The sequence below is a fragment of the Luteibacter flocculans genome, from assembly GCF_023612255.1.
Classification (GTDB): Bacteria; Pseudomonadota; Gammaproteobacteria; order Xanthomonadales; family Rhodanobacteraceae; genus Luteibacter; species Luteibacter flocculans.
Genome location: NZ_CP063231.1, coordinates 969453 through 1084795 on the forward strand (window position 1 = coordinate 969453; position 115343 = coordinate 1084795).

Consider the following 115343-nt stretch of genomic DNA (forward strand, 5'->3'; position numbering starts at 1 on the left):
TGAGCGAGTCGCCCATTGCCTTTACCGAACGGATGCTCTCGACACCGATAACGGTGAATCTTTGGAATCCGGAGCACGATCCCCTATCCGAGCGACGCTACGTCGACTATGCGCGTCGCCGTTACGCGGGCGGTCTTCCTGTGCGTCATGCGGGGCTGGACTGGCTGGTGACGCGGGAGGCCCGGCGGGATTATCTGAGCTACTTCCAGCCCGACACCATGGCCATCCCATTCGCCGATGACGCCCCGGCCCATGATCCGGTCGCATCGAACGTCCGCGGTCTGGCCGAGACGGCCGTCGCTGCCGGGCTGACTTCGGGCGTGGCCCCAGGTATCTGAGGACGCGCTCAGCTCGGGCCAGGATCAGCGAGTGCGTCGCCACGCTCATGCCGATGCCGATGCATCTCGCTGATCCGGGCATGGTCACCCGCACCGTGTGTATTTCCGTGACCACAGGGAGCCCCGAAACCAACCGCACCGTCGGCATGCGTTCGCCGACGTGGGCGGCGTAGGACACCCGAGCACGTCGAAGCCGCCATCGCCATCCGTTCTCGGGCGACAGACGCTCCGTCGTCTCCCAACTATTGTCACGCCCCTCGATTTCCATCAACAGGGATGAAAGATGACTTACCTGCCTTCCAAGAGACGTGCTCACCTGCTCGTGCTCGTTGCTGCTCTGGTGCCTGCGACGAGCGTCGCCAGCGCATCGGATCCTGCCTTGCGCAGGGACGCGGCGCAAACGGCGAACGCGAGCGATATGTCCGCGACACGCCAGCTTCCCGCATGGCCGCGCAGCCTGCCGTTCGCGACCGCCGACGACGAGCGGACGTTTCATGAGATCGCGCGCCAGGCGTCCCGGTTTCCTATTCCCAATCCGCGCCGAGTGGCGAAGGACATCATCAAGGAACGCTGGAACATCGATGGCGATGCATACGTGGTCGCTCATTTCGCCACGGCAGATCAACGCGCCCGCGAAACCCCCGACAACGTGATGTCCCTGATCGACGCGCTGATCAACGCCTTTCCCGATCATGATCGGCATGGCTGGTTCGCCGAACTGTCTGACACGGTGGGTGGCCTGAACGGTGGCGGCGCGGCGAGTCCCGGCATCGTCGCTACGGTCGTGCACCTCGTGCACGGCAAGAACGCCGCGGACGTCTTCTCGACGCTTGGCAAGTTGCTGTGGAGCAGGACCGGCCCTGGATATATCTACAACACGTTTTTCGCGAAGGGCAACGTCATTGAAACCGTCCGCGAGGATCGCCGCCCGTTGGATGAGGCGTTTGGCATCTACAAGGTCGGCGGTTTCGATGCGGGCCACGCCAGTCCGATCCTGCTCTCGCAGTTGGTGGAATCTTTCGCCGCGCCCGGCACGTTCTCGGAACTGCCGTACGTCAGCCGGTTGAAGGCCAAGCTGGATGCGTACTGGGCCCGAACCCGCGCCGATTGGCCCTTGCTGGCGCGTTACGAGTTCGTCATGCAGGCGCGGCATGCGCGCGACACGGGCCTGCTTACCGAGGCGCAATACGGAGCCGTCATGCAGGCCGCAGCGTCGCAGGTCCCCTTGAACGGTCCGGTGACTCTCGAACAATTGCGGAAGTCTTCGCCCAGCGCAGGTCGCGCTCGTCGCTTCGATATCAACGGTTATGCGGCAAGCGACCTTATCCGGTTCTTCGCCCCGGACAAGAGCGAAATCATGTACATGCCGGGCGAGACGCCGCGCTTCGTGGTCGTCCGTGACGAGGCCGCGCTTCGCCAATGGACGCTGACGCAAGCGAAGGACCCGGCGAAGGCGACCCGCCTGCTTGCGCATTTCGGCGAGTGGGAGAGTCAGGACAGCTTGTTCTGGACGGGCGTCAAGCACGGCCTGGAAGATCTCGCCACCGGCCGTTGGCAGGCCGATGGCGGCACGGTGGATCATGCAGAAACGGCGATCAGCGGCGACGTGTTCGAGGCCATGCGTATGCAGGCCGAAGAGCGTCTGAGCGAGGATGCGAAGTTGCAGGCCAGCACGGCATGGGATGCGTGGCGAACCCGGATCAATCGTACGGCGACGCTGGTCGCGCCGCTGGGCTATGTGCCCATCCTGGCCATTCCCGTGCAGATCGCCACGGGACTCGCCGGTGTCGGAACGGGCATCGAACAGGCCATCGACGGCCGGACCGAAGCGGAGAGGGCTGGCGGCGTGGAGCAGGTCGTTTCCACGGTCGTGACCAACGTACCGCTGGGCGCGGTGTTTGGGCATGAGATGCGGACCGGGAAAGACGACACGGCAAGCAATGAGGCGCGGCCATCGTTCGTTCGTCCGCAACGCGTCCACGGAAAGATCGGCTATCCCCTGGGGCCCACGCGTCCGCCCTCCTGGCGGGCGGAGAGGGTGAATCGCGTCTTTGCGCGAGACGACGGCAGCACGGGCTTCTGGGCGGCAGACGAGGTGCGGCGGCACACCCGTCGGGCGGTTCCGCGCTATTCGATGCACCTTGGCGACGGCACCTTCGCCCACAATCACCAGATCTACGTGCCTTTGCGCGTTTCGTCCACCGCACGTTATGCGCAGCTCGTTCATGCTGGCAGGGGCTATCGGATGGCCTTGGCCGACGGCAGCCCCGGTCCGCTGATCGAGCGCGGATACGACGGATTCTGGAGGCTTGCCGACGTTGCCGACAACTACCTGCCTGGTAGTGTGCTCGCGCACCGGGTGGCGAACATGTTCACAACCGACCCGCGCGTGCTCACTCGCGCTGCGGAAGTGCTGGAACAATTCGGCGTGTCCGAATCCGGGCCCCTGGTGACGGGCATCGGGGCGAATGCGGACATCGCGGATCCCTTGATACGGCTGAGTGTGGGACACGGATTCATCGAGACATTGTCCGCCCGCCTGCGCGATCCGACGGCAAGGACGTGGACCCTTTCCGAGTTGCGGATCGTCGCTCCCATCCTTGCCGAGCAGACGCGCCGTGCCCTCGCCGTGTTCCGTGGCGATCACAGCCTTGCCTTTGCCGTGCTGCCCGACGGCAACGAGGTGGCGCAAGAAGACGTTCCGGACACGGCACTCTTGGTGGAACGCCGTGGCGACGCCTATGTCGTGCTCGGTCCTCGGCTTCCGGACAGCGGGTTTCGCTATGCCTCGTTGTTTGAGGCCGTGGAGCGACAGCGTCCGCAGTTCGGAGTGCCGGTGCAAATGGGGGATGGGGCGCAGCGCGAGCACGCCTTCCGTACCATGCTGGCCGATCGGATCGATGCCACGTCCAACCGCGTTCAACTCGAGCGTATGCATCGGTCCTGGATCGGTTCCCTTCCCATGCCTCACCAGCAGATCGTCTTGTTGATGCGTATCTCGCGGCTGAGGTATGCCCTGGCGCACGAACCCGCGTCGCTCACGCCAGAAGAGATACGACAGATCGATGAGGTGCGCGACCTCTTGCCCGATACGCTGCCACCCGGCGTGATGGACTCGCGCTTGCTGGCAGCGGGGGTACTGAGTCGGATTGCCGAACGACAGAGCGCGCTGCTGCCTCCCGCGCTGGAATACCTGACGGTCCAGGATCCGGCCGTCCTGGCAAGGATGGGGTCACAAGCCGACGACGATCTTGGGATGCAAGGCCGTTACTACGCCCGGCTACGGCATCTGGACGGCCGCACGCAGCTCGTCGAGATATCCCCGGATGCGCGCGCCGTCGGCTACGAGGTGCTTGCACAAGGAGACGGTACGCATCGCTCGACCGGTCGGTACGTCGTCGAGCGAGACGGCGTATGGCGTCCTGAGACATCGCTCGCGGAAGGGCTTGCGGTCATGGATCCGGGCGAGTTCATCGCCACTTCCCTCGCGCTGACGGATGTCCTTCCGGCTGACATCTCGCGCGATCTGCCGAACGTGATGACTATCGCGGATGCCATCCCGCAGCCGCTTCTGCGTTTCTTCAGCCGGTCGCTCAGCGGCGCCGAGATCGCTCCCGACGGCGGGGTAGTGCTTACTGTTCGGCATCCCACCTCAGGGACTGCGCTGCGCTATGCGACGCATGTCGATCGAAACGGGCGACCGATCCCCGCCGCGCCGGCATTGATTCCCGTGACGAATCACTTACCTCCTCTTTCGGATGTTCATCTCAATCCCCGCGTGCCGATGGCGATGGACCTTCAGCTATCGTCGCGGCGTCCCCTCGATGTGGACACTTACGCCGAATTGTTCAGGACGGGGCAGCCCATCAGTGCTTTCATCGACATGGGGTTTGCCGACCTGCACGTCAGTGCCCTGATGACGACCCGAAGGCTGCGAGGCATGCTCCGAGAAGATGCGCACGTCGCCTTCGTGGGCAGCGCGGAGGATCATGTGTTCACGCTGATCATGCCTGCCGATGAAGGTGCCCTGCGGATGGCGGGGCCTGAGCAGGCCCTCGGCCGGCGGTTGGATGATTTGCCTGCGGGCACGATCATCGTGGACCCCATGTATGGCATGGTGGCGAGCGCGGACCGCTACGCGACGTTGGTTCGCGAGGTGGCGCAGCGGTGGGATGCGTCCGGCCGGCAAATGATGCGAGTGGAACCGGATGGGCACGAGTCGTCCGAGTCGCCCGTCGCCTTCACGGAGCGCATGCTGGCGGCGCCGGTGCGGGTCAATCTCTGGAATCCCGAGCATGACCCGATATCCGAGCGTCGCTATGTGGACTATGCGCTGCGACGACATGCGCGCGGGCTGACCGTGCGCCATCCGGGAAGGGATTGGCTGGCGACCCGGGAAGCCCGGCGGGACTACATGGACTATTTCCGGCCCACGACCACGACGATACCGTTTGCCGACGACGCTCCGGCGGGTGATCCGAGCACGATAGGCCTGCGCGATCTGGCCGAGGCCGCCATTGCCGCCGGCCTGTCGCCGGTACACGGACCAGGTACCTAAGGACGCGCTAAGCTCGGGCCCAGGATAATGGTTCATATCCGATGCCGAGTCTCTGCCCGTGCACATCATCCTTGTCGAAGACGACGTTCAGTTGGGCGAGGCGATTCGCCGGGCACTGGAGCGGCTGGCCTATACGATCAGCTGGTTCCGCGACGGCAACGAGGCACTGCTCGCCTTGCGCGACCACGACGCGGATCTGGTCCTGCTCGACCTGGGTCTGCCGGGCAGGGACGGGATGGACGTGCTCACCGAAGCGCGGCGCCTGCGCGTGACCACGCCGGTGATCGTGATGTCGGCCCGCGATGCGCTGGACTCGCGCATCCGCGTGCTTGACGCAGGCGCGGACGATTACCTCATCAAGCCGTTCCACCTGGACGAACTGGCGGCGCGTATTCGCTCCCTGGCCCGCCGCGCGAGGGGCGCCGCCGTCAACCGCCTCGAGGCGGGGGCGCTGAGCCTCGACCTCGGCACCTTCGACGTGACCTGGCACGGCGAGCGCGTGGAGCTGACCCGCCGCGAGTTCGCGCTGCTGCAGGCGCTCATGGAGCGTGCTGGCCGCATCGTTCGCCGTGAGTCGCTGGAGAATTCGCTGTACGGTCCTGACAACGTCATGAGCACGAGCGCGCTCGAGGTGCTGGTGCACTCGTTGCGACGCAAGTTGAGCCACGGGGCGATTCAGACAGTACGCGGATTCGGCTACATGGTGCCCCGGGAACCGCAGTGACGGCGGCCAGCCTGCGCGCCCGCCTGCTTGTCCTCATCGTATGCGTGCTGGCGGCGGTGCTGGTGCCTCTGGGTTTCCTGAGTGCCCAGCACACGCTGGAGGAAGTGGACGAGCTTTCGGACGGCCGGCTGGCCCAGGCGGCGCGTACGTTGGAGGTACTCGTCGATCGCATCGGCGTGGAGCAGTTGCGTCAGCAGCGGGCCGCGCGCCTGCTCGTGCCCAGCGTGTCCAACCACCCGCAGGAACTGACCGTTCAGGGCCGTACGTTCGAGTCGGAAGTGGGATTCCAGGTATTCGATCGCGATGGCACGCTGTTGCTGGCCACGGAAAATCTGGCCGCGTTGCCGCGGACCCAGGCCACCGATGGAAGCTACGAGGACGTCCGCAAGGGCAAGTACGAGTGGCGCGTGTTCACCTTGATCAAGGAGGACGACGACATCGTCATCCGCGCGGGTGAGCGCTATGACAGCCGCAACGAGATCACGCGTGCCCTGTGGATCGAGCACGGTCTGCCGATGCTGTTGGGTCTGCCGTTGATGGCCTACCTCGTCGGCTGGGCCATCCGACGCGGCATGCGCCCGCTTGATGCCCTGGCCAAGGCGCTTTCGCGACGTGAGCCTGGCAGTCGCGAGCCTGTGCATCTGCGCGACGCGCCTACCGAACTGCAACCCGTGCTCGCGGCCCTGAACGAGCAGATCGGGCAGCTCGAAGAGGCGCTCGAACGTGAGCGACGCTTCAGCGCCGACGTGGCCCACGAACTGCGCACGCCCCTGGCCTCGACCATGATCAACCTGGAAGACGCCATGGCCTCCGCCCGCCCCGACGAAGCCGAGGCAGCACTGCAGGCGGCGCGGGAGTGTCTCGTCTCGCTGGCCCGCCGTACGGAACAGTTGCTGGCCCTGGCGCGTCTTGAGGCAGGTGCCGCGGCGGGCCCGCGCAGCCGCGTCGATCTCAGCGAACTGGCCCTGGACGTCATCGAGGAAATGTCGGCGCTGATCGGTTCCGGTGGCGTTGAACTTAGCGTCGAACTACCCGATCACCAGTTTGTTGAAGGCTATGGCGTGGCGTTGAGCGCGCTGCTACGCAATCTGCTGGAGAACGCCTTCCGCCACGTGCCGCGAGGCGGCCATGTGGAACTGTCGATCCGCCAGGCCGGCGGCGAGGCCGTGATCGAGGTGGTGGACGACGGTCCGGGCATCCCGGCGGAAAAGCGCGAGGCCATGTTCACCCGGTTTCAGCGCGGCATCGATACCCAGGGTTCCGGCTACGGTCTCGGCCTGTCGATCGTGCAGCGCGCGGTGGAACTCAACGGCGCCCAGATCCGCATGCTTGACCGCGACGACGGCGCCAGCGGCCTGCGCGTAGTGGTATCCCTGCCGACGGCGTGATCTGCGAGCGCGTTTCATTCAAGCACGCGAAAGGTGATCGGCGCATCCTCAGGAGCCCAACCCATGGAGCGCGTCACGATGAAGAACCCCGAAACGACCAAAAAGCTGCGCAAGTCGGATCTCGCCACGCCGACCGGCCTCGGTGCGGACGCCACGCGCGACATCTCGGGCGGACTGAGCGCATTGCTCGCCGACACCTTTGCGCTGTATCTCAAGACGAAGAACTTCCATTGGCATATGTCGGGGCCGCGTTTCCGCGATCTGCACCTGCTGCTCGACGAGCAGGCATCACAGATCTTCGCCATCACCGACGACATCGCCGAGCGCGCGCGCAAGGTCGGCGGTACGACGGTGCGTTCGATCGGTCACATCTCGCGCCTGCAGCGCCTGGCCGACAACGACGCCGACTTCGTCACCCCGCAGGACATGCTTGCAGAGCTGCGTGACGACAACGAGCGCTACGTCGGCTTCCTGCGCGAAATGCACGGTGTGTGCGACGAATACGGTGACGTCGCCACCGCGAGCCTCATCGAGAACTGGATCGATGAGGGTGAGCGCCGCGTGTGGTTCCTCTTCGAGACCGCACGCGAACACGCGTAAGATTTAAAGGGCCGGCGCCCGGGCGCCGGCCCTCTCGTGTCACTTCCGCGGCGTCGCAATGTCGCCGATGAGATCCTTGCCGTCGGCGCGCACGAGGTGCGGGTATTTCAGCCCGCCGTGGTAATCCACCTTCACGGTCGAGTAATCGTCGATGTCCTTGATGAGGAACTCGATCGGCGCGCTGTTCGACTTCGCCGCCGTGACCGCATCCTTGAGGACCTGCGCCGAATAGTCCTTGCCATTGATCGCAACCAGGGTCACGCCCGGGACGAGTCCGGCCTTCGCGGCGACGCCTTCCCACTGTGCATCCGTGATGACGCCCTTGTCGGATACCTGGATGCCCAACGAATAGGCCAGGTTTACCGTCTTGCGGAGGGATTCCGCCGTCTTCACGAACGGCGTGGGCTTGTCGTCGTAGACGAGCTTCCAGCCGCCGCCCTCGATGCCGTGCTCGGGTAGCGTGTCGCCGGTGGCGTCGAGGCGCTCGCGGAGGAAGCTTGCCCAGTCGTACGGCTGGATGCCGTTGAGCGTGGCGATCACGTCGTCGAAGGTATAGGTCTTCGGCGTGTAGCTGCCGTTGTCCATGCCGTAGAACGCGCGCGCAAACTCGTCGAGCGTGTGCTTGCCGTTGGACAGGGTGCGGATCTTCGTGTCCACGTCCAGCCAGAGCAGCTGCCCTTCGGGGTAGTAGTCCGAGCTGCGCCTATAGTTCGTCCACCCCGGCGTGCCGCGCGACGTGAGCGGGATGCCGTCAGCCGTGTCCTGCAATGAGCGCCACGAACGTCCCGTGCGGGCCGACATATCGGCGGCTATGCCCGCCAGCGAGTCGCGCCACTGCGCGGTGGTCCAGATGCCCGAACGCGCCGTGAGCACGCCGGCCCAGTAATCGGTCAGGCCTTCGTATACCCAGAGCAGGTCGTCCTGCATCGGTTCGGCAAAGCTCGGCGTCCACAGGTCCGCGGGGCGACGGAACTTGCCGTTCCACGAATGGATGTATTCATGCGGCAGCAGCGTGCCGGCGGCCACGTTGACGTCCGCGTCCGTGAAGAAGTTCGCGAACAGGCGGTCGTCGCTGGACTGGTGGTGTTCGAGTCCGAAATGGCCGGTGTGGTCCGAGGTCACCAGCAGGAAATCGTAGTGCGCGTAGTGATGGGCGCCGAACAGCCGGTTGGCCTGCACCACGAGGGACCGCTGCTTCGCGATCTGCTCGTCCGTCGCCTTCACCCCCGCGGCCGTGTCGCCCGTGATGTTGAGGTGGACGTGGGTGTCCTGCCCAGGTGCGAGGTCGATGCGCGTGAAATGCTTGCCGGTCATCAGCGGCGAATCGACGAGGTTCTCGAAGCTCACCGGCTTGAAGCGGACCTCGTCACCGGATTGCGCGGCCGTTTCCAGGGCCGAGGCGTACTTCCAGCCGGCGGGCAGTTTCACGCTGGGTTCGACCGTGATGCGACTGCTGTAGTACCCGGCCGGATAGAAGGCCACTTCGTTGAACGAGAGCGGGATGTAGCTGGGCGTGGCCGGCGCCAGGTAGTCGAAGCTCAGTTCGAGCGCATTCACGCCTGCGGGTAGGTCGACGTGGAAGGCGTACATCTCCTGCAGGTCACGACGCCAGGGGAGGCGTTTGCCGTTGCCCGTCACCACGAACCCCGCGACATTGGCGAGGGGGCCGGAAGGCCCGTGTACGCCGGGAATCCACTTCGGGTAGTAAAGAATCGCGTGATTCCCGCTGACCGGTATGGTCTCGCGCACGTGATAGAGGTGCCTGGCGGCATCGGAAAGATCGACGTGCAGCACGAGGTTGCCCGGATACGGCTGGTCGACGGCAGCGGGCAGATCGGCGGCCGTGGCGGGGGCGGCGAGGGCGATCGCGGAAGCGACGGCGGCGGCGAGGGTGGCGCGACGAAGCGGCAGACGCATGGTTCGGATCCCCTGGCGGTTGGCGATCCCCGATGGTCATGGGCGGCTGTCGCTCCGGGCCCGTGCCATAGGTCATGCCCACCCGGGCCTTGTTTGAAACGGGGGACTTCGCAGGGCAGGAAGCCGTCGATAGCATGGGCCCATGAAAGCACCCACCCTGCGACGCATCCTCAACGCGTGGCCGCCCTTCCTGTTCACCGGGATACGCGTCGTTACCTTCGACGACTACCGTTACGCGAAAGTGCGTCTGAAACTCGCCTGGTACAACCGCAACTACGTGCGGACGCACTTCGGCGGCAACCTGTTCTCCATGACCGACCCGTTCTGGATGATCATGACGCTCAAGAGCCTTGGCGACGATTACATCGTCTGGGACCAGGCGGCCGAGATCCGCTTCGTAGCGCCCGGTCGCGAGGATGTCTACGCCGAGTTCCGCCTCGACGACGCGGTGCTGGACGAATTGCGCGCGGCGACCGCCAACGGCGAGAAGTGCCTGCGCTGGTTCGATACCGAGGTGCGCACGGCGGCCGGTGAGCATGTCGCCACCGTGCGCAAGCAGCTCTACGTTCGCCGCAAGAAGGCGAAGCGCTGATCCAGCGAGTGCCTCAGAACAGCAGGGAGGCCATTTTCTTGCGATAGGTGCTGACCAGCGCCGCGTCGTCGATGGTGGCGAAGGCGGCGAGGAGGCGCTTCTTGGCCTGACCGTCGTGCCAGTCGCGTTGGCGCTTGAGGATGTCGAGGAACTGCTGCAGACCCGCTTCGGTGTCGCCTTCGATCAGCAGGCGCACGCCGAGCAGGTCGCGGGCTTCCCAGTCGCTGTCGTCGTTCTGCACGCGTGTACGCAGGACGTCGAGCGGCGGGGCATCCGTGAGCGCCCGGGCGAGTTCGAGCTGGCTGCGCAAGCGCACGGCGCGTGCATCGGTGGCGAGGTTGGCGGGCAGGGCGTCGAGTTCGGCCTGCGCGGGTTCCACACGGCCCGCGCGCATCAGAGCCAACGCGAGGTCGAGCTTCAGTTCGGCACGGTCCGGCTCGGCGGCGATGGCCTGCTGGATGCGGTTGATGGCGTCTTCGGGGCTCTCTGCGGGAGCCTGCGTCGCCTCGGTCTCGACGGCCTCGGCCGGCTGCACGCCGTGACGGGTGAGGAATTCGCGGATCTGGCCTTCGGGCAGCGCGCCGGCAAAGCCGTCCACCACCTGCCCACCGCTGATCAGGATGACCGTGGGGATGCTGCGCACGCCGAACATGGCGGCGAGCTGCTGCTCGGCATCGACGTCGATCTTGGCGAGGCGGAACGCGCCCGCGTACTCGGCGGCCAGCTTTTCGAGAATCGGGCCCAGCGATTTGCACGGACCGCACCATTCCGCCCACAGATCCACCAGGATGGGTGTGGTGAGCGAGGCTTCGATGACGTCCTTCTCGAAGGCCGCCCTGGTCGCGTCGAAGACATGTTCACTACGGGCCTGGGCGCTGTTCACGGGGATGCTCCTTGAAAGTCGATGCCCCGTAGGTCGGGGAAGAGGGGCAGCATATCAAGGCCCGGCATGGCGGGGAGGGGCGAGCGCCGACGGCTCCCGTCATGCGCCGTTTACGCGGATTTGCGATCATATGGCGCGGGCCCTCGCGGCCTTGGACCGCTGGAAGGCATGCATACCGCCCAGGAACTGATCGTCTGCGAACACTGCGATTCCGTTTATCGGAGGCAGGCGCTTGGCCGTGGCGAGGTGGCGGACTGCGTGGTCTGCGGCGCCGTGCTCGAACGTCACCAGTGGCTGGGTGTCGAGGCGCAGTTCGCGCTCATCGTGGCGGCGCTGATCGTCTTCGCCATCGCCAACCTGTCGCCGATCGTGACCCTGGGGCTGTCTGGCATGACGGCCGCCACCACGTTATGGGGCGCCGTGATCGCCATGTGGCAGGACGGCGCCCAGGTGGTGGCGTTCCTGAGCGCCATGACCTTGTTCTTCTTCCCGCTCAGCCAGCTCCTGCTCTTCGGCTGGGTGCTCTGGTTTGCCCGTAGCGGTCGCCGCGCTCCGGGGTTCGCGCAGGCGATGTCGGCGCTGGTCAAGATCAAGCCGTGGAGCATGATCGAGGTCTTCATGCTCGGTACGCTGGTGGCGGTGGTGAAGGCACACACGTATTTCGACGTGGTTCCGGGGCCGGGCATCTGGGCCTTCGGGTTTTTGACGCTGTTGATCACAGTGTTCTCCAGCCATGATCCGCGCGACCTGTGGAACACCACCCGCGAGGACGCCGCATGAGTGTGCCACCGCGGGCCCGTGACCTCGGGATGATGTCCTGCCACGTCTGCCGGCTCATCACGGCCTACAGCGACGACCCTCATGCGCGCTGTCCGCGTTGCGACAACGTGCTGCACGTGCGCAAGCACGGCAGCATCGCCCGCGCCTGGGCGCTGCTGGTGGCCGCGGCGATCTTCTACATCCCGGCCAACGTGTTCCCGATCATGCGCACGCAGAGCCTCTCGTCGAAAGACGACAACACGATCCTGAGCGGCATTTTGGAACTGTGGCGAGCCGGGTCGCCGGGGCTGGCGGTCATCGTCTTCACGGCGAGCATCGTGGTACCGATGCTCAAATTCATCATCATGGGCTACCTGCTGGTGTCCGTGCAGCGGTCCAGTGGCTTCGTAGCCCGCCAGCGGGCGAGGCTCTACCGCTTCGTGGAACTGGTGGGCTACTGGTCGATGCTCGACGTGTTCGTCGTGGCGATCCTCTCGGCCCTGGTCCACTTCAAGATATTGAGTCGCGTCGAGCCGCTGCCCGGCGTGGTGTATTTCGGCGTGGTCGTCGTGCTCACGATGCTTTCGGCCATGAGCTTCGACCCGCGCCTGATCTGGGACAACAGGAAATCGCAATGAGCGACAGCAACGAAGGAAATACCTCGCCGCCGGAAGATCTGCCGCAACCGGTCGTGCGGAAGTCGAAGCTCGGCTTCTCGCTGATCTGGCTGGTGCCGATCGTGGCCGCGCTGGTCGGCCTCTCGCTGCTGGTAAGCCATTACCTGTCGGCCGGTCCCCGGATCACCGTCACTTTCCAGACGGCGGAGGGCATCGAGGCCGGCAAGACCCAGGTCAAGTACAAGAACGTCGTGATCGGCAAGGTCACGACCATGAAGCTGTCGAAGGACCGCACGCACATCTCGGTGATGATCGACCTGGAGAAGGACGCCCGTGCCTTTGCCACCAAAGGCACACGCTATTGGGTGGTGCGTCCGCGCGTCGGTGCCAGCGGTGTATCCGGCATCGATACGTTGCTTTCCGGCGCTTTCATCGGCGCGGATGCCGGCGCTTCGGAAGAGGAACAGAGTGATTTCAAGGGTCTCGAAACGCCACCGGCCGTTACCCATGGCGCGCCGGGTCGGCGCTTCGTGCTGCACGCGGGCGACCTCGGGTCGCTCGACATCGGCTCGCCGGTCTACTACCGGCGTATCCAGGTTGGACGCATCGTGTCCTATCAATTGGACAAGGACGGCAAGGGCGTATCGCTGCAACTGTTCATCGACGGTCCGAACGATCGCTTCGTGCTGAAGGACTCGCGATTCTGGAATGCCAGCGGCGTCGACGTCTCGCTCGGTGCAGACGGCCTGAAGATGAACACGCAGTCGTTGGCCACCGTCATTGCCGGTGGCGTGGCGTTCCAGGATCCCCCGGGGCCGCACGACGAAAGCCCGGCACCGGAAATGGCCGAATACACGCTGTTCAACGATCAGGCTACGGCCGTTGCGCCGCCGGATGGCAAGCCGCGCTACATCCGCATGCGCTTCGAGCATTCGTTGCGTGGTCTCGCGGTCGATGCACCGGTGGAGTTCCTCGGGGTGAAGATCGGGCGCGTGGTGTCGGTCAACCTGGACTACGATCCGGCATCGCAGACCTTCCCGGTCATCGTCGGCGCGCTGGTCTATCCGCAGCGTCTCGGCCAGGCAAATGAAAAACTCGCCAAGGCCGTTGGTGGCGACGAGGACACGTTGTTCCCGCGCATCATGAGCGGGCTGGTGGCACATGGTCTGCGTGCTCAGGCGCGCACCGGCAACCTGCTGACCGGCCAGCTCTACATCGCGTTCGACTTCGATCCGAAGGCCAAGAAGGTGGCGTTCGACCCGAATGCCAAACCGGTGGAACTGCCGACCACGCCGGGCGACTTCGACCATCTGCAGGAACAGATTTCCAGCATCGTCGACAAGATCGAGAAGATTCCCTTCGATTCGATCGGCCGCAACCTCGATGGCAGCCTGAAGGAACTCAACGGCACGCTGAAGCAGGTCAACACCGAGCTGATGCCCGAGGCGAAGAAGACCTTGCAGGGCGTGAACCGCACCGTCGGCACAGCCAACGACGCGTTGTCAGAGAACTCGCCGCTGCAGCAGAACATCAGCCAGACGCTCGAGGAACTGCAGCGCACCGTCCGCTCGGTCCGTGCCTTCACCGACTATCTGGGCCGCCATCCGGAGGCGCTCCTGCGCGGCCGTGGCGCTGACGCACCGCCGAAGATCAGCACCCCGTCCGCGAAGACGGGCAAGGAAGAACAGCCATGATCCATTCCCTTCGTCTTGCCGGTCTCGTGGCCCTCATCGGGAGCCTCGGCGCCTGCGCCTCGTCGCCCACCCATTTCCACACGCTGGTGCCGCCGGCCGCTCCCCCGGCCAGCGGCACGGCGGCGTTTGTCATCGACGTGCAGCCGGTGGGCGTGCCGCCGCAGGTCGATCAACCCGCACTCGTGCTTCGTCAGGGCGCCAGCTCGATCGCGGTGCTGGACGGCGAGCGCTGGGCCTCGCCGCTGGGCGACGAGATCCGGGCCGCGCTGTCGACCGACCTGACGGCACGCCTTGGCACGCACGACGTGCACGGCCTGCCGCGCGCACGGGACGCAAAGGTGGTCCGCGTGCAGTTCGACGTCCGTCGCTTCGACTCGGTGCTGGGTGGCGATGCGACGGTGGAGGGTGCCTGGTCCGTGCGCGGTCCCGCCGAGGGCGCCGCGGTCACGTGTGCGTCGCGCGTGTCCGAGCCCGCCGGGTCGAGCTACGACAGCCTCGTGGACGCGCATCAGCGTGCGCTGGGCAAGGTCGCCGACCAGTTGGCAGTGGCGATCCGCTCGCTCGCCGCCGGGCAGGCCGCCACCTGCGCTCTGTAGGCCCCATAGAAACAGGTGGGAGCCACCCTGGTGGCGATAAGCCAACGAAGCGGTGTAGCAGCGAGGCAAGCTACCATCGCCATCAGGATGGCTCCCACCGGCAGGTTCCCATCACCACGAAGATGGGCTCCACCAGCAAATTCCGATCGTCGCCATAGCAGCCCCCACAAGGCCCCAGGCTTGGCCTCACCGTCCCCGTGGGATAGTCTCCCGCGATTGACCGCCGCGTTCTTCGCTGGCGGCCACCCCACGATTTCCACCGGTACCGAACACCATGCAGGACACCCACGATCAGGGCACGCGCGAGCAGGGCGGCTACGCCCCGGACGTCGTCGAGACGGCCGCACAGCGCTTTTGGAACGAGACCCGCGCCTTCGAGGTGACCGAGGACCCGGGCAAGCCGAAGTACTACTGCCTGTCGATGCTCCCGTACCCGTCGGGAGCCCTGCACATGGGACACGTGCGCAACTACACCATCGGCGACGTGATCAGCCGCTTCCAGCGCCAGCAGGGGAAGAACGTGTTGCAGCCGATGGGCTGGGATGCCTTCGGCCTGCCGGCCGAGAATGCCGCGATCAAGAACCGCACGGCGCCGGCCAAGTGGACGTACAAGAACATCGATCACATGCGCGAGCAGTTGAAGCGCATGGGTTTCGCGTACGACTGGACCCGTGAGGTCACCACCTGCGATCCCGAGTACTACCGCTGGGAGCAGCAGATGTTCACCCGGCTGATGAAGAAGGGCCTGGTGTACCGCAAGAACAGCGTCGTGAACTGGGACCCGGTCGATCAGACCGTGCTCGCCAACGAGCAGGTGATCGACGGCCGCGGCTGGCGCTCCGGCGCCATCGTCGAGAAGCGTGAGATCCCGCAGTGGTTCCTGAAGATCACCGCTTATGCGCAGGAACTGCTCGATGGTCTCGACGCGCTGCCGGGCTGGCCGGAAGCGGTCAAGACCATGCAGCGCAACTGGCTGGGCCGTTCCGAGGGTCTGGAGATCTCCTTCGACGTGGATGGGCAGAGCGAGCCGCTGACCGTGTTCACCACGCGGCCCGATACGCTCATGGGCGTGTCGTATGTCGCCGTGGCGGCGGAGCATCCGATCGCGACGCGTGCTGCGCTGTCCAACCCGGGCTTGGCCGAATTCATCGAGAGCTGCAAGTCCGGCGGCGTGTCCGAGGCCGAACTGGAAACCCAGGAGAAGCGTGGCTACTACACCGGCGTGGATGCGACGCATCCGCTCACGGGTGAAAAAGTGCCGGTGTGGGTCGCCAACTTCGTGCTGATGGGTTACGGCACCGGCGCGGTCATGGCGGTGCCAGGCCACGACCAGCGCGATTGGGAGTTCGCGCAGAAGTATTCCCTGCCGATCAAGATGGTGGTGGTCGACCGCGCCTTCGTGGACGCCGTGGCGGAACTGAAGCGCGATCTCGCGGCCGAAGGCACCGACACCGTGCAGAACGCACTGGATGGCGGTTCCTCGGATGCGTATCAGTCGTCCGCTGCCGTCGACACGATCAAGGACTTCGAAAACCGCATCCAGACCGTGGGTGCGTACACCGATTACGGCACGCTGATTCATTCCGGCCCGTTCGATGGCATGGACTTCAAGGAAGCCTTCGACGCCATCGCCGCCCGGCTCGAAGCCCAGGGCCGAGGCGAGCGCCGGGTGAACTGGCGCATCCGCGACTGGGGCGTCAGCCGCCAGCGCTACTGGGGTTGCCCGATCCCGGTCATCTACTGCCCGACCTGCGACGCGGTGCCGGTGCCGGAAGACCAGTTGCCGGTGATCCTGCCGGAAGACGTGGAATTCTCCGGCGTGCAGTCGCCGATCAAGGCCGATCCCGAGTGGCGCAAGACCACCTGCCCGAGCTGCGGGGGCCCTGCCGAACGCGAGACCGATACGTTCGACACCTTCATGGAGTCGAGCTGGTACTACGCGCGCTATACGAGCCCGGGCGCGAAGGGGCAGGTCGACGAACGCGCGAACTACTGGACGCCCGTCGACCAGTACATCGGCGGCATCGAGCACGCGATCCTGCATCTGCTGTACTTCCGCTTCTATCACAAGCTCATGCGTGACGAAGGGCTGGTGCAGAGCGACGAGCCGGCCGTCAATCTGCTCTGCCAGGGCATGGTCATCGCCGAGACCTACTACCGGAAGGAAGCCGACGGCTCGTCCACATGGTTCAATCCGGCCGACGTGGACGTGCAGCGCGACGAGCGCGCGCGCATCGTCGGCGCCGTGCTGCGCGCCGATGGGCAGCCGGTGGAAATCGGCGGCGTCGAGAAGATGTCCAAGTCGAAGAACAACGGCGTGGACCCGCAGTCGATGGTGGAGAAGTACGGTGCCGATACGGTGCGCCTGTTCTCCATGTTCGCCGCACCGCCGGATCAGTCGCTGGAATGGAACGAGGCGGGTGTGGAAGGCATGGCGCGTTTCCTGCGTCGCCTGTGGCGCGACGTCAACGCGCACGCCGAGGCCGTGCCCACGGCGACGCACCCGGCCGGTGAGGGCGCCCGCAAGGCGCTGCGCCGCCAGTTGCACGAGACCATCCAGAAGGTCGGCGACGACATCGGCCGCCGCCAGTCGTTCAACACCGCCATCGCCGCACTGATGGAGCTGCTGAACGCGCTCGGCAAGTTCGAGGACACGAGCAGCGAGGGCGTGGCGTTGCGGCAGGAAGCCTTCACGGCGATGGTCCAGCTCATCAACCCGTTCACCCCGCACATGGCGCATGCGCTGTGGCAGGTGCTCGGCCATGGCGAGACGCTGGTCGAGGACGCCGGCTGGCCGCAGGTGGACCCGGCAGCCCTGGTCCGCGATTCGCTGACCTACGCGGTTCAGGTGAACGGCAAGCTTCGCGCTACCATCGAGGTGCCGGCCGCGGCCTCGAAGGACGAGGCGGAAGCCATGGCACGGGCGGAACCGAACGTGGCCCGCCTTCTGGAGGGACAGACCGTGCGCAAGGTGATCGTCGTGCCCGGCAAGATCGTCAACATCGTCGCAGGATAACCATGAGCCCGAACCTCCTTCGTTCGCTTCGCGTCGCCGCGCTTGTCTCCGTCGTGGCGCTGGTCAGCGCCTGTGGTTTTCACCTTCGTCACAGTGCCGCTCTGCCGCCGGGGATGAAAAAGATCCACCTCACCGTGTCGGGCGGAGGACGCCTCGAGCGCGAGCTGACCCGTGCGCTGGAGAATTCGGACGTCACGGTGGTGGACAAGCCGGCGACCGATGCCGCCGAACTCGCGATCACGTCCAACACCTTCCGTACCGACTCGCTCACGGTGAGCGGCACCGCGCGCGTGACGGAATACGCGGTGCGCTACCACGTGGACTTCAACGCCAAGGCGAGCGATGGCACGGTGATCATTGCGCCGCAGTCGGTCGACATGTCGCGCGAGTTCAGCTACGACGCCACCAACACCATCGGTACCGCGAGCCAGACCGAGGAACTGCAGCGCAGCCTGATTGGCGACATGGTCCAGGCGATCCTGTTCCGTCTGCAGGCCGCCGGCGCGCATCCCGCCCTGGCAGCGCCTGCGCAGGCGCCCGCCTCGTCGAACTGACCGCTGGTGCCGCTCAATCCGTCCCAGTGGCAGAAACATCTGGCCGGCGACCGCATGGCGCCGGTGTATCTGCTGGTGGGCGAGGAATTGCTCGTACTCGAAGCGGCCGATGCCGTGCGCGCCATGGCGCGCCGGCTCGGCTACGCGGAGCGCGAGGTACTCGAAGCCGATAGCCGGTTCGACTGGGACGATCTTGCTCGTGCGTCTGCGGGGCTGTCGCTGTTCGCGACGCAGCGCCTGCTCGACCTGCGGCTCGCTGGCGGTCGTGCCGGCAAGGATGGCGGTGCGGCCATCACGGCCTTCGTCGGCGATCCGCCGCCCGACACCACCTTGCTGATCACCGCCACCGAGTGGAGCAGCAAGCACGAATCCGCCTGGACGAAGAACGTGGATCAGGGCGGTATCCAGGTCGTGTTCAACGCGCCCCGGCCGCACGAGTGGACGGCATGGGTCGGCTCGCGGCTCGCCTCGCGCGGCCTCAAGGCCACGCCGGACGCGGTGGCGATGCTGGCCGAGCGCGTGGAAGGCAACCTGCTCGCCGCTGCCCAGGAAATCGACAAGCTCGTGGTGCTTGCCGGCGACCGCCCGCTCGACGCCGCGACGCTGGAAGGCCTGGTGGCGGACAGCGCCCGCTTCGACGCGTTCAAGCTCACCGATGCCGCTTTCGCTGGCGAAGGCGGCCGCGCGTTGCGCATTCTTGCCGGGTTGCGGGCCGAGGGCGACGAACTGATCGCGCTGATGGGCTGGCTGGTGAACCAATTGCAATTGGCGATGCGCCTCGCCAACGCCCGCGATGTCTCGGCGCAGGCGAAGATCGAGCGCCTGTGGCCCGCGCGTGAGCAGCTTTTCCGCAAGGCGCTGCGTCGTGCGCCACGTGAACACTGGATGGCCTGCCTCGCTCGCGCCGCGCGGATCGATCGCATGGCCAAGGGGCGCGAGCAGGGCGATGCATGGCTCGAAGCGGAGCGGCTGATCGCCGCCATTGCCGAACCGCGCGCGGCCACGGCATTCGCATGAGCGGCATGCGTCCGCTCGCCATCCTCGGCGGCACCTTCGATCCCATCCACCACGGCCATCTGCGTGCCGCGTGGGAAGCCGCGGAAGCGCTGGACGCCGAAGTCCGCATGGTTCCCGCGCGTACGCCCCCGCACCGGCCGCCGCCGGTCGCCGACGCAGCGGGGCGCGTGGCCTTGCTGCGCGCTGCGCTTTCCGGACAGCACCGTCTCTCCATCGACACCCGCGAGCTCGAGCGCGAGGGCCCGTCTTACACCGTGGACACCCTGGCGTCCCTGCGCGACGAGATGGGGCCGGAACGCCCCCTCGTGCTGCTCGTGGGCATGGACGCGTTCGCTGGCCTGGCGTCCTGGCACCGCTGGCGCGACTTGTTCACTCTGGCCCACGTGGGTGTACTCACCCGTCCGGGCGCGGCCCACGCCTTATCCGATCCCCTGGCCGAATACGTGGCTGACCGCCGTGCGCCGCACGTCGAAGGGCCGGCCGGCAGCGTGATCGGGATCGCCATCACGCCCCTGGACATCGCCGCCACCGCCATTCGCGAGACGTTCGCGGCGGGACGCGAGCCGCGTTTCCTGTTGCCGTCGGCGTGTTTCGAGGATGAGACGCTGCTCGCGCCGTACCGGGCGCTGGCCTCGGTATAGGGCCCTCGCCGCTTGCGTGGGGCCGAAAACCTGCCTCGGCATTTGACGCGACCCGACCGGGCGGGGGGTATACTCCCGCCAACCCCGGCATTCCGCCGTGAGAGGGTTCCGCATCTTGAGTTCGACCGCATCCCGCAAGGCCAAGTCCGCCGCCAGTAACGAGCACCTGCGCCAGCGCGTGGTTGCAGCCCTCGAAGATCTCAAGGCCAAGGATGTCCGCGAAATCGACGTCCGCGGCAAGACCTCCATCGCCGATATCCTGTTCATCGCGTCGGGCACCTCGGCCCGCCACGTCAAGTCGATCGCCGACGAAGTGATCAAGTTCGCCAAGGAAGCGGGCGTGATGCCGCTTGGCGTCGAAGGCCAGACCGAAGCCGAATGGGTGCTCGTCGACCTTGGCGACATCATCGTTCACGTGATGATGCCGCGTATTCGCGAGTTCTACGGCCTGGAACGTCTCTGGACCGTCGGCGACGACGGCGCCGAAGCCGCGAACGCCTGAGCCCGCCGTGCGGGCTCGCCTCATCGCCGTCGGCGAACGCATGCCGGCCTGGGTGGCCGAAGGCTTCGCCGAGTACCGCAAGCGGCTGTCGCACGAGCTTCCGCTCGAACTGGTCGAGATCAAGCCCGGCGCGCGCGGCAAGGGTCGCGACGATGCGAAGGCAATCCTCGACGAAGGTGTAGCGATCCTCGCGGCCTTGCCGCGCGACATCCACGTCGTGGCCCTCGATGGCCGCGGCAAGCTGTGGTCCAGCGAAGACCTCGGCCAGCAACTCCAGCAGTGGCGGATGGGCGGGCGTGACCTCGCCTTCCTGATCGGTGGCCCTGACGGCCATGCGCCCGACGTGCTCGCACGTGCCGACCAGACCTGGTCCCTCGGACCGCTGACCTTGCCGCACATGCTCGTTCGGCTCGTTCTGGCGGAGCAGTTGTATCGCGCCACGACGTTGGTCGCCGGCCATCCCTACCACCGCGCCTGAAGGAAACGACGTGCTTTACCTGGCTTCGCAATCCCCACGTCGACGCGAGCTGCTGGATCAGCTCGGCGTGAGCCATCGGACGCTGGAGGTAGACGTCGAAGAGATCCGCCAGACGAGCGAATCGCCCGATGCCTACGTCTCGCGCGTGGCGCTCGACAAGGCACGCGCCGGCTTTGCGCGCGTTGCCGGTGAGCCGGATGCGCGCGTATTGGGCGCGGACACCGAGGTGGTGCTCGGCGACGAAGTGTTCGGCAAACCGCGCGACGCCGACGACGCAGCCGCCATGCTGGCGCGCCTCGCCGGCCACGAACATCGCGTGGTATCGGCGGTATGGCTGGTGGATGCGACGGGCGCACGGGAGGCGGTGTCCGTGTCCACGGTGCGCTTCGCGCCGCTCTCGGCGGCCGAGATCGCCGCCTACGTCGCTACGGGCGAGTGTTTCGGCAAGGCCGGCGCCTATGCCATCCAAGGTGGCGCCGCTGCTTTCGTGGCACATCTTTCCGGCAGTTATTCAGGTGTGATGGGCCTGCCGCTGTTTGAAACTTCCCGGCTCCTCCGCGGTCCGTGACAGGTCGTCGATTCGCGGGCTATAAAGCACGATGACTCAAGGAAAAGGGGCCGTGGTGAGCGAGGAAATCCTGATCAATGTCACACCGCGTGAGACGCGGGTGGCGATCGTCGAAAACGGCATGCTCCAAGAGGTCCACGTCGAGCGCGCGCAAAAGCGCGGCTACGTGGGCAATGTCTACAAGGGGCGGGTGCAACGGGTGATGCCCGGCATGCAGGCCGTGTTCGTGGAGATCGGCCTCGAACGTGCCGCCTTCCTGCATGCGTCCGACATCGTCCGCCCGCCGCTGCCGCCGACCGATGCGCCGGTGGAAGGCAAGAGCAGCGGCCACGGTCCGGTGCCGCCGATTTCGGAACTGGTCCACGAGGGCCAGGAAATCGTGGTGCAGGTGGTCAAGGATCCCATCGGCAGCAAGGGCGCACGCCTGTCCACGCACCTGTCGATTCCGTCTCGCTACCTCGTGCTGCTGCCGCATTCGCGCACGCTGGGCGTGTCGGTGCGCATCGAGGAAGAGTCCGAGCGGCAACGGCTGAAGGACATCATTCTTCCGCTCATCGGCGAGAACCACCTCGGTTACATCGTTCGCACCAATGCGGAAGGCCAGTCGGAGGAATCCCTGGCATTCGACGTGACCTACCTCGGCAAGGTATGGCGCGTGGTACAGGAGAACATCCAGAAGGCCAAGGTCGGCGAGCGCGTCTACGAGGAACTGTCGCTGCCGCTGCGCTCCCTGCGTGATTCGCTGAACGACGGCATCGAGAAGGTACGCGTCGATTCACGCGAAACCTACGAGAAAACCGTCAAATTCGTGCACAAGTTCATGCCGGTGCTTTCCGACCGCATCGAGCACTATGCGGGCGAGCGGCCGATCTTCGACCTGTACGGCGTGGAGGACGAAATCCAGCGCGCCCTGCGCAAGGAGGTGCCGCTCAAGTCCGGTGGCTACCTCATCGTCGACCAGACCGAAGCGATGACCACGATCGACGTCAACACGGGTGGCTACCTCGGTAGCCGCAACCTCGAGGAAACCGTTTACCGCACGAACCTCGAAGCAGCGCAGGCGGCAGCGCGCCAACTGCGCCTGCGCAACCTCGGCGGCATCATCATCATCGACTTCATCGACATGACCGACGACGAGCACAAGCGCCAGGTGTTGCGCATGCTCGAGAAAGGTCTGGCGAAGGACCACGCCAAGACCACGGTCTATCCCATGTCGGCGCTGGGTCTCGTCGAGATGACCCGCAAGCGCACCACCGAGAGCCTGGAACGCCAGTTGTGCGAACCGTGTCCGGCATGCAGTGGACGTGGCACGCTGAAGACCGCCGAGACCGTGATTTACGAGATCTTCCGCGAGATCACTCGTGCCGTACGTCAGTTCAATGCACAGAAACTCCTGGTGATGGCCAGCCCCAAGGTGGTCGGGCGCATCCTGGAAGAAGAATCGGCCGCGGTTGCCGAGCTGGAAGAATTCATCGCCAAGAGCATTCGCTTTCAGGCGGAAGAGCATTACTCGCAGGAACAGTTCGATGTCGTTCTTCTCTGAACCCGGCGCGATCCGCCGGCGCCCGGGCCGGTGAATTCGTCCTGGCGCCATCGCGTACGACGCCTGCGGTTTCTGCTTCTGGGTCTTGTCGCGAGTCTGCTGGTCGCTCTCGCGATCGTCATGGCGCTCGGCCAGCTTCTGCTGCCGCTGGCGGCCCGTTATCCCGAGCGCGTTGCCGCGCTCATCAGCGAAAAGGTCCAGCGGCCCGTGCGCTTCGCGTCGCTGGAAGGCTTCTGGCGTCCGTCAGGCCCGCTCTTCGTCATGCGCGACGTCACCATCGCTTCTACCGGCGGCGGCGAGCCGCTGCATCTCCCGCAGGCGGCGGTGAAGCTGGACTTCGGCGGCCTGGTGCTGCCGTCGCGTCACTTGATCAATCTGCGTCTGCGCGATCTGCGCCTCGGCCTGCATCGTGCGGCGGATGGTCGGTGGAGTATCGACGGCTTCGATGCCGGTGGCGGTACGCAGAAGGTGTCGCTGGGCAATGTTTCTGCCGACCTGTGGCTCAGCAATCTGCATCTCGACATCGCCGACGAAACCACGCACCGGCAATACGGTCTCGTCGCCGATCAGCTGCGCATCAGCATGCAGGGCGCCATTACGCGTTTCGGCGGCACCTTGCGTCGCGAGAACGTCAGCAGCCTGCTCACGGCAGCGGGCACGTTCGCGACGGACGGCTCCAACGGGCGTGTCTACGTCAAGGGCGCAGACATCGACTTCGCCGCGCTGACCAGCGACTTCGAGTTCGATGGCTACGCGCTCGCCGCCGGCAAGGGCAGCTTCGAATCCTGGCTCGACTGGCGCGATGCGCGCGTAGTGCGCGCTACCTGGCGCGTGGACCTCGACAATCTCGCCGTGCGCGGTCCGGCGCGCACGGTCAGCACCGCCGGCTTGCACGGCATCGTGGATCTGCATCGTCGCGCCGATGGCGATCGTATCGACTGGGCGGGGCGCGACGGCGGCGATCTCGCCTTGCTGCTTCCTCACGCGGGCAACCGCAGCGACGGCGTGCTGGCGGGGCGCAACATCGATCTTGCACCGTTGCTCCCCTGGGCCGGCGTGCTTCCGCAGATGTCGCCCGCGTTGGCGCGCTGGCTGGGCGAGGGCCGTCCGCGCGGCCGCTTCGATCAACTGCGCGCGGACTGGAATTCCGATGAGGGTGTGCGTTTTGCGCACGCCACGTTCTCCGGCCTCGGCATCGACGCGAGCGGGCGCCTTCCCGGCGTGTCTGCGTTGAAGGGCGAGCTGTTCGGCGACGGCGAGGCGTTCGTGCTCAGTCTCCCGACGCAGGCGACGACGCTCGACGTCACCGGGGTGTTTCGCAAGCCCTTCGTCATGTCGTCGCTCGGCGGTGACATCGCGGTCTACAAGGACGACGGCGATTGGCACATCGGCGTCGATCCGCTGGATTTCCGTGGCGAAGGCTACGGCGGGCAGGTGCGCGGCGAGTTCGTCTTGCCGGCGGGCGACGGCGGACCGTTCGCCGATCTGTATGTGGCCTTGGGCGACGGCGATATCACCGCGGCGAAATTGTTCTGGCCGATCCACTCGATGTCCGAGGCCGCCCAGAACTGGTTGAATCGCGGCCTGGTGGCCGGTCACATCGAAAGTGGCGCTGCACTCGTGCGCGGCAATTTGCGCGACTTCCCGTTCAAGAACCAGGAAGGCCGTTTCGAAGGACGCGCCGTCATCGACGACCTGGTACTCGATTACGGCACCGGCTGGCCGCGTGCCGAAGGCGTCTCGGCAGTCGCCACCTTCATCGACAATGGCATGTACGTCGAAGCCAGCGACGGTCATTCGCTCGGCAATGCGGTCAGTTCCGCCACGGCAGCCATTCCCGACTTTGCCGACGGCATCCTCGACCTGCGTGTCAGCGGTGCGGGCACGGGTGCCAGCTACCTCGATTTCGTCAAGAACAGCCCTGTCGGCAGTGGCAGTCGTGATGCGCTCGACAAGATGAAACTGGGCGGCACCGGCGACTTCGGTTTCAATCTCCTGTTGCCGCTTAAGAATGCGAAGGATTTCACCTTGCAGGGCAAGGCGTCGATCAAGGACGCGGATCTCGTCGCCGATGCATGGAAACTTCGGCTGGATGGCATCACCGGGCCGATGAGCTTCGACGGCAAGGGCTTCAGCGCGAAGGGACTGAAGACGTCGTTCCATGGGCAGCCCGCGCAGTTGGACGTCGCCATTGCGGACGCGACCGGCGATCCCTCGTCCATGGTCGCGGCCTCCGTCACCGGCGCGTTTACCGTCGGCGAGATGGTGGGCGATTACGAGAACCTGAAATGGCTCGCGGACGTCGCGAAAGGGCGGGGCACGTTCAAGGTCGGTTTCGATCTGCGCAAGACGGGGCAGGGCGACGAAACGGCACAGACGCTGCGCGTGGATTCCGATCTGCGTGGCGTGGAACTGACCATGCCCACGCCGGTAAAGAAACCCGCCAACGTCGCCACGCCGCTCAGCGTGACCGTCGGTCTCCCCGTCGATGGCGCGCGTCTTGACTTGGCGCTCGGCGACATCGTGCGCGGACGCCTGCGTCTTCCCACCGACAAGGTGCCCATCGCGGCGGCGTTCAATCTCGGCAGTACGGCACCGACCACGCTACCGGCGCAAGGCTATGCCTTCGGTGGCCATGCCTCGGCGCTGGACGTTTCCGGCTGGGTGCAATACGTCGTCGGGCTCTCCAGTGGGGGTTCCGGCCCGGGCCTGTCGTCACTGGACCTCACGGCCGACGACGCCCAGGTGTTCGGCCAGCATTTCGCCGGCATGCACATCGTCGCGAAGCCCGGCCCGCAGGAGCTTGCGCTGCGCGTGGACAGCGACGGCATGGCAGGTCAGTTGACCGTCCCCAACGACGACTTGCGTCGGCGCGGCATCACCGCACGCATGGATCGCCTGTGGTGGCCCTCGGCGGACGATGCAGCGGATGCGGCAAAGAAGGGCAAGGCCGTGGCCGGCAGTGCCACTGCGACCGCTGCCGCGCTGGCAAAGACCGAAAGCGCCAAGGCGCCTGCCTCGCCCGCGGCGCCGAAGACCCCGTCGGAAACCAACGAAGCGGGCGTCGCCCCGGCCAGCCTGCCGCCCATGCATCTGCAAGTCACCGACATGCGTCTGGGCAAGGCGCGTCTCGGCGAAGCACGCCTCGAAACCTGGCCCACCGACGAAGGCATGCACATCGATCAGTTGCGTGCGCAATCGAAGAACGTGCAGATCACCGCGTCGGGCGACTGGAACGGCGACGAGAAACGCAGCCGCACGCACCTCGCCATGGATTTCGCCTCCGAGGACGTGGCACGCATGTTCGACGCGCTGGGCTTCGCCGGCATTCTCCAGGGCGGACGCACTGAGGCGCGCCTCGACGCCACCTGGCCAGGTGGACCTTCGGCGCTCGCCCTGGCGAACATGGACGGCACGTTGAAGGTCGACGTGGCGAACGGACGCATTCTCGAAGTGCAGCCGGGTGTGGGTCGGCTGTTCGGACTCGTGTCAGTCACTGAGCTGCCGAGGCGCCTCTCGCTCGATTTCGGCGACGTGCTGGGCAAGGGCTTCGGATTCGATTCGATCACCGGCGACTTCCGCTTCGCCGATGGCAACGCCACGACTCAGAACCTCAAGATCCGTGGCCCGGCCGCCGAGATCACCATCACCGGACGTGCGGGCCTCAAGGCGCGCGATTACGACCAGGAAGTGCTGGTGGTGCCGCACCTCGGCAACAGTCTTCCTGTGGTGGGCGCGTTGGCCGGTGGTCCGGTTGGTGCCGCCGCTGGCCTGGCTGTGCAGGGGCTGCTGGGTCATGGCCTCAATCAGGCGGCACGCAAGCGTTACAAGGTCACCGGTAGCTGGGACAAACCCGTGTTCACCCCGATCGACAAGGGGCAGCCCTCGACGGCACCGCCCCTGCAGTGATCGTCAGGGCTTCTGTCGGCGGAACGGGAACAGCTGCTGGCGGACGAATCCATCGGGCATGTAATCGCCGACCACCCCGTACTTTTCCGGAAAGCGCTTCGTCGACGTCACGGCGGTGCCAAACAGGTAGTCGATGAAGGCGTAATGGGCGGCGTAGTTCTTGTCGATTGCCTCGTCGTCCGACGCGTGATGCCAGTGGTGAAAGTCGGGCGTCACGATCACGTACTTCAGCGGGCCCCACGGAAGATGCACATTGGCGTGGTTGAACACCGCCTGGAAGCCCACGACGATGATGTACGCGTTCATTACCGCTTCGCTGAAACCGAGCACGTAGAGCGGTGCGAGCACGCATACGCGGGTGAAGATCAGTTCGAGCATGTGCTGGCGCGACCCCGCCAGCCAGTCCATGGTCTTCACGCTGTGATGTACGGCGTGGAAGCGCCAGAGGAAGGGCACCTCGTGGTAGGCGCGATGCGTCCAATACTGCGCGAGGTCAGCCACGAGGATGCACAGCAGCAACTGCGGCACGAAGTGGATACCCGCGACCATGCGCTGGAAATCGCTATCGACCATCCAGCCGAAGGCGTGGTGGATAAGGAAATTCACGATCAGCAGCGAGAGGCCGACGATGAAGTGATTCACCGCAAAGTGCTTCATGTCGGTCTGCCACTCGAAGCGAAAGACGCTCTGTCCGCGATACAGCGGAAACAGTTTTTCGATCACCACGAACAGAAGGGTGGACCCGAGCAGGTCGAGGATGAACCAGTCGAGGCCGATGTACGGCACGTGCTCGGGGAACTCGCCGACCGGCACGCGCGAGCCACCGAGGGCCACTGCGGCAATCACCATGACGAAGGCGGCGATGTTGAGGTTGCGCTGGCGGCCCAGGATCACGTTGGCCAGCGAAAGGCCTCCGGCGACGAGCAGGCCACCCAGGAGCACCTGGCGCATCACGTCGACAGAGTACTTGTGGCGCAGGTCGGGGGTGGTCAGGTACTGCGGAAAATGGAAGGCGAGGACGGCGAGCAGGCAAAGAAAACCCAGGGAAAGGGCGATCGCCGTGCTGACCATGGCCTTGCGCGGCGAAAGCTCCCCACTGCGATGAAGCAGATCGCGGGTCTCGTCCACCACCGCCTCGACGCGCCTTACCGGCGCCTGCGCGACCCGCTTGGCGAACGCCCGTTTGGTTCCCTTGCTCATGACCCCGTCCTTCCTCGTGAATGCTGGCCGCATCGTACGACAGCCCCGCCCGCTGGGGATGCTCTGAACAAGTTATCGCGAGAACTTGGTCAGAGCATCCCTGCGGGCCAACGAGGGTTTAAGCTGAGCCCTTTCGGCCCCACATCCGGGGTTCTCATCAATTTTTGCCGGCCAACCTGATGGATTCCCTGATCTCCCTCGCCGAACGTCGCTTGCTGACCCCGGGCGGCCTCGCTGCCAACGACCTGGATCGCGTGTTCTCGCAGTTGATGGGGCCCTCCATCGACGCCGCCGACCTGTATTTCCAGCATTCGCGCAGCGAGTCCTGGGTGCTGGAGGAAGGCATCGTGAAGGACGGCAGCCACTCCATCGAGCAGGGCGTGGGCGTGCGGGCCATCTCGGGCGAGAAGACCGGGTTCTCCTATTCCGACGAAATCGTGCTGCCGCAACTCCTGGAGGCGTCGCGTGCCGCCCGCGCCATCGCGCAGGGTGGTGCCGGGGCGGGCAAGCCGCTGTCGCTCGCGACCGGGCGCGGCCTCTATCCCGCCATCGATCCGGTCGAGAGCCTGCCGAACGAAGACAAGATCGCGTTGCTGCGCGAGGTAGACGCGTACGCGCGTTCGCGCGACCCCCGGGTCAAGCAGGTCGTGGTGAGCCTGGCGGCCACCATGGATACTATTCTCGTCGCGGCGTCCGACGGCACGCTGGCCGCTGACGTGCGTCCGCTGGTCCGCTTGAACGTGCAGGTCATCGCCGAACAGAACGGCCGCCGCGAACAAGGCCATGCCGGCGGCGGTGGACGCTACGGTTACCGCGAACTCATCGACAACGGACGCGCCCAGGCCTTCGCCGAGGAAGCCGTGCGGCAGGCGCTGGTGAACCTGGAGGCGATCGACGCGCCGGCCGGGAGCATGACCGTCGTGCTCGGTCCCGGCTGGCCCGGCATCCTGTTGCACGAAGCCATCGGGCATGGCCTGGAGGGCGACTTCAATCGCAAGGGCAGTTCCGCGTTCGCGGGGCGCATCGGCCAGCGCGTGGCGGCGGAAGGCGTCACTGTAGTCGACGACGGCACATTGCCCGGTCGCCGTGGCTCGCTGAGCATCGACGACGAGGGCACGCCGAGCGAATGCACCACGCTGATCGAGAACGGCATCCTCAAGGGTTACATGCAGGACAAGCTCAACGCGCGTCTGATGGGCGTCAAGTCTACGGGCAACGGTCGCCGTGAGTCGTTCGCCCAGCTGCCGATGCCGCGCATGACCAACACCTACATGCTCGCCGGCAACCGTGACCCGGAAGAAATCCTCCGTTCGGTCAAGCGCGGCCTTTATGCCGTGAACTTCGGCGGCGGCCAGGTGGACATCACCAACGGCAAGTTCGTCTTCTCTGCAGGCGAGGCGTACCTCATCGAAGACGGCAAGATCACCCGTCCGGTGAAGGGCGCTACGCTGGTTGGCTCCGGCCCCGACGTGCTCACGCGCGTGTCGATGATCGGCAACGACCTCGCACTCGACGAAGGCGTCGGCGTTTGCGGCAAGGATGGCCAGAGCGTGCCGGTGGGCGTGGGCCAGCCGACGCTGCGCGTGGACGGCATGACCGTGGGTGGCACCGCCGCGTGATGGACATCACGCGGCGTGCGCCGGGCTATTCCAGTACGAACCGGAATACATTGGCGACATGGTGGTCGCCGATGGTGGAGCCTCCTTCGCCGATGATCAGTCGTCGAATGGGGAAGCGAGACGTATGATCGAAGAGTTGCTCGACCTTCCAGCCTAATCTGGCGAAAGTCTCCGTCTGCGTGCCGTCGTCGCTATATGTCGTAATGAAGGCCGTGCGGACGTTGGACACGATGGCGACTTGGATGTGTGTCACCGGCTCGCCGACGATCTCGATTTGTACGCGCGCGGTATCCGCGACGTACAGCGAACCGCGGCTGATGTCTCCGGTCGGCGATCTATCTTGACCAATGCCTACAAATGGACCGAGCGCCGTGATTTTCACCGCGCCGCCGACGAACGAGATGGGCGTATTGATCGGCAATGCCCCGGTATAGATACCCGACTCCTTGAAATCCAACGCGACCCGGCTCCTGCCGGTGCGAGCCACATCCAAGAAGGCGGGGTCGGATGCATAGGATAGGCCGCCGCGCGTAAGTGTATAAATCACGGGCACGCGCTGACCAAGATAGCGCGCGAACTCGGTCACCGGAATCTCGAAGGTCATGCCGTCGGTCGCTGGCCGCGTGGTCGTGGTGTACTCGCCGATACTGACGCTTATGAGGTCGCCGGCCTGGAACGTGAGCCCTGCAGGAAGGCGGACGATGACGGTGTCGCCAATGGTTCCGATGTCCAGCTTGCCTGCGGCGCTGCCATCGATCGTGGGCGCAGTGAGATCGCGCAAACGAATGCCGACGTTGAACTCGGCGATCTCCGCATTGAACGTCTCGTCGTCTCGCTCGACGGTATACAGCACGGTGACCGTGCTGCCGACGTTCTTGTTGAGGAACGGTTCCTTCGGAACGAGGAAGGTCAAGGCGGAGCCAAGCGAGGTGAGAGTCTTCTTGTAAACGTTCCTGTCGATGCTGCCATACCAATAGAGCGTTATTCGATCGCCTGACTGCATGCCGGGATAGTTCACTATCACCCGCGTGCCCAGATTGTTGTCTATCTTCGCCGGATCGATGGTGTCGCCGTCCGCTTGCGAGATGATGGCTGCGGGCAGGACGGGTAGCGTGGGGTCGCGCAAGCGATAGGTTCGTTCGGGTGCCTGGATCGATTGCACCGGCTTTCCCTTTCCGGGCGCGCCACTGTAAACGAGCAACTTGTAGGTGAAGGTGACGGTACTCCCGTTGAGCGCGTTGATTTCGTTGCTGAGAATGTCGAAGCGTAGCGGGAAGGTGCTGGTCGCGGTGATGTCGATGTCCCCTTCGGACATGATCGTCGTGCCGTCCGTGGCGGTGCCGTGCATGAGGTAGCGAACTCGCGTGCCCGGTTTCATCAGCGGGCTGTAGGGAATGGCGAGCGTGGCCTTGCCCGCGACCAGCACCTTTTCCGGGTCGAGGCTGTCGCCTTCCGCTTCGAGGATGTCAGGCGCCACGAGGGACGCCGGCTTGCCGACGATCGAGAAGTTGAAACGATCGGACATCGTCACCGCATCGCCGCGCTTCCTCTCGTACCACACGGCGGCATCGCCTCCCATCAGTGACGCCAGTACGTCGTTCGGAAGTGTGGTGCGACTGAACGTCTGCGCGGCGGTGACCTCCGGCCCGGTGTATTCGATCGGAAGACCGTCCGCCGTCGTGCCTGCCAGATGCACGATGATCACGTCGCCCCGCTCCAGCGGCGCGATGGTCATCCTGGCCGGTGCCCCAAGCAGCGCGTCCACGTCCAGTACATAGTCACCCTCGATCAGCGTCACCTGGGAAATCGTCGGCGGGTTCAGGGGCGATGCGCCTGCTACGTTTACGTTAGTGGAGGGCGACATGGCCATGTCGCCCGAATCGTCCTTGACGGTGTAGCTCACGTTGATGCCCTGGCCCGTGCCTCCCGCGTCGATGAGCGCTCGTGCGATGGCAATGTCGACCGGGCCGCCAACGTCGCTTGCGGTAATGACGCGCGAGACTTCGTTGCCGGCGGCGCCCCAGCGAGTCGTAATGGTGTCGCCGGCTCGCATGTTGGCGTAGGTATCGATGCTGACCGTGGCCCCCGCCGTCGTTGGGGTGATCGCGGTGGGCGATACGCGTGGTGTCGCAAGGGAGTTTGTTCCATCCGGGGCGATGCCGGGTCGATCGAGCCAGATGGCGACCTGGGTGGTCGTCGAGGCAACGGAGGTGCCCTCCCTGAGGACGTCCACGACGAAGTCGTGAATGCCGCTACCCAGCGCGGCAAGCGCTTTGCCGGCGATATAGAACGACACGGTCTTCTCGACGCCGGCCGCGGTTTGTGGCGTCTCGGCGATGCCAACGGTGCGCCTGCCAGGTGCGAATAGCACCACGCTGTCGCCTGCTTCGAAATCCCAGGGGCCGACGGTGACGAGCGTCGGACGGTCCGGAGGGTTGAGAAGATCGTCGTACCCCAGGGCGCCGTCGGCGGCGTCGCGGAAGACGGCTGTCGGCTGCGAGGTGGTCTGGCTGTTCATGGGCGTGCATTCCTTGCGTGGTGCCGGTCCTGCCGGTCAGGGTCGTGGTCCTTGACCAACGTATGCGATGTATCGCCGCACTCCGATAGGCCCTTCGGCGTAGGAGCTACGCGGATTCGGTGTCTGCACTGCGGCGCGCTTGATCTCCGCAGCGAATCTCTTTCTCGCACGACGACGAGCGATGACACCGTTGTGGGAGCCGCCATGGCGGCGAGGGAAGGTTACTGGTGGGAGCTAGCCTGCTGGCGATGAGGGCTTGCCTCACGGCTACACCGCTTTGTTGGCTTCTCGCCGCCATGGCGGCTCCCACATGCGCTTCGTTGCTGCTCTTTGTTGTGAGGGGGGGGCTGGCGCATAAACCGGACGTGCGTCACGGAACGCGTGCGTATGGTCCGCGTTTTCGGCTGACTACCCCTATTTAGTATTGTGGCTGCCAATCGTCGGGCGGATGATCCGCCGCGACGGCGTATGGACGGCTAAACCCGGTTGAGCTGCAGGGGCTCGCACAGACCGGCATCAGGGTCGAACAGTCCACTCATCGCGATGACTCGAGGCAGGCTGGCGCCCGACGCCGGCTCCGTGTCGTTCGCGTCGCGAACTGCGCCGTTCCCACGTGGACCAGACAGGGGACCCCCGCCCAATGAAGCGATTACCCGCAGCACACCGGAGCGCACCTCCGCGAGCACGGCTTTCCGCCGTGCTCGCCATGGTGTTCCTTGGCGTGACCGCGACGGCCCAGGCCGTCACGCTTGCGCCATCGGACCGACAGGACATCAACCTCGGCGCTCAGCCCTGGAAGTACACCAAGCAGGCCATCGTCAATCCGAACGACCCGGTCGTCTACGCACCGGTGCCGAATGGCGACGACGGTGCCGCCGTCGGCTTCGACGACAGCAAGTGGCTCACGGTCGGCCTGCCGCACGCGGCCAACGATTTCACGACCTTCATCAACCAGGAGTCCGGCGGCGGCCAGGGCAGCCTCGATGGCGAGACGAGCTGGTATCGCACCAGGCTCGCCGATTCCGCGTCGTACCGTGGCAAGAAGGTCATGGTGGAGTTCGAAGGTGCGCACACGGGCGATCGCGTGTACGTCAACGGCCGGTTCATCCCCGGCACGGGCGTGTTGAACCAGCCCGGCAAGCCGGATGCGCAGGCCACACACGTGATCGGCTTCCTGCCACACATCGTGGACCTGACCCCTTACCTGAAATTCGATGGCACCGATGTGCTGGCGGTGAAGGTCAGCCGTAGTGGCGGTGGGTTCTTCGAGGATCCTGGCTTCTCCGGTTCGTTCCGCTTCGGTCAAGCCGAAGCCGGCATCTTCCGCCCGGTCAAGCTGCACGTGACCAACCTCGTGCACATTCCCGAGAACGTGTACGCGGGCCAGAACACCTGGGGCACGTACGTGGGCACGCAGGCGCTCAGTGCGGATCACAAGCAGGCCACCATCCGCGTGCAGACCAACGTCGTCAACGAAACGACGGCACCGCAGGCGGTCACGTTGACGACGCAGATCGTCGATGCCGACGGCAACCTCGTGGCGAGCGATCAGAAGCAGGCGACGCTGGCGCCCGGTGTGGTTCCCGGCGATCAGAACCCCGTCTTCGACGAGACGCTGACGGTGGCCAACCCGACGCTCTGGTATCCGAACAACAGCGTCGACGGCAAGCCGTATCTCTACCGCGTGCTGCATACGGTCAGCATCGACGGCACGGTGGTGGATGCGAAGCAGAGCACGCTCGGCATCCGCACCATCACCTGGGACAAGGACTTCCCGTACGTCAACGGCAAGAAGCAATACATGTGGGGCGGCTCGGGTCGCTATGACTATCCGGGCCTCGGTTCCTCGGTGCCCGAAGAGCAGCAGTGGCGCGATCTGAAACAGATGGCGGCGGCGGGCGGCAACCTCTGGCGTCCGGGTCATTCGCCGTCGAGCCCCGAGTTCGTCGAAGCGGCGGACGCGCTGGGCGTGTTCATCGTGCAGCCCAGCGGCGACGGCGAGAACGGCTTTGCGAATGCCTGCGCGGCAGGCGACCAGGCTTGCGCGGACATGTGGACGATCAAGCGCGAGGTCCACCGCGACATCGTGATCCGCGATCGCAGCCACCCGTCGATCCTTGCGTGGGAACACAACAACGGTGCGATGAATACCGCCTTTGCGCAGGAGCTTCGTGCGCTGGCCCGGAGTTGGGACAGCATCGCGCCGCGTGCCGCGGCCGACCGTACGCCCAACGCCGCCAACGGCGACATCCTGAGCTGCTCCAAGGCCGGCTGCGAGACCTATCTGCACTCTACCGAATACCCGAACAAGCCCGCATGGGGCGCTGAGTATTGGGGCCCCGGCACGTTGCGTCACTCGTACGATTACGAACTGGCCTTCGCGCTCAACTACCTCGTGCCGTATTCGCAAGCGCGCAAGGTGGGCACCTTTGGCATGGCGCAGTGGTATTTCGCGGATACGCCTGGAGAGACCATCGAGCTTGTCGAGGGTCTGGAAGACGCCACGCACTGGGTCTACCAGCGCAACCCCGACGGCAGTATTGCCACGCGTGCCGACGGCACACCGATCAAGGGCTTCCGCCACAATGCGCGTGGCAACAACGCGTCGATGACGGACGCGAATCGGTTCCCGCGCATGCTGTATTACATCTACGAGTCCGTGTGGGTGCCGTACGAGCTGCGCCCCGTCGTGAAGCTCGCGCACCATTGGAACCGCGGCGGCGACGTGCAGGTCAATGCGTTCAGCAATTGCCCCAAGGTTCGCCTGCTCATCAACGGTGTGCCGCAGGGTAACGATCAGGTGCCGAACACCTGGGACACCATCGACGAGGCCTCATACAACCTCGAAAACGGCGATACCGATCACCTCACCGGCAAGATCGTCGGTGCCGATCAGGCGCAGAAGACGACGAAGCTTCCGGGTCAGGTGCATTGGAACGTGACCTGGCAGGCCGGCACAGCGACTGCCCAGTGCCTCGACAATCTCGGCAACGTGCGCACGGATGCCAACGGCAATCCGGTCGCCGATACGCTCACCACCGCCGGCCCGGCGCATCACATCGAGCTGGAAGTGGTGAATACGGCCGACCCGATCGTCAAGCCCGACGGCACCGCGTTCCGCATCACCGCGAACGGCTCGGACGCTGCGTTCATCGTTGCGAAGGTGGTCGATGCGCAGGGCGTGGTCGTACCGGATGCGGCGCAGAAGGTGACCTTCGACGTCGACAGCGGTGCCTCGCTGGTGACCTACAACGGCGGCACGCAGCAGTACGTCGATTACAGCGACGGCGAGACGCCCGATCCGAACGGCGGCATCGCCGAGCCGCACCATTACTACCATTCACCCGGTTCGCACGAACTGCAATTCGAAGGCGGCCTGCAGAAGATCGCCCTGCGTACGAAGTTCGACACCGGCACCGTGACGGTGAGTGCGTCGGCGGCAGGCCTGCTGCCCGGGCACGTCTCGTTCACCATTTCGCCGGTGCCGAAGGCGCCGACGCCGTCGGGTCCGCCCTCGGTCATTGCCGATCCGGTCGACGACAGCGTGACCGTGGGCGATACCGGACATTTCTCGGTGACAGCCTCGGGCGCACCGCCGCTCAGCTTCACCTGGAAGAAGAACGGCGTGGAGATTGCCGGGGCTACGGGGGCGAGCTACACCACGCCGGCCACGACGCTTGCCGACGACGGCTCGCGCTACTCGGTGGTCGTGCACGGCCAGGGTTCGGATCAGGAATCGGCACCCGCCACGCTTCACGTCTTCCCCTTCAAGCCCGTGGTGATCGCCACGCAGCCGCAGCCGCAGAACGTGGACGAAGGGCAGGTGGCGCACTTCGCCGTCGTGGCGTCGGGCTCGCCGAAGGTGCAGTACAAGTGGATGAAGGACGGTGTGGCGATTCCCAATGCCACCGGGCCGACCTACGACACACCGGTGCTTACGCAGGCCGATAGCGGCAAGAGCTACAGCGTGTTCGTCAGCAATAGCGGCAGCCAGCAGTTGTCGGACGCCGTTCGCCTTACCGTGAATGGCGCGCGCCCGCCGGTGTTTACCGGCGCGATGCCGGATGTGCGTGCGAACCCCGGTCAGCCGGCGACGTTCGACGTCTCCACGCTGGTCGCGGGCACGGCACCGTTCCACTACACGTGGTCGCACGGCGGACAGCCGGTCGGCGACGACCAACCGACGCTCACGATCGCCTCGGTGCAGCAGGCCGACGTCGGTACGTACAGCGTCACGGTGAGCAACATTACCGGCGATGCCGCGGCCGTTACCGCATCGGCGAAGCTTACGCTGGCGCCGCCGGGGGCAAACCTGGCCCGCGAAAAGCAGACGCTGTCGTCGGAGGTGGAAAATGCGCAGGGCACGGCCGCGTGGCAGGCGGTGGACGGCAATGAAGGTACGCGCTGGGGCTCCAAGATCGGTGACGACAATGCGTTCATCACCGTCGATCTCGGCGCTTCGCGCACCTTCAATCGCGTGGTGCTGAAGTGGGAGAACGCCCACGCTTCCGAGTACAAGATCCAGTACTCGGACGATCCGAACACCGGCTTCAAGGATGCGTACCACGCCGAGACCAGCAATGGCGGTACGGAGGACTTCACCTTCGACCACCCGGTTACCGGTCGCTATGTCCGCATGCAGGGCATCAAGCGCGCCACGGACTACGGTTACTCGTTGTACGAATTTGAGGTATACGACTCCGCGGGCTGCTGCGCGACGACCGATCGCTACACGACGACCGTCGGTTCGAACCTGGTGACCGACACGCTGAGCGGCTTGCAATGGGATCGCGTGCAGCGTGGCTTCACTGATCAAGGCGCGCAGTTCACGCAGTCTGTCGCGATCCAGACCTGCGCGAAGGACAGCATGCGTCTGCCGACCGTCGACGAAGCGCTTGCGATCAGCGGCCAGAACTACTCCACCGCCGCATTCCCGGGCGCATGGACGACCTGGACCGAAGGCACCGATCCGAGCGACTCGCAGTTCGCCTTCCAGGTGAATTCGCTCGGTGTGAAGAGTCGTGAAGTGGCGGAGAACAATCCGGGTCACGTGCTCTGCGTGAAGGGTGCGAAGGTCTTCGCGCCGGTCATCAGCGCACAGCCCACCAGCCAGAAGGCCGGTGTGGGTCGCTCCGCGCACTTCGCCGTCGCTGCCACCGGTACCGGCCCTCTGAGCTACGACTGGTACGGCGTCAGCAAGAACGCCGATGGTGTGGACGTTGAGTCGTTCCTCTCCAGCACGTCCGACGGCACCTATGCCACGCCGGCATTGACCACGGCCAACGACGGCACGCGCCTCCGGGTGAAGGTGGTGAGCGCACAGGGGCTTTCGACGACCAGCAGCGACGTCACGCTGGCCGTGGACACCTCCACCGATGGCTTCGATCCCGTGTTCGGCGCGCCGGTCGCCACCCAGCCGGGTAACGGCAATGGCAACGGCGGCGATGGCACCGGCAATCCGCCGAGTCCGGGCACGCCGGGCGATGGCAAGGGTGGCGTGAACATCGCGATCGGCGCGATCGCCTCGTCCTCGGTGGCCAGCGAGCGGGGCGATCTGGGTCCGTCGGCAGCCATCGATGGTGACTTCACCACGCGTTGGAGTTCGGCGCCGAAAGTCGATCCGGCGGATCTCGTGGTGAACTTCGGTACGCCGAAGACCTTCGACCACGTGATCATGCGCTGGGAAACCGCCTCGTCAGCCCAATACACGATCGACGTGTCGGACGACGGCAAGCAGTGGCGTACCGTGAAAGGCCCGATCGCAGGTAAGGGCGGCGTCGACATGCAGTCGTTCGCACCGCAGACGGCCCAGTTCGTGCGCATGAACAGCACGGCCCGCAACACCGACTACGGCAATTCGCTGTTCGAGTTCGAGGTGTACCAGGCAGCGGCGGTGCAACCGACGCAGCCGATCGTCGACCAGCCACCGCAGACTACACCGCAGCAGCCCGACACGACGGTGCCCGCTACGGGCAACCTCGCCCTCCACCGCACTGTGCTGGCTTCCGACAGCGAAAACCCGATCGCTTTCAAGCCGGAGAACGTGAACGATGGCGATGGCGGAACCCGCTGGTCCTCGGGCTTCACGGATGATCAGTGGATCCAGATCGATCTCGGCTCGGTGAAGACGATCGGCAAGGTAGTGCTCTCGTGGGAGAACGCGCATGCGCTGGCCTACCGCATCGATGTATCGATCGACGGCAAGACCTGGAACGTGGCGTACGACAACGAGAACGGGCAGGGCGGTGTGGAAACCGTGACCTTCCCGGCCGTCTCTGCCCAGTACGTGCGAATGACGGGCCTGAAGCGTTCCACGGCCTACGGCTATTCGCTGTGGGAAATGGGCGTCTATGCCGCTACCGACGATGGCACGGGCACGCCGCCGCAGAATCCGCAGGCGAACGATCCGGCTCAGGGTTTCAGCTACGAAACCTATCCGGGCTTTGTCGGCACGCAACTGCGCAACGTGACCAACGGCAAATGGCGCGACGACCAGATCTTCGTCGCCGTGATCGGCCGCGATCCAACGTCGCACGCGTTCTCGTGGGTGAAGCCGGACGGCACGCTCACGGCCGCCGCGGTGGAGGACAACGATGGCGCGGGGCACCTGACCAAGAACGGCCAGAACTATCCGAACTACTTCTTCACGCTGGCGCAGGCCAAGCTGCTCAAGCTGCCGAAGATGGATTCGGGCCGCATCTTCGTCTCGGTCGGTGAACCGATGTACATCAAGATCCTGAAGGCGGCCGACGGTTCGATCGGTTTCGCGGGCCCCAACCCGCTCAACGACACCGATCCGAACATCGGCGTGTACTACGACTGGTACGAGTTCACCTGGAACGACAACGCCATCTTCATCAACACGACGCAGGTCGATCAGTTCTCGATCCCGCTGTCGCTCGATGTGTATGGCGGCGACAAGTCCAGGCACGAGGCATCGGGCATCACACAGACGCGCGCGCAGATCTTTGCGCAGTACAACCAGGAAGTGCCGGCGGAGTTCCAGTTGGCCGAGGCCGATCCGATCCGCATCCTGGCGCCGGGCAAGGCGGCGTTCGACATCGGCAAGCCGCAGGAGCACTACTTCGACGACTACATCGACCAGTCGTGGACGTACTACCAGAACCACGTGTTGCAGATGACCATCGGCAACAAGCAGTTCGAGGGTACCGTGGTCGATGGCGTGCTGACCTTCACCCATACCAACTGGGCGGACACGCACGAGCCGGACGAACCGCAGGGGATGCTGTTCAAGGTGAGCAAGCCAAGCACGCAGGACGTGCTCGAAGGCAAGGGCGCACTGGCCCGGTCGAGCGATCCCTGGGGTGTCGAAGGCCAGCTCGAGGCGCAGATCTGCGCGGCGTTCAACCGTCACGTGATGGAAGACGTGACCCAGTGGAAGGATCCGAGCACGTTCTACACGCAGTCGCCAGCGAACTACTACTCGCGCTTCTGGCACCTGCATGGCGTGAACGGCAAGGCGTATGGCTTCGCCTATGACGATGTATCCGACCAGAGCTCGACGCTGATCGAGACGCAGCCGGAACATCTGGAGCTAGGCATCGGCTGGTAAGCCGTATCAGTGCGGAAACAACGAAGGGCGGTGGAGAAATCCACCGCCCTTTTTGTTCTTCGTGTATGTGCAGCAAGCCAACGGTTCGCCGCTGTTGTGGGAGCCGCCATGGCGGCGAGGGGAGCTCGCCGTGGAGGTTGGGTGGCGGAGGGGCTGGGCGATGGGGGATTCTGCATCGCCGCTCCGTTGGCTTCTCGCCGCCATGGCGGCTCCCACATGGGTTCTGTGGGCTTCTCGCCGTGACGGCTCCTGCATGTGTCGGTGCGAAGATCAAGCGGTGGCGCAGGTTCCGCTCATGTCGTTCTCACTGCCCCTGATCGCCAGCAGGCTGGCTCCCACCGCCAACACCGGCGACACAAGGAACACCGTGAGCACCAGGATGAGGCAGCCTGCTGGCATCACGGGCAGGTGCGCACCGGATCGGAGGAATCCTGCTCGGTGGGAGCCAGCCTGCTGGCGATGGGGATGACCCGATAGCCTGCAGGCGCCGACGGCCGGTCAGTCGTTGGACGACGCTTCGAGCTCTTTCAGGATGCGGTAGATCTCGCGGAAGGCGTGCAGCGGCTTGTTCGTATCGCGCTCGGCCTTGGCCTGGCGGACCAGTGAGCGGAGATGCTGACGGTCGAGATCGGGATGGCGATCGAACAATTCGCCCAGCGCCACGTCGCCGCCTTCGAGCAGGCGCTCGCGCGCGGCTTCCAGCCGGTGCATGTGGGCGGCTTCCTGGCGCTGGCGGTCGCGATCTTCGCCGAGTGCAGCGCGAGCGTCCACGAATGCCTCGTCGCCGTGCCGGCGCATCTGTTTCGCCAGGAAGGCGAGCTGGCGCTTACGCGCGATATGCGAGGTGACCTTCCGGGTGCGGCCGATCTCGTCGACGATGTCTTCGGGCAGGTTGAGCTTGGGAATGCGGCTGGGCGGCAGCTCCATGAGCTGGCCGGCAAGCTTCAGGATGTCGAGCGCATTGCGGCGCTTTTCGCTGCGGCTGGGGCCGAAGTCTTCTTCGTGCTCGTCGTTCGGGCGCTCATCGGAGGGCTTCATGGCAGGGCCACCGTAATGGAAGGGAAGTCGGCCTCGCGCTCGAAGGCGAAGCGGGGGAAGGTCTTGCCGTCGCGTTCGACCGTCTCGGCGAACATCGCAGCGGGGCGCACCCAGAGGCGGCGCTGGTCGTACAGGTCCTGGTAGATGACCATCTCTTCCATCGTTTCGCTGTGCAGGGCCGTGCCCAGCACGCGATAGGGCATGCCCTTGAAGTGGCGGTAGTAGCCCACGCGGACGCTCATAGGAAAATCCATGGCACCATGGGATGGATGGTGCGTTGCTTTTGATCGGGCGACGCGACCCCACTTTGATGGGGATCGGCCGGATACGGCCTGACATTCTAACCGCCCAGCCCCCAGGACGCCCACGTGAGCCAAGTTGCCACCCGCGATACCAGCCTTCAGGACCTCGACCGCCTCGCCGAACTGGCCGAGGACACGATCCGCCGCGCCCGTGCGGCGGGCGCGACCCAGGCCGAGGTCTCGGCCAGCGTCGACGTCGGTCTGAATGTGAACGTGCGGCTGGGTGAGGTCGAGACGGTGGAACACACCCGCGACCGCGGCTTCGCGCTCACCGTGTATTTCGGCCAGCGCAAGGGTTCCGCGAGCACGGCGGACCTGAATCCGGACTCGATCCAGGCGACCATCGAGCAGGCCTGTGCCATCGCCCGGTTCACCGAAGAAGATCCCGCTGCCGGTCTTGCCGACGCGGACCGCATGGCGACCGCGTTCCCTGACCTCGACCTGTGGCATCCCTGGGATCTCGACGTCGATCGGGCGATCGCGCTGGGGCAGGAGATCGAGGACGCCGGTCGCGCCGTCGCCGGGATCACCAACTCCGACGGCGCGAGCGTGAACGCGGGGCAGAGCGTGTCCGTCTACGCCAACTCCCACGGTTTCGTCGGGCGCGAGCGCGGCACGCGGCATTCGCTTTCCGTGGCGGTGATCGCGGGTGACGACGAGGGCATGCAGCGCGACTACTGGTACGACAGCGCGCGCTCCGCGAGCGATTTCATGGATCCCGCAGCGATCGGCCGCAAGGCTGCCGAACGCACGCTTTCCCGTCTGGGTGCGCGGCGCCTCGGGACGCGGCAGGCGCCGGTACTGTTCGCGCCGGAGGTGGCCCGTTCGCTGCTGGGCCACTTGCTTGGTGCGGTCAGCGGCGGATCGCTGTACCGCCGCTCCAGCTTCCTCGTGGATCATGTGGGCAAGCAGATTCTGCCGTCCTGGTTCCGTATCGACGAGAAGCCGCTGGTGCCGCGCGGCATGGGTTCGTCCGTATTCGACGCCGAAGGCGTTGCGACGCTGGACGCACCGTTGATCGTGGACGGCGTGCTGCAGCGCTACATCCTCGGCAGCTATTCGGCACGCAAGCTTGGATTGGTCTCCACGGGCAATGCCGGTGGCGTGCACAACCTGTATGTGAAGACGGGTGACGACGATTTTGCCGGCATGCTGCGCCGTCTCGGCACGGGGCTGCTCGTCACCGACGTGATGGGGCAGGGCGTTTCGATCGTGACTGGCGACTACTCGCGCGGCGCGTCGGGTTTCTGGGTCGAAAACGGCCAGATCGCGTATCCGGTCGAGGAAATCACCATTGCCGCGAACCTGCGCGACATGTACGCAAATCTGGTGGCGGTCGGTGCCGACGTCGATCGCCGCTCGCACATCCTCACGGGCTCCTGGCTGGTGGAGAAGATGACCATCGCAGGCGAGTGACCGGTGTCACAGACGACCGGCACATAGGCCGGTCGTCAGCTTGACAGGCAGGCGGGCGGGCCCGAGAGTGAGTGCTGACATCACCTGGGGAGGTTCATCATGAGTACGCCGTCCGATCAGATTCCGCCGTCGCCACCGCCGTACGAGCCCACGGGGCACGCGGCCGTGAACACCGATGACAAGAACATCGCCATGCTGACCCATCTCTCGGGGATCATTTTCAGCATCATCGTGCCGCTCATCGTGTGGCTGATCCACAAGGACCGTGCCGACAAGACCTATCTCGTCACGGAAGCCAAGGAAGCGCTGAACTTCCAGATCACCGTGCTTATCGGCTACGTGATCTGCTGGGTGCTCGCCTTCGTCATCATCGGCGCGTTCCTCACGCCGCTGCTGTGGCTGTTCAACCTCATCTTCTGCATCGTGGCTGCCATTCGTGTCAGCCAGACGGGCAGCTACCGCTATCCGTTCACGCTGCGCCTGATTGCCTGATCGATCGAGCAGGCGGTACGCAGAAAAAGGAGGCCCGCCTTGGCGGGCGTCCTTTTTTTCCCGACGCGGAACGAGCAGTTCACAGCGAGCGCCACATGCCTCGCCGCGCCGTCGCCGAACAGCGTGGCCCCGCTAGTGCTGACGCCGCGCGGCGTAGTGCGCCAGTTCCGCGAGCCACTCGCCGCGTTCGCCCAGCGGCGCGATCGCATCGAGTGCGTCTTCGACCAGCGTCTTCAATCGCGCACGCGACGCATCGAGGCCGATGATCGACGGGAAGGTGGGTTTGTCGGCGGCAGCGTCCTTGCCGGCGGTCTTGCCGATGACGGCGGACTCGCCTTCCACGTCGAGAATGTCGTCGCGCACCTGGAAGGCGAGACCCACTGCGTGGCCGTAGCGATCCAGTCGTTCAAGGGTGGCGTCGTCGACGCACCCGGCGGCCAGCGCACCCAATCGGACGGATGCGCGGATGAGCGCACCGGTCTTGTATGCATGCATGCGTTCGAGTTCGTCGAGCGAGAGTCGGCGGCCGACCGCGGAAAGATCGAAGGCCTGACCGCCGGCCATGCCTTCCGCGCCACACGCAGCGCCGAGGGTGCGGAGCATGGCGATGCGTTGCCGCGGATCGTCGTCGTCGTCGTCGTTGGAGATGGCGAGAATCTCGAAGGCCAGCGCCTGCAGGGCATCGCCCGCGAGGATCGCCATGGCTTCGCCGAACACCACATGACAGGTGGGTCTGCCGCGGCGGAGATCGTCGTCGTCCATAGCCGGCAAGTCGTCGTGCACGAGCGAATAGGCGTGGATGACTTCAACGGCGCAGGCTGGTGCGTCGAGGATCGTTCCGTCGCAGCCGAGCGCGTGGCCGGCAGCGTAAACGAGCAGCGGACGCAGACGCTTGCCCCCGCCGAGCACGGCATAGCGCATGGCCTTGTGCAGGTCGGCGGGCGGGAGTTCTTCGCCGGGGAGGACGCGTGCGAGCGCGTCGTCGGCCCGGCCGACCAGCGCCTTGAGCGGCGCCGGAAGGTCAGTCGATGCGGGAGTCAAAGGGTTCGGCGGTATCGGGGGCTTCGGGATCGAGCAGCAGGCGCACGCGCAATTCCGCCTGCTCCAGCGCTGTCTGGCAGTGCCGGTAGAGGCCGATACCGCGTTCGAACGATTTCAACGATTCGTCGAGGCTCAGCTCCCCGCCTTCCATGCGCGTGACCAACTGCTCGAGTTCGTCGAGCGAATGCTCGAACTCGGCAATCGAGGCGGTGGGAGCGGTGGGGGCGGGAGACTTCGGCATGGCCGCAAAACTAGCTCACGCAGGGCTTTCGATCAATCGTCGCGATGCCACAGCAGGCTTCCGCCCACATCGGCGAACAGCCTTTTCCCTTCCTCGCTCAACCACTTGTCGGCCACGGCGACGAGCCTCCCAGCATGCTCGATCAGCGGGATGCGCTGACGCTCCCAGGGCGGTACGCCGGCTTGCTGGAAGAGGTCGCGCAGTTCGCGCGTATGCCGATCGCCGTGGGGGCGGAGGGCCTCGCCGCCCCGCCGGTAGCGCACGGTCACCGGTTCCGGGAGCCGCGCGCCGGACAGCATCAGCGTGCCGCCACACGGCAGCGCAAGAAGCTCACCGCGCCACGGCGCAGACCAGTCGGTGTCGAAGCCGGCGCGCCGGGGCATGGCCCAGAGCCGGCCTCGCCACACGCGCAGTTCCGTGTCCGCCCAGCCCACCAGCGGCAGCCGTTCGGCCGCTGCCTCGCGTACCTGCCGTTCCAGCGTCTCGCGTTGCGCGGTAGTGGGCGCGGTGAGCCCCTGGGCGTGCAGCCAGTGTTCGAGCAGCGGGGCGCGCCACGCCAAGGGGAGGTCCAGCCACGCGCTCGCGTCGAGACTGTTGCGGTCGTCGCGCAGCCCGGCAAGCGCCTGAAGCCAGGCCTCGCGCAGGCTCTCGGCGGCCTCGCCGCAGAGGCGCGCGCTGTGTGCGATGCTGACCGCCGCCTGCGGCCACTGTGCCGTCAGCGCTGGCATGACGGTGCCGCGCAGGTAACCGCGCGCGATACGCGGGTCGTCGTTGGACGGGTCGTGCACCGTCTCCAGATCGAACGCGGCGATGTGTTCGAGTAGGGCGGCGCGTGGCAGGCCGAGCAAGGGGCGCCACAGCATGCCGGCACCCAGGGGGCGCAGGGCACGCATGCCGGCGAGGCCTTCCGGCCCCGCGCCCCGCAGGAGCTTGAGCAGCACCGTCTCTACCTGATCCTCGCGATGGTGGGCGAGCACCAGCCGTTCACCCGGTCGAAGCGACGCCGCGAAGGCGGCGCGCCGTGCGCGTCGCGCCGCGGCTTCCACGCCTTCGCCGCGGGTCAGGTCGACCGTGACACGCAAGGTCTCGTACGGAATGTCGAGGGATTCGCAGAAGCGACGACAATGCACCGCCCAGATGCCGCTTTCCGCATGCAGGCCGTGGTCGACGTGAAGCGCGCGCAGTGCGGGGCGTGGGGTGCGTATCGCGAGCGCGTGGAGCAGGGCGGTGGAATCCGGGCCGCCGCTGTAGCCCACCACGAGCGGAGCCTCCCCGGCGGCCTCGAGCTCACTTGCAAGATGATCGGCGAGCGTGGCGCTCATTTCCCCTTGCCACGCATGCGCACGTAGAGATGCTTCGCGTTGCCGAACTGGCGTTCCTCGACGTCGAACAAGCCGATGCCGTTGATGAGCCCGCTCAGTTTCGAATACCCGTAGTTGCGCGAGTCGAAGTCGGGCGAGCGCTTGCTGAGGATGCTGCCGATACCCCCTAGCGCGGCCCATCCGTTCTCATCGGATGCCGCGTCGATCGCGTTGCGCAGCAGGTTCATCAGTTTCGTGTCGCCACGCAGTTCGTTCCCGCTCTTCGGCGCGGCGGCCACTTCGGCTTCGCTTTGCTCCGTGCCGACGAGCACCTCGGTGTAGATGAACTTGTCGCACGCCGAAACGAACGCCTTGGGCGTTTTCTGTTCGCCGAACCCGTAGACGATGAGGCCAGCCTCGCGGATGCGCGAGGCAAGACGGGTGAAATCGCTGTCGCTGGAGACGATGCAGAAGCCGTCGAAGCGCTCCGAGTAGAGCAGGTCCATGGCGTCGATGATCATCGCCGAGTCGGTGGCGTTCTTGCCCGAGGTATAGGCGAACTGCTGGATGGGCTGGATCGAGTGGTCGAGCAGAGCCGTTTTCCAGCCGTTGAGGTTGGGTCCTGTCCAGTCGCCGTAAATACGTTTGACGTGTGCCGTGCCGTATTTGGCGACTTCGGCGAGCAGGCCGTCCACGATGGCCGGCCGTGCGTTGTCGGCATCGATGAGCACGGCCAGCTTGTTGGCGTCGTTAGCCATGGCGGTATCCAGGGTTGACGGTGCACCGATGGTACACGGACCCGGGCGACCGCCCGGTGACATCAGCCCTCGTTGAAGGCGCCGTAGCCGCGCAGGCGCTGGTAGCGCTTCTCCAGCAGTTCGTCGATCGGCAGGCTTTCCAGTTCGTCGAGCTGGTTCAGCAGCACGGCCTTGAGACGGACGGCCATCGACTGCGGGTTGCGGTGTGCGCCACCGAGCGGCTCGCGCACGATCTTGTCGATGAGGCCGTTTTCGAGCAGGCGCGGCGCGGTGAGGCCCATGACCTCCGCGGCGTCCTTCGCCTTGTCGGCGCTCTTCCACAGGATCGACGCGCAACCCTCGGGTGTGATGACCGAGTACGTGGAGTACTGCAGCATCAGCGTACGGTCGCCCACGCCGATAGCCAGCGCGCCGCCCGAGCCGCCCTCGCCCGTGACAGTGCAGACGATCGGCACGCGCAACTCTGCCATCTCCAGCAGGTTGCGCGCGATGGCTTCGGACTGCCCGCGCTCTTCCGCATTGATGCCGGGCCATGCGCCCGCGGTGTCGATGAAGGTGAACACCGGAATCTGGAACCGCTCGGCGAGCTTGAACAGACGCAGCGCCTTGCGATACCCCTCGGGGCGCGGCATGCCGAAGTTGCGCTTGACCTTGGACTTGGTATCGCGGCCTTTCTGGTGGCCGACGATCATGATCGAGCGACCGTTGATGCGACCGAGGCCGCCGACGATGGCCTGGTCGTCCGCGAACATGCGGTCGCCCTTCAACTCGTGGAATTCCTCGCACATGCCCTGGATGTAGTCGAGCGTGTACGGCCGCGCCGGGTGGCGGGACACCTGGCTGATCTGCCACGGCGTGAGGTTGCGGAAGATCTCGGCGGTCTTGACCTTCAACTTCTCGCGAAGCCGGCCCACTTCCTCGTCGATGTTGAACGCTTGCCCGCTACTGGCATGGCGCAGTTCTTCGATCTTCGCTTCCAGTTCGGCGATGGGCTGTTCGAAATCGAGGAAGTTGGGATTCATGGATTCGGATATTCCGGACAAGACCCGTGATTATAACCGGGGGATGGGGCGGGTGGCGTGCGCACCGGTATGGACGGTTCCAGGGGCTTTCGGGCCTGGGCCGGCCCGTAGGCCGATGCCGTCGCCGGCAGTCAGGGTTGGGCTCGCCCGATGTAGCGGGTGCCCTGGATGAGGCCGGACTCGGGTGTAATCGGTCGGCCGGTGCACCGCCGGCTTTTCCCCCCAACGACTGACAGGGAGTCTAGTCAATGTCCATCCCCCGTTTCACAACCGCCTGCCTCGCCCTCGCGCTGTCGCTCTCTGCAACGGCGGCCGCTGCCAGCGTCCCGTTCTGCTCGCCGTCATCGGCGACCGCCGAATGCCGCGTGTCTATCGAGAACGCGCATTTCGAACAAGCCTCGTCACGATTTTCCTGGGGCTCGGGCTTTCCCTCGGTCACGTCGCCCGCATGGGAGAAGCTTGGGGATGCCGACGGTCAGCTTTCCTTCGCACCGGATCAGATGATTTTCCAGATGGTCCATGCTCCCGCCACGGCCGACAACCACGCCATGAACTTCGTTCCGCAGTTGCGCGTGCGAAGCGAGGGCGGCGAGGCCACGGTCCGTCTCAAGGTGCAGGTGCTCGACGGACCGGAAAGCCCCGTCGTTTTTTCCAGGGACTACGTCGTGGACGGTGAGTGGAGCACCCCGTCCGGCGGGTTCGTCCTCGACCAGGTGCCGTCGTCATCGACCACTCTTGCCATCACCGTCAGCCGTGTCGACACGAACGCCGCGGCGTCCTTGAAGCTGGATAAGGTGCGGCTGCTGCGCCAGCGTCTGGCCAGCGAAGAGTAAGCACCTGCGTTAGCGGTGTCCGCTTCACGATCGGTCACCCGATATCGGGCTCGGCCGGCGGAAGCGGACTCCGCCTCTGCCTCGCGCAGCTCGCATAGAAGGATTTTCACGAACACCGCTTTTCTCGCCGGCCACGGCTCGCGAGCGATCTGCTGCCCCTGCTGCCCCTGTTGCGCCATGCCTTGACACCGGTGTCAGTCCCATTACACCCTGATGACCAATCCGGTGCGGGGGCACTTGGATGGGGTGATTCACCCAGGGGACCAAAAGGGTGGGGGACATCGGGGGATGAACTTTCTTGCGGGCGATATCGGCGGCACGAACGGCCACGTCGCGCTTGTGCGTGCCGCCACCGACGGGCGACCGGACGGCATCGAGACGCTCGCCTATCGGGTGTTCACCTGCGCCGACTTTCCCTCGCTCACCGCCATGCTCCAGACATTCATCGTGGCCGAGGTTCGTGAACCGGTCTCGCACTGTGTGCTGGCGTGCGCCGGCCAGGCGATGGGCGACGAGGTGGTGAACGACAATCTCGCCTGGCCCGTTCGGTCCGACATCCTGCGCGCCACGCTCGGTTTGGCCGAGGTCGCGCTTCTCAACGATTTCGAAGCCTTGGCCTATGCCATCGAGGGACCGTTGGCGGCGAGCGGTAGGCACCTTTGCGGTCCTTCCGTACGCGGCCTGGGACCGTCGCTGGTGGTCGGTCCGGGCACCGGCCTGGGCGCGGCGGTCTATGTGCCCGGATCGCCCCATGCGGCGGTCTTCGCGACGGAAGCCGGTCAGATGGATTTTGCGCCTCACTCGCTGCGCGAGCGCGCGGTGCTGGCGTGGCTCGCGCCTGAGGGTGGCTACGTACCGGTCGAACGTATCGTATCGGGACCGGGACTGCTGACCCTCTACGAGGCGCTGTGCAGCATCGACGGCGAGCTGCCGACGTTGGCGACACCGAGAGCGGTCACCACCGCGGCCGCGGCGCAAGCCGACCCTTACGCGATGGAAGCGGTCGACGTGTTCTGCGCGGCGCTCGGTAGTTTCACGGGCAATCTCGCCATGACGACCATGCCTACCGGCGGGATTTTCCTGGCGGGCGGCTTCCTGTCCTCCATGTTCGACCTGCTCGCGCGCAGCGCCTTCGAAGAACGCTTTCTGCATGGGCGCAGCGTGCGGGCCCTCCTTGCCGAGGTGCCGGTATGGGTCACCGAACACGGTAGCCACGGCGTGCAGGGCGCCGCCCGCTGGTACATGCACCACCGTGCGTTGTCCGGTGTCGCACCCACTACGGGTGCATCGCCGTGAGGCTGCGCGGATCGGGAACAGCGATCCGACGTGTCGCCGCGGCGTGCGCGGCAATGACCGCGTGTGTGCTGGCGACGAGCGCGTTCGCCGGATCCGCCTCGGGCTGGTCGCTACTCCCCATGCCCGCCGTCGTGAGGCCGGCCGCTGCGGGCACGGTCGACATCCGCGACGGCGCAGGCGTCGCCGTGCGCGGAGTCTCCGACGCCGCCATGGCGACTGTCGTCGACAACTTCGTGCAGCGACTCGCGACCGTGCGTGGTCTGACGATGCGCAAGGTCGCTGGCGGCGAGCCGGCGATGGTGACATTCGACGTTCGCTCGGACGCACCCGTCGTGGGCGAGGAAGGCTATGCGATAGCCGTGGGCGAACAGGGCATCGTCGTCACGGCGCGCACGCCGCGCGGCGCGTTCTACGGAAGCGTGACGGTATGGCAGTTGATGACGCAGCCGGGTTGGACGCGTGGCGAACCCGCGCGCGTGCCTTACGGCAACATCGAGGACCATCCGCGCTTCGCATGGCGCGCCGTGTTGCTCGACTCGAGCCGGCATTACCAGGGCGCGGACGAGATCAAGCGACTGATCGACGTGATGTCGCTCGACAAGCTCAACGTGCTCGTCTGGCACCTCACCGATGACCAGGGCTGGCGCCTGCCGGTACCGAGCTACCCCGAGCTGTCCACGACAGGCGCCTGTCGTGACGCGGTGGGCAACGACAGTGAAGTAACCGGTGCTCCGACCAAACCGTATTGCAAGGTCTACACGACCGCCGAGATCGGCGACATCGTGCGTTATGCCGCCGCACGCTATGTCGAGATCGTGCCGGAGATCGATCTTCCGGGGCATTCGCAAGCCGCCATCGCCGCCTATCCGTGGCTCGGTGTGACGGGCAAGCGCCCACCCGTGTGGACCGATTGGGGTGTGAGCCCATGGCTGCTCAATCCGAATGCGAAGACGCTGCGCTTCGTGACGGACGTGATGGACGAAGCGATGCGGCTGTTTCCGTCGCGCTACATCTCCATCGGCGGCGATGAGGCGGACAAGCAACAGTGGAACGCGTCGCCCGAGGTCAACGCGCAGATGAAGGCGCTGAAGCTCGCCAACATGGACGAGCTGCAGGGCTGGTTCATGCAGCAGGTGGCCACGTATCTTGTCGAGCACGGTCGGACACCGGTGGGCTGGGACGACGAGGTAGCCGCGGGCGTCGCACTTCCGCAGGGTCAGGTAGTGATGTCCTGGCACGGCGATCACGACGAGCGCGTGGCGCTTGCGGCGCTTCGCCAGGGCCACGACGTGGTGATGACGCCGCAGGAATCGTTGTACTTCGACCACCGGCAATCCGGACATGCGGACGAATGGGCTGGCCCGCCGCCCGAGGTCACGCTGCGCGACGCCTACGACACGCAGCTTGTACCCCCGGGCACCCGTGCGGACGAAGCGAAACATATCGTCGGCGTGCAGGCCGGCCTCTGGTCCGAGCAGTTGCTGACGTTCGCGCATGTGCAGCATGCCGCCTTCCCGCGCATCGCCGCGCTGGCCGAGCTGGGCTGGTCGCCGCCGGCTGCCCATGACTGGGATGGATTCCTTGCGCGTCTCCCCGGTGAGTTGGCGCGTTACCGCGCACTAGGTATCGCCAGCGCGGATAGCGCGTTTGCGCCGACGTTCGAGATATCGCATCCGGCCGAAGGAGCATTTCGCGCCGTGCTCGCGAACCAGATTCACGCTGGCGACATCCGTTACACCATCGATGGCACCGAGCCTGCCGCGAACTCCCCGACCTACACGCAGCCCCTTTCGCTGCCGGTGGGAGCCACCTTGCGGGCAGCCACATTTGCGACCGACGGCAGCGTCCTTGCCACGGCCCGTTCGACCTCGCTGGACGAGGCCACGTTGTGGAGCCGCGACAGCTCTGCGCTGGAGACCTGCTCGGGCGAGCCACCGTCGCGTCTGCAGGGTTCGGCACCGGCACATGGCCCGAGTCCAGTCTACGCGGTCGAGATCGGAAACGCCTGCTGGATCTGGCCGGCAGTAAGCCTGCAGGGCGCGACCCGTGTGGCCGTGACGGCCGAAAAGCTGCCCTGGCGCTACGGCGACGAAGCCCGTGGTGCCGTGGTGCACAGTGGCAACGATACGGGCGACGCCATCGAAATCCATGCCAACCGTTGCGACGGCCCGCGACTGGCGATGCTGCCGCTTGGCAGCGTCTTGCCGGCGGGCGGGTTGGTGCGACGGGAGACGAACCTCCCGGCACGTATTGCTGCGGATGTGCACGCCTTGTGTGTCTTCGCAACGGGCGACCCACGCCAAGGGCAGTGGGCGATCGGAAAGCTTTCGTTCTTGAAGTAAAGACGGCACGCCTTCGGGCACGGCCGGGCAGTACGCGTTCCCGACAGGCAACAGTCACGAGGTCACGGCTCATGTCCACAGCACTTCGCAAGCATCCCTTGTCGTTCGCCATCGCGGTGACCCTGCTGGCCGTCGCTTCGACGGCAGTGGTCGCCCAGGACGGGCAGGCCGCGCCGCCGGCTACCCCGCAAGCCAAGCCGCCCACGGTCGCCGCCAAAAAAGGGGACGACAAGGACAAGCAAGGCGACGCGGCGAAGGGTGCCGTCGATCTATCCGGCGTCACGGTCACGGGCGTTCGCGCATCGCAGATGAAGGCGATAGACGTGAAGCGCGACGCCGACAAGATCCAGGACAGCATCACTGCCGAAAACATCGGCGCACTGCCCGACACGACGATCACCGACTCGCTCCAGCGCATCACCGGTGTGCAGATCAATCGCGATGCGGGTGTGGGTACCTCGGTGGACGTGCGCGGCCTCCCGCAGGTGGGCACCATGCTCAACGGTGAGGTATTCATCACCGCGGACCAGATCGATTCCCAGCAGCCCGACTTCAGCATGCTGCCATCGACGCTGTTCCACGGCGCGGACGTGGTCAAATCGTCCACCGCCAACGAAACCGATGCGGGTATCAGCGGCGCGATCGACCTGCACACCTATCGGCCCTGGGATCTGCCTTCGGGCTTCACGTACAGCTATTCGGCCAATGGCGAGCGCGGCTCGACCACGAAGCATACGGGGCCGGAGGCTAACGGCCTCTTTTCCTACAACGACCACGGTCGCTGGGGATTCCTCATCTCGGGCGATTACTCCGATACGCGGCGCATGAACTCCACCGAAGGCCTCGATCAGTATGGCGCGGTGCTCAACGGCGAGAACGCCACCAGCGCCGGTGGCTACAACGGCTTCCTCACGCCGTGGAACGGTGCGCCCATCCCCTCGCAGATCGTGCAGAACGCCGATGGCAGCGTGGACGTGAACGGGGACGGCAAGTCGAACGGCGTCTTCATGGGCAGCCAGAATTTCGGCATCAACCAGATCACTACCCAGCGCCAGCGGAAGTCGGGTAATGCGTCGTTCCAGTTCGACATCGGTAACGGCTTCAGCCTGACGAGCGATTACTTCTATTCGCAGCAGCACCAGTTCGATCGAAACGTAGGCGTCCAGTTCAACTCCACCAACTGGCAGGGCGCGACGTACGTGCCGCTGCAGTCGCGCGATACCGGCCGGCCGGCACTCGGTTCATACGGCACGCCGGAACCGGGTTGGGAGGGATCGAACATCTACACGACGCAGGTCTACAAGAAGTGGCCGGGCGACGTGGAGTCGTATTCACAGATGATCCGCAAGTTTTCCGTAGCGAAGAACCTGAATCTGCAGCTCGACTACGATGACGGCGGCCCCTTCACCGGATCGCTTCGCGGCATCCACGACACGGCGTCGCAATCCGTGCAGGAAACCGACGTCAATATTTCCGATTCGGACGGCGCCCTCTGGCCCAACGTGCTGAAGGACGGCGTGTCCGATGATGCGGTCCCGCCCGGGACGATGGTCTATCCCGCTGAACTGGGCGGCAATCGTGTCTTCAATCCCACGGGCATCCCGCAGAACACGCTTCCCATCGTCGCGGACTTCCGTGGCCGATACCTAAAGATCAGCACACCGGCCGAGCTGGCGGCAGCGTTCGCCAATCCCGCCGCCTGGACCATGAAGACGCTCGAATCGTCCGGCAACTACGATCGCAAGGTGGCCCTCAACGCCTTGCGATTCGACGGCAAGTTCGAGTTCAACGACGGCTTCAAGCTCGAGTTCGGCGTGCGCAACAGCATCCGCAACGCCGGTAACAAGGGCTGGACGTTCGAGACGCCGGTCTACGCCGGCATGGGTGCGAGCGATCCTGGCGGGTGTCTGGTGCGTTACGTCGGCGCCGATGTGGTGTTGAACAGCGGGTCGTGCACGGCGGGCAACGACCAGGGCTATTTCCGCGCCGGTCCACTGTCGGCCATTTCCATGCCGAACACCGCGGCACCGCTGGCGAACAACTTCAAGGCGTATCACAACCTGCTCGGCTCCGGCATCGACTTCTGGGCGATCGACCCGGATGCCATGAAGAATCCCGAGGCTTACTGGAAGTCGCTATACCCGGATACGGTGCGGGTGGCCGAACCCGGCACCACCTGGGGCGTGCGGCTCAAGGAACTGTCGAGCTACCTGCAGGGCGACTTCAACGGCATGATCGGCGACATGCCTTACAGCGGCAACGTCGGCGTACGTCTCATCCGCAGCAACCTCGACGTGACGCAGCATCTTAGCGGCGATCCGGGCGCGTACGGCGACGAGCCGGAGGATGTGGGCAGGGACATCACGAAGCGCTCGTACCAGGACGTATTGCCGTCGGCCAACTTCTCCCTGGACGTGACGGACAGCCTCAAGTTTCGCCTGGCGTACTCGAAGAACATGATGCCGCTGGACCTGAGCACCTGGGGCGGCGGTCTGCAGTTGAACTACTCGTTGTCCGAGACGCCGGACGGGCCCGTGTTCCGTGTGGCCAACGGCACGTCGTCGGGCAACCCTAAACTGGACCCTTGGCGTTCGACCAACTTCGGCGCCTCGGCGGAGTGGTACATCAACCCCACCAGCATGGTCAGCCTCGCGCTGTTCCGCATCAACGTGGACAGCTTCATCAAGAACGGTAGCGTCACCAACTGCACGCTGCCCGATGAGGACGGTGTGGTGCGCAACCACTGCATCGTGATCACCGAGCCTGTGCAAGGCACAGGCAACAGCATCAAGGGCGCGGAGTTCGATTACCGCCAGGGCTTCACCTTCCTGCCAGGCATCTTCTCGAAGACAGGCGTGGAGTTCAATGCCACCTACGCGCCAAGCAATTCCGGCGAGAAGGATCTTGCCGGCAAGAAAATCCCGTTCCAGGACAATTCGACGAAGTCGGGCAACGTCATCCTCTGGTACCAGGACGACCGCTTCCAGGCACGCGTGGCATACAACTATCGCTCGCGGCGCGCGGTGTCCGACAGCGTCGGCGGCATCACCGGGCTGGAGCTGTACGAAGCGCCGCAGGAATACATCGACGCATCCATCTCGTACAAGTTCGCCAAGCAGCTCGAAGTGTTCCTCAACGGCACGAACCTGACCAACGAATACCAGCGCTATTACCTGACGTGGAAGGATCAGCCCGGGCACTCGACATTCTCCGAGCGCATGTTCATGTTCGGCATCCGTGGCCAGTGGTAGGGGAACCCATGAGCGAGCGTCAGTTCCATCGGTCTATCGGTGTCTTCTCCGGCACCGCCATCAACATGACGCAGATGTGCGGGATCGGTCCGTTCATCACCATCCCGCTGATGGTGGCGGCCATGGGCGGGCCGCAGGCCATCGTCGGGTGGATCGTGGGCGCACTGCTCGCCATCGCCGATGGACTGGTGTGGGCGGAACTGGGCGCGGCCATGCCGGGTTCCGGCGGTACCTATGTGTACCTCCGGCGGGCGTTCCAGGCACGTAGCGGCAAGCTCATGCCGTTCCTCTTCATCTGGACGATGCTGCTCGCCATACCCCTGCTGATGTCCACGGGCATCATCGGCATGGTCGAATACCTGCAGTTCTTCTTCCCGAACATGGGCTGGTGGACCGCACGCATCGTCGGCGTGGCAGCGACGGCACTCGTGACGTGGCTGCTTTACCGCCGCATCGAATCCGTGCGAGTCATCACCATCGCTTTGTGGGTGATCATGCTCGTCTCGATCGTCGGAGTGGCGGCGGCCGGTTTCTCCCATTTCGATCCCCGACTGGCATTCGACTTTCCGGCGGGTGCATTCGGCCCGCGTTTCTTCGTCGGGCTCGGGGCGGGTCTCATTATCGGTGTATACGACTACCTCGGCTACAACACCACAGCCTATATTGGCGACGAACTGCGCGACCCGGGGCGCACCATGCCGCGCACCATCATTATCTCGATCGTCGCCATGATGGTGATTTATCTCCTCCTCAACATCAGCGTGCTGGGTGTGGCGCCGTGGCAGGAGATCGCCGCGTCCAAATCCGTGGCATCGCTGGTGGTGGAGCGGAGCTGGGGCCATACGGCGGCTGCAGTGATGACGGCTCTCATCATCATCACCGCATTGGCCTCGGTGTTCACAGGCTTGCTCGGCGGCTCGCGCGTGCCATTCGAGGCGGCGCGTGACAAGGTTTTCATTTCGACCTTTGGCAGGCTTCATGCGAAGCACGGCTTTCCGCACATCGCCTTGCTGACGATGGGCACGGTCACGGCCATCGGCACCTTCTTCGATCTGACCGACGTCATCAACATGCTGCTGACGGCGACGATCCTGGTGCAGTCGATCGCACAGATCGTGGCCCTCATCGTCCTGCGTCGCCGCGAACCTGGGCTTCACCGGCCCTATAGGCAATGGCTCTACCCGGTGCCTTGCATCATTGCCCTCGTGGGCTGGGTGTACGTGTACGTATCCGCGTCACCGCTTTCGCTGATGCTGTCGGGCGCATGGATCGTCGCAGGCCTCGTGGTGTTCACGCTGTGGGCTCGGGTGAACGCAGCATGGCCCTTCGCGCCGACCGAGATGCCCTCCACCGCCGCCCCGGAGCTTTGACGTCATGCCAGTTTCAGCGAGGATCGTCCTTGCAGCAGTCATCGCAACGAGCCTGGCATCCGCCTCCGTGGCGATGGCAGGTACTACCTACACCGACACGCGCGTTGCCGCGGACACCGGCACAGCCAGCCCGATCGGCCATTGGCAGATTCAGGACACCGCAAAAGCGCAGAGCGACGGCGCGACGATTTCCAAGCATGGCTTTGCCACGAAGGACTGGTATCCGGTCACCGGCCGCGCCACGGTCATGGCAGGGTTGTTGGAGAACGACGTCTTCAAGTTCGACGTCTTCCATAGCGACAACCTTCGCGCGGTGCAGGTGCCCGACGCCAGCGGCAACCTGTTCGTGACGCCGTGGTGGTACCGCGCGGGCTTCGAACTGTCGGAGGCGGAGGGAACACGACATACCTTGCTGCGCACCCACGGCATCATCGCCGCCGCGGACGCGTGGGTGAATGGGCAGAAGGTGGCCGACCATGCGGATCTCGCCGGGGCGTATCCCGAGCACGACATCGATGTGACGCGATGGGTGCATGCCGGTGCCAACGTCGTCGCCTTGAAGGTTTATCCCGGCGATCCACGAATGAGTCTGTCCATCGGCTGGGTCGATTGGAATCCCACGCCGCCGGACAACAACATGGGCCCATGGCGTGGCGTGGACATCGTTCAAACGGGCCCCGTGGCGCTGAGCGCGCCACACGTCGCTCCGACCTTGTCGACAGACCTGGCTCAGGCGACCCTGGCCGTGACCGTCACGGCGACGAACCTCGATGCGGTGGCGCACGACGTCACCGTCTCGGGCACCGCCGCCGACAAGCCGGTGCAACAGACGGTCCGTCTCAGCCCGGGGGAGGCGAAGGTCGTGTCGCTCGCTTCCGGTTCCGCGCCGGTCGTGACGTTGGATCATCCCAAGGTGTGGTGGCCCATCGGCATGGGCGAACATCCGTTGTATCGAATGGCGGTGACCGCGACGGTCGACGGCGCGCCCTCGGACCGCGCAGCGACGAACTTCGGCGTGCGCCGCGTCGAGTCCACGCTCACCCGCCAGGGCTATCGCCAGTTCATCATCAATGGTCAGCCGTTGTTGATACGCGGCGGCGGTTGGGCACCCGATATGTTTCTGCGCGACGATCCAGCGCGCATGGAGGCCGAGTTCAGCTACGTGGTGAATCTCGGCCTCAATACCATACGCAGCGAAGGCAAGCTGGAGAACGAACGCTTCTACGATCTTGCCGACCGCAACGGCATCCTCGTGCTGCCCGGCTGGGAATGCTGCGACAAGTGGGAAGCTGCCGCGCAGACGGGTGGCGAGCCCTGGACCGACGCCGACATGCGCGTCGCGCAGGCATCGATGGCGAGCGAGGCGCGCCTGTTGCGCAATCATCCGTCCGTAATCGGCTTCTACATCGGCAGCGACCACGCGCCGCCGCCTGCGCTTGCGAAGATGTACATGGATACGCTTCGTGCCGAACGATGGTCGTTGCCCGTCATTTCCGCAGCCATCGACGTGACGACGGCCGAAGCCGGCCCCTCGGGCATGAAAATGGCGGGCCCCTACGACTGGATCCCGCCCTCGTACTGGTACGCGGACAAACTCGGCGCGGCATTCGGGTTCGATTCGGAAGTCAGTGCGGGAGCCGTCATCCCGCGTCTGGAGGATGTGCAGCGCATGCTGTCACCGCAGGAGCAGGAAGCGTTGTGGAGGTACCCGGAGACCCGGCAGTACCATGCCTCGGCCGACTGGTCGACGTTCGCCGTGCTCACGCCATTCGACACTGCGCTCGCGAAACGCTACGGCGCACCGACCGACCTCGCCGACTATGTGGCGAAGGCTCAGTTGGACAACTACGACAATGTGCGCGCGCAGTTCGAAGCCTTCAATGCACGCATGGGTGCGGCGAATCCTGCCACGGGCGTCATCTACTGGATGCTCAACAACGCTTGGCCGTCGCTTCACTGGCACCTGTACGACTACTACCTTAATCCGGCTGGCGCGTACTACGGTGCGAAGAAAGCGAACGAACCGCTGCACATCCAGTACTCGTACGATTCGCGCTCCATCGTGGTCGTGAACCATACGCTGGAGCAACGACGTGGCTTGCAGGCCTCGGTCAAGGTGCGCAACCTCGACGGCAGCGTGCGCTACGACAAGCAGGTGCAGCGCATCGACCTGCTGGGCAATCATGCACAGACGGTGCTCGATCTGCCGTCGGTCGCCGGTTTGTCCACGGTGTATTTCGTCGAACTCGCACTGACCGAAGCCGACGGAAAGCCCGTGAGCCGTAATGTCTACTGGCTGTCCACGCGCAAGGACACGCTCGACTGGCCGAAGTCGAACTGGTACCTGACACCGGTCGTTCAGTACGGTGATTTCAGCGCCCTGGCTTCGTTGCCGAAGGCCACTCGCGAGGTCCGCGCTTCGACCGTGCGCGACGGCGACTACGCGGTGACCACGGTCACGCTCTCCATTCCTTCGTCGTCGCCTTCGGCTGCCGTGCAGGAACATCTGGCGATCCGCCGTGGGGCAAAGGGCGAGCTTGCGCTGCCCGTGACCTGGTCTGACAATGACGTGACGCTCTGGCCCGGCGAATCCGTCGTGCTCACGGCGCGCTATCCGGCGCAGGGCACGGCCGGTACGGTGGTCGAGGTGTCCGGTTGGAATACTCCCGCGGCGCAGGTGGTTGCGGGAGCCACCCAGGGAACGAAGCATTGAAGAGGCCTTCATGTCGCGCGTGACCATCAACGATGTGGCTCGTGCGTCCGATACATCCAAGAAGACCGTTTCCCGCGTGCTCAACCAGGAACCGGGCGTGCGCAAGGAAGTGCGCGAACGGGTGATGGCGGCCGTTGCGGCATTGAACTACCGCCCGCTCACGTCGGCGCGAAGCCTGGCTACCAATCGTTCCTTCATGATCGGGCTGTTGTACGACAACCTCTCGCCCAGCTACATCATGGAGGTGCAGGCCGGCGTGCAGGAGGCCTGCGAGGCGCAGCAGTACAGCATGATGGTGCAACCGCTGGACTCCACGGCGCCGGATTTCATGGAGCGCGTCGAAGGCATCCTGTGGCGGCACCGCCCTGATGGTTTGATCCTCACGCCGCCCATTACGGACCACCCGGCGCTGCTCGCGCACCTGCGCAGCGCGGGCCTGCCGTTCGCTTCCATCGCGCCGCGCAAGGCGAAGGGCGTCGCGGGGGTCATCCTTCATGAGCGCGAGGCTGCGGCTGCGATGGTCGATCATCTGGTCGCGCTGGGACATCGCCGTATCGCGCACATCATTGGCGATCCGAAGCATGGCGCAGGTGTGTGGCGCCTCGCGGGCTACCGCGACGGCATGAAGCGCGCCGGCCTGGAGGAACGTGCCGATTACATGGTGCAGGGCCAGTTCTCGTTCGAATCCGGGGTAAAGGCTGCTCGCCAGTTGCTGCGGCTGAAGCAGCGACCCACGGCGATCTTCGCAGCCGACGACGATATGGCCGTCGGTGCCATATGGGCCGCCGCCGAAGCGGGCGTGATGGTGCCCGCCGAGGTTTCCATCTGCGGTTTCGACGACACGACGATCGCGACGCAGGTCTGGCCGCTGCTCACCACCGTTCACCAGCCAGTACGCGACATGGGTAAGCGCGCCACGGAGGAACTGCTGCTTGGTCTCCTCGGCAAAGGCGAACCCCACATGGTCGAGGTCGACTACCAAATGCGTCTGCGTGCATCCACAGCGCCCGCGCCGCCCTAGAGGAAACACCGTATGTCCGAGCGCCGATACCATTTCATCTCGGGCCTGCCGCGCGCGGGCACCACGTTACTCGCGGCCATCCTGAACCAGAATCCGCGCTTCCGCGCCGGCATGACCAGCCCGGTGGCCGACATCATGGGTGTGGTAGTGGCCGAGGCCAGCAGCAAGAACGACTTCGCCTTCGACGTCACGGACGCGCAACGGACGGCCATGCTGCGGGGCCTGGTGGAGAACTTCTATTCCGTCGATACCCGCGCGGAAGCGGTGTTCGACATGAGCCGCCTCTGGTGCAGCCGCATGGGTCTGCTCGCCACGCTGTTTCCGGGGGTAAAGGTCGTCGCCTGCGTGCGTCAGCTTGCCTGGGTGCTCGACAGCATGGAGCGTCTGGTTCAGAAGCAGCCGGTGAGCGTCAGCAAGGTGTTTCGCTTCGATACCAACACGACGGTCTATTCGCGCGTCGAGGCGCTGACCGATCCACGCGGCATGGTCGGTTTCGCGTACCAGGCAACGAAGGAAGCCTTCTACGGCGCATGGGCGCGCGATCACCTGTTGCTGCTGACCTATGAGAGCCTGGTGCGCGATCCGGAAGCCGCCTTGCGCGCGGTGTACCGGTTCCTGGGCGAGCCTTGGTTCGCGCATGACTTCGACGACATCGCGTACAGCGCCGACGAATTCGACGCGCGGGTGGGCATGCCGGGGTTGCACGTCGTCCGTGCCAAGGTGGAGGCCGTCGAACGCCCGCCGGTGCTGCCGCGTGAGGTCTTCGCGCGCTTCGCCAACGAGGCGTTCTGGGCCGATCCGAAGAACAACGTCCATCAGGTGCCCATCGTCTGACCATGATCGAGCCGCATGGGGGTGTGCTCAAGCATCTGTACCTGCCGGAAGCGGAGGCGCTGGCCGCGCGGCGTGCTTCCGGCGCGCTGCCTAGCCTGCGGCTGGAACATCGGCAGCTCTGCGATCTGGAACTGCTGCTCGACGGCGCGTTCTCGCCGCTCGAAGGGTTCATGGGCCAGGCGGATTACGAGGCGGTCGTCGCTGGCCTCCGCCTGGCGGACGGCACCCTCTGGCCCATGCCGATCGTGCTCGATGTCTCTGCAGACACCGCGGCATCGTTATCGATAGGGCAAGACGTCGTGCTGCGCGACGTCCAGGGCACGGCGCTGGCGCTGCTCACGCTGTCCGACATCTTCCGCCCGGACAAGATGCGGGAAGCGTTGCAGGTTTACGGAACGCGAGATTCCGGGCATCCCGGTGTGGCCGATCTGTTGCGCAGGGGCGAGGTCTGCCTTGGCGGTCGGGTTTGCGGTTTACAGAGGCCCGCCCACCACGATTTCACCGACCTGCGTGCGTCCCCGCGCGAGATGCGTGCGTGGCTCGCCGATCGGGGTTGGGATCGCGTCGTGGCCTTCCAGACACGGAACCCATTGCATCGAGCCCACGTGGAACTCACGCGCCGAGCGATGGATGCGGTCGGTGGCAGACTGCTGTTGCACCCCGTCGTCGGGCGCACGCGGGACGGCGACGTCGATAGGTATACCCGCGTCCGCTGCTACCGCGCCCTGCTGGAGCGTTATCCGGAAGATGCGGTGAAGCTGTCGGTACTGCCGCTGGCCATGCGCATGGCCGGGCCGCGCGAAGCGCTCTGGCACGCCATCATCCGAAAGAACTACGGTGCGAACTTCTTCATCGTCGGGCGCGATCATGCCGGGCCAGGCAAGGATGCCTCGGGACAGGCGTACTACGAGCCATTGGCGGCGCAGGTTTTGGTCCAGGCCCATGCCGACGAGCTGGGTATCGCAGTGCTTCCGTTCGCGCCGATGGTTTACGCGCCAGGGCGGCAGGCGTATGTCTCCTGCGATGAACTTCATCCGGGCGAAGCCGTGAGCGACGTCTCGGGCACCGAGCTGCGCAAACACCTCCGCGAGGGCAGCGCCATCCCTGCATGGTTCACGTATCCGGAAGTGGAAGCCATCCTCAGGCAGCGCTTCCCACGCCCCGAGAACCGAGGGTGCGCCATCTTTTTCACCGGATTTTCCGGCGCAGGGAAGTCGACCATTGCCCAGGCGCTCAAGGCGGCCATCCTTGAAAACACCGGACGGCAGGTCAGCGTGCTCGATGGCGATGAGGTACGAAAGACCTTATCGGCCGGCCTGGGATTTTCGCGCGAGGATCGCTCCGCGAACATTCTCAGGATCGCCTACGTCGCATCGGAAATCGTCCGCCACGGTGGCATCGCTATCTGCGCGCCGATCGCTCCCTACGCCGAGGACCGGGCGGCCGCGCGCGCGCTGGTCGAAGCGCATGGGGATTTCCTCGAAGTGCATGTCAGTACCGCGCTCGACGTGTGCGAGGCGCGCGATACCAAAGGTCTCTACGCGCAGGCGCGGTCGGGTGCGCTCAAGCAATTCACGGGCATCAGCGATCCCTATGAAGTGCCCGCCGCGCCCGACCTTCGCCTGGACGGTGCGGAGCAGACACCGGCGCATCTCGCAGCGCAGATCGTCGCCGTACTTCGCGAGCGCCAATTGATCGCCTAGCTTCGTAGGAAAGATCCTTGCTCGACGTAAGCGCCTCTCCTGGTGTTGGTCTCGCCTGCGTGGGCTGATCGGCCGATACCTCGAAGATGTGTAGGAGGAGGGCTCGCCCCATGTCGGGCGTGCCCTGAAGGCAGCCCGACTACGGTGTAATCCGTCCGCTGGCGCCGCCCCTCCCCAATCCTCAAGGAGCATCATGAATACCTTCTATCCATCCCGCCTCGCGATGAGTGCGGCCGTGGTCTGCGCTTGCCTCTTCGCCGACCAGGCCACGGCCGGCACGATGCCTGCCCCCAGTCTGCCCGCGTGCCATTCGACCATCGAACCAGACGTTACCTGCCGCCTGCCTGTGAAGAACGGCAGTTTCACCGCTCTTACCGGCTGGGAGGCCCTCGGTGACGTCACGCTCGGTAGCGAAGGCGGGGCCTCCTATCTTTCCATGGGTCACGGAAGCTCGATCGAGCAGCCCGTGTACGCCATGTTCTACAAGTGGAGTAGAGCAGCTTATGCGCTTCGCTTCCGTGTCCGCGCCGAATCCGCCGACACCGAAGTCGACGCGGCGCTGTACATGAGCGACGACACTGGACGGTATACCCAGCACATCGGAAGCGTGATGGCCACTGCCTCGGTGGGTAAATGGCGCGTTGTCGAACTGGTCGCGAACGGGAAGCCATTCCCGGCGCCTGCGCACGTGCTCATCAAGATCTCGAATGGCGGGAACGGATCGTCGATCCAAGTAACCGACGTTATGCTCGTCGACATGTTGCAAGAAGGCGCCGTCGACCTGCGTTGACGGAGCGTCGCTGCCCGCGGTGCGGGCGGCGACACTCAATCGGACGGCCGCACGATCCGCAGTTCGGTACCGAGTACGCCGGGCAGCGTGCGTAGCGTACGCACGAGATCAGGCAGGGCGCGAACCCGCCACGCGTCGCCCAGTTCGAAGCTGGCCTGGCCGACGCCATTGCGGTATCCCGCGAGTAGCAATGGTGTGCGTCCACCGCGATAGCCCATTAGCGCCTGACGTAAGTGCTGCGGAAAATCCGCACCCACGCCGTTGAGCTTCACCGTCAGTAACCGGCCGAAGTGTTCCATCGCATCGGACAACGAGTACGCCTTGCGCGCACGCAGTTGATAACCACCGGCGAAATCGTCGATCCGCAGGCCGCCCTCCACGACGATGAGGTTGCCGCGCGTGAGCAACGGCGCCGCTTCCGTGAACACTTCGCGGAAGAAGCTGGTTTCCAGCAGGCCTGTGGCGTCCTCGATCTGCACGAAGGCGTCGCTGTCTCCGCGCTTGCGCATGCCCACGACCATGCCGGCCACGGTCCACGGCGTTTCGGGGCCACGCCGGAAACGGCTTGCGTTGTCGTCATCGTCGCTGCGCCGCGGCTTGGGCGGCTGATAGCGTTGCGGAATCTCACCGATCGGACAGCTCGACAACTGCGCAAGCTCCGCCTTCCAGGGATCGGTCGGATGGCCCGACAGATAGTGGCCGAGTGTGTCGTGCTCGCCCTGCAGCAGTTGTTCCAGCGGCCATTCGGGCACAGAACCCGACAGTTCGATAATGCTGGGGGCCTCGGCCGCACCGAACGCATTGCCGAAGATGTCGACCTGGCCCGACGCGCGATTCTTCGCTTCCTGGTCGGCCGCGCGCATGGCTTCGGGGATGTGCATGAGCAGCGTGGCGCGGTTGACGCCAAGCGCGTCCAGCGCGCCCGATTGCACCAGCGCTTCCATGGTCCGCTTGTTGAGCTTGTTCGAGCCGACACGCTGGCAGAAATCGACCAGGCCGCGGAACGGTCCGCGCGCCTTGCGCTCGGCGACGATCTCTTCGCAGATGCCCTGGCCCACGCCCTTGATGGCGCCGAGGCCGTAGCGCACGACCTTCGGCTCCACCGCCTCGAACATCCACTCGGAGGCGTTCACGTCCGGGGGCAGCACTTTGATGCCGATGGCCCGCGTTTCGTCGAGGAAGGTGACTACCTTCTCGGTGTTGTCCATGTCCGACGAGATCGTCGCGGCCATGAACTCGGCCGGGTAGTGCGCTTTCAGCCATGCGGTCTGGTATGAGACCAGCGCGTACGCGGCGGCGTGCGATTTGTTGAAGCCGTAGCCTGCGAACTTCTCCATGAGGTCGAAGATCGCGTCGGCCTTCTCGCCGTCGATGCCATCCTTCGCGGCACCTTCGCGGAAGGTGGCGCGATGCTTGATCATTTCCTCGGGCTTCTTCTTGCCCATCGCGCGGCGCAGCAGGTCGGCGCCGCCGAGCGTATAGCCGCCGACGATCTGCGCCATCTGCATCACCTGCTCCTGATAGACCATGATGCCGTAGGTCTCTTTCAGGATGGGCTCGACGCGGGGATCGGGATATTCCACCGCCTCCTTGCCGTGCTTGCGCGCGCAGAAACTGGGGATCAGATCCATCGGGCCGGGGCGGTACAGCGCCACGAGCGCGATGATGTCTTCGAAGCGGTCGGCCTGCGCTTCCTTGAGCATGCCTTGCATGCCGCGCGATTCGAGCTGGAAGACGGCGACGGTCTGCGCCTTTTTCAAAAGGTCGTAGACCTTCGGGTCGTCCAGCGGCAACGCTTCGATCACCAGCGGTTCGACGCCTTCCTGCGCGCGTCGCTTGTTGATCGCCTTCACCGCCCAATCGATGATCGTGAGCGTGCGCAGGCCGAGAAAGTCGAACTTCACGAGACCCACGGCCTCGACGTCGTCCTTGTCGTACTGCGTGACGACGCCTTCGCCGCCCGCTTCACAATACAGCGGCGCGAAGTCGGTCAGGGGCGTGGGCGCAATGACCACGCCGCCCGCGTGCTTGCCAGCGTTGCGCGTGAGGCCTTCGAGGCTGAGCGCAAGATCGATGAGCGTGCGCGGTTCTTCCTCGGTCTCGTAGACGTCGCAGAATTCCTTGACGACGCGGTCCGGCTCTTTCTTCGCTTTTTCCGAGCGACCGAGCGCATCGGACAGCGTGAGGTCGAGCGGCCGGTTCGGAATCAGCTTGGCGAGCCGATCCACCTGGCCGTAGCCCATGCCGAGCACGCGGCCTGAGTCGCGCAATACGGCCTTCGCCGCCATCGAACCGTAGGTGATGATCTGGCTGACGTGATCGCGGCCGTATTTGCGCGCGACGTAGTCGATGACCTCGTCGCGGCGATCCATGCAGAAGTCGATGTCGAAGTCGGGCATCGACACGCGTTCGGGATTCAGGAATCGCTCGAACAGCAGCTCGAACTGGAGTGGATCGAGGTCGGTGATCTTCAGCACCCAGGCCACCAGCGAGCCGGCGCCCGAACCGCGACCGGGGCCTACCGGAATGCCGTTCTGCTTACCCCAGTTGATGAAGTCCGCCACGATCAGGAAGTAGCCGGGAAAGCCCATCCGGATGATGACGTCCACCTCGCGATCGAGGCGTGCCTGATAGTCGGCCAGTGTCTTGCCCGGGGCGAGCGGATGCTCGCGCAGGCGTTCCTCGAGACCCTTCTGCGCCTGCTCCCGAATGAACGTGTCGAGCGTGTGGCCTTCGGGCACCGGAAAGTTCGGCAGGTAATAAGTGCCGAAGGTGAGTTCCAGGTTGCAACGCTTGGCGAGTTCGACCGTGTTTTCCAGTGCCTCCGGAATGTCGGCGAACAGCGCCTCCATGTCCTCGGGCGACTTGAAATACTGCTCTTCGCTGTAATCGCGCGGCCGCTTTGGGTCGGCCAGCACACGGCCCTGGTTGATGCACGTGCGCGCTTCGTGTGCCTCGAAACCCTCGCGTTCGAGGAAGCGAACGTCGTTGCTGGCAATGACCGGCAACGCGTGTTCGCCAGCGAGCGCCATGGCGGCGCGCACCCAATGTTCTTCGTTCTCCCGGCCCGTGCGGGTGAGTTCCAGGTACAGGCGATCAGGGAACAGTCGGCGCAGCGGTTCGAGGCGCAGACGGGCCGCGGGCAGGCCGGCGCCGAGCGCCGCTCGCGCCACTTCGCTTTCGCGGCCGGCGATGGCGATGAGCCCGCGCACGCTTTCGGCGTTCATCCAGGCGGCATCCACCAGCGCCCGGCCGGTGCCCTGGCCCTCGCGCCACGCGCGGGACACCAGACGCGACAGGTTGAGGTAGCCGTCGCGGTCCTGGCAGAGCAGGGTGAGCCGCCAGGGGCGTGGATCGTCGGGGCTGGATACCCAGATGTCGCAGCCGGCGATGGGCTTGATGCCCGCCGCCGTGCACTGCTTGTAGAACTTCACCAGCCCGAACAGGTTGCTCTCGTCGGTCAAGGCGACCGCGGGTATGCCCGCCCGCACGCAGGCGCCGACCAGCTGCTTGATGCGGATGGTCGAGTCGACCAGCGAATACTCGCTGTGCAGGTGGAGGTGGGCGAAACGGACGGACATGGGCGACGCCGGGTAAGGCAGGGGGAAGGCTACCCGCCGACGGCGCGCAGAACAAGAATTGACATGCGGATTGGCGTCGCACCGGGCGTGCGGCGCGGCGGGCGCTCAGCGCATGTGTGCGGTCGGGTGTTCGATGAACCAGAGCCCGGCGAACAGTTTCGCGTCGATCGAGAAACCCTCCTTCGCCCGCTCGAACAGCCACTGTCCGGCCTCGGCGCGGGGGACCTCGTGCACGATGATGTTCTCCGTGTCGTCGCCGCCGCCTTCGCCGATTTTTGTGAGATCCCAGGCGCGGGCGAAGGCGATCATCTCGGTGCTCATGCCGGCCGAGGACGGGCCCTCATGCACGAATTCCATGCGCCCGCAGGTATAGCCGGTTTCTTCTTCGAGTTCGCGTTTCGCCGCCAGCAGCACGTCTTCGTCCTCGGCACCGCTGATGTCGCCGACGAGGCCGGCAGGCATCTCGATGGTGTTGGCGAGAATCGACACGCGGTACTGCTCGACGAAGACGATCTTGTCTTCAGGCGTCACCGCCAGAATGATGACCGCGCCGCGCGGGTTGGTGCGCACGGCGTACTCCCAGCGCCCCCGTTTCTTGAGGGCCAGCCACTTGCCGGTGAACATCGTTTCTTCCGGCGCCGAGGCGTCATCGGGAATGGGCGAGGCGTGCGGCAGCGGGCTGTTCAGCATGGGCGGCTCCTGGACGGGACGGCAGAGTATCCGGCCAAGGGTATCGCGCCTGTGTGACGCGGGAGCCACTCTATTGGCGAAAAAGCCAAAAGCACTGGTGGGAGCCACCCTGGTGGCGAAAAGCCAACGAAGCGGTGTAGCGGCAAGGCATGCTCCCATCGCCAGCAGGCTGGCTCCCACCGGCGAGCCCCTACCGGCAGGTACCTGTCGCCGCTATAGCTGCTCCCACAGGGCTCCCACCGTTTGCGGTCAGAGCAGCGCGCGTAGCCGTGTGCGGGTGAGTGGCCCGAAGCGGATGCGCTCGCACAGGTCGTCCACGGCGCTTGCGTCGCCGGCTCGCCGTGTGAGGGCGTCGGCCGTCTCGGCCACGGCGATGTCGAGCGCGATGCGGGTCAGTCGGCGGCACAGCAGGGCTTGCTCGGCATGCTCGCGCAGGCGCACGGCACAGGCCGCTGCTCCGCGGAAGCGCAGGTACGGCACCTCGTCCACGCGATCCAGAATGGCGTCGAGGCTGCCAAAGTGGGCGAGCAACGCGGCGGCGGTTTTCGCACCGATGCCGGGTACGCCCGGAATGTTGTCCACGGCGTCGCCGCACAGCGCGAGATAGTCGGCGACCTGGTGCGGATGCACGCCCATCCGCTCGAACACGCCTGCCGCGCCCCAGCGCACGTTCTTGGCGAAATCCCATTGTTCGTCGCGCTCGCCGAGCAACTGGCCGAAGTCCTTGTCCGCCGAAACGATCACGCCGCGGAACCCATGCGAACGCAGACCCCACAAGGCGCTGCCGATGAGATCGTCGGCTTCGTACTGGTGGTCGTTGAGCACGGTCAGACCAAGGGCCGCGGCGATCTCACGGCACAGCGCGAACTGGCGCACGAGTTGCGGTGGCGGCAGCTCGCGGTTGGCCTTGTAAGCGGGATAGATCGCATTGCGAAACGACGTAGTGAGCGACGCGTCGAACGCCACGGCCATGTGCTCCGCGCGGCTGCGTTCCAGCAGTTCGCAGAGAAATCGTGTGAAACCGTGGACGGCGTTGACCGATTCGCCTTCGTGGTCGTGGAATTCGTCCGGCATCGAGTGCCAGGCGCGAAAGACGTAGAGGCTGCCGTCGACCAGGTGAACGAGCGAGTCGTCGCTCACGGCGTCCACACGCTCACGATCTCGTCGTAGGACGGGCGGTCGCGTTCGGGGGCCTCTATCGACGGCGTGCCGATGTGGATGAAGCCGATGACGTGCTCGCTCTTCTTCATGCCGAGCAGCTTGGCGACCTCGCGGTCGTACGCGGCCCAGCCGGTCAGCCACTGCGCGCCGAAACCGAGCGCCTGAGCGCCGAGCAGCAGGTTGTAGGCCACGCAGCCGGCAGTGAGATCCTGTTCCAGTGCCGGCACCTTGCTGTCGCCGTCGATCTTCGCCGAGACCACGAGAACGAGCGGCGCGTGTTCGTAGCGCTGGCGTTCCTTCTCGCGTTTGGCATCGGACAGTCCGGGGTCGTTTTCTTCGGCACGCTGCGCGAGCGCACGCCCAAAGGCGCGCTTGGCCTCACCACGCAGCACGCGGATGCGGAACGGTGTGAGCTTGCCGTGGTCTGGCACGCGCAGCGCCGCTTCGAGCAGACGACGCAAGGTGGCGTCATCGGGCGCCGGCTCGCCGAGTTGGCGTGAGGGCACGGAACGGCGAGCGTTGAGAAAGGCGAGATCGGTCATCGCGCCAGTTTACCGGACCGGCCTCCCGGCTCCCACCCGAAGACCTAGGGGTGGTCCGGCGGCGGCGGGCGATCATCCGGGGGCGGCGGCAGCGCGTCCTTGGGGCCGAGCTGGTCCACGGCAGCACGGCGCTGTTCGGGCGACTGGTTTTCCCAGCGTTCCTTCAGCGCCTGGCGCTGCGCGGGCGGCAGGTTGCGGAAGCGTTCGAACGCATCGTGCAGCTTCGCTCGCTCTTCGGGCGAGAGATCCTGGAATTTCTGCCGGTTCCGGCGCGCTTCCGCGCGTTCTTCGGGCGTCATGTGCTGCCAGCGTTCGATGCGCTCGCGGATTTCGGCGCGGCGTTCGGGCGGCAGGCCGCGCCAGCGCTGTGCCTTGTCGAGCATCTTCGACTGGCGCTGCGGCGGGAAGGTATCCCAGTCCTGCGCGAGAGGGGCGAGGATGTCCTTCTCGTCCGGCGACAAGGCGCTCCATGGCCGCGGCGGCGGCAGCGGGCCCTGCTCGCCCGGCGGCGGAGGCGGTGGCGGGCGGTCCTGCGCCATGGCGGCCAAAGGCGCCGCGGCGAGGACCAGCAGGGCGAGAACGAGCGGTACGCGACGCATGGCGATCACTTGCGGGACGAGTTGGGGGTGTCGGCGTACGCCAGCCAGCTATAGAACTGGAGGTCCTTGTAGAGCGCCGGATCGGCGCTGTCGGCGTCGGGCGGCAGGTCGTTCGGGTCGGCGTCGGCCATCTGGGTGACTGCCGGCGGCGCGCTGGGCGCCACGCCGGGCCGCCATGCCATCAACGCGGCCAGGGCCAGCACTGCGAAGGCGCCGGTCGGCAGCAGCAGCCGATGCGTGGCCGAGGTCTGCGGCTTCGCCAGGGCAGTACGCCGCGCCGCGCGCAGGCGCCCGGCGATGGCCGGGTCGACGTCCCGGCTGGCGCGCAGGTAGAGATCCCTGGCGCGACGTTCGAATTCCTGATCGTGCTGGCTCATCGCCATGCCTCCAGTTGACCGCGCAGCGCATGCATCGCGCGCGAAAGATGGGTTTTCACACTGCCGTCCGAACAGCCCATGGCTGCGGCCGTTTCCGCCACGTCCAGGCCTTCCATGATGCGCAGGATGAAGGCCTCGCGCTGGCGCGTGGGCAGGTTGCGCAGGGCCGCGACGATGTCTGCGTAGGCCTGCGAATCCTGCAACCGCGCCGAGGGGTCGGGGGCGTCGTCGGCAGGCTCCCAGCTCGGCAACTCGTCGCCGTCGTCGTCCTAGCCGCCGCCCAGCCAGCCCACCACGATCGAGCGCACCTTGCGGCGGCGCTGAAGATCGACGATGCGCCGACGCAGGATGCCCCAGAACAGCGGCGTCCATTCGCCATTGGGCTTGTCGCCGTAGTGGCGAACGAGTCGCAACATCGCGTCCTGCACCGCGTCCAGGGCGTCCTCCCGGTTACCCAGGTGAATTTCCGCCATGCGCCAGGCGCGCCGCTCGATGCCGGCGAGAAAGGCGTCCATGTTCGCCGGTACCTCGCGAACGTCCTCCAGCGACGTGCCGGCGAGCGCGAGCGCAGCGTTCACGGTGCTCTCCGCGGCGTCGGTGTTGGCATCCTCGTGCTCCATACGGCGTTGGTACGCTCCGATAAACGCGGTCGGCGACCGCCGGTTGACTGCCTGTTGGGCGCCATCTTCCGGGGGCAGGGATTTACGGCTTCTGAAGTCCGTCGGGACGCCGCACGGCGAGGGGCCAGGCCACCGCGGCGGCCAGTGCCGCGCCCACGGCCGCCAGGACGAAGTCTGCCGGGCCTTGGGACAGCCGCGCCAGCTCGAGCAGCATGGCCGGGCCCGCGTTGCCCAGCGCTCGCGCCAGGCCCATGCCCATCATGCCGGCGATCGTTGCCCCAGACGCCAGACAGGCGGCGTAGATGGCGGCGATCAGTGTCGATCCGGCGGCCAGCAGCGCGCCGATCCAGCCTTCGAAGCGAAGCCAGCGACGTACCACGGTGCCGAGTATCCATCCGGCGGGCAGCACCATGGCGGGCAGGGGGCGCGAGAACATCATCGTGGGCACCATCCAGACGGCGCCCACGGCGAAGCCGAACATCACGGCGCAGAACACGCCGAAGAGGAAGCCAGGAAGGCGGAAAGGCTCAGCCGGCACGGGTTGGGTCCAGGTCGCGCATGGGAGGGGCCAGAGGGCAAAGCGGCCATGATAGCGGGCGTACCGGCCGCCCGCTCTTGAGCGGGACGGGCGCTGCCCCGACGTAGGACTCCGTGGATGCTTACCGCGCGCGACGGGCGGGAGCATAATCGGCGACTTTGCGGCCGCGCTGCGGCCTTCACAGGACAGTAATGAGCGGTTTCAGCCTCAGCAGCGAACCCTTTACCCTCGAGCGCGACTGCCAGGCGGTCATGGTGCCGCAGGGCGAGACGGTGACGCTTCCGGCCGGCCAGGTCGGCTACATCACCCAGGCCCTCGGCGGCAGCTTCACCGTCTACGTGGAGGGCAACCTGTTCCGTATCGCCGGCAACGACGCCGACGCGCTGGGCAAGGAGCCACCGAAGCCGATCGAACTCTCCGACGACGCCTCCGACGAGGACGTCGAGAAGCTGGTGTGGCAGCAACTGCGCACCTGTTTCGACCCCGAGATTCCCATCAACGTCGTGGAACTGGGCCTCGTCTACGACGTGAGCCTGGAAACCGGCGACGAGGGCGGCCGCAAGGTCTACGTCAAGATGACCCTTACCGCCCCAGGTTGCGGCATGGGCGACATCCTCGTCGACGACGTGCGTACGAAGCTCGAAATCATTCCCACCGTGATGGAAGCCGACGTCGACCTCGTCTTCGATCCGCCGTGGAACCATTCGATGATGTCGGACGCGGCGAAGCTAGAGACGGGGATGCTCTGAACCGCCGCGCGTCCCGATGGCAGATCCAAACTAGATGGCAGATCCGAACTAGCGTACGGCGAGCGTGAGCTACCGACGTCAGCATGCATGGTATCTCCGACGCATCGGCGCGCTCGTCGCAGGTCACCGACGTAAAGAGCCCGCGATTCACGCGTCCTCTTCGCTCTGATCCACCGCCATCGGCACCACACCCGCATCGAGCGACGCACCATAGCTGGCGATCGTCTTGACGTTGGCTGGAGAGAGATATCCGGCGGGGACGCGGTTTTCGTACATGCGCGTTTCGAGAGCGAAGTGCGCATCGAGGTCGAGGGCCTTCGTTACGGCAAGGATCTCGTCGCGGTGCGGCGCGAGGGCTCGCAGCAGCAGGGTCAGGGCATCGTCCAGCATGTACGTGCGCTGCCACGGCAGCTCGAAGCACCATCCGTTGGTTCGCCGCTGCAGGTCGGAGCGAGCGATGTGCTCGCCCTTCTGCCACGTGGTTGCGCCGGCCAGCCCTATCTCGCCCACGAGATGGTCCAGCGTCTGCCGTTCCGAGGTCAGGCGGAAAGCCGCGCGTACCGAAGGGGTGAGGTGACGGAGGTCCGACTCGATATCGGCAGCTTCGCGCATCGGGAATCCCTTTCGCAGGTTCATGAGGTCTTGGCGTGCGTAGCATCGCGTTTTTTCAAGGCTCAGGGATAGCCTGATCAGGGCCCCTAGGGAAATCCCTAGGTAGTCGACCGCGAAAACTTGCGCTAGGTTGACCATGACCTTCGGCAGGGAGACCGGTGGTCGGTTCCGTGGACGCCGCCCACGCATACGACGGCGCCTTTCAAACGAAGTCCATGCCGCTTTCCGAGGGACCAGGAGGAGGGGGCGACAGGCGGACGGGCACGGGGCTGCTGGACAACACGGGCATCGCGCTACGGCGCGAATTCATATCGTTCGGAATGTGGTCCCCACGGCCGCAATGGCTTCGTGCGGCCCATTCCCGGAGGAGGAACGTAATGGCAAGTCATGTTCGCTTGAAACTCCTGGCCGCTTCGCTGGCCATCGCTGCGTCATCCGTCGCCATGGCCGGCACCGAACAGGCTCTGCGTGCGCAGAACCTTGGCGCGGTACCCGCCAGCCAATTGGCAACGAAGCTCGGGCTTTCTGCCGATAACGCCTTCGTCGCCAAGAACGCGTTGCCGACCGTGAAAGGCACGCAGACCGTGCGCATGCAACAGACCTTCAAGGGCGTGCCGGTTTACGGCCGCAGCATCGCGGTCGAACAGGATGCGCAGGGCAACGCACTGGTCGCCAATGGCGTCGTCACCTCCGACCTGCAGGTCGATCTCGCTTCGGTCACACCGCGCATCGACCAGGCCGCCGCCGTCGCCGCGCTGTCGCGCCAGTCTCGTACGTTGAGCGCCACGGGCGCCAAGCCGGAGAACGTCAAGGCCGACCTGTACGTCTATCCCGTGGATGGCGCACCGGCCCGCCTGGTGTATCTCACCTCGTTCTTCGTCGGCGGCGATCATCCGACCCGTCCCACCGCGATCGTCGATGCCAACACCGGACAGATCATCGAACAGTGGGAAGGCCTCACCAACGCCGACGCGACCGGTCCGGGTGGCAACCAGAAGACCGGCCAGTACACGTGGGGCGCGGGCGGCAAGCCGGCGCTGCTCGTGACGCAGTCGGGCAACACCTGTACCGCGCAGAACCAGTACGTGAAGTCGTACAACATGAACAAGGCGACCTCCGGCAGCGGCACGCTGTGGAGCTTCACCTGCTTCAACTCCAGCGGTGACGCCATCAACGGCGCCTACGGCCCGATCAACGACGCTCACCATTTCGGTGGTGTGGTGCATGACATGTACACCGCGTACACCGGCGCGGCGCCGCTGAATCAGGTGCTGATCATGAAGGTGCACTACGGCAACAGCTACGAGAACGCCTTCTGGGACGGTAGCTCGATGACCTTCGGCGATGGCGCCAGCACGTTCTATCCGCTGGTGGCGCTCGACGTGACGTCGCACGAAATCAGCCACGGCTACACGGAACAGCACTCGAACCTCGCCTATAGCGGGCAGTCCGGCGGCATGAACGAAGCCTATTCGGATATCGCGGGCGAAGCGGCGGAATACTTCGACCGTGGCACCAACGACTTCCTGGTCGGTGCCGACATCGTCAAGACCAGCGCGGGTATCGGCAACGCCCTGCGCTACATGTGCAATCCGACCCAGGACGGCGGCTCCATCGACAACGCCGCCAATTACTACAACGGTCTGGACGTGCATTACTCCTCGGGCGTGTACAACAAGGCGTTCTGCCTGCTCGCCAAGACCTCCGGTTGGGATACGGTCAAGGCGTTCAAGGTGTTCGCCCGCGCCAATGCGCTGTACTGGACGGCCAGCTCCACGTTCAACAGCGGTGCATGCGGAGTGGCAAGCGCAGCCACGGATCTCGGGTATTCCGCGACGGATGTCGCCGCGGCGTTCACCGGCGTGGGCGTGAGCTGCTCGGGTGGTGGCGGTGGCGGCACCACGCAGTTGCAGAATGGCGTGGCCAAGACCGGTCTCGCTGGCAGTTCGGGCACCGAGTTGAACTACACCGTGGTGATTGCGGCCGGTGCGACGAACCTGACCATCGCGACCAGCGGCGGCACCGGCGATGCCGACCTCTACGTGAAGTTCGGTTCGGCTCCGACGACGTCCAGCTACAACTGCCGTCCGTACAAGACCGGCAACAACGAGTCGTGCACGTTCGCGGCTCCGCAGGCCGGCACGTACTACGTGAAGGTGCGCGGCTACAGCAGCTTCTCGGGCGTGTCGCTGAAGGCGACCTGGACCCCGTAAGGCGCTATCTGCATAACGCGTGAGCAAGCGAGGCCCGGGCGGTAACGCCCGGGCCTTTTCGTGGGTGCGGCACGGACGATGCGCACCCGTCGAGGCGGGCGCTGCCGCGTAGGCGCGCTCGATGCGGCGTCCTACCGTCAACGTCCCGCGGCTTGCCGCATCGTCGAAGGAACGCCCCATGCGCCTTATCCCCGCTGCGTTGCTTGCATCGCTTGCCGCGCCCGTCGCGGTTGCCGAGTCCTCCCGGTACATCGTTCATTTCGCCGACAATGTGATGGCGACTGCCGTACAGCAGTCGCTGCGCGCTGCGGTCCAGCCGCAGGCTGACGCGCATGCGCCACGTCATGTGCGGACGCTCGCCACGGGCGGCGAACTCTTCCAGCTCACGCCCGAGGATGCGTCGGCGCTCGCGGCCACGCCGGGCGTGGTCGCCGTCGAGGAAGATCTGGTTCTGCAGCCGACGGCGGGACCCGATCCGCTGTGGCGGCGCCAGTGGTACATGCACGATCCCAAGGTGGGCGTCGATGCGGAAGTGGCATGGCGTTATACGCGTGGCGCCGGGGCGGTGGTCGCGGTGCTCGATACCGGCATCACGCCTCATCCGGAGTTCGATGGGCAGCTTCTGCCGGGATACGATTTCGTGAGCGATCCGGAGGCCGCGCGCGACGGCGATGGCCGCGATCCCGATCCCAACGACGAAGGCGACTGGGCCGACCCGGGCGAATGTCTGCGTCCGCGACTCAAATCGACCTGGCATGGTTCCCACGTGGCCGGCATCGTCGCCGCACGCGCCGGCAATCGGCCAGGCATCGTCGGCCTCGCACCGGAGGCGAAGGTGATTCCCGTGCGCGTGCTCGCCCGCTGCGGCGGGCAGCTGTCCGATGTGGCCGACGCCATCGTCTGGGCCAGTGGCGGTGACGTGCCGGGCGTGCCGACGCTGGCCCGGCGGGCGGATGTCATCAACCTCAGCCTGGGTACCATCGGCGCATGCGGCTGGAGCATGCAGGTGGCCATCGAGAAGGCCATGGCGCGCGGCACCGTGGTGGTGGTGGCGGCGGGCAACGACGAATCCAGCGCCTCCTTGCACGTGCCGGGAAATTGCCCGGGCGTGATCACGGTGGCCGCGCTGGCGCGGGACGGCTCCATGGCCTGGTACTCGAACTACGGCGCGCAGGTGACGTTGTCGGCACCGGGAGGCTCACTGCGCGAGCGCGGTTCCGACGACATTCTTTCGACGCTGTATCTGGGCAAGCGGAGCCGGGAAACCCCGGCCTTCGGCTACTACGCCGGTACGTCCATGGCGGCGCCACAGGTATCGGCACTCGTGGCGCTGATGCGTTCCGCCGATCCGGCGATCAGCGTGGATGCCGTGAGGCAGCAATTGGTGGACAACGCCCGGCCACTGCCTGGCCCTTGCCCGAAGGGATGCGGTGCGGGCCTCATGGACGCGGGTGCGACCGTCGACGCGGTGGTCGAGGATCGCGTCAGCCGCTGAGGCCGGGGTTCAGACGGCCTCGAACCGATTCGCGTCACGGTTCTTGCGAACCGCGTCGGGATGCCAGACGAGGCCGTTCATCGCGATGTACACGCCGTCGAGCAGGGTCTGCACCGCGCCGACGGCGCAACCGATGTTGAACACGGCATCCGAGCCCTGGAAGCGCGCCGGATTCAGCGCGCCAGTCAACACGATGACCTTGCCGGGAATGCCCGCGAGCACGCGGGCTGTTTCCACCATGGTGTCCGTGCCGTGGGTGACCAGCACGTGGCGATGGGGCTGGGCTTCGATGGTGCTGCGGATCAGTGCCCGATCCTCATCGGTCACGTGCAGGCTGTCCTTGCGCAGGATGGGAATCACGTCGAAGCGAAACGCGACGCCCAGTTGCTGAAGGATGTCGCCGATCTGCGGGGAGCCGATCTGGTAGTCCGACTTGTCGTCGAAATACACCTTGTCGATGGTGCCGCCGGTGGTGACGATGGTGAGTTGCTGCATGGACTGGCCTGGGAAGCGGGCGAAACGGGTCGACATTCTACATCGCTCGCGCGGCGCCGCCCGGACGGGGCGCCACGTCGGACGCCAGCAAGGCATCGTCCTCGTGTTCGGGCAGCGCCAGGCGGTCTAGCCCTCGCGCCATGAACCGGCGACACGCGGCGGCAGGGCGCGGATCGCCGTCCTCAGCTCCCCATCGTGCGGAGCGCGCCAGCAGCGCCGCGGCCATGCAGCGAGCCAGGGTGAAGGCCAGTCCGCGCGCCGAGGCTTCCAGCGCCGCCCGGTCGGCGGCGACGTCGGCGAGCAGGGATTCTGCCGCATTGAGCGCGGTGACAATGGCCGCCCGTTCCGGTGGGTCTCCCGGCAACAGCGCGTCCACCGCCTGACGCAAGGGTGCGAGCCCACCCGAAAGCGCGCGCAGCATGTCCAGCGAAAGGACATTCGTGGTGCCTTCCCAGATCGCGTACACCTGCGCGTCGCGCAGCAACTGCGGCAGTCCGGTGTCTTCGATGTACCCGGCGCCGCCGAAGCATTCGAGCGCTTCGGAGACGACGCGGATCGATACCTTCGCCGTCCACAGTTTTGCCAGGGGCGTCAGCAGGCGGAGCAGGGCCACTTCGTGCGCCTCGGCATGGCCGTGTTCCGTCCGACCCAAAAGCTCCGCGACGTAGAAGGTCAATGAGAATGCCGCCTCGTAGTCGGCTTGCATGTCGGCCAACGTGCGCGCATGCAAGGGATGCTCGATGAGGCGCCGACCGAAGGCATCGCGACGCAGCGCGTAATCACGCGCCAATGCGATGGCGCGAGCCATGCTCGCCACGGCGCAGACGGCGTTCCAGGTGCGCGTCACGTTGAGCATCGGCGCGATCTGGCGAACGCCATGATCGAGCGGGCCGACCGGCGTAGCCGGCAGGCCATCGAGATGAATCTCCGCAGTGGGCAGTTCGTGCGTGCCGAGCTTCTTTTTCAGGCGATCGATGGCGATGCCTCGCCAGGCGCCGTTCTCGTCCTTGGTCTCCACGTAAAACAAGGCCAGCGCTGCGGTACCGGTGCCCGCGCCCTCCGGTCGCGCCAGCGCCAACGCCGCTTCGCCCACCACCGCTGAGCTGAACCACTTGCGCCCATACAGACGCCATTGGCCGTGTTCGTCGCGACGCGCCACCGTTTCCGTGCGGCCCACATCGGAGCCGCCGGGCGTTTCGGTCATCCACTGACCCGAGAGCCAGAACGTCGCCGGATCGCGGCTCAAGAAGTGCGGCAGCGCACGCTCGATGAGCGCCGCATCGCCGGACGCGCGCAGCGCGGTGGCGGCGCCGTCCGTCATCGCCAGTGGGCAGCAATAGAACTCGCTGGCGACGTGGTACAGATAAACGCGCGCAAATGCTTCCACGCGCGCCCAGGGCGAGTCGGCGTGTCCGGCTGCGAGCACAGCGTGCCGCGTGGTGATGCCGGGTCCTTCTTCCCAGGCGGGCGTCAAGGCGATCCGATCGACGCGCGCGCCCCAGGCGTCCCATTGCGTAAGGATCGGTTCGCTGCGCGGCGTGCGACCACGGCGCTCCCATGCCATGAGGGCGTAGTCGCCCAGTGCTTCAAGATCCGGGCGCGTCGCCGCCAGTCGCTCGGACGGCAACGTGTGGCGCAGCCACGCGTTGAGGGTGCGGTCGGCATGAAAGGGATGCGCCAACTGCGGCGCGTCCTGCACAAAACCCATGGTGGCGTCCTCGGCATCGATCACAGGCATCTAGCGTGCCTGTCTGCCTGGCATCCGTCGATACGCTGCGCAACATGTCCACGGTGACGGAAACCTGGGCGGGCCCTAGCTCCGACGGCGGACGCCAACGCCAAGCGTGCCGATCAGCAGGAGCGTGAGCGCGATCTCGATCCATGCCAGCCAGCGATCGCTCGTGGAACTCCATGCCTCGGAGACGCCATGGCAGAAGTAGAACAGGGCGAGGATGCCGACCCAGAGCAGCGCGCGCGTGACGTTCGGCAGCGACAGCAACGGCAGCAGCAGCGGCGGTACGCTGAGGGCGAGGGCGACCCAGGTCGGAATCGACACCGGCGGATACAGCGCGTACCAGAGTGCTTGCAATACGAGCAGCGCCGCCCAGGCGGCCAGTCCAATGCGCTGCGTGCGCGTCGCGGCGAGGCTCACGCGCCGGGCCCCAGGCGTCGTGCGACGTCGGCGAGGCGGCGACCGAGCGCGCGCGCCAGATCCCGTTCGTGTTCGCTGACGGGATGGTCGCCACGCGCGCCCGCCAGATGGCTGGCGCCGTAGGGCGTGCCGCCGGTGGTCGTGCTGCTGAGGCCCGGTTCGGTATACGGAATGCCGACGATCAGCATGCCGTGGTGAAGCAGGGGCAGCGCCATCGACAGCAATGTGGCTTCCTGACCGCCATGCATCGAACTGGTGGACGTGAACACGGCAGCGGGCTTGCCGGCCAGCGCACCGGATGCCCACTCCGCTCCGGTCGTGTCGAGGAAGTGTTTCAGTGGCGCGGCCATGTTGCCGAAGCGCGTGGGGCTGCCCATGGCGAGGGCGACGCATTCGATGAGATCGTTGCGCGATGCATAGGGCGCGCCTTCTTCCGGTTCCGGCGGGATGACCGTTTCCGTCACCGGTGCCACGGGCGGCACCTGGCGCAGCCGTGCCCGCATGCCGGGCACTTCTTCCACGCCGCGAGCGATGAACCGGGCGAGTTGGGCGGTGTGACCGCTACGGCTGTAGTAGAGTACGAGGACGTCGTGGGACATGGATGGCCGCCTTTGCGAAGGCGCTAGTCTCGCAGAACCGCCACGCGTTCCCAATCGTTCGGGATCTTACGAGGATGGACATGCCGCTGCGCATCGATCGCGACCGCGCGCTCAGCTTCACGCGCTTCACCTGGCTTCGCTTTCTCGACGACAAGTGCTTCGAGACGGCCGGTGCACTCTCCTACACCACGCTGGTATCGCTGGTGCCGCTTACTGTGGCGATCTTCGCGATCCTCTCCGCCTTTCCCGTTTTCGCGGAGTGGCGAGGCGCACTGGCCAACTACGCCTTCCAGAACTTCGTCCCGGCCACGGGCATGAAGGTGCAGGAATACATGCTGGCCTTCGCCGACAAGGCCAGCCAGCTCACCGGCATATCGATCCTGGTCATGCTGTTCAGCGCCGTGTCGATGATGATCAGCATCGAGGATCGGCTCAACCGCATCTGGCGCGTGCGCAAGCCGCGCGGCTGGACCTCCCGCCTGCTGCTCTACTGGGCGGCACTCACCCTGGGCCCGATCCTGGTCGTGGGCGGGCTGGCCCTGTCGTCGTACATCGCCGCGTTTCCGCTGCTGCACGAGGCCGCCGATCAGCTGGTCACGCAGAGTCGCCTGCTGAACCTTCTGCCGTTCGTGATCACCTTCGTCACGCTGATCCTCATGTACACGATGGTGCCGAATCGCCGCGTGTCCTGGCGGCACGCGGCCATCGGTGCATTCCTTGGGGCGATCCTCTTCGAGTTCGCCCGCTGGGGTTTCGCCGAGTTCATCCGCAACTCGCCCAACTACGAGGAGATCTACGGCGCGCTGGCGGCCATTCCGATCTTCCTGCTGTGGATATACCTGTCGTGGATCATCGTGATCCTGGGGGCGTCCATTTCGGCGTCGATCTCGGCGTTCGAGTACACCGTGCCGCACGAGGCGCTACCCGAGGGTGCCGAATTCATCGGTCTGCTCGTCGTGCTCCAGCACTTCGTCACCGCGCAGCGCACGGGTGAAAGCGTCGATCCCGCCACGGTGCGCTTGCGCGAGCCGTACCTGCCGTCCAGTGCGATCGCATGTTATTTCGACGACCTGCAGCGCGCGGACATGATCCAGCGTGGCGAAGCCGGTGGCTGGCTGCTCAGTCGCAGCCTCGATGCCACCGAGCTGCTGCGTGTCTATCGCTGCACCCAGTACCGGCTTCCGCTGCATCCGCGTGAGCAGGTGGAGCGGCTCGGCATCGCGCTTCCCCAGGAACTGCTCGGCTTGTTGGATAATCTCGCCGCTGCGCTCGACGCTACGCTCGGCGCGCGTCTCGACCGGTTGTTCCCACCCCCGTCGGTCCCCGTCCCCACCGAGGATACCCTTGCATGATCCGCCCCTTGCTCGCCGCCGCCGCTCTCGCCGTTTCGTTGCCGGCGATCGCCGCGACGGTCGCGACTCCCGAACTCAAGGTCACCACGCTGGACAACAAGCCTTTCGACCTTGCCGCGCAGCGCGGCAAGTGGGTTGTGGTGAATTACTGGGCGACCTGGTGCGTGCCGTGCATCAAGGAAATGCCGGACATCTCCAACTATGTGAAGGGTCACAAGGATGTCGTTGCGATCGGCCTCGCTTTCGAGGACACCGACGCAAAGGACATCGTCGCGTTTCTCGACAAGCATCCTGTCGCATATCCGATTGCGCAGGTGGACGTCACGGCGCCGCCGAAGGATTTCGATCCGCCCAAGGGTCTGCCTACCACGTATCTGATTGCGCCCGATGGGCATGTGGCGCAGCGCTTCGTCGGTCCCATCACCGCGGCGAAGCTCGACGAGGCCATCGCGAAGGGGAAATGACATGCATGCCGTGCGATTCGTGGTGAGAGGCAAGGTGCAGGGCGTGTTCTTCCGCGCTTCCACTCGCGAACGCGCGCTCGCGCTGGGGCTGACCGGCCATGCCAGAAACCTGCTCGACGGCAGTGTCGAAGTGGTGGCGTATGGGAACGCCACCTCGATCGACCAACTCGAGGTATGGCTGCACGATGGGCCACCCTCGGCGGAGGTGAACGAGCTTTACCGCGAGGAACTCGGCGCTCACGACGCGCCGACCGATTTTCGTGTGAGCTAGATCGTCGGGCGCCGGATACGACCCCGGCGCGCTACTGCAATGGGCTGCATCAAGGGCCGGTCGCGTTCGCAGGGCGTGCCGTCAGCGTCACCGGCACCTTGCTGCCATCGGACAGCGTGAACGTCACCGACACCGCATCGCCCGGTTTTACCGGGTGTTTTGCCTGCATCAGCATCACGTGGTAACCGCCGGGCGCGAAGGTGACCTTGCCGCTCGGCGGAAGAGGGACGCTGTCTACCATCTCCATGCGACCCATGCCGCCTTCCGTGCTGCTGCGGTGGATCATCGCGTCGGCATAGTCGGGGCTGCTCGCGCTCACGATCGACACCGCGCGGTCGGTCTCATTCCGAAGCGTGACGTAGCCACCCGCTGGCAGGTTACCCGGCAGCACGCGGACCCAGCCGTCGCTGGCGACGACGGTCGCCGGCTCCGCGGCGTATACGGTGCCGCTGGCGAGCAGCGCACATGTGAGAAGCGATCGAAACATCACGGCTGAGCCTCCATGGACGTGAGCAGGTGCAGGTCGTGCACGATATCGTCTTGCGCTGCGGATGGCGTCGCCAGTAGCCGCGCCTTGCCTTGGCCGTCGAAGATATAAATCGCGGAGCTGTGGCTCACTTCGTAGTTGCCGTCGCCGCGATCCGGCTCGCGGGTGAAGGCGGAGCGATATCGTTTCGCGAGTGCCTCCACTTCGGCATTGGAACCCACCAAGCCGACCGCGCGCTTGTCGAAGGCATTGACGTAGTCGTGCATGATCGCGGGTGTGTCACGCGCCGGATCGACGCTGACGAAGAGGATGCGCACGCGATCCGCTGGCGCACCCAATCGATCGAGTATCACGTGCAACTGGGTCAGGGTCAGCGGGCACACGTCGGGGCAGTGCGTGTAACCGAAATACATGAGCACCACTTTGCCCTTGAAGTCCGCGCCGGTGACCGGCTTGCCGTTGTCGTCGGTCAGGCGGAAGTCGAGGTCCGGAAGATGGCCGGAGACGTCCGTGAGCCGCCATTCGGGCTGCGGCTCGCGCTGGCAGGCGCCGAGCACGGCGATGGCGACGAGGGCGAACAGGCCCAGCAGGGCCCGGCGGCAGGTGGATGGCTTCATGCGACACTCCGCGGGATATCCTGCGAAGGATACGCCACCCATGCCGGCGATCCGGCACACCTGTCCAGGAAATCCGCGCATGCGACACCGTGTCAGTAACGCCACCGCTGCGCTCGTCGGTGCCGCTGGCGCCACCGCCGTGGCCTTCGGCGCCTTCGGCGCGCACGCCCTGCGCAACACGCTGGACGCGTCTGCGCTGGCGACGTGGCACACGGGCGTGGAATACCATTTCTGGCACGCGCTGGCCCTGCTGGCGACCTGTCTTCTGCCCGCGAGCCGTGCTCGTCAGGTCGCCCAAAGCGCCTTTGCGTTGGGCATCCTGTTCTTTTCCGGAAGCCTGTATGCGCTGGCGCTCGGGGCGCCACGCTGGTTTGGACCCGTCACGCCGCTGGGCGGCGTGGCATTCATTGTGGGCTGGCTTGCGCTCGGCTTCGCGCTGCGGGCGAACCGCGATTGATAGGGATCCGCTGGTGGGAGCCAGGCTGCTGGCGATGGGAACTTGCCTTGCTGCTACACCGCTTCGTTGGCTCATCGCCACCAGGGTGGCTCCCACCGGTGCTCCTGGCCTTTCGCCGCCATGGTGTGGCGATGGGGCCTGCCGGTGGGAGCCAGGCTGCTGGCGATGGGAACTTGCCTTGCTGCTACACCGCTTCGTTGGCTTATCGCCACCAGGGTGGCTCCCACCGGTGCTCTTGGCCTTTCGCCGCCATGGTGTGGCAATGGAGCCTGCCGGTGGGAGCCAGCCCGCTGGCGATCGGGGCTTGCCCTGCTGCTACACCGCTTCGTTGGCTTATCGCCGCCAGGGTGGCTCCCACCGGTGCTGTTGGCCTTTCGCCGCCATGGTGTGGCAATGGAGCCTGCCGGTGGGAGCCAGCCTGCTGGCGATGGAAGCTTGCCTCGACGGCTGGCGATACGCGCATCATTCGTCGGGATCGTCCACCGGATCGACCTTCTTCGATTTCAGACGTCCGCTGCGGCGAAGCGCGTCGCGCAGTACGTATTCGATCTGCGCGTTGAGCGAGCGCAACTCGTCCTCGGACCATGCCTGCATGGCATCGAGGACGGCTGCGCTGATGCGCAAGGGGTAGGCTTTTTTCTCGGCCACGCGTTCAGCTGTACAGTGTGCCGGCGTTGACGACGGGTTGCGTAGCGCGATCGCCGCATAGCACCACCAGCAGATTCGACACCATCGCGGCCTTGCGCTCTTCGTCGAGTTCCACCACGCCTTGCGCGCGCAGTTGATCCAGGGCCATGGCCACCATGCCGACGGCGCCTTCCACGATGCGTTCGCGCGCCGCCACGATGGCATTCGCCTGCTGGCGTTGCAGCATCGCCTGGGCGATTTCCTGTGCGTAAGCAAGATGGCTGATACGCGATTCGATCACCTGCACACCGGCCTTCTGCAGACGCGCCTCGATTTCCTGACGCAGATGATTGTTCACTTCGTCGCCGTGGCTGCGTAGCGACACCTTGCTGTCGTCATGGGCGTCATAGGCATAGCTCTGCGCCATCTGCCGGAGCGCCGATTCGCTCTGGATCTGCACGAAGTTCTCGTAGTCATCGACGCAGAAGACGGCTTCCGCGGTGTCCACCACCTGCCAGACCACGATGGCCGCGATCTCGATCGGATTGCCGTCGTTGTCGTTGACCTTCAGCCGGCTGCTTTCGAAGTTGCGCACGCGCAGGCTGACCGGTCGCCGTGTGTAGAACGGGTTGGTCCAGCGCAGGCCTTCCCGGCGTTCGGTACCGGCGTATTTACCGAACAACTGCATCACCTGGCCCTGGTTCGGCTGGACCTGGAAAAAACCCTTGATGAGAAACGCAACGACCGGAATGAGCACGACGCCGCTGGCGGCGAAGGGGCTGCGTCCAAGCGTGCCGAGATAAAGCGCCGCGCTTGCGGCCAGCAGGATCAGGACAAGCAGCACGACGGCAGTAGGAATACCTGGCAATGATGCGGCGGGACGTTCGTTCATGGCGATGTGACCCCTGGGTTGGCGGGGTCATTTGATATCAAATCGATATCACTATCAAGTACCGTCAGGGCGCGCCCCTTCCGCCGCCTGCCGGGGCACCGGCATCGCTCGGTCCTGGCAGGTCGATGAGGTTCGAACCGGGGATGGCGCGTTCGATCCGGATATTCCCCAACGCGTTCATGGCGGCGAAGAAGCGCCATGGTTCACCGGCGCCCGTACCGAGCGCGATATGGGTCGAATCGAAGCGACGCTGTGCAGAATCGAAACTGATCCAGCGATGGTCGATCCATGCCTGGGTCCAGGCATGCGGCACGAACACCCGCGACGCGCCGCCCATCCGCTCGGCATACACGATGCCGGTGACGACGCGCGCAGGAATGCCGACGGCTCGGGCCAGGGCGGTCAGCAGTACCGCATGTTCCGTGCAGTCGCCACGCCGCGTCTGCAAGGTTTCCAGTGCCGAGGCGTAGCCGACGTCGAGGCCTTTGGCATCGATGTAGTCGGAGAGGAAGGAGCGCAGGCGTCGCATCTTTTGCAGGTCGGTTTGCGCATCGCCGACCACGTGCTTGGCGAAGGCGACGAGATCCGGATCGGCCGATTGCACCCAGGCGTTGGGCGCGGTGTCTTCCGGCAACGGACCGGGCTCGTCGCCGTGGCGCATGCCGAAACCGACGTCCACGACGTAGATACCGTCGCCGAGGGGGCGGACCAACTGCTCATCGGTATTGATGAACGGGTTCGGCTGCGAACCGCGTACGGAGATCGTGTAGCGGACCGGTACCGAGCGCAGCGCGAGGACCATGGGACGCGGCGACGTCACCATAGCCGCGCGGAGCATATCGATGTCCTGGTCGGGCGCCTGCGCGCAGGCGGCGTCGCAGGCTGCCATCTCCAGACGGAAGCCGAGCAGCGGTGCGAGGCTGCGCTGGATGAAGCCCTCGTCGTCGACCCATACGTCCACGGCGCGATCGTCCGGTGCGTTCGCGATTGCCTGCCGGATATGGTGCAGGCGCACGCGGGCTCCGTCGGGCATGTCGACCATGTCGTCGCCCACCACTGTGACGTCCACGTCCGCCACCTGTTGCCTGACCGAATCGAAGTTGCGCAGGCGGTAGGTCGTGCCCGGTTTGAAGCCGTGCTCCTTCATGACGAGGCGCTGGCCTTCCGCCAGCGTGGCGCCCGTGGGCCAGATCAACAGGTTGATCTTCGACTGACCGCCAACGGTATTGGCAACCTGGAAGGTGCCGTCGGGGCGGACCTCGCCCGTGGCCAGATTCTCCTGCGTCGACATGCGCGTGCTTGCGTAGAAACCGAGCGGCCTGCCGGCTGTCGACTCGGTCGAACGCAACTCCGTGCGCAGGGCGAGGGGCGTCTTGGCGCGGGTCATGCGGAAGTCGAGCACCTGCCGGGTGACGACCTGGTCCCCCTCCGCTTGCCGGTCGATACGCAGGCTGCCGACCTTGCGGCCGTCCAGAAGGACGGTCATCCAGCGCTCCTGGGCCAGGACGGCCGACGGAATCGCGCACAGTACGGCGAGGACGACAAGAAAGCGTCTCATGAGCGTACTTCCGGATTTTGGGGACGCGACCATCACACCACTTTGGCGCCCCCAGTCAAGTACTTCTTTGGTCAGGTGGGGCGTGCCTCTAGAATGACGTTCCCCCTTATTCCGGACCCCGCGCATGAAGACCTTCGGCACGCCGCATTCCCCTACCGCGCTCAAGGTGCTCCTGCTGGGCTCCGGCGAGCTGGGCAAGGAGGTGGCCATCGAGCTGCAGCGCTTTGCCGTGGAGGTCATCGCCGTCGATCGTTACGCGAACGCGCCCGCCATGCAGGTGGCGCATCGTAGCCACGTCATCGACATGCTCGACGGCGCTGCGCTGCGTGCGTTGATCGAACAGGAAAAGCCGGACCTCGTCGTGCCGGAGATCGAAGCGATCCACACCGCCACGCTGGTCGAGATGGAGAAGGACGGCCTGAAGGTCGTGCCGACCGCGAAGGCGGCGTGGCTGACCATGAATCGCGAAGGCATCCGTCGGCTCGCTGCCGAAGAGCTCGGGCTGCCCACGTCGCCGTACCGCTTCTGCGACACGCGCGAGGCGTTTCTCGATGCCGTGGCGGAGCTGGGTACGCCGTGCGTGGTGAAGCCGGTGATGAGCTCGTCCGGCAAGGGGCAGAGTGTCGTGCGTTCCGCCGCCGATGCGGATGCCGCCTGGGACTATGCGCAATCCGGCGGGCGCGCCGGCAAGGGCAGGGTGATCGTGGAGGGCTTCATCGACTTCGACTACGAGATCACTCTCCTCACCGTGCGCCACCGCAACGGTGTTTCGTTCTGCGCGCCGATCGGCCATCGCCAGGAAGACGGGGACTATCGCGAATCGTGGCAGCCGCAACCGATGAGCGACGCGGCGCGTGCCGCGGCCGAGAAGCAAGCCGACGTCATCACGTCGGCGCTCGGAGGCTGGGGCGTGTTCGGCGTCGAGTTCTTCGTGCGCGGCGACGAAGTGATCTTTTCCGAGGTCAGTCCGCGTCCGCACGATACCGGTCTGGTCACGCTCATCTCGCAGGATCTTTCGGAGTTCGCGCTGCATGCGCGAGCCATCCTCGGGCTGCCCGTGCCGGAGATCCATGCGTTTGCGCCTGCCGCCTCCTGTGCCGTGCTGGTGGAGGGCGAAGGACTCGCACCGACCTACCACGGCGTGGCCGATGCGCTCGCCGAAACCGGCACGATGCTTCGCATCTTCGGCAAGCCGGAAGTGCGCGGTCGCCGACGCATGGCGGTGACGCTGGCGCGCGCGGCGACGGTCGAAGAGGCGCTGGAGAAGGCCAAGCGGGCGGCGAGCCGCATCCGAGTGGAACTCTAACGGCCAGGGGCGCTCTACAACGAGCGTTCACGCCCGAATGTTAAGCTCCCTCGCTCCTATGGACGATCGAATCTCATGAGCGGACGCAGAGACAGCCACGACCGCGACGCGCGCGGTCGCACCGAACCCACGCTCGGACGGCTCGACGACCTCGACAAGCCGGCGACGCCACCCGACGACGGCCTGCCGCACATCGTGGTCGACGCGCCGCGCCGTCCCACGGGTGCCCGACCGCCTGCGTCCCCGCGGGGGCCGCGCAAACGCGGTTGGCTGATTCCTCTGCTGGTGCTGGCGTTGATCGGCGTGCTCACCGGTCTCTGGTTGCAGCAGGATCGTTTGCGCAATCTGGTGCCCGCCACCGAGCTCAACGACACACTCGCGCAGGCCAATCGCGCGCTCGCCGACGGTCGTCTCGACGGCACCGCGGGCGACAGCGCGCGCGAACTGTTCGAGAAGGCGCGCGACCAGCAACCGGACAGCGACCAGGCGCGCGACGGCCTGCGTCGCGTGGGCCAGGCCGAAGTGGCGCGCGCCGACGCAGCCCTGGAAGCAGGACGCCTCGACGAAGCCGAGGCAGCGCTCAACGTCGCCCGCGAATTGCTCGGCGGTGGCAGCGATGTGGAACGGTTGAGCCAACGACTCTCTCAGGCGCGCAATCCGCAAGGTCGCACCGAATCCCTGATCGATCAGGCGCAGCAGGCCTTTGCGGCGGGCCATCTGGACGGCGACGACGGCGCGGGTGCGCTGTACCGCCGCGTGCTCGATGCGGACAAATCCAATGCGGTCGCGGCGCGCGGTCTCGACAAGGTCGGCGATGCGCTCGCCGCGCAGGCGCGCCAGGCCATCGCCTCCAACGACAAGGCCAAGGCCAATGCGCTGGTGGATCGCATCGCCATCCTGGTGCCCGGCTACGGCGATCTGCCTTCGCTCCGCGCGGCCCTGGCGGAAACGAGGAAGCAGGACGACCAGGCCGTCAACACGCTCATCCAGCAAGGCAACGATGCGATGCGCGAGGGGCGCTTCACGGGCGACGGCGACGACAACGCGCTGGCACGTTTCCGCGCGGCGCTCGCCGCCGATCCCGACAACGCCGAAGCGAAGGCGGGACTCGGGCGCGTAGCGCAGGCATTGATCGTCCAGGCCAATGCCGCGATCGACAGCGAAGACGACGATCAAGCGAATCGCCTGCTCGATCAGGCCGCGAAGCTCGCACCGAAGTCCGCCGAATTGGCCGCCGCGCGAGCACGCATCGCTGGCGGTGAAACCAAGGCCCCTGCATCGAACGATGGTGTGCATGTGGCTGGCGACGACGCGGCGCCCGAAGCATCGCTGGCCGTCAGCCCCGAACAGAAGGCGCGGGTTGCCGACCTCGTGCGTCGTGCGCAGGCGGCAGCGTCGCGTGGCGACATCATGGATCCGCCGGGCGACAGCGCATACGACCTTTACCGCAATGCCTTGTCCATCGACGGCAACGATCCGGCCGCGCGTGCCGGTCTGCAGGGGCTCCCCACGCAGGTGGAAAAGCAGATGCAGCAGGCGGTCGCGAACGGCAACGTGCAGCGCGCGGAGAACCTCTTCGCGACGCTCGCCGATCTTGCGCCCGGCGACACCTCGCAAGCCGACATGCGCCATCGCCTCGGCAGTGCCTGGATCGACAACGCCCTGCAACGCGCGTCGCAAGGCGATCGGACGGGCGCGTTCCAGGCGCTCGATCATGCACGTCGCTACGTGCCCAACGACCCGCGCCTGCAAAGCGCCTACGAACGTATTGCGACGGGTCGTTGAGCGAGCGGACGCCGATACTGGTCATCGGGGCATCCGGCCAGATCGGCCGGTTCCTGCTGCCGCGACTGGATGATCTCGGGCTCGACTACCTCGCCGTGAGCCGCGACCCACCACCCGGCGATTCGCGCTGGATCTCAGGCGCCCTGCCGGACGCGATGCCGCCACTGCCGCCGTTGCGCGCCGTGATCTGCCTCGGTCCGCTGGATCACCTGGCGCCCTGGCTGTCGGCAACGCGGCTCGCGGGCACGCCGCACGTCATCGCAACCTCGTCGATGAGCGCCGAGACCAAGCGCGATTCCGAGGTTCCCGCCGAGCGCGATCTGTCCCGGCGATTGCGGGATGCCGAAACCAAGACCGTCGCCACCTGCGCGTCGCGCGGCATGCCGTGGACGGTGTTTCGTCCTACGCTGATCTACGGCGCGGGTGTGGACAAGAGCCTGACGCCGGTCGTGCACACTGCCCGCCGACGTCGGCTGTTCCCGCTCCCTGCAGGCCGTGGGCAACGCCAGCCGGTGCACGCGGAAGACATTGCGGCAGCGGTCGTGGCGGCGCTTTCGTCGCCCCTGGCGGCGCAGGGGCGGACCTTTCCCATCGGCGGCGGCGAGCGGATGAGCGCGGCGGAGATGTTCAGGCGTGTTCGGCGCAGCGCGGGCGTCTTCACGCTGCCCGTGCCCGTGCCTCGCTTGGCGCTGGACCTGGCCGGATGGCTGTCCCCGGCGTTGCGAGGGCCTATTCACCGCCTCGATAGCGACCTGATCGCCGACAATCGCGAACTGGAGCGGTGCCTGGGCGTCCATCCGCGCGCCTTCCAACCCACGCCAGAGACGTGGCTTACGCCACGTTGAGCCAAGCAGCCATCGCCTTGCCAGCATCCGTTCAGATCGGCGCCGGGCGACTGCCCCTATCATCCCCGCACGTATTCTTCCCCAGGACCTCCCCGCGTTGGCCTTCCTGAATCGCCTCGGCTCCCTTCTGCGCGCCAGCTGGCCCTGGCTGCGCATTCCCTTCTGGCTGCTGATGGGGCTGGTGTTCGGCTTCCTCCTGCCGTACACCCTGATCCTCAACGCACGCCTGCAGGATCGCTTCAACGATCTCGTCTTCGCGGTACCCACGCGCGTCTACGCGCGGCCGCTGCCGTTGGCGCAGGGTTTGCCGATGACCCCGGCCGCGTTGGAACTGGAACTGACCTTCGCCGGGTACACGACCGAAGGCGGCGGCAAGATCCAGGGCAGCTATTCGAAGAACGGATCGCGCTTCCTTATTGCGTCCCACGGCTACGCCGGTCCCGATGGCGGCGAGTTGCCGCATCGCATTCGAGTCGCGCTGTCCGACGGGCAGGTCGCCTCGGTCGTCGACGACACCAACGGCAATCCGATCAAGTCGATCCACCTCGATCCGGCGCGCATCGCCACCTTGTACGGCGCGCAGCAGGAAGAACGCCGCATCGTTCGCCTCGACAACGTACCGCCTCTGCTCGTGCAGGGTCTGCAAGGTGTCGAGGATCGCGATTTCAAGAATCACATCGGCCTTGATTTTTCGGCCATCGCGCGCGCCTCGTTCGCCAACCTCCGCGCGGGACACACGGTGCAGGGCGGCTCGACGCTCACCCAGCAGCTCGTGCGCAACCTGTTCCTCGATCGCAGCCAGAACATGCTGCGCAAGGTCAACGAGGCGATCCTTTCTCTGCTGATGGAGGCGCATTACTCGAAGGGGCGCATCCTCGAGGCGTATGTCAACGAGGTCTTCCTCGGTCAGCAAGGCAACCAGGCGGTCCATGGTTTCGCCGCAGGTGGCGAGTTCTTCTTCGGTCGTCGCCTGGAAGACCTTCGCCCGCAGGAGATCGCTCTGCTGATCGGGTTGGTGAAGGGGCCGAGCTACTACGACCCACGCCGCTATCCCGATCGCGCGCTTGCCCGGCGCAATCTCGTGCTGCAGCAGTTCCACGACACCGGCCTGCTGGACGATGCGCAGACCAAGGCCGCGCAGGCGACGCCGCTCGGCATCGCGGCCAACGCCCAGTTGCCGCACAATCGCTTCCCGGCGTTCATGCAGTTGGTGCGCTCGCAGATCACCGCCGATTTCGACGAGGCGGCGCTGCGCGACGGTAGCCTGTCGATCTTCACGACCCTTGATCCGGCCGCGCAGCTCTATACCGAGCAGGCGATCCTCAGCACCATGAAGTCGCTCGGCAAGCGCGGGGCTGCCGCGCAGGCGGCCGCTGTCGTCACCGACACCAGCAATGGCAGCGTGCTTGCCGTGGTGGGCTCACGCGATCCGGGCGACCAAGGCTTCAATCGCGCGCTCGACGCGCGCCGGCCCATCGGTTCGCTGGTGAAGCCCCTGGTCTACCTGGTGGCGCTCGCGCAGCCGTCGCGCTGGTCGCTGGCCTCGATCGTGGACGACACGCCGATCAACCTGCGTCAGCCGGACGGCAAGCCGTGGACGCCGCAGAACGACGATCGCCAGATCCACGGACAGGTGCCGATGCTCGACGCACTGGTCCATTCGTGGAATCTCGCCACGGTGAACCTGGGCCTCCAGGTGGGCGTGCCGCGCATCAAGGGCTTCCTTGAGTCGTTCGGGCTGGAAGACGTGAATCCGAGCCCGTCGCTACTGCTCGGTGCCATCGATCTCTCGCCGCTGCAGGTGGCCCAGTTGTACGAGTACATCGCCGCCGACGGTCATGCCTTGCCGCTGGTGGCGGTGCGCGGCGTGATGGACGCGAAGGGCCAGGCGATCAAACGCTATGAAGTGAAGGGTGGCGACGGCGAGTATCAGACCGCCGCGCGCCTCACGACCTGGGCCATGCAGCAGGTGGTCAACGGCGGTACCGCTGCGGCCATCGGCAATTCCGGGCTCTCGTGGCTGCATGCGGCCGGCAAGACGGGCACCAGCGATAGCCAGCGCGATAGCTGGTTCGCCGGATTCACCGGCGATCGCCTCGCCATCGTCTGGATGGGCCGCGACGACAACAAGCCCACGGGCCTCTACGGCGCCACCGGCAGCATGCGCGTCTGGCAGGAATTGTTCCGCAAGCTGCCGACGCGGCCGCTGTCCGCCGCGCCGGGCGAAGGGCTGGAAATGGCCTATGTGAATCCGCAGACCGGCAAGCGTACCGACCCCTCGTGTGAGGGCGCCCGAGCATTCCCGTTTGTCTCAGGCTACGTGCCGGACGCGGAAGAGGGCTGTTTCTGGCAGCGAATCAAAGGTATGTTCGGCGGCGACGCCGAGCCCGCCGCGCCGGCCGTACCCAGTAATCCTACGGATTGACCCATGCATTACCTTCGTTTTTGCGCCTTCGCTGCCGTTACCGCCACGCTTGTCGCCGCCTGCAGCCAGCCGTCGCCGCCGCAGGCCACCCGCCCCAGCAAGCCTAACTACGACATCGTCGCCCAGGTCCGCGCGGCGGGTGAAAGGGAAAAATCCGCCATCGAGGTCGCGCCGTTGCGCGACCCGGGCGTTCAGGGTCTGGAGCATGCCGCGCAGTCCGACGAACGCGCCGGCAAGTACGATGACGCGGACGCGAAGCTGGTCCAGGCGTTGAAGCTGGCGCCGGATGCGCCGGAGCTGATCCAGGATCGCGCCGAGATCGCCATCCGCCGCCAGGATTACCCGCTGGCGGAGAAGCTGGCGAAGCAGTCGTTCGACATGGGGCCGAAGTCCGGCAGCCTGTGCGCCCGCAACTGGCAGACGATCGTCGAAATGCGCCTGCAGGCGAGCGATACCAACGGCGCCAACGCGGCCCGCGGTGAGTTGGCGAAGTGCCATATCGCCGGACCGAACCGGTTCTGATGCGCGCGAGGCCGCCAGCGGCGGCCTCGCAGTCGTTCCATCCATGAGGAAACACGGCAGCGGCCAGGCCGCCGTCGTTATCTCAGCCGCGGATGGCGCGTCCGTGCTCGTGGACCGTGTCCACGAGCACCTTGACGGTGTCCGGATCGACCTCGGGCGTGATGCCGTGGCCGAGGTTGAACACGTGCCCCGGGTGGTCGCCAAAGGCATCCAGCACGGCACGCGCCTCGCGGGCGACCACCTCCGGCGACGCACGCAGCACGGACGGATCGAGGTTGCCCTGCAGTGCCACGCGATCGCCGACGCGGCGACGCGCCTCGCCGATGTCGAGCGTCCAGTCCACGCCGAGCCCGGCGCATCCCGTGTCGGCGAGCGCTTCGAGCTGTCCACCGGCGCCCTTCGAAAAGAGGATCACCGGCAGGTCGCGGCTGGCGGCATCGGCTTTCAGCGCGTCAACCACCTGCGCCATGTAGCGCAAAGAAAGCTCGCGGAACGGACCCGGGCCGAGCAGACCGCCCCAGGTGTCGAACACCATCAGGGCCTGCGCGCCGGCCTGTGCCTGCGCGATGAGATAGGCCGCCACGGCGCGAGCCACGGTATCCAGCAGACGGTGCGCGAGGGCGGGCTCGTTCCAGGCGAGCGCCTTCACCCGCGCGAAGTCGCGTGAACCTTCGCCTTCGACCATGTAGCAGGCGAGCGTCCACGGGCTGCCGGAGAACCCGATCAGCGGTACGCGACCGTCGAGTTCACGGCGGATGAGGCGCACGGCGTCCATGACGTAGCGCAGTTCGCGATCCATGTCCGGCACGGCCAGTGCTTCGATGGCGGCGGCATCGCGCAGCGGACGCGCAAACCGCGGACCTTCGCCCTGCTCGAACGATAGGCCCAGACCCATGGCGTCGGGAATGGTCAGGATGTCCGAGAAGAGGATCGCGGCGTCCAGGTCGAAACGCGCGAGCGGTTGCAGCGTGACTTCGCAGGCGAATTCCGGATGCGTCGCCAGGCCCATGAAGCTGCCCGCTTTCGCACGCGTGGCGCGGTATTCCGGCAGGTAGCGGCCCGCCTGGCGCATGACCCAGATCGGCGTCGTGTCCGTGGGCTCGCGGCGCAGCGCGCGGAGGAAGCGGTCGTTGCGGAGTTCAGCGGCCATGCGCCGACTCCTGTCCCTGGCTGAACATGACTTTGAAACCTTTCTTGAGCTGTGCGTCGCGCGCCTTGGTGAAGGCGGCGATCGCGAGTTCGCGATCCACGAACACCTCGCGCTTGAGCATGGCCTTGCCGCCTTGCACGCCGGTTTCGCGGTACAGGGTCCACGCACCGAGCAGATCCTGTTCGAGCGTGATCTGGACGTAGCGGGGCGCTTCGGCGCCAGCGTCGGGCATGGTTTGCAGGTAGATCCGCATCTAAGGCGCCGTGGCGGGTGCAGGGCCGATCATTGTAGGGGCTTTGCCGGTGGCTTGCCTCGCACGCCTCGCCTAGGGTCTCACCAAGACGCCGAGCACGTCCTCGTCGCGCACGTGCGAGACGATCTCGGCCTTGCCGATACCACGCCAGAGAATGAGGCGCAGGGTGCCGGCCGTGTTTTTCTTATCCAGCCGCATCAGGTCGAGCAGGCGGCTTGCCGTATGCGTCTGCGACGGCTCGGTGGGAAGGCCAAGGCGTTGGAGCAGGGCGATCAGCCGCTGCGTGTCGGCAGCCGACGCCATGCCAAGACGTTCGGAAAGACGCGCGGCGAGGACCATGCCGATCGCCACGCCCTCACCATGCAGGATCTCGCTGTAGTTGCCCGCGGTTTCCAGGGCGTGTCCAAAGGTGTGGCCGAGGTTGAGCAGGGCGCGCTCGCCCTGTTCGGTTTCATCGCGCGATACAACGCCCGCCTTGTAGCGGCATTTGCGCGCAATGGCGGCTACCAGGGGCGTGGCGTCGCGGCGGACGATGGCGTCGGCGTGGTCTTCCAGCCAGGCGAAGAAGTCGGCATCGCCAATGGCGGCGCCCTTGACGATCTCGGCCAGCCCCGCCCTGAACTCGCGCTGCGGCAGCGTGTGCAACACATCGATATCGGCGATCACACCGCGTGGCTGGTGGAATGCACCGGCCAGGTTCTTGCCGGCGGGCAGGTTCACGCCCGTCTTGCCGCCGACGGAGGAATCCACCATGGCAAGAAGCGTCGTGGGCACCTGGATGAAGTCGATGCCACGCATCCAGCACGCGGCAGCGAATCCGGCGAGGTCGCCGACCACCCCGCCGCCGAGGGCGATGACGCAGGCATCGCGCGTGGCGCCGAGTTCGCCAAGCGCTTCGAGCACGCGCCCGACGTTGGCGAAGGTCTTGTGCGTCTCGCCGTCGTCGATCAGGAAGGACGACCAATGAAGCCCGTCGAGCCCCTTCGCCAGCGCATCGAGATACAGCGGCGCCACGGTGGTGTTGCTCACTACAAGCACGTGCTTCCCGCGGACGAGAGAGCGCCAGTGCGAGGCGTCGGCAAGGAGGCCCGGCCCGATACGTACCCGGTAGCTGCGGCCGGCGAGCGCAACCTCAACGGTTTCGATCAACTGCGTTTCCATCCGTCTCGTTTCCAGTGGCGTTCGAGCAGAGCGATGGCGCGGGGCACCGCGTCATCCACGCTTTCGTGGCGGCCGTGGAAGATCAGATCCGCCACGTCCTCGTAGAGTTGGGTGCGGTGTTCGGCGAGGGCCCGCAGACGGGCGAGACGATCGGGGCCCGCGAGCAGCGGTCGCGCGGTGTCGTCGCGCAGGCGCTCCAGTTGCTCGTCGACATCGACGGCGAGCATGAGCACGGTGCCGCGCGACGCCAGCACCTCGCGGTTGCCCGCGTCCAGCACCGCGCCCGCACCGGTCGCAAGCACAAGCCCTTCGCGGCGGCTAAACTCGTCCAGGTGCGCGCATTCGTGGGCGCGAAACACCGCTTCGCCCTCACGTGCGAACAGGTCTGCGATCGGCATGCCGCAGCGCGCTTCGATCTCGACGTCGAGGTCCACGAACGGCAGGCCGTAATGCGCCGCGAGGCGCTGTCCGATCGATGTCTTGCCGGCCCCGGTGGGGCCGACCAGGAACAGGTTGGGCGAAGGATTCATCACCGTCATGCTAGCAAGCCCCATGCACAGATACGAATCGATCCTGATCGCCGGTGCCGGCGATGTCGGCACACGTCTCGCGCGCCGGCTGGCCGCGGAGGGGCGGCGCGTTCACGCCCTGCGGCGTAGCGAAGCAAGCGGTGGCGACGGCATCGTTTGGCGGCGAGGGGATCTCCTTCGCCCGGACACGCTGGCCGGTCTCCCTCCGGTAGATGCCCTGGTCTTCGCAGCGACCCCCGACGCGCGCGACGAGGCGGCGTATCGCGCCGTGTTCGTGGACGGGCTGCGGCACGTGATCGATGCGCTGCCGACGCCGCCGCGGCGCACCGTGTTCGTGTCCTCGTCCGCCGTCTATGGCGAGCACGATGGCGCGTGGATAGACGAGGACACGCCGCCCGCGCCGCTGGGTTTCAACGGTCGCGTGCTGCTGGAAGCGGAGCGCTGGCTTGCCACGCGCGACGTGGGCGGGGTCAGTCTGCGTCTGGCTGGGCTGTACGGGCCCGGCCGTACGCAGCTCTTCGATCGTCTGCGCGAAGGCAAGGCAGGGGTGCCGCGCGACCGTCAGGTCTATGCCAACCGGATCCACGTCGATGACGCGGCGGCGGCGTTGGCGATGCTTTTGGACGTGGAGACGCCTGCATCGGTTTACCTCGGCGTCGACGACACGCCGTTGCCGATCGACGTTCTCTACGATCACCTGGCCGACTTGCTCGGCGCGCCCCGGCCACCGGAGGGACCGGCGCCCGCAGGCGTGGGCAACAAGCGACTGTCCAACGCGCGCTTGCGCGAGCTTGGCTTTCGTTGCGCATGGCCGGATGCCCGCGAGGGGTACGCCGCTCTCGTGCGGGCCTCCTCGGTGTAATGCGCCTAGGGAGTCGGAAACGTGATGGCTATCCCCGACCACCGAGAGACATTGCCCCTTCAGACGATTTACGACGAAGCCGGTTACCTTGATCAAATGCCGTTCGACCTTTTCCGAGAACTGATGACACACGTTTCGGAAGAGCTCGGCATCCCCGCAGGAAAGCTACGACTGTCGGACCGCTTCGACGCTGAGCTCGCTCCCGCGAGGGGAAACGAATTCGACTCGGCCGTCGCCATGCTGGCCTACGACCTGAAGCTGGCGGCAAAGCGTCATAAGCGAAAGCTAGACATGAGCGTCGAGACGTTGGACGGCTATCTAAGGCTCATGAGCGAACTCTATTGACCTAGGGATGCTCCGAACGCGTTATCGCAGATCGGCCCTCACGCATGAAAAAAGGTTCATCGCGGAATTGCTGGGCGCTGTCTGGATACGTCGGTTCATTCGCCGCTTGACTGCATGTCCGTCGGCTGGAGCTACCGCTAGCTCGTGCGGCGAGGCCAGAGCCTTCGGTGCCCCTCTCGCTGCTCAGACAGGTCCTCCGCGTTCGAAAAGGATGGCCGCTGGCGCGGCCTGTGTACCTAGTGGCCTTCGGCCGCTCTCTTGTGCGGAAACTCGCCTCGAGGGGGACACCGAAGACTCCCGCGATGACTGAGATCACGTGTTGGGAGAGCCGCAAACGCAGCCGAAGCGCGGCAAGCCGCTCGCCGTCGTGACTGCGAAGGCAGAAGCGTCCGGCGACTCCACGCGAACGACGTGCGAGAACTTGTTTAGGGCATCCCTACTTGGCCCCGGACCGCGGCGTGGTTGACGGGAGGGTCGCATGGCGATGGTCGTCCAGCGCGATCACCCAGTCCGCCTCGCTGTCCAACGTTGCCAACAACCGACGGCTGATCCGCTCGTAATGCTGGAGAAACCGTGCGAGCGTCGACGCATCCATCGCGCGCGGTTCGCGGCGCTCGCGCAGCGGCTGTTCGGCCTGCTCGCGCCAGCGCGCCACGACGTCCCACGATGGCGCGCGCAACACCACCAGCGCGTCGAGCCGTTTCCATAGCGGTAAATAATCCGCGAGGCGGGTGTTCACCCAGCGCCGCCAGGTGCCGTCCGGATCTTCATCGCGCTCCAGTGCGTTGATCGGTTCGATCAGTGTTTCCGCGTCGGCGGGCTTCGCACCGAGGCACCAGCCTTCGAGCACCACCAGCCTGGGAGGCACGCGGACCGAAGGCCACGTCTCGACGGGCGCGCGGTCGTCCTGGCCCTTGTCGAAGCGGGGCAGGGCGACAGGGTGCGTTGCCGACGCTTGGGCAAGCGCATCGAGCGTGGTGTCGAGCAAGTTCAGGTCATGTGTGCCGGGCACGCCGCGCGTGCGCAGCAGCGGATGCACATCCGTCGCCAGCGTCTCGCGCTGCATGCGGGTCAGATACACGTCGTCCAGCGACAAGGCCACGGCGGGCCAGCCCTGCGCGCGGGCCTGATCGACGATGGCAGCGGCGAGCGTACTCTTGCCGCTGCCCTGCACGCCGGAGAGCCCCAGCACGAAAGGGCGCGCCGCCCGCGCCGGACCCGCGGCGAAATGCCCGAGGACGGCGGCGGCCAGCGTGCTAGCATCGATGACTTCCATGGCCGGCAGCATAGTCCACCGTCATGCTCAACTCAGAGATTCTCGATACCTTTCGCGGCCTGCTCGACGAGGCCAAGGCTAGCGGCGACCGCGAGCCTACCGCGATGAACCTCGCCACCGTCGACAGCCGCGGTCGGGTGCACTCCCGCATCGTCCTGCTCAAGGCCATCGACGAGAAAGGCCTGCGTTTCTTCACCAATTACGAAAGCGCCAAGGCCGGCGAGATCGCCGAGCACGACCAGGTCGCGCTGTGCTTCCACTGGAAGCAGATTCGCGAAGGCATCCAGGTGCGCTTCGAGGGCCGAGTGAGCAAGGCGAGCGTTGAGGAGTCAGATGCCTATTTCGCCCGCCGTCCCCGCGGAAGCCAGATCGGTGCATGGGCCTCGAAGCAGAGCCAGGAACTGCCCGACCGAAAGACCTTCGACGAGCGCGTGGCGCACTACGAAAAGGAATTCGAAGGCCGCGACGTGCCGCGTCCCCCACACTGGGGCGGCTATCTCGTGGAGCCCGATCGGGTGGAGTTCTGGTACGGCGCCACCTTCCGATTGCACGAACGCATCGTGCACACCACGGAAGGTACAAGCTGGACGACGCGACTGCTCTATCCCTGACCGGAGGCTTCATGACTCGCGCCCAGCCCGTGCAGCACATCGCGCAGACCACGTTCACCGTGCACACCCGCGGCCGCTCGCTGGGCGAGGTGACCGAGCGGATTGCCGAAGCGATTGCGGCCAGCGGCGTCGGCACGGGCATCGCACACGTTTTCGTGCAGCACACCAGCGCGTCGTTGCTGATCGGCGAGAATGCCGATCCCACCGTCGTCGCTGACCTCGAGCGCTTCTTCGCACGGCTGGTTCCGGATGGCGACCCGCTGTTTCGCCATCGCGACGAAGGTCCGGACGACATGCCGGCGCACGTTCGTTCCGTGCTCACCGGCGCCTCGTTGTCGATTCCCGTGCACGGCGGCAAACCCTTGCTGGGCACGTGGCAGGGCGTGTTCCTCTACGAACATCGCCATGAGGCGCATCAGCGCAAGATCACCGTCACCGTGCTGGGGCATTGATGTCCGACGCGTATCCCCAGCGCATTGTCTGCCTTACCGAGGAACCAACCGAAGTGCTCTATGCCATTGGCGAGGAGCATCGGATCGTGGGCATTTCCGGCTTCACCGTGCGCCCGCCGCGGGCGCGGAAGGAAAAGCCGAAGGTATCCGCATTCACGAGCGCCAAGATCGATCAGATCCTGGCGCTGAAGCCGGATCTCGCGATCGGCTTTTCCGATCTGCAGGCGGACATTGCCAGCGAACTCATTCGCGCAGGCGTCGAAGTGTGGATCAGCAATCACCGCAGTGTGGAAGGCATCGTGGCGTACATCCGTCGTCTCGGTGCCATGGTCGGTGCTGCCACCAAGGCCGATGAACTGGCATCGCGTGCCGAGGCACATCTCGCAAAGATCGCCGCACAAGCGGCAGCGCTGCCGCGGCGACCGCGGGTGTACTTCGAGGAATGGGACGATCCGCAGATCACCGGCATTCGCTGGGTCGGCGAACTGGTGCGCATCGCCGGTGGCGACGACGTCTTTCCGGAATTGCTGGAAGAGCCCCTCGCGAAGCAACGCATCCTGGCCGATCCGATCGAGGTGGTAAGGCGCGAGCCCGACATCATTTTCGGCTCGTGGTGCGGCAAGCGCTTTCGGCCGGAACACGTGGCCGCTCGTCCGGGTTGGGCCGACGTGCCCGCGGTGCGCGACGGTGAGCTTCACGAGATCAAGTCGCCCATCATTCTGCAGCCAGGTCCGGCGGCGTTGTTCGACGGCATCGAGGCGATACACGCGGTCATTGCACGCTGGGCGATGCGGCCCTAGGACGACGCTTCGCGATGCCGCATCAGGGCATCGGGATCCAGCGATCGTGCTTGCGGATCTCCAACGGCCGGAAGCGGCGCTTGTAATCCATCTTGGGATGCCCCGCGATCCAGAAACCGAGATACAGGTACGGGATGCCGCGCCGTTTCGCCAGTTCGACTTGCTGGAGGATGCCGAAGGTGCCCAGGCTCCGGGCAGCTTCGTCAGGATCGAAGAACGTATAGACGGCCGACGCCCCAACCAGCGTGACGTCGGTGACCGCCACGCCGACCAATCGGCTGCCCTGGCGAAATTCGAGGAAGACGGTGGGACTCCATGGCGCGGTGAGGAAGCGTTGGAAATCTTCCGCGTCTGCGGCATCCATGCCGCCGCCACTGTGCCGTTCCTGAAGATAGCGCTGGTATAGCGCGTGACGCTCATGCGTGAAGCCCGGCAAGGCCTCTTCGATCGTGAGGTCGGCGTTGCGCTTGAGGCAGCGGCGTTGGGTGCGGTCGGCGACGAAGTGTTCCACGTCGATGCGGCAGGGCACGCATGCCTGGCACGCGCCGCACTGCGGCAAGTAGAGATGCCCGCCGGCACGGCGGAAGCCCTTGGTGAGTGCCGGACCGTACAGCCGATCGAGGTGCGGTGCGCCTGGATCGACCACGAGATTCTGCGCGGTCCGCTCCGCGTAATAGCCGCAGGTATGCGGCAGGGTCTGGAACAGGCGGACGCGATCGGTCATGCGTCGATGTTATAGCGCCCCGGCGAGCCCTGCGTCACCGCGGCTTTCACCGTCCCGTGGGGGGCTTGCGCGTCCGCTCGATCGTTTCGATCAGCACGCCCAGGCTGTGCGCCGATTCCAGGTGTTGGCGCGACCACGGGGTCGATCGCCCCCGCACGGTTTCCTGCCATGTCTCGAAACTCTGCCGGGGCGAGAGCCGGGCACCGGGGATGGTCTCGAGCTTCGCCAGTGCCGGATTTCCGCCCCAGCGTACGTGCCGTACCTGCTCCGTGCGTGTCCAGAGAATGGCGTCGTGCCGGTCCGGCCCCAACGGCATGAAGATCACGCCTGCGGCGAGATCCGTGATCGCAGATTCGGCCAACTCGGGGTGGCGCGCGCCCAGATCGTCGGTGTGTTGCACGCTCGCCCGTTCGTCCTGCGCGAATGCCTGGCGAATGCGCAGCAAGGCGGTCGCGTCGGGCAGATGTCCGTGGCGCATGACCTTGTCACCGGCGAAGATCGCCACGCCGTCCGCATCCACGACTTCCAACAATGCCGGCGCCAGCGAGGTCAGCAAGGCAGGATCGATCCGCTCGTGCTCGTCGAAGGCCGTCATGAGTTTTTCGCGCACGGTCGCCAGCGAGCTTTCCATCTCGATGTCGGCCAGTTCCTCGATTTCCGCCACGCGCGCCGCGAAAGCGCTCGCGATGCCGTCGGCGGCGTTGCGCATGCGGTGGTCGGCGAACAGGGGGCTGTAGTGGTGACAGGAAATGAGGCCCCAAAGCCTGCCGTCCACGATGATCGATGCCACGAGGCTCGCAGTGACACCCATGTTGCCCAGGTATTCCAGATGCACGGGCGACACGCTGCGCAGCGACACGTCGCTGAGATCGGTGGCCGCCCCCGTGAGCGGATCGTTGACCGGCCAAATCCGCGCAGGAACGTAGCGACAGTTGCTGATCTGGCGCACGCGGTTGCGCAGGTAGAGGGCGCGCGCCTGCACGGGAATATCGGTGGCCGGATAGTGCAGCCCCAGATAGGCCTCGAGATCGTCGCGGCGGGCTTCCGCAACCACCTCGCCGTGCCAGTCGCGGTCGAAGCGATAGACCATCACCCGGTCGTAACCCAGCACATTGCGTACGCGGCGAGCGGTGCGCGCCGCCGCGCGCTCCACCGTGGCATCGCCTTGCAGCTGCTTTGCGTGATCGGAGGTCACCCACGCGGGGTCTTCGTCGAAGAATGGGAGTCGCGGTTCGACCTCGATCAGCCAGCGGTCCGGGTAGGCATGCACAGCGGCATACCAGTCGGTGATGTCGGGCGCCTGCGGAAAGGTCACCGGCCACCAGGTGCTGTGTTCGGGGCGGTCGGTCTGAGCGAGGGCCGGCAGATCGAGCACCTCATGCAACGCGGCACCACGTGCCGCTTCCGGACTCAGGCCAAGCACGGCGCCGATGTTCTCGCTGACCTGGAGGATCGCCGCCGTTACTGCATCGACCACGAGCAGCACGCCGTGCGGTTGAATCGAGCCAGGAATGTGGATCGGCTCGCGATCGCAGGCGGTGAGGTCGGGGAGCTCAGACATGCGCGGGAGAGTCCTGTAACGTCTGTTGAAAGCGCGCGAACATGTGCCGCGCGGCATCGATGGCGGCCGCGAGCGAAGCCGGACTGGTCAGCACATCGTCCAGTAGGGACTGGAATCGACGCCATGGAGCGGCTGTGCCTTCCCCGATCGCATAAAAATGGTGCGGCAGGTGCGGGAGCCGCTCACGCAGCCCCTTCACGATGACGCGCCCGCCCAGGGCGGAACCCTCGATCACGTACAACTCGCCCAGAGCGGCAGGCAGTGCGTCGTCAGCGGGCATCCGAAGGGAAGGCACGGCGGTTTGCCGCAACTCGGGCAAGTGGTCGCGCTGTATCCCCGTGGCCATGAGGTCGCGGCGCAAAGCAGCGGCACGCGAGGCGTAGGGCCACCCATGCAGGACGCGCAGCGTATCCAGCCACGCCGACCGTTCCGCCTCCCAACGACTCAGGAGCGTCCACTGCGCGGCGAGCAGCCGTTCATAGCCGAGATCGTCCAGTTCGCCGGCAACGAGGCTGCGCATCATCGGCGAGGCTTCCGCCGCCTCGTGCGCGTCACGCGTCGCGGTCCGCAGGGCCAGGTGGGGCGGCGAAACGGCGGAGCGGGCGCCCGCCACTCAGAGGACCTGGGTGGCCTTGAGCACCACGACCAGCATGACCCCCGCCACGATCGCCAGCACCATCAGTCGGACCCGTGCAGCCGTGCGCTGCGCACGGGGGCGGTTTTCCGGCTGGCGGTGCAACTGGAGTTCTTCCTGGAAGCGCACGACGGGCTCGATGCCGATCTCCTTCAGCACGGCGCGCGCCGTGGGAAAGTCGTCGGCGCCTTTCACCCAGACCTGCGGCCACGCATCCCGGTTGTCCTGGCGCTGCGAATAGCTGAAACGCTGGTAGGTGGGGCGATTCCAGCTTGAGCGGTTGGTGACCGTCGTCTCGATGCCGTGCTCAGTGAGCAGGGCGACGACCCGGTCGATGTTGTCTTGGCGTGGCGAGGTATAGATCTGGCGCATCGGCCGATTCTACGGGAATTGCCGAGGCGCCGCCGGGCGCCCCGGCGCCCGTCACGGCGAGACCAGTGCGCCCTTCACATCGTCGAGGTGGCCGTCGTTCGGCAGCGGCTGCAGGCCAAGGAGATGGGCGAGCAGGGGGTACACGTCGACGTTGGGGAACGGAGCGATGCGGCTGCCCGGCCGAAACGCGGGGCCGCGGGCGACGAACAGCGCCCGCATGCTCGGATCGAGATTGTCGTAGCCGTGCTCGCCGCGCGACATCGGCGTGGTGCGCTCGGCGAGCACCTTGTGGCTGGTGATCGACCAGCCCGTATCGGCGAGGCAGACGAAGTCCGGCACTCGGGGATTCTTGCCGTAGTCCAGGCGGGCCGGCAGGTCGCCCTTGCGGTAGCAGTGCATGTGCGCGTGCGGGCCCAGCAGCCGCGCCACGGCATGGGTGCTGTCTACGCCGGGCTTCGCATCGAAGGTGGCCACGACGCCGTAGGAGACCTCCGCGAGCGCGTCGAGGTCGGTTTCCTCGTCGGCGAAGACGATGTTGCCGCGGGGAACGTCCGCCATGCCGTGATCCGACAGGACGATGAGGTTGGTGGTCTCGTAAAGCCCGCGACGGCGCAATTGCGCGACCAGATAACCGAGCGCGTCGTCCACCTCGCGCAGGGCGGCGTCGAGTTCCGCCGAATCGGGGCCGTACTCGTGCCCGGCATGGTCTACCGCGTCGAAATACAGCGTGTCGAAGACGGGCTTGGGGCCCGGCTCGTCGATCCAGGACAGCAGCTTGTCGACGCGCTGGCGCGAGGTCAGTGCATCGTCGAATGCAAACCAGTGGTCCGCCCACGCGCCGTGAATCTCAGCCTCGGAGCCAGGCCAGAACAGGGTCGCGGTGCGCAGCCCATGCCGTTGCGCCGTGATCCAGATCGGTTCGGCCTGTGCCCACCAGCGCCCGTCGCGGACCGCGTCACGGTTGGCCGTGGTGAACTTGCCCAGCGCCGTATCGCGCATGGTGTTGTTCACGATGCCGTTGCGATCGGGCACACGGCCGGTCACCAGCGTGTAGTGGTTGGGAAAGGTCAGGGAAGGGAACGATGGCAGCATGTACGGCGCGCTGGCGCCTTCGCGTTCGAGTGCGGCAAGGTTCGGAGTCAATCCGCGATCGATGTAGTCGGCGCGAAAGGCGTCGATGGACACGAGCAGGACGGGATTCGGGCGGGGCGCGGGCGCTACCGGTCGGGTGGCGCAGCCGGCGAGTACCGGCAACAGCAGCGTGAGGAAGATCACGCAGCGGGACAACGTGGCGTTCATGGGGAAGGACGTACGCTCTGGCACAGACAATCTCCCCATGATGGACGAGTCCCGTGACCAATTCATCACGCAAGTTCCTGCTTGCCTTTCTTGCTCTCGCCATGCCGGCGCTCGCGCTGGCGCAGAATCAGACTCAGCCGGTGAAGCCCGCCGCCCCGCCGCCGAAGCCTCGGCCCGTCGTGGTCGCCACGCCCAGCCCGAGCCAGCAGTGGCAGCGCCAGGTCGATCGCCAGCAGCTTCAGAGCCGCCAGGATCAGAACGCCCTGCGTGAGCGCCTCCGTCAGGACAACCTCGACATGCAGCGCACGAACACCAGCAACCCGGCACTGCGCAACCAGTTGGACGCCGCGGACCGCAGCCAGCAGGACCTCTACCGTGCGCGCCAGAACGCCGCGGTACGGCGTTATCAGACCGAACAGCAGACCGACGACACGCGGACGCTGCCGGCACGGAGCACGTCGACGGGGCACTGAGGCATTGCTGCGACGCGTCTGGCGAGGCGTCGCTGCCGGAGACCATAATCGGCGATCCCCAGGATCGGAGTCTCCCCGATGACCGCTGTCACGCGCATCGACACCACCCGCACCGTTCGCGCACCGCGCGGCGGCGAACTGACCTGCCGCAGCTGGCTGACCGAAGCGCCGTACCGCATGCTGCAGAACAACCTCGATCCCGAGGTGGCCGAGAATCCGGCCGAGCTGGTCGTCTACGGCGGCATCGGTCGCGCGGCGCGCAATTGGGAATGCTTCGACGCGATCCTGCGCAGCCTGCGTGAACTGCGCGACGACCAGACCCTGCTCGTGCAATCGGGCAAGCCGGTGGGCGTTTTTCCGTCGCACCCGGATGCGCCCCGCGTGCTCATTGCCAACTCCAATCTGGTGCCGGCGTGGGCCAACTGGGAACACTTCAACGAGCTCGATCGCAAGGGCCTGATGATGTACGGCCAGATGACCGCGGGCTCGTGGATCTACATCGGCTCGCAAGGCATCGTGCAGGGCACGTACGAGACCTTCGTGGAAATGGGGCGGCAGCATTACGGCGGGCAGCTCGCCGGGCGCTGGATTCTCACCGCAGGTCTCGGCGGCATGGGCGGCGCACAGCCGTTGGCCGCAAGCCTGGCCGGCGCGTCGTCGCTGACGATCGAATGCCAGCAGAGCCGCATCGACTTTCGCCTGAAGACCCGCTACGTGGACGAGCAGGCAACCGATCTGGACGACGCACTGGCGCGCATGGAGCGGTATGCGAAGGAGGGGCGCGCGGTCTCCGTGGCGCTGCTCGGCAATGCCGCCGACGTGCTGCCGGAACTGGTCCGACGGGGTGTGCGGCCTGACGCCGTGACCGATCAGACCAGCGCGCACGATCCCGTGAATGGCTACCTTCCCTCGGGCTGGACCGTCGATGAGTGGTTCGAGCGCCGCAAGAGCGATCCGGTGGCGACGTCGCGTGCCGCCAAGGCGTCCATGCGCCGGCACGTGGAAGCCATGCTCGCGTTCCACGCAATGGGTGTGCCGACCTTCGACTACGGCAACAACATTCGACAGATGGCGAAGGATGAAGGCCTGGCAGAGGCGTTCGCGTTCCCGGGCTTCGTGCCGGCGTTCGTCCGGCCGCTGTTCTGTCGCGGCGTCGGCCCGTTCCGCTGGGTGGCCTTGTCGGGCGATCCGGAGGACATCTACAAGACCGACGCCAAGGTCAAGGAACTGATTCCGGACGACCCACACTTGCACCGCTGGCTGGACATGGCGCGCGAGCGAATCAGTTTCCAGGGCCTGCCGGCGCGCATCTGCTGGGTGGGCCTCGGGCAGCGCCATCGCCTTGGGCTTGCCTTCAACGAGATGGTGCGCAATGGCGAGCTCAAGGCGCCGGTGGTGATCGGCCGCGATCACCTCGACTCCGGCTCCGTCGCCAGCCCGAACCGCGAAACGGAAGCCATGCGCGACGGCAGCGATGCCGTCAGCGACTGGCCGCTGCTCAACGCCATGCTCAACGTGGCCGGCGGCGCGACCTGGGTCAGCCTGCACCACGGCGGCGGCGTCGGTATGGGTTACAGCCAGCACAGCGGCGTGGTGATCGTCTGCGATGGCAGCGAGGCGGCCGACCGGCGCCTCGCCCGCGTGCTCTGGAACGACCCCGGCACCGGCGTCATGCGTCACGCGGACGCCGGCTATCCGGAAGCGATTGCCTGCGCGAAGGAGCAGGGCCTCGATCTGCCCATGCTCTGATAGGCTAAGACCCTGCGGCCATCCTGGTAGCGATGAGAACTCGCCGGAGGGAACTGGCTGGTGGGAGGCAGTTGGTGGGAGCCAGCCTGCTGGCGATGGGAGCTTGCCTCACCGCTTCATCGCTTCGTTGGCTTTTCGCCACCAGGGTGGTTCCCACCAGCAAGCTCCTACTGGAGCGGCGATTCGCCTGGGGAACCGCTATAGCGGTTCTCAGCGACCGTTGGCCCACTCGGGTGTGTAGCGCTCGGGATAGAGCCGCTGCAGGGCCAGCACCTTCGGCCGGTCATTGACCACGATGTACATCGTGTCCGGATTGAGGCGCATGTAGTCCTGGTGATAGTTCTCGGCCGGATAGAACGTCTTGAGCGGCGTGACCTCCGTGACGATCTTCGCCGGGAACGCGTGCGCCGCCGTCAACTGCGCGACATACGCCTCCGCGACCTTCTTCTGTTCGGGGTTGGCGTAGAAGACCGCCGATCGGTACTGGGTGCCGACATCCGGGCCCTGCCGGTTGAGCAGGGTGGGGTCCTGGGCTACAGAGAAGAACACCTGAAGCAGTTGCCCGTAAGTGACCTGCGTCGGGTCGTAGACGACGCGGACGGATTCCGCGTGGCCGGTGTCGCCGTCACTCACGTCGTCGTAGTTGGCATGGGCGGCGTCGCCGCCGGCATAACCGGCGCGCACGCTTTTCACCCCGCGAACGTGCTGGAACACGCCTTCCACGCCCCAGAAGCAGCCACCGGCGAAGACGGCGGTCGCATCGATGCGGGAGCCGGGGGCGACATCCACGATGGGAGCGGGCAGGCGGACTCCCGCGTCGCCCGCGGACGCGGCAGAGCACGCCGTGAGGGCGAGCAGGAGGGCAGGCAGGAAACGACGGCGCATGGCAATCTCCGACGGGGTTCGTATCCAATAAGACCGGACCACGAACCTTTATCTCACGCGCGGGTCTTCACAGTCCGACGAGTCCCTTCGTTCTTACCCTACAGAATTGGCGGGCGCCGCCGATACGCCGGGGGACGACCGTGGACGGGCGGCCCCGCGCGGATGGGACAACGTGGTTATGCGGTGGCACGTGCGCCGCTTCGATCTGCCGTTCATGCTCGCCTCCGCAGGCCGGCGGCAGCAATGGCAGGGGAGGGAAGCGTGGCGTACGACCTGGTAGAGAGACGCGTGTTCGTGACTGACCTCGAGGTCGGCATGTACGTGAGCCGTCTCGATTGCGATTGGTCCGCCACGCCCTTTCCGCTCCAGGGCGTGCCGATCACGTCTCGGGACGACATCGACAAGCTGTCCAAGTTCTGCAAGTACGTCTTCGTGGACCTGCACCGCCGGGTGGCTCCGGCGCAGACCCTGCCCAGGGTTGCCATGGCGGCCCGGACGGCAGCGCGACCAGCAATCAATCCGCGGCTCGTGGCGCGACACAGCTATACCGACACGGCCTCCTTCGAAGAGGAAGTGCCGCGCGCGCGCGAGGCGTTCAACACGATGGCGGCGTTTGCGGAGCGCCTGGTGGACGACATCCAGGCAGGCAAGCCGATCGAACCGGGCGCGGTCGAAGAGGCCGTGCGGCCGATGGTCGCCAGCGTGCTGCGCAGCGGCGATGCCTTCTTCTGGATCGAAAGCCTGCGTCGACGCGACAGCTACACCTATCAGCACGCAGTCGGCTGCAGCACTCTGGCGGCGGCGTTCGGGCGCCACATGGGCTTTGCGAGCGAAACGATCGAGAGCCTGGCGGCAGGCGGGCTGTTGCTGGACGTGGGCAAGGCGCAGATGCCGGAGGAAATGCTGAAGCGCCCCGGCCCGCTCAACGACGACGAGTGGGCGGTGGCGCGGCAGCATGTGAGCGAAGGCATCGCCATCCTCGATCATTCCGGCGTCGACGATCCGGAGATCCGCGACATGGTCACGACGCACCACGAGCGCTTCGACGGTAGCGGCTATCCCGCCGGGCTGGCGGGCACGGCCATTCCGCTGTCCGGCCGCATGGCGGCGATCATCGACAGCTACCACGCCATGTCGTCGATGCGACCCTATCGACCGGCGATGTCGCAGCACTTGGCACTGCGCCAGCTCTACGCCGGGCGCGATCGCGAATTCCAGGGCGAACTGGTCGAACAGTTCCAGGCCTGCCTTGGCGTCTACCCCACCGGAACGATGGTGGAGCTGAACACGGGTGAAGTCGCCGTCGTGATGGTGCAGAATCAGGCGCGCCGCCTGCAGCCGCGGGTGGCGATTCTCACCCGGGCGGACAAGGGGCCGCGCGAGGACTTCCTCATCGTCGACCTGATGAACCAGGCGGACGTGGTCCGCCGCGAAATCCTGCGAACCTTGCCTGCAGGTAGCCACGGTATCGACCCAAGGGAGTTTTTTCTTCAATGAGTGAGCGTGCCGATATCCTGCCCGCCGTCCAGATGATCCTCGACCGGGTAGTGCCGGATTCGGGCTGGCGCGCGGTGCTCGTGGTGAGATTGCAGGGCATGCGCGAGGCTCAGTTGCGCTTCGGCTACGACTTCGGCAACGAGATCATGCTGGCCGCCCGCGGGCGACTGGTTCAGGCCGTACGCCACGTCGATACGGTATTCGTAGCGGGCGACGATACGTTCGTGGTGGTGCTGCCTTCCGTGCGCAACCGCACCCACGCACTGCTGGCGGCGACCCGCATCGTCAGTGCCTTCGATGCGCCACTGCTCCGCGGCGAACGCCCGTGGCATGGCCGACCGGTAGTGGGCGTGGCCGTGCATCCGGAACACGGTACCGTGGCCGAGCTGCTTTACCGCCGCGCGGAACTCGCTCACGACGAAGCCGTGCGCGTCGGTGAGCCCTTCGCGCTTTACGAGCCCGATGCCACGCCGGTCGAGATTCTCTACGGTGAGCTGCGCGAGGACATCGAAGCCAACCGCCTGCACGTGGCCTTCCAGCCGTTGCATGACCTGCGCTCGGGCGAGATGGTGCGGGTGGAGTCGCTGTCGCGCTGGATCACCGCGGCCCAGGTCAATGTCGCACCGACCGATTTCGTCCAGTTCGCCGAGCGTAGCGATCTCATCGTGCCCCTGACGCGCTGGAGCCTCAACGCGTCGCTGCGCCATGCCGCTGCCTTGCATCGCGGCGGATGCCCGCTGGATGTGGCGATCAACCTGTCGCCGCGCGTTTTCGTTGAAGCCGGCTTTGCGGAACAGATGATCGGTGCGATGGAAATCTGGGGCGTGCCTCCGGAAGCCGTGATCGTGGAGATCACCGAGACGGCGCTGCTGACCGACCTCGACATGAGCGTGCGGGTGCTGCGTAGCCTGCGCGATCGTGGCGTGCGCGTGGCGATCGACGACTTCGGTACCGGTTACGCGTCGTTTGCCTATCTGCGCCATTTTCCGGCGACCGAACTCAAGATCGACCGCACCTTCGTCGATGCCATGACGACCGACGCCCGTACCGAACTGCTGGTGCAGGCCATGATCGACGTGGCGCATCGGTTGGGCATGGAAGCCGTGGCGGAGGGCGTGGAAAACGAAGCGACGCTGATTCGTCTCGTGGAGATGGACTGCGATCTGGTCCAGGGCTATCACGTTGGCGAGCCCGTGCCGGCCGAGCAATTCGTGGCGGAGCGTCTGGCGGCCGCGTCGCTCATCTGAGCCGAACGCGGCTCAGCGGGCTGCCAGCTCCCGGTACGTGCGGTCCAGGGTAGCCACCGCTTCATCGAGGCTGGATTCGTCACCGTCATTGACGATCACGTCGTCGGCGATGGCCAGGCGCTCGGGATGGGACGCCTGTGCCGCGATCATCTTCGCGGCCAGGGCCGGTTCGATGCTGTCGCGCCGCGTGAGCCGGTCCAGTCGTACGTGTTCGGGTGCGTCGACGACGAGGATGCGATCGACCCAGGCGTAGTGCTCGCGATTCTCGACAAGCAGCGGAATCGAAAGAATGCAGTACGGGCCTTCATCGGCCGCCACGGCATCGCGCAGCCACGTGCGGATGCGCGGATGCAGGATGCCTTCGAGCGTGGTACGTGCCGTGGGATCGGTAAAGATGCGCTGGCGCATGGCTGTGCGGTCCAGCCGCCCGTCGGCGGCAAGAACCTCGGGCCCAAACGCCTGCGCGATTTCGCTCAGCGCCTCCGAGCCCGGCTCGACGACGGCTCGCGCCGCGAGGTCGGCATCGTAGGCATGAATGCCGAGCGCCTCGAAGCGACGCTCCACGGCGCTCTTGCCCGAGGCGATACCACCCGTCAGCGCGACGACGTAGCCCGTCATTGCAGACCGCTGATTCGCAGGTATGCCGCGAGCAACCGATCGCCGGCCAGAAACCAGACCCAGCCGGCAGCGGCGATGTATGGCCCGAACGGGATCGGCGTGTCGCGCTCATGCTTGCGGAAGATCATCAGGCCACCGCCCACCAGTGCTCCGATCAGCGAGGAAAGCATGATGATGGGCAGCAGCGACACCGGCCCCATCCAGGCGCCCAGCGCCGCGAGCAGCTTGAAGTCGCCATGACCCATGCCTTCCTTGCCCGTGAGCAGCTTGAACGCCCAGTACACGCTCCACAGGCTGAGGTAGCCGATCAATGCAGCGAGAATCGCCGACGTGGGGGCGACGGGCAGTGGCTGCCACGCGGGAAGCAGGGAAAGCCCGAGGCCGATCCAGAGCAGGGGATAGTTGAGTTCGTCCGGCAGCAACTGGGTACGCGTGTCGATGCCGGACAGCGCGATGAGGAAATACGTAAAGACCAGGCCGGCCAGCGCGGCTGGCGTGGGACCGAAATGCCAGACGACCAATGCGCTGGCGACACCCGTGAACAGCTCCACCAGCGGGTACTGCGCCGAGATGGCCGTGCCGCAGTAGCGGCAGCGCCCGCGCAGTAACAACCACCCGAACACGGGGATATTGTCCCGCGCAGCGAGCCGATGCTTGCACTTCGGGCAATGCGACGGCTCCAGCGCCACGCCAGGGGGCTTCGGCTCATCGACCGGCTCCAGTTCGAGCACCTCGCGAGCCTGCCGCCGCCATTCCCACTGCATCCGCTCGGGCGTACGCAGGATGACCACGTTGAGAAAACTGCCTACGAGCAGGCCGAAGACGGCGGCGAGGGCGATCCAGAGGGCGAGGGGGATGTCGGGCATGGGCTCGTTTCGGCTGTCAAAGAAAAGCCCTCCTTCCGTGTTCGGAAGAAGGGCTCTTATTGTGCATCGGTTGTTCGCTCAGGTCGTGCCGGCGATCTTGAAGATGGGCAGGTAAAGCGAGATGACCATGCCGCCCACCAATCCACCGAGGATGACCATGATGAAGGGTTCGAGCAGGCTGCTCAGCGTATCGACTGCGTTGTTGACCTCTTCCTCGTAGAACTCGGCGACCTTGAACAGCATCGAGTCCAGGGAGCCGGATTCTTCGCCGATGGCGGTCATCTGCACCACCATGTTCGGAAACAGGTTGGTCTGGCGCATCGCCAGCTGTAACTGGTGACCGACCGATACGTCGTCGCGCATCTTCATGACCGCTTCACCGTAGACGATGCTGCCCGTGGCGCCCGATACCGCCTCCAGCGCTTCGACCAGTGGCACACCCGCCTGGAAGGTGACGCCGAGCGTGCGGGCAAAGCGAGCCAGTGCCGACTGCCGAAGGATATTGCCGATCACCGGAATCCTCAGCGACGCCCGATCGAGGAAATGGGCAAACTTCGCCGAGCGCTTCTTCGCCATGACCAGGGCGACGCCCGTTCCTGCGATCACCGCAATGACGAGCCACCAGTAGCTCTGCATGAATTCCGATGCCTTGACCACGACCATCGTGGGGACCGGCAACTCGGCGCCCGCGTCACGGAACGTCTGCTGGAAGACCGGCACGACGAAGAGGAGCAGGATCATGGTGACCAGAAGGGCCACGACGAGGACCATGGCGGGATAGAACAGCGCCTTCTTGATCTTCGACTTGATACCCTCGACGCGCTCCTTGTAGGTCGCGACGGTGTCCAGGATGGTGTCCAGCACACCGGCAGACTCACCGGCATGTACGAGGTTTCGATACAGCTCGTCGAATTGGACGGGGTACTGCCCAAGCGCCTCGTGAAGGGATGCGCCGCCTTCGATGTTGGACTTGACGTCCAGAAGCATGTTCTTGAAGCGGACATTCTTCTGGCCGTTCGCGATGATGTCGAAGGCCTGCACCATGGGCACGCCGGACGCCATCATGGTGGCGATCTGGCGGCTGAAGATGGCGACATCGCGCGGCTTGACCGTGCTGCCGGAGCCACCGAACAACGGCTTGGCACGCTCACGGACCGTCTGCGGATTCATGCCCTGGCGGCGCAGTTCCGCCTTGACCAGAGATGCGTTCTTGGCCTGCATCTCGCCCGTCATACGCTTGCCGCGCTTATCGAGCGCGGTCCAGTCGTACATCGTCAGCTTGTTGACCTCGGACCTGGCGGCGCCGAGCGCGCGCGAGGTCTTGTTGGCGGTGGCTACTGCCATGGCGTGATGTTCCCCCCGGATTCAACTAGTCGAGGGAGCGCCTTTGGCGCCCCCTTCCTGGCGGACAGTCTGAACGACTTTCCGCTTATTTTTCTGCCATATGGCGCACATCCTGACGGTGCGGCCGCCGAACATCAATCCTTGGTGACGCGGTTGATCTCGGCCAGGCTGGTCACACCGTTCCTCACCTTGAGCAGCGCCGAGGCGCGGAGGTCGTTGATCCCGGCCTTGCGGGCCACTTCGGCGATCTGGAGAGCGTTGCCCCCCTCCAGGACGATCTTCTGGATGTCCTCGACCATGGGCATGACCTGGTATATGCCCACGCGGCCCTTGTAGCCCTCGTTGCAGCTGTCGCACCCCACCGCTTCGTAGATGGTGATGCCCTCGTCGATTTCCTCCTGGGTGAACCCCTCCGCCAGCAGTGCGGCCGGCGGGAGCTGGATCGCCCGCTTGCAGTCGTGCAGGCGTCGGGCCAGGCGCTGGGCGATGATCAGGGTGACCGAGGAGGTGATGTTGTAGGGCGCGATGCCCATGTTCATCAGGCGGGAGATCGTCTGTGGCGCGTCGTTCGTGTGCAGGGTGGACAGCACCATATGGCCGGTTTGGGCGGCTTTCACGGCGATCTCGGCGGTTTCGAGGTCGCGGATTTCGCCGACCATGATCACGTCCGGATCCTGGCGCAGGAAGGAGCGTAGGGCGGCCGCGAAGGTCATGCCGCGCTTGGTGTTCTGCTGAACCTGATTGATGCCCTCGACGCGGATTTCGACCGGGTCTTCCACCGTGGAGATATTGCGTCCCTCGGTGTTGAGGATGTTGAGCGCCGTATACAGCGACACAGTCTTACCCGAGCCGGTCGGGCCGGTGACCAGCACCATGCCGTAGGGTTTCTCGATAGCTTCCAGATACAGCTTCTTCTGGAGTTCCTCGTAACCCAGCTTGTCGATGCCGAGCTTGGCCGACGAACCGTCGAGGATACGCAGCACGATCTTCTCGCCGAACAGCGTGGGCAACGTGCTGACGCGGAAGTCGATCGCG

At 65.8% G+C, this 115343-nt stretch carries 97 protein-coding genes and 1 pseudogene (2 of these 98 cut by a window edge); 54 read left to right on the forward strand and 44 right to left on the reverse strand.

From position 1 onward, the window contains the following. The 5 genes from IM816_RS04205 to IM816_RS04225 all read left to right on the forward strand — a co-directional run. Positions 1 to 338, forward strand: the final stretch of a protein-coding gene (locus tag IM816_RS04205) for a dermonecrotic toxin domain-containing protein (protein WP_250339897.1). 3943 nt of this gene lie to the left of the window's left edge; 338 of the gene's 4281 nt are visible here — the last part of the coding sequence; its start codon lies off the left edge, out of view; the stop codon is at positions 336 to 338. A 283-nt stretch (positions 339 to 621) separates the two neighbouring features. Then, complete coding sequence (locus IM816_RS04210) at positions 622 to 4896, forward strand: dermonecrotic toxin domain-containing protein (protein ID WP_250339898.1); 4275 nt, start codon at positions 622 to 624, stop codon at positions 4894 to 4896. Positions 4897 to 4954: 58 nt separating this feature from the next. Further along, entirely contained in the window at positions 4955 to 5620 is a 666-nt protein-coding gene (locus IM816_RS04215) for a response regulator (protein ID WP_072322837.1), read from the forward strand. Next, positions 5617 to 7008, forward strand: coding sequence for a sensor histidine kinase (locus IM816_RS04220; RefSeq protein WP_250339899.1), 1392 nt, complete (start codon positions 5617 to 5619; stop codon positions 7006 to 7008). The genes IM816_RS04215 and IM816_RS04220 overlap by 4 nt, the downstream gene beginning before the upstream one ends. A 78-nt stretch (positions 7009 to 7086) precedes the next feature. After that, positions 7087 to 7608 (forward strand): Dps family protein, encoded by a 522-nt coding sequence (locus IM816_RS04225; RefSeq protein WP_072323189.1) that lies wholly within the window; start codon positions 7087 to 7089, stop codon positions 7606 to 7608. Between the two features lie 39 nt (positions 7609 to 7647). Here the strand turns inward: IM816_RS04225 and IM816_RS04230 are convergent, their stop codons facing one another. Then, complete coding sequence (locus tag IM816_RS04230) at positions 7648 to 9525, reverse strand: M61 family metallopeptidase (RefSeq protein WP_250339900.1); 1878 nt, start codon at positions 9523 to 9525, stop codon at positions 7648 to 7650. 142 nt (positions 9526 to 9667) lie between these two features. Here IM816_RS04230 and IM816_RS04235 point away from each other — a divergent pair, with 142 nt between their 5' ends. Next, positions 9668 to 10117, forward strand: a complete 450-nt coding sequence (locus tag IM816_RS04235) for a DUF4442 domain-containing protein (protein ID WP_072322840.1) — start codon at positions 9668 to 9670, stop codon at positions 10115 to 10117. Between the two features lie 13 nt (positions 10118 to 10130). On the opposite strand, the gene trxA is transcribed toward IM816_RS04235, so the two are convergent. Next, on the reverse strand, positions 10131 to 11000 hold the full coding sequence (gene trxA / locus IM816_RS04240; RefSeq protein ID WP_250339901.1) for a thioredoxin: 870 nt from the start codon (positions 10998 to 11000) through the stop codon (positions 10131 to 10133). Between the two features lie 168 nt (positions 11001 to 11168). Between trxA and IM816_RS04245 the strand changes: the two genes are divergently transcribed. The 13 genes from IM816_RS04245 (at position 11169) to IM816_RS04305 (ending at position 26894) form a co-directional block, all read left to right on the forward strand. Beyond that, a complete protein-coding gene (locus tag IM816_RS04245; RefSeq protein WP_250339902.1) occupies positions 11169 to 11780 on the forward strand; it encodes a paraquat-inducible protein A in 612 nt (203 codons plus the stop codon). Then, complete coding sequence (locus tag IM816_RS04250) at positions 11777 to 12397, forward strand: paraquat-inducible protein A (protein ID WP_250339903.1); 621 nt, start codon at positions 11777 to 11779, stop codon at positions 12395 to 12397. The genes IM816_RS04245 and IM816_RS04250 overlap by 4 nt, the downstream gene beginning before the upstream one ends. Further along, positions 12394 to 14070, forward strand: a complete 1677-nt coding sequence (locus IM816_RS04255) for a PqiB family protein (RefSeq protein ID WP_250339904.1) — start codon at positions 12394 to 12396, stop codon at positions 14068 to 14070. Before IM816_RS04250 ends, IM816_RS04255 begins: the two co-directional genes overlap by 4 nt. Beyond that, positions 14067 to 14666, forward strand: a complete 600-nt coding sequence (locus tag IM816_RS04260) for a PqiC family protein (RefSeq protein WP_250339905.1) — start codon at positions 14067 to 14069, stop codon at positions 14664 to 14666. Before IM816_RS04255 ends, IM816_RS04260 begins: the two co-directional genes overlap by 4 nt. A 274-nt stretch (positions 14667 to 14940) precedes the next feature. Beyond that, the gene (leuS, locus tag IM816_RS04265) at positions 14941 to 17682 is read left to right on the forward strand and encodes a leucine--tRNA ligase (protein ID WP_250339906.1); all 2742 of its coding nucleotides are present in this window, start codon (positions 14941 to 14943) and stop codon (positions 17680 to 17682) included. A gap of 2 nt (positions 17683 to 17684) precedes the next feature. Beyond that, complete coding sequence (locus tag IM816_RS04270) at positions 17685 to 18236, forward strand: LPS-assembly lipoprotein LptE (protein ID WP_250339907.1); 552 nt, start codon at positions 17685 to 17687, stop codon at positions 18234 to 18236. Between the two features lie 6 nt (positions 18237 to 18242). Then, a complete protein-coding gene (holA, locus tag IM816_RS04275) occupies positions 18243 to 19253 on the forward strand; it encodes a DNA polymerase III subunit delta (protein ID WP_083527433.1) in 1011 nt (336 codons plus the stop codon). Between the two features lie 5 nt (positions 19254 to 19258). Beyond that, positions 19259 to 19894 carry a nicotinate-nucleotide adenylyltransferase gene (gene nadD / locus IM816_RS04280; protein ID WP_250340694.1) on the forward strand — a complete coding sequence of 212 codons (636 nt, stop codon included), beginning with the start codon at positions 19259 to 19261 and terminating at the stop codon, positions 19892 to 19894. A gap of 115 nt (positions 19895 to 20009) precedes the next feature. Next, positions 20010 to 20396, forward strand: coding sequence for a ribosome silencing factor (rsfS, locus tag IM816_RS04285; RefSeq protein ID WP_072322848.1), 387 nt, complete (start codon positions 20010 to 20012; stop codon positions 20394 to 20396). A 7-nt stretch (positions 20397 to 20403) separates the two neighbouring features. Then, on the forward strand, positions 20404 to 20874 hold the full coding sequence (rlmH, locus tag IM816_RS04290) for a 23S rRNA (pseudouridine(1915)-N(3))-methyltransferase RlmH (protein ID WP_250339908.1): 471 nt from the start codon (positions 20404 to 20406) through the stop codon (positions 20872 to 20874). 10 nt (positions 20875 to 20884) lie between these two features. Continuing rightward, entirely contained in the window at positions 20885 to 21442 is a 558-nt protein-coding gene (locus tag IM816_RS04295) for a Maf family protein (protein WP_250339909.1), read from the forward strand. Positions 21443 to 21497: 55 nt separating this feature from the next. After that, positions 21498 to 22985: a ribonuclease G gene (gene rng, locus IM816_RS04300; protein ID WP_072323192.1), complete on the forward strand. Its 1488-nt coding sequence runs from the start codon at positions 21498 to 21500 to the stop codon at positions 22983 to 22985. A 30-nt stretch (positions 22986 to 23015) separates the two neighbouring features. After that, positions 23016 to 26894, forward strand: a complete 3879-nt coding sequence (locus IM816_RS04305) for a YhdP family protein (protein WP_250339910.1) — start codon at positions 23016 to 23018, stop codon at positions 26892 to 26894. 3 nt (positions 26895 to 26897) lie between these two features. On the opposite strand, the gene IM816_RS04310 is transcribed toward IM816_RS04305, so the two are convergent. Beyond that, complete coding sequence (locus IM816_RS04310) at positions 26898 to 28094, reverse strand: sterol desaturase family protein (RefSeq protein ID WP_250339911.1); 1197 nt, start codon at positions 28092 to 28094, stop codon at positions 26898 to 26900. 179 nt (positions 28095 to 28273) lie between these two features. On the opposite strand from IM816_RS04310, the gene tldD reads away from it, so the two are divergent. After that, positions 28274 to 29713, forward strand: a complete 1440-nt coding sequence (gene tldD, locus IM816_RS04315) for a metalloprotease TldD (protein WP_425602610.1) — start codon at positions 28274 to 28276, stop codon at positions 29711 to 29713. A 25-nt stretch (positions 29714 to 29738) separates the two neighbouring features. Here the strand turns inward: tldD and IM816_RS04320 are convergent, their stop codons facing one another. Continuing rightward, the gene (locus IM816_RS04320; protein ID WP_250339912.1) at positions 29739 to 32231 is read right to left on the reverse strand and encodes a hypothetical protein; all 2493 of its coding nucleotides are present in this window, start codon (positions 32229 to 32231) and stop codon (positions 29739 to 29741) included. A 706-nt stretch (positions 32232 to 32937) separates the two neighbouring features. Here IM816_RS04320 and IM816_RS04325 point away from each other — a divergent pair. Beyond that, on the forward strand, positions 32938 to 39804 hold the full coding sequence (locus IM816_RS04325; RefSeq protein ID WP_250340696.1) for a beta-1,3-glucanase family protein: 6867 nt from the start codon (positions 32938 to 32940) through the stop codon (positions 39802 to 39804). A 498-nt stretch (positions 39805 to 40302) separates the two neighbouring features. On the opposite strand, the gene yjgA is transcribed toward IM816_RS04325, so the two are convergent. Both yjgA and IM816_RS04335 read right to left on the reverse strand, forming a co-directional pair. Beyond that, positions 40303 to 40842, reverse strand: coding sequence for a ribosome biogenesis factor YjgA (gene yjgA, locus IM816_RS04330; RefSeq protein WP_250339913.1), 540 nt, complete (start codon positions 40840 to 40842; stop codon positions 40303 to 40305). Continuing rightward, entirely contained in the window at positions 40839 to 41084 is a 246-nt protein-coding gene (locus IM816_RS04335) for a DUF1653 domain-containing protein (RefSeq protein WP_072322858.1), read from the reverse strand. The genes yjgA and IM816_RS04335 overlap by 4 nt, the downstream gene beginning before the upstream one ends. Before the next feature lie 126 nt (positions 41085 to 41210). Here IM816_RS04335 and pmbA point away from each other — a divergent pair, with 126 nt between their 5' ends. After that, on the forward strand, positions 41211 to 42560 hold the full coding sequence (gene pmbA, locus IM816_RS04340) for a metalloprotease PmbA (protein ID WP_250339914.1): 1350 nt from the start codon (positions 41211 to 41213) through the stop codon (positions 42558 to 42560). 99 nt (positions 42561 to 42659) lie between these two features. Next, complete coding sequence (locus IM816_RS04345) at positions 42660 to 43052, forward strand: DUF4870 domain-containing protein (RefSeq protein ID WP_072322860.1); 393 nt, start codon at positions 42660 to 42662, stop codon at positions 43050 to 43052. 132 nt (positions 43053 to 43184) lie between these two features. Here IM816_RS04345 and ispA read toward each other — a convergent pair whose 3' ends face one another. The 5 genes from ispA to IM816_RS04370 form a co-directional block, all read right to left on the reverse strand. Continuing rightward, positions 43185 to 44093: a (2E,6E)-farnesyl diphosphate synthase gene (gene ispA, locus IM816_RS04350; protein WP_250339915.1), complete on the reverse strand. Its 909-nt coding sequence runs from the start codon at positions 44091 to 44093 to the stop codon at positions 43185 to 43187. Then, positions 44074 to 44334, reverse strand: a complete 261-nt coding sequence (locus IM816_RS04355) for an exodeoxyribonuclease VII small subunit (RefSeq protein ID WP_072322862.1) — start codon at positions 44332 to 44334, stop codon at positions 44074 to 44076. The genes ispA and IM816_RS04355 overlap by 20 nt, the downstream gene beginning before the upstream one ends. Positions 44335 to 44366: 32 nt before the next feature. After that, positions 44367 to 45656, reverse strand: a complete 1290-nt coding sequence (tilS, locus tag IM816_RS04360; protein ID WP_250339916.1) for a tRNA lysidine(34) synthetase TilS — start codon at positions 45654 to 45656, stop codon at positions 44367 to 44369. After that, positions 45653 to 46393, reverse strand: a complete 741-nt coding sequence (locus IM816_RS04365; protein ID WP_072323193.1) for an NYN domain-containing protein — start codon at positions 46391 to 46393, stop codon at positions 45653 to 45655. Before IM816_RS04365 ends, tilS begins: the two co-directional genes overlap by 4 nt. Positions 46394 to 46455: 62 nt before the next feature. Next, on the reverse strand, positions 46456 to 47415 hold the full coding sequence (locus tag IM816_RS04370; protein ID WP_072322864.1) for an acetyl-CoA carboxylase carboxyltransferase subunit alpha: 960 nt from the start codon (positions 47413 to 47415) through the stop codon (positions 46456 to 46458). Between the two features lie 248 nt (positions 47416 to 47663). Here IM816_RS04370 and IM816_RS04375 point away from each other — a divergent pair, with 248 nt between their 5' ends. The 10 genes from IM816_RS04375 to IM816_RS04420 all read left to right on the forward strand — a co-directional run bounded on the left by IM816_RS04375 (position 47664) and on the right by IM816_RS04420 (position 63568). Beyond that, positions 47664 to 48248, forward strand: a complete 585-nt coding sequence (locus tag IM816_RS04375; protein ID WP_250339917.1) for a hypothetical protein — start codon at positions 47664 to 47666, stop codon at positions 48246 to 48248. 288 nt (positions 48249 to 48536) lie between these two features. Beyond that, positions 48537 to 49544, forward strand: a complete 1008-nt coding sequence (locus IM816_RS04380) for a glucokinase (RefSeq protein WP_250339918.1) — start codon at positions 48537 to 48539, stop codon at positions 49542 to 49544. A gap of 119 nt (positions 49545 to 49663) precedes the next feature. After that, positions 49664 to 51886: a beta-N-acetylhexosaminidase gene (locus IM816_RS04385; protein WP_250339919.1), complete on the forward strand. Its 2223-nt coding sequence runs from the start codon at positions 49664 to 49666 to the stop codon at positions 51884 to 51886. A 71-nt stretch (positions 51887 to 51957) separates the two neighbouring features. After that, on the forward strand, positions 51958 to 55137 hold the full coding sequence (locus IM816_RS04390; protein WP_250339920.1) for a TonB-dependent receptor: 3180 nt from the start codon (positions 51958 to 51960) through the stop codon (positions 55135 to 55137). An 8-nt stretch (positions 55138 to 55145) separates the two neighbouring features. After that, positions 55146 to 56507 carry an APC family permease gene (locus IM816_RS04395; RefSeq protein WP_250339921.1) on the forward strand — a complete coding sequence of 454 codons (1362 nt, stop codon included), beginning with the start codon at positions 55146 to 55148 and terminating at the stop codon, positions 56505 to 56507. A gap of 4 nt (positions 56508 to 56511) precedes the next feature. Further along, positions 56512 to 59220, forward strand: a complete 2709-nt coding sequence (locus tag IM816_RS04400) for a glycoside hydrolase family 2 protein (RefSeq protein ID WP_250339922.1) — start codon at positions 56512 to 56514, stop codon at positions 59218 to 59220. A gap of 10 nt (positions 59221 to 59230) precedes the next feature. Continuing rightward, positions 59231 to 60241 carry a LacI family DNA-binding transcriptional regulator gene (locus IM816_RS04405; RefSeq protein ID WP_250339923.1) on the forward strand — a complete coding sequence of 337 codons (1011 nt, stop codon included), beginning with the start codon at positions 59231 to 59233 and terminating at the stop codon, positions 60239 to 60241. A gap of 12 nt (positions 60242 to 60253) precedes the next feature. Next, a complete protein-coding gene (locus IM816_RS04410) occupies positions 60254 to 61075 on the forward strand; it encodes a sulfotransferase family protein (RefSeq protein WP_250339924.1) in 822 nt (273 codons plus the stop codon). A gap of 2 nt (positions 61076 to 61077) precedes the next feature. After that, positions 61078 to 62778 (forward strand): bifunctional sulfate adenylyltransferase/adenylylsulfate kinase, encoded by a 1701-nt coding sequence (locus tag IM816_RS04415; protein ID WP_250339925.1) that lies wholly within the window; start codon positions 61078 to 61080, stop codon positions 62776 to 62778. Between the two features lie 193 nt (positions 62779 to 62971). Continuing rightward, entirely contained in the window at positions 62972 to 63568 is a 597-nt protein-coding gene (locus IM816_RS04420; RefSeq protein WP_250339926.1) for a hypothetical protein, read from the forward strand. Positions 63569 to 63603: 35 nt separating this feature from the next. On the opposite strand, the gene dnaE is transcribed toward IM816_RS04420, so the two are convergent. The 8 genes and pseudogenes from dnaE to IM816_RS04460 form a co-directional block, all read right to left on the reverse strand. Then, a complete protein-coding gene (dnaE, locus tag IM816_RS04425) occupies positions 63604 to 67149 on the reverse strand; it encodes a DNA polymerase III subunit alpha (RefSeq protein ID WP_250339927.1) in 3546 nt (1181 codons plus the stop codon). Between the two features lie 105 nt (positions 67150 to 67254). Beyond that, complete coding sequence (locus IM816_RS04430; RefSeq protein WP_250339928.1) at positions 67255 to 67773, reverse strand: NUDIX hydrolase; 519 nt, start codon at positions 67771 to 67773, stop codon at positions 67255 to 67257. A 315-nt stretch (positions 67774 to 68088) separates the two neighbouring features. Beyond that, positions 68089 to 68979, reverse strand: coding sequence for a 5'-3' exonuclease (locus IM816_RS04435; protein WP_425602611.1), 891 nt, complete (start codon positions 68977 to 68979; stop codon positions 68089 to 68091). Further along, positions 68976 to 69542 carry a nitroreductase family protein gene (locus tag IM816_RS04440; protein WP_250339930.1) on the reverse strand — a complete coding sequence of 189 codons (567 nt, stop codon included), beginning with the start codon at positions 69540 to 69542 and terminating at the stop codon, positions 68976 to 68978. The genes IM816_RS04435 and IM816_RS04440 overlap by 4 nt, the downstream gene beginning before the upstream one ends. A gap of 44 nt (positions 69543 to 69586) precedes the next feature. Next, entirely contained in the window at positions 69587 to 70141 is a 555-nt protein-coding gene (locus tag IM816_RS04445) for a DUF3106 domain-containing protein (protein ID WP_250339931.1), read from the reverse strand. A gap of 5 nt (positions 70142 to 70146) precedes the next feature. Next, a complete protein-coding gene (locus tag IM816_RS04450; RefSeq protein ID WP_250339932.1) occupies positions 70147 to 70518 on the reverse strand; it encodes a hypothetical protein in 372 nt (123 codons plus the stop codon). Then, positions 70515 to 71138, reverse strand: a pseudogene (locus IM816_RS04455) (RNA polymerase sigma factor). The gene IM816_RS04450 and the pseudogene IM816_RS04455 overlap by 4 nt, the downstream one beginning before the upstream one ends. A gap of 82 nt (positions 71139 to 71220) precedes the next feature. After that, positions 71221 to 71676, reverse strand: coding sequence for a hypothetical protein (locus IM816_RS04460; protein WP_250339933.1), 456 nt, complete (start codon positions 71674 to 71676; stop codon positions 71221 to 71223). A 191-nt stretch (positions 71677 to 71867) separates the two neighbouring features. Here IM816_RS04460 and sufT point away from each other — a divergent pair, with 191 nt between their 5' ends. After that, a complete protein-coding gene (gene sufT / locus IM816_RS04465) occupies positions 71868 to 72425 on the forward strand; it encodes a putative Fe-S cluster assembly protein SufT (RefSeq protein WP_250339934.1) in 558 nt (185 codons plus the stop codon). A gap of 147 nt (positions 72426 to 72572) precedes the next feature. Here the strand turns inward: sufT and IM816_RS04470 are convergent, their stop codons facing one another. Next, positions 72573 to 73037, reverse strand: coding sequence for a DUF4279 domain-containing protein (locus tag IM816_RS04470; RefSeq protein ID WP_250339935.1), 465 nt, complete (start codon positions 73035 to 73037; stop codon positions 72573 to 72575). Positions 73038 to 73414: 377 nt separating this feature from the next. Between IM816_RS04470 and IM816_RS04475 the strand changes: the two genes are divergently transcribed. Together IM816_RS04475 and IM816_RS04480 are read left to right on the forward strand one after the other, a co-directional pair. Then, on the forward strand, positions 73415 to 75250 hold the full coding sequence (locus IM816_RS04475; RefSeq protein ID WP_250339936.1) for a M4 family metallopeptidase: 1836 nt from the start codon (positions 73415 to 73417) through the stop codon (positions 75248 to 75250). A 178-nt stretch (positions 75251 to 75428) separates the two neighbouring features. Continuing rightward, positions 75429 to 76745, forward strand: coding sequence for a S8 family serine peptidase (locus IM816_RS04480; protein WP_250339937.1), 1317 nt, complete (start codon positions 75429 to 75431; stop codon positions 76743 to 76745). A gap of 9 nt (positions 76746 to 76754) precedes the next feature. Here the strand turns inward: IM816_RS04480 and IM816_RS04485 are convergent, their stop codons facing one another. The 4 genes from IM816_RS04485 to wrbA form a co-directional block, all read right to left on the reverse strand. Continuing rightward, positions 76755 to 77240 carry an asparaginase domain-containing protein gene (locus IM816_RS04485; RefSeq protein WP_250340697.1) on the reverse strand — a complete coding sequence of 162 codons (486 nt, stop codon included), beginning with the start codon at positions 77238 to 77240 and terminating at the stop codon, positions 76755 to 76757. A 37-nt stretch (positions 77241 to 77277) separates the two neighbouring features. Beyond that, positions 77278 to 78948 carry an acyl-CoA dehydrogenase family protein gene (locus tag IM816_RS04490; RefSeq protein WP_345779967.1) on the reverse strand — a complete coding sequence of 557 codons (1671 nt, stop codon included), beginning with the start codon at positions 78946 to 78948 and terminating at the stop codon, positions 77278 to 77280. A gap of 105 nt (positions 78949 to 79053) precedes the next feature. Then, a complete protein-coding gene (locus tag IM816_RS04495) occupies positions 79054 to 79392 on the reverse strand; it encodes a DUF2069 domain-containing protein (RefSeq protein ID WP_072322885.1) in 339 nt (112 codons plus the stop codon). Continuing rightward, a complete protein-coding gene (gene wrbA / locus IM816_RS04500; RefSeq protein ID WP_250339939.1) occupies positions 79389 to 79991 on the reverse strand; it encodes an NAD(P)H:quinone oxidoreductase in 603 nt (200 codons plus the stop codon). The genes IM816_RS04495 and wrbA overlap by 4 nt, the downstream gene beginning before the upstream one ends. Positions 79992 to 80071: 80 nt before the next feature. Between wrbA and IM816_RS04505 the strand changes: the two genes are divergently transcribed. The 3 genes from IM816_RS04505 to IM816_RS04515 are packed head-to-tail and all read left to right on the forward strand — an operon-like array spanning position 80072 to position 82078. Then, positions 80072 to 81343, forward strand: coding sequence for a YihY family inner membrane protein (locus tag IM816_RS04505; protein WP_250339940.1), 1272 nt, complete (start codon positions 80072 to 80074; stop codon positions 81341 to 81343). Beyond that, the gene (locus IM816_RS04510; protein ID WP_250339941.1) at positions 81340 to 81807 is read left to right on the forward strand and encodes a TlpA family protein disulfide reductase; all 468 of its coding nucleotides are present in this window, start codon (positions 81340 to 81342) and stop codon (positions 81805 to 81807) included. Before IM816_RS04505 ends, IM816_RS04510 begins: the two co-directional genes overlap by 4 nt. A 1-nt stretch (position 81808) precedes the next feature. After that, positions 81809 to 82078, forward strand: a complete 270-nt coding sequence (locus IM816_RS04515; protein ID WP_250339942.1) for an acylphosphatase — start codon at positions 81809 to 81811, stop codon at positions 82076 to 82078. Between the two features lie 49 nt (positions 82079 to 82127). Here IM816_RS04515 and IM816_RS04520 read toward each other — a convergent pair whose 3' ends face one another. Beyond that, the gene (locus IM816_RS04520; RefSeq protein ID WP_250339943.1) at positions 82128 to 82565 is read right to left on the reverse strand and encodes a copper chaperone PCu(A)C; all 438 of its coding nucleotides are present in this window, start codon (positions 82563 to 82565) and stop codon (positions 82128 to 82130) included. Beyond that, positions 82565 to 83182, reverse strand: coding sequence for an SCO family protein (locus tag IM816_RS04525; RefSeq protein ID WP_250339944.1), 618 nt, complete (start codon positions 83180 to 83182; stop codon positions 82565 to 82567). Before IM816_RS04525 ends, IM816_RS04520 begins: the two co-directional genes overlap by 1 nt. Positions 83183 to 83261: 79 nt before the next feature. Here IM816_RS04525 and IM816_RS04530 point away from each other — a divergent pair, with 79 nt between their 5' ends. Then, on the forward strand, positions 83262 to 83639 hold the full coding sequence (locus IM816_RS04530) for a DUF423 domain-containing protein (protein ID WP_250339945.1): 378 nt from the start codon (positions 83262 to 83264) through the stop codon (positions 83637 to 83639). A gap of 462 nt (positions 83640 to 84101) precedes the next feature. Here IM816_RS04530 and IM816_RS04535 read toward each other — a convergent pair whose 3' ends face one another. The 3 genes from IM816_RS04535 to IM816_RS04545 form a co-directional block, all read right to left on the reverse strand. Further along, entirely contained in the window at positions 84102 to 84287 is a 186-nt protein-coding gene (locus IM816_RS04535) for a type II toxin-antitoxin system antitoxin (protein WP_072322893.1), read from the reverse strand. Positions 84288 to 84291: 4 nt separating this feature from the next. Continuing rightward, complete coding sequence (locus tag IM816_RS04540; RefSeq protein ID WP_250339946.1) at positions 84292 to 85158, reverse strand: SPFH domain-containing protein; 867 nt, start codon at positions 85156 to 85158, stop codon at positions 84292 to 84294. Between the two features lie 64 nt (positions 85159 to 85222). Beyond that, the gene (locus IM816_RS04545; RefSeq protein WP_250339947.1) at positions 85223 to 86716 is read right to left on the reverse strand and encodes a transglutaminase-like domain-containing protein; all 1494 of its coding nucleotides are present in this window, start codon (positions 86714 to 86716) and stop codon (positions 85223 to 85225) included. Positions 86717 to 86840: 124 nt separating this feature from the next. On the opposite strand from IM816_RS04545, the gene purT reads away from it, so the two are divergent. The 5 genes from purT to IM816_RS04570 all read left to right on the forward strand — a co-directional run bounded on the left by purT (position 86841) and on the right by IM816_RS04570 (position 93599). Further along, positions 86841 to 88022, forward strand: a complete 1182-nt coding sequence (gene purT, locus IM816_RS04550) for a formate-dependent phosphoribosylglycinamide formyltransferase (RefSeq protein WP_250339948.1) — start codon at positions 86841 to 86843, stop codon at positions 88020 to 88022. Positions 88023 to 88097: 75 nt separating this feature from the next. Further along, on the forward strand, positions 88098 to 89807 hold the full coding sequence (locus IM816_RS04555; RefSeq protein ID WP_072322897.1) for a hypothetical protein: 1710 nt from the start codon (positions 88098 to 88100) through the stop codon (positions 89805 to 89807). Continuing rightward, a complete protein-coding gene (locus tag IM816_RS04560; RefSeq protein WP_250339949.1) occupies positions 89804 to 90652 on the forward strand; it encodes an SDR family oxidoreductase in 849 nt (282 codons plus the stop codon). Before IM816_RS04555 ends, IM816_RS04560 begins: the two co-directional genes overlap by 4 nt. A gap of 97 nt (positions 90653 to 90749) precedes the next feature. Next, positions 90750 to 93077 (forward strand): penicillin-binding protein 1B, encoded by a 2328-nt coding sequence (mrcB, locus tag IM816_RS04565; RefSeq protein WP_250339950.1) that lies wholly within the window; start codon positions 90750 to 90752, stop codon positions 93075 to 93077. 3 nt (positions 93078 to 93080) lie between these two features. Continuing rightward, positions 93081 to 93599 carry a tetratricopeptide repeat protein gene (locus tag IM816_RS04570; protein WP_250339951.1) on the forward strand — a complete coding sequence of 173 codons (519 nt, stop codon included), beginning with the start codon at positions 93081 to 93083 and terminating at the stop codon, positions 93597 to 93599. Between the two features lie 82 nt (positions 93600 to 93681). Here IM816_RS04570 and hemE read toward each other — a convergent pair whose 3' ends face one another. The 4 genes from hemE to IM816_RS04590 form a co-directional block, all read right to left on the reverse strand. Then, on the reverse strand, positions 93682 to 94749 hold the full coding sequence (hemE, locus tag IM816_RS04575) for a uroporphyrinogen decarboxylase (RefSeq protein WP_250339952.1): 1068 nt from the start codon (positions 94747 to 94749) through the stop codon (positions 93682 to 93684). Beyond that, a complete protein-coding gene (locus IM816_RS04580) occupies positions 94739 to 95002 on the reverse strand; it encodes a WGR domain-containing protein (protein ID WP_072322901.1) in 264 nt (87 codons plus the stop codon). The genes hemE and IM816_RS04580 overlap by 11 nt, the downstream gene beginning before the upstream one ends. A 72-nt stretch (positions 95003 to 95074) precedes the next feature. Then, entirely contained in the window at positions 95075 to 96163 is a 1089-nt protein-coding gene (aroB, locus tag IM816_RS04585) for a 3-dehydroquinate synthase (protein ID WP_250339953.1), read from the reverse strand. Continuing rightward, positions 96148 to 96693, reverse strand: coding sequence for a shikimate kinase (locus tag IM816_RS04590; RefSeq protein ID WP_072323199.1), 546 nt, complete (start codon positions 96691 to 96693; stop codon positions 96148 to 96150). Before IM816_RS04590 ends, aroB begins: the two co-directional genes overlap by 16 nt. A gap of 22 nt (positions 96694 to 96715) precedes the next feature. Here IM816_RS04590 and IM816_RS04595 point away from each other — a divergent pair, with 22 nt between their 5' ends. After that, positions 96716 to 97555, forward strand: coding sequence for an NAD-dependent epimerase/dehydratase family protein (locus IM816_RS04595; RefSeq protein WP_250339954.1), 840 nt, complete (start codon positions 96716 to 96718; stop codon positions 97553 to 97555). 24 nt (positions 97556 to 97579) lie between these two features. Continuing rightward, positions 97580 to 97900: a hypothetical protein gene (locus tag IM816_RS04600; protein ID WP_250339955.1), complete on the forward strand. Its 321-nt coding sequence runs from the start codon at positions 97580 to 97582 to the stop codon at positions 97898 to 97900. Between the two features lie 436 nt (positions 97901 to 98336). Here IM816_RS04600 and IM816_RS04605 read toward each other — a convergent pair whose 3' ends face one another. Further along, positions 98337 to 99176, reverse strand: coding sequence for a kinase (locus tag IM816_RS04605; protein WP_250339956.1), 840 nt, complete (start codon positions 99174 to 99176; stop codon positions 98337 to 98339). 23 nt (positions 99177 to 99199) lie between these two features. On the opposite strand from IM816_RS04605, the gene pdxH reads away from it, so the two are divergent. From pdxH to IM816_RS04620, 3 genes are read left to right on the forward strand one after another with little or no spacing between them, the layout of a single operon-like run. Beyond that, positions 99200 to 99787, forward strand: coding sequence for a pyridoxamine 5'-phosphate oxidase (pdxH, locus tag IM816_RS04610; RefSeq protein WP_250339957.1), 588 nt, complete (start codon positions 99200 to 99202; stop codon positions 99785 to 99787). 11 nt (positions 99788 to 99798) lie between these two features. Continuing rightward, positions 99799 to 100239, forward strand: coding sequence for a secondary thiamine-phosphate synthase enzyme YjbQ (locus tag IM816_RS04615; protein WP_072322907.1), 441 nt, complete (start codon positions 99799 to 99801; stop codon positions 100237 to 100239). Then, on the forward strand, positions 100239 to 101039 hold the full coding sequence (locus tag IM816_RS04620; protein ID WP_250339958.1) for an ABC transporter substrate-binding protein: 801 nt from the start codon (positions 100239 to 100241) through the stop codon (positions 101037 to 101039). Before IM816_RS04615 ends, IM816_RS04620 begins: the two co-directional genes overlap by 1 nt. Positions 101040 to 101061: 22 nt before the next feature. Here the strand turns inward: IM816_RS04620 and IM816_RS04625 are convergent, their stop codons facing one another. From IM816_RS04625 to IM816_RS04645, 5 genes are read right to left on the reverse strand one after another with little or no spacing between them, the layout of a single operon-like run. Further along, the gene (locus IM816_RS04625; RefSeq protein ID WP_250339959.1) at positions 101062 to 101763 is read right to left on the reverse strand and encodes an arginyltransferase; all 702 of its coding nucleotides are present in this window, start codon (positions 101761 to 101763) and stop codon (positions 101062 to 101064) included. A 46-nt stretch (positions 101764 to 101809) separates the two neighbouring features. Then, complete coding sequence (locus tag IM816_RS04630; RefSeq protein WP_250339960.1) at positions 101810 to 103324, reverse strand: GAF domain-containing protein; 1515 nt, start codon at positions 103322 to 103324, stop codon at positions 101810 to 101812. Continuing rightward, complete coding sequence (locus IM816_RS04635) at positions 103317 to 103937, reverse strand: biliverdin-producing heme oxygenase (protein WP_250339961.1); 621 nt, start codon at positions 103935 to 103937, stop codon at positions 103317 to 103319. Before IM816_RS04635 ends, IM816_RS04630 begins: the two co-directional genes overlap by 8 nt. Continuing rightward, on the reverse strand, positions 103938 to 104330 hold the full coding sequence (locus IM816_RS04640) for a hypothetical protein (RefSeq protein ID WP_250339962.1): 393 nt from the start codon (positions 104328 to 104330) through the stop codon (positions 103938 to 103940). Positions 104331 to 104381: 51 nt separating this feature from the next. Continuing rightward, complete coding sequence (locus IM816_RS04645) at positions 104382 to 105629, reverse strand: alkaline phosphatase family protein (RefSeq protein WP_250339963.1); 1248 nt, start codon at positions 105627 to 105629, stop codon at positions 104382 to 104384. 53 nt (positions 105630 to 105682) lie between these two features. On the opposite strand from IM816_RS04645, the gene IM816_RS04650 reads away from it, so the two are divergent. Further along, positions 105683 to 106102, forward strand: coding sequence for a hypothetical protein (locus IM816_RS04650; RefSeq protein WP_250339964.1), 420 nt, complete (start codon positions 105683 to 105685; stop codon positions 106100 to 106102). Between the two features lie 78 nt (positions 106103 to 106180). Further along, positions 106181 to 107851, forward strand: a complete 1671-nt coding sequence (hutU, locus tag IM816_RS04655) for a urocanate hydratase (RefSeq protein ID WP_250339965.1) — start codon at positions 106181 to 106183, stop codon at positions 107849 to 107851. Between the two features lie 210 nt (positions 107852 to 108061). Here the strand turns inward: hutU and msrA are convergent, their stop codons facing one another. Continuing rightward, the gene (msrA, locus tag IM816_RS04660; RefSeq protein WP_250339966.1) at positions 108062 to 108736 is read right to left on the reverse strand and encodes a peptide-methionine (S)-S-oxide reductase MsrA; all 675 of its coding nucleotides are present in this window, start codon (positions 108734 to 108736) and stop codon (positions 108062 to 108064) included. A gap of 294 nt (positions 108737 to 109030) precedes the next feature. On the opposite strand from msrA, the gene IM816_RS04665 reads away from it, so the two are divergent. Further along, complete coding sequence (locus tag IM816_RS04665; protein ID WP_250339967.1) at positions 109031 to 110233, forward strand: HD-GYP domain-containing protein; 1203 nt, start codon at positions 109031 to 109033, stop codon at positions 110231 to 110233. Then, a complete protein-coding gene (locus tag IM816_RS04670; protein ID WP_072322917.1) occupies positions 110230 to 111480 on the forward strand; it encodes a putative bifunctional diguanylate cyclase/phosphodiesterase in 1251 nt (416 codons plus the stop codon). The genes IM816_RS04665 and IM816_RS04670 overlap by 4 nt, the downstream gene beginning before the upstream one ends. Before the next feature lie 12 nt (positions 111481 to 111492). On the opposite strand, the gene coaE is transcribed toward IM816_RS04670, so the two are convergent. From coaE to pilB, 4 genes are all read right to left on the reverse strand, one after another. Next, positions 111493 to 112098 (reverse strand): dephospho-CoA kinase, encoded by a 606-nt coding sequence (coaE, locus tag IM816_RS04675; RefSeq protein ID WP_250339968.1) that lies wholly within the window; start codon positions 112096 to 112098, stop codon positions 111493 to 111495. Next, positions 112095 to 112964 (reverse strand): prepilin peptidase, encoded by an 870-nt coding sequence (locus IM816_RS04680; RefSeq protein WP_250339969.1) that lies wholly within the window; start codon positions 112962 to 112964, stop codon positions 112095 to 112097. The genes coaE and IM816_RS04680 overlap by 4 nt, the downstream gene beginning before the upstream one ends. 78 nt (positions 112965 to 113042) lie before the next feature. Continuing rightward, positions 113043 to 114308, reverse strand: a complete 1266-nt coding sequence (locus IM816_RS04685) for a type II secretion system F family protein (RefSeq protein ID WP_250339970.1) — start codon at positions 114306 to 114308, stop codon at positions 113043 to 113045. A 134-nt stretch (positions 114309 to 114442) separates the two neighbouring features. Then, positions 114443 to 115343, reverse strand: partial view of a type IV-A pilus assembly ATPase PilB gene (gene pilB / locus IM816_RS04690; RefSeq protein ID WP_250339971.1) — the 3' portion only. 827 nt of this gene lie beyond the right edge of the window; the window shows 901 of its 1728 coding nt (coding positions 828-1728); the start codon falls outside the window, past its right edge; its stop codon occupies positions 114443 to 114445.

What these genes read in the sequence shown, in the direction of transcription:
- IM816_RS04320 (WP_250339912.1), bottom strand. Translation starts at nt 32,231, where the DNA reads ATGAACAGCCAGACCACCTCGCAGCCGACAGCCGTCTTCCGCGACGCC.
- IM816_RS04605 (WP_250339956.1), bottom strand. Translation starts at nt 99,176, where the DNA reads ATGGAAGTCATCGATGCTAGCACGCTGGCCGCCGCCGTCCTCGGGCAT.
- IM816_RS04595 (WP_250339954.1), top strand. Translation starts at nt 96,716, where the DNA reads ATGCACAGATACGAATCGATCCTGATCGCCGGTGCCGGCGATGTCGGC.
- IM816_RS04245 (WP_250339902.1), top strand. Translation starts at nt 11,169, where the DNA reads ATGCATACCGCCCAGGAACTGATCGTCTGCGAACACTGCGATTCCGTT.
- IM816_RS04400 (WP_250339922.1), top strand. Translation starts at nt 56,512, where the DNA reads ATGCCAGTTTCAGCGAGGATCGTCCTTGCAGCAGTCATCGCAACGAGC.
- IM816_RS04410 (WP_250339924.1), top strand. Translation starts at nt 60,254, where the DNA reads ATGTCCGAGCGCCGATACCATTTCATCTCGGGCCTGCCGCGCGCGGGC.
- IM816_RS04385 (WP_250339919.1), top strand. Translation starts at nt 49,664, where the DNA reads ATGCCCGCCGTCGTGAGGCCGGCCGCTGCGGGCACGGTCGACATCCGC.
- IM816_RS04270 (WP_250339907.1), top strand. Translation starts at nt 17,685, where the DNA reads ATGAGCCCGAACCTCCTTCGTTCGCTTCGCGTCGCCGCGCTTGTCTCC.
- IM816_RS04505 (WP_250339940.1), top strand. Translation starts at nt 80,072, where the DNA reads ATGCCGCTGCGCATCGATCGCGACCGCGCGCTCAGCTTCACGCGCTTC.
- IM816_RS04325 (WP_250340696.1), top strand. Translation starts at nt 32,938, where the DNA reads ATGGTGTTCCTTGGCGTGACCGCGACGGCCCAGGCCGTCACGCTTGCG.
- IM816_RS04255 (WP_250339904.1), top strand. Translation starts at nt 12,394, where the DNA reads ATGAGCGACAGCAACGAAGGAAATACCTCGCCGCCGGAAGATCTGCCG.
- IM816_RS04475 (WP_250339936.1), top strand. Translation starts at nt 73,415, where the DNA reads ATGGCAAGTCATGTTCGCTTGAAACTCCTGGCCGCTTCGCTGGCCATC.
- IM816_RS04520 (WP_250339943.1), bottom strand. Translation starts at nt 82,565, where the DNA reads ATGTTTCGATCGCTTCTCACATGTGCGCTGCTCGCCAGCGGCACCGTA.
- IM816_RS04230 (WP_250339900.1), bottom strand. Translation starts at nt 9,525, where the DNA reads ATGCGTCTGCCGCTTCGTCGCGCCACCCTCGCCGCCGCCGTCGCTTCC.
- IM816_RS04225 (WP_072323189.1), top strand. Translation starts at nt 7,087, where the DNA reads ATGAAGAACCCCGAAACGACCAAAAAGCTGCGCAAGTCGGATCTCGCC.
- wrbA (WP_250339939.1), bottom strand. Translation starts at nt 79,991, where the DNA reads ATGTCCCACGACGTCCTCGTACTCTACTACAGCCGTAGCGGTCACACC.
- IM816_RS04490 (WP_345779967.1), bottom strand. Translation starts at nt 78,948, where the DNA reads ATGGGTTTTGTGCAGGACGCGCCGCAGTTGGCGCATCCCTTTCATGCC.
- hemE (WP_250339952.1), bottom strand. Translation starts at nt 94,749, where the DNA reads ATGGCCGCTGAACTCCGCAACGACCGCTTCCTCCGCGCGCTGCGCCGC.
- IM816_RS04235 (WP_072322840.1), top strand. Translation starts at nt 9,668, where the DNA reads ATGAAAGCACCCACCCTGCGACGCATCCTCAACGCGTGGCCGCCCTTC.
- IM816_RS04260 (WP_250339905.1), top strand. Translation starts at nt 14,067, where the DNA reads ATGATCCATTCCCTTCGTCTTGCCGGTCTCGTGGCCCTCATCGGGAGC.
- IM816_RS04645 (WP_250339963.1), bottom strand. Translation starts at nt 105,629, where the DNA reads ATGAACGCCACGTTGTCCCGCTGCGTGATCTTCCTCACGCTGCTGTTG.
- purT (WP_250339948.1), top strand. Translation starts at nt 86,841, where the DNA reads ATGAAGACCTTCGGCACGCCGCATTCCCCTACCGCGCTCAAGGTGCTC.
- IM816_RS04415 (WP_250339925.1), top strand. Translation starts at nt 61,078, where the DNA reads ATGATCGAGCCGCATGGGGGTGTGCTCAAGCATCTGTACCTGCCGGAA.
- IM816_RS04335 (WP_072322858.1), bottom strand. Translation starts at nt 41,084, where the DNA reads ATGAGCGTCCGCGTGGGCTACTACCGCCACTTCAAGGGCATGCCCTAT.
- IM816_RS04310 (WP_250339911.1), bottom strand. Translation starts at nt 28,094, where the DNA reads ATGAGCAAGGGAACCAAACGGGCGTTCGCCAAGCGGGTCGCGCAGGCG.
- msrA (WP_250339966.1), bottom strand. Translation starts at nt 108,736, where the DNA reads ATGCGCCGTCGTTTCCTGCCTGCCCTCCTGCTCGCCCTCACGGCGTGC.
- IM816_RS04545 (WP_250339947.1), bottom strand. Translation starts at nt 86,716, where the DNA reads ATGAGACGCTTTCTTGTCGTCCTCGCCGTACTGTGCGCGATTCCGTCG.
- IM816_RS04480 (WP_250339937.1), top strand. Translation starts at nt 75,429, where the DNA reads ATGCGCCTTATCCCCGCTGCGTTGCTTGCATCGCTTGCCGCGCCCGTC.
- IM816_RS04485 (WP_250340697.1), bottom strand. Translation starts at nt 77,240, where the DNA reads ATGCAGCAACTCACCATCGTCACCACCGGCGGCACCATCGACAAGGTG.
- IM816_RS04390 (WP_250339920.1), top strand. Translation starts at nt 51,958, where the DNA reads ATGTCCACAGCACTTCGCAAGCATCCCTTGTCGTTCGCCATCGCGGTG.
- IM816_RS04405 (WP_250339923.1), top strand. Translation starts at nt 59,231, where the DNA reads ATGTCGCGCGTGACCATCAACGATGTGGCTCGTGCGTCCGATACATCC.
- IM816_RS04345 (WP_072322860.1), top strand. Translation starts at nt 42,660, where the DNA reads ATGAGTACGCCGTCCGATCAGATTCCGCCGTCGCCACCGCCGTACGAG.
- IM816_RS04440 (WP_250339930.1), bottom strand. Translation starts at nt 69,542, where the DNA reads ATGACCGATCTCGCCTTTCTCAACGCTCGCCGTTCCGTGCCCTCACGC.
- pdxH (WP_250339957.1), top strand. Translation starts at nt 99,200, where the DNA reads ATGCTCAACTCAGAGATTCTCGATACCTTTCGCGGCCTGCTCGACGAG.
- IM816_RS04250 (WP_250339903.1), top strand. Translation starts at nt 11,777, where the DNA reads ATGAGTGTGCCACCGCGGGCCCGTGACCTCGGGATGATGTCCTGCCAC.
- dnaE (WP_250339927.1), bottom strand. Translation starts at nt 67,149, where the DNA reads ATGTCCGTCCGTTTCGCCCACCTCCACCTGCACAGCGAGTATTCGCTG.
- IM816_RS04640 (WP_250339962.1), bottom strand. Translation starts at nt 104,330, where the DNA reads ATGCGCCAGATCTATACCTCGCCACGCCAAGACAACATCGACCGGGTC.
- IM816_RS04670 (WP_072322917.1), top strand. Translation starts at nt 110,230, where the DNA reads ATGAGTGAGCGTGCCGATATCCTGCCCGCCGTCCAGATGATCCTCGAC.
- IM816_RS04515 (WP_250339942.1), top strand. Translation starts at nt 81,809, where the DNA reads ATGCATGCCGTGCGATTCGTGGTGAGAGGCAAGGTGCAGGGCGTGTTC.
- IM816_RS04355 (WP_072322862.1), bottom strand. Translation starts at nt 44,334, where the DNA reads ATGCCGAAGTCTCCCGCCCCCACCGCTCCCACCGCCTCGATTGCCGAG.
- tilS (WP_250339916.1), bottom strand. Translation starts at nt 45,656, where the DNA reads ATGAGCGCCACGCTCGCCGATCATCTTGCAAGTGAGCTCGAGGCCGCC.
- sufT (WP_250339934.1), top strand. Translation starts at nt 71,868, where the DNA reads ATGAGCGGTTTCAGCCTCAGCAGCGAACCCTTTACCCTCGAGCGCGAC.
- IM816_RS04380 (WP_250339918.1), top strand. Translation starts at nt 48,537, where the DNA reads ATGAACTTTCTTGCGGGCGATATCGGCGGCACGAACGGCCACGTCGCG.
- IM816_RS04430 (WP_250339928.1), bottom strand. Translation starts at nt 67,773, where the DNA reads ATGTTCACCGGCAAGTGGCTGGCCCTCAAGAAACGGGGGCGCTGGGAG.
- nadD (WP_250340694.1), top strand. Translation starts at nt 19,259, where the DNA reads ATGCGTCCGCTCGCCATCCTCGGCGGCACCTTCGATCCCATCCACCAC.
- IM816_RS04375 (WP_250339917.1), top strand. Translation starts at nt 47,664, where the DNA reads ATGTCCATCCCCCGTTTCACAACCGCCTGCCTCGCCCTCGCGCTGTCG.
- IM816_RS04580 (WP_072322901.1), bottom strand. Translation starts at nt 95,002, where the DNA reads ATGCGGATCTACCTGCAAACCATGCCCGACGCTGGCGCCGAAGCGCCC.
- yjgA (WP_250339913.1), bottom strand. Translation starts at nt 40,842, where the DNA reads ATGAAGCCCTCCGATGAGCGCCCGAACGACGAGCACGAAGAAGACTTC.
- IM816_RS04395 (WP_250339921.1), top strand. Translation starts at nt 55,146, where the DNA reads ATGAGCGAGCGTCAGTTCCATCGGTCTATCGGTGTCTTCTCCGGCACC.
- IM816_RS04530 (WP_250339945.1), top strand. Translation starts at nt 83,262, where the DNA reads ATGCGACACCGTGTCAGTAACGCCACCGCTGCGCTCGTCGGTGCCGCT.
- IM816_RS04370 (WP_072322864.1), bottom strand. Translation starts at nt 47,415, where the DNA reads ATGAATCCCAACTTCCTCGATTTCGAACAGCCCATCGCCGAACTGGAA.
- IM816_RS04590 (WP_072323199.1), bottom strand. Translation starts at nt 96,693, where the DNA reads ATGAATCCTTCGCCCAACCTGTTCCTGGTCGGCCCCACCGGGGCCGGC.
- IM816_RS04540 (WP_250339946.1), bottom strand. Translation starts at nt 85,158, where the DNA reads ATGAACGAACGTCCCGCCGCATCATTGCCAGGTATTCCTACTGCCGTC.
- leuS (WP_250339906.1), top strand. Translation starts at nt 14,941, where the DNA reads ATGCAGGACACCCACGATCAGGGCACGCGCGAGCAGGGCGGCTACGCC.
- IM816_RS04625 (WP_250339959.1), bottom strand. Translation starts at nt 101,763, where the DNA reads ATGACCGATCGCGTCCGCCTGTTCCAGACCCTGCCGCATACCTGCGGC.
- tldD (WP_425602610.1), top strand. Translation starts at nt 28,274, where the DNA reads ATGGATTCCCTGATCTCCCTCGCCGAACGTCGCTTGCTGACCCCGGGC.
- aroB (WP_250339953.1), bottom strand. Translation starts at nt 96,163, where the DNA reads ATGGAAACGCAGTTGATCGAAACCGTTGAGGTTGCGCTCGCCGGCCGC.
- IM816_RS04445 (WP_250339931.1), bottom strand. Translation starts at nt 70,141, where the DNA reads ATGCGTCGCGTACCGCTCGTTCTCGCCCTGCTGGTCCTCGCCGCGGCG.
- IM816_RS04615 (WP_072322907.1), top strand. Translation starts at nt 99,799, where the DNA reads ATGACTCGCGCCCAGCCCGTGCAGCACATCGCGCAGACCACGTTCACC.
- IM816_RS04470 (WP_250339935.1), bottom strand. Translation starts at nt 73,037, where the DNA reads ATGCGCGAAGCTGCCGATATCGAGTCGGACCTCCGTCACCTCACCCCT.
- IM816_RS04600 (WP_250339955.1), top strand. Translation starts at nt 97,580, where the DNA reads ATGGCTATCCCCGACCACCGAGAGACATTGCCCCTTCAGACGATTTAC.
- IM816_RS04525 (WP_250339944.1), bottom strand. Translation starts at nt 83,182, where the DNA reads ATGAAGCCATCCACCTGCCGCCGGGCCCTGCTGGGCCTGTTCGCCCTC.
- IM816_RS04510 (WP_250339941.1), top strand. Translation starts at nt 81,340, where the DNA reads ATGATCCGCCCCTTGCTCGCCGCCGCCGCTCTCGCCGTTTCGTTGCCG.
- IM816_RS04365 (WP_072323193.1), bottom strand. Translation starts at nt 46,393, where the DNA reads ATGGCTAACGACGCCAACAAGCTGGCCGTGCTCATCGATGCCGACAAC.
- IM816_RS04450 (WP_250339932.1), bottom strand. Translation starts at nt 70,518, where the DNA reads ATGAGCCAGCACGATCAGGAATTCGAACGTCGCGCCAGGGATCTCTAC.
- IM816_RS04620 (WP_250339958.1), top strand. Translation starts at nt 100,239, where the DNA reads ATGTCCGACGCGTATCCCCAGCGCATTGTCTGCCTTACCGAGGAACCA.
- IM816_RS04420 (WP_250339926.1), top strand. Translation starts at nt 62,972, where the DNA reads ATGAATACCTTCTATCCATCCCGCCTCGCGATGAGTGCGGCCGTGGTC.
- coaE (WP_250339968.1), bottom strand. Translation starts at nt 112,098, where the DNA reads ATGACGGGCTACGTCGTCGCGCTGACGGGTGGTATCGCCTCGGGCAAG.
- IM816_RS04555 (WP_072322897.1), top strand. Translation starts at nt 88,098, where the DNA reads ATGAGCGGACGCAGAGACAGCCACGACCGCGACGCGCGCGGTCGCACC.
- hutU (WP_250339965.1), top strand. Translation starts at nt 106,181, where the DNA reads ATGACCGCTGTCACGCGCATCGACACCACCCGCACCGTTCGCGCACCG.
- IM816_RS04210 (WP_250339898.1), top strand. Translation starts at nt 622, where the DNA reads ATGACTTACCTGCCTTCCAAGAGACGTGCTCACCTGCTCGTGCTCGTT.
- IM816_RS04680 (WP_250339969.1), bottom strand. Translation starts at nt 112,964, where the DNA reads ATGCCCGACATCCCCCTCGCCCTCTGGATCGCCCTCGCCGCCGTCTTC.
- IM816_RS04570 (WP_250339951.1), top strand. Translation starts at nt 93,081, where the DNA reads ATGCATTACCTTCGTTTTTGCGCCTTCGCTGCCGTTACCGCCACGCTT.
- IM816_RS04685 (WP_250339970.1), bottom strand. Translation starts at nt 114,308, where the DNA reads ATGGCAGTAGCCACCGCCAACAAGACCTCGCGCGCGCTCGGCGCCGCC.
- IM816_RS04630 (WP_250339960.1), bottom strand. Translation starts at nt 103,324, where the DNA reads ATGTCTGAGCTCCCCGACCTCACCGCCTGCGATCGCGAGCCGATCCAC.